The sequence below is a fragment of the Streptomyces pseudoechinosporeus genome, from assembly GCF_054783935.1.
Window position 1 is genome coordinate 435,054 of the sequence record NZ_BAAGPS010000005.1, and the last position, 90,815, is coordinate 525,868.

Below are 90,815 nucleotides of genomic sequence, written 5' to 3' on the forward strand. Positions count from 1 at the left end.
GGGCACTGCCGGTCGACCTGGGAGTGGGCCGACGTGTCAGACCGCTCGGGCCGCAGACCCTGGACATCGCGGCGCCCCGGGAGGTGGTCTTCGACGTGATCGCCCAGCCGTACGTGGGGCGCGCCACCCGGGCCATGCGGGAGAAGGTGCGAGTTCTGGAGCGCGGCAGCGACATGGTGCTGGCGGCCCACGTCACGCCGGCAGGCGGGCGGTGGAAGGCGGTCACGGTGGAGACCGTACGGTTCAGCCGCCCCGAGCGCATCGACTTCCGCCTCGTGCGCGGTCCGGTCCCGTACGTCGTCGAGTCGTTCACCCTGACCGAACTGCCCACGGGCACCCGCCTGTTGTACGAAGGGGAGCTGGGCACCGACCTGTGGCGGGCCGGAGCCTGGTGGGGTGAGAAGGTGGCCGCCCGCTGGGAGGCGACCGTCGCCGGATCGCTCGCCGCGGTCCAGGAGGAGGCGGAGCGCAGGGCCCGGCGTTGACCGGCGGGAGCCGTCAGGGTGCCGCCGGGCCGCCGAGCGAGGCGAGGGCCGCGGTCACCGTTGTGCCCAGGTCACGTGCGTCCGCTCCGGCGCGGGAACGGAGGTTGACGCCGTACGCGAGCAGCGCCAGCAGGTCGGCGGCGGCGCTGGGGTCGCAGCTGGCGGAGAGCTGCCCCTGGGCATGGGCGGTGACGAGCGCCGCGTGCATCGCGTCCCGCAGCTCCCGGTGATGCCGGTCCAGGAGGGCGCGCACCTCGGGATCACTGTTCTCGGCCCCGGCATGCGCGTTGGAGACCATGCAGCCCCAGCGGGCGTACTCGCCCGAGCAGCGTGCCTCGATCAGGCCGGTGAAGAAGTCGGCGATGGCGGGCAGTCCCCGCTCGTCCTCGGCCAGCCGCCGGAACGCCGGCTGAGACCGCTGTTCCACGTAGCGGCGCAGCGCGGCGCGGTAGAGCTCCTGCTTACCGCCGAACGTGGCGTACAGGCTGGAGCGGTTGAGCCCAGTCGCGGTGACGACGTCCTGGATGCCGGTCGAGGCCACACCCTGCTGCCAGAACAGCCGCACCACGGCCTCCAGGGCCGTGTCCGGGTCGAAGTGCTTGATGTCCGGCATGCCTCTTACCCCGCCATCTCGAAACGAGGGTTCCAGGATACTTCCGCCCTCGCTATCTTGGAATGGTCGTTCCGAGTTGAGTCGTGACCCAGGAGGACCATCCCCATGACCCTCAACGCCGAGCTCCGCGCCTTCTACCAAGCCCGCCAGCAGCAGATCCCCGCCGAGATCCGGGAGATCATGCGCCGGGCCGGACAGGAACTCGCCGACTCCGGCCGGGCCGACCGCGCCCTGACCGTCGGCGCGCAGGCCCCCCGCTTCACCCTCCCCACCGCGACCGGGCAGACCCTGTCCCTGGACGACCTGCTGGCCCAGGGCCCCGCCGTGCTGACCTTCTACCGCGGCGCCTGGTGCCCGTACTGCAACATCGCCCTGCGCGCCCTCCAGCAGCACCACGAGGCCATCACCGCCCGCGGCGCCCGCCTGGTCGCCGTCTCCCCGCAGATCCCCGACGAGTCCCTCTCCCTCACCGAGAAACACCAGCTCGCCTTCGACGTGCTCAGCGACCTCGGCTCCGACACCGCCAAGCAGTACGGCCTCGCCTTCGACCTCCCCGACGACCTCGCCGCCGTCTACGACAAGCTCGGCTTCGACCTCCAGCGCGTCAACGCCGGCCACCCGCGCACGCTGCCGCTGCCCGCCACCTACGTCATCGACCGCGCCGGCACCATCCGCTGGGCCTTCGTCGACACCGACTACACCCGCCGCGCCGAACCGGCCGACATCCTTGCCGCCCTCGACTCCCTGCACTGACCCACCAGGGCGGCGGTCCGACGGTCCCGCCTCGACCGTCCCGGACCGCTCACCGTGTATCACCCGCTTCGACGACACGGTCGTCATGCAGCCGATGGTCCCGCGCGGCGGGTGCCTGTTCGGTGAGCGCGCTTACAGTTCCCGGCCGCGTTCCGGCCGTAGCGTGCTGGGCATGGTGCTGCGGATCGTGCTGGGTGTGCTGTGCGTCGCGATGGCGGCCGGGCAGCTTGCGTCCTTCCGACGGATGCCCGGCATTCTGGCCGCGTACGGGCTGGTCACTGGGCCGGGTGCGACCGCGCTCGCCGTGGCGCTGATCGCGGGCGAGTTGGTGTGCGGGGTGTGGTTCCTGGCCCGCCCGCGGTCGCGGGCGAGGGTGCCGGTGTGGGTGTTCACCGGCGTTGCGGTGGTGTGGGCGCTGCTGGCGGCACAGGCGTACGTACGCGGGCTCACCGTGACCAACTGCGGCTGCTTCGGCCGCTACCTGCCCCAACGGCTGAGCTGGTTCATGCTCGTCCAGGACGCGCTCCTGCTGCTCTACGCCGGTCTGCTGCTGCGCGGCAGCGCGGCTACGCCTGTCGGCACGGCTGGTGCTCGCAACCGGGACGGGCTACGGAATGAGGAGGCGGACGTGTGATGACCGGACGGCGTGAACGCTCCAGTGTCCAAGCCGAACAGCCGACCCCGTCTCGACGGAGTGAGGAGTACCGATGACCCAGGCATCCGCGCCCCGGCGCAAGGTGGACCGCGACGAGGTGTTCGTGGAGTTCACCAAGTCGATCTGCCCGCTGTGCAAGACGCCCGTCGACGCCCAGGTCAACATCCGTGACAACAAGGTGTATCTGCGTAAACGCTGCCGCGAGCACGGCGAGTTCGAGGCCCTGGTGTACGGCGACGCCGAGGAGTACCTGTCCTCGGCCCGCTTCAACAAGCCCGGCACCATCCCGCTCACCTTCCAGACCGAGGTGAAGGACGGCTGCCCGAGCGACTGCGGACTGTGCCCCGAGCACAAGCAACACGCCTGCCTGGGCATCATCGAGGTCAACACCGGCTGCAACCTGGACTGCCCGATCTGCTTCGCCGACTCCGGCCACCAGAGCTGGGGGTCCCCCCGGTCGAGCGAAGCCGAGACTGGGGGAGGCTACTCGATCACCCACGAACAGTGCGAACGGATGCTCGACGTGTTCGTGGAATCCGAGGGCGAGGCAGAGGTGGTGATGTTCTCCGGCGGAGAGCCCACCATCCACAAGCACATCCTCGACTTCATCGACCTCGCCCAGGCCCGCCCGATCAAGAACGTCAACCTCAACACCAACGGCATCCGCCTTGCCACCGACAAGAACTTCGTCGCCGAGCTCGGCAAACGCAACCAGGTCCCCGGCAGGTCCGTGAACATCTACCTCCAGTTCGACGGCTTCGACGAGCGCACCCACCTGGAGATCCGGGGCCGGGACCTGCGCACGTTCAAGCAGCGCGCACTGGACAACTGCGCCGAGGCCGGGCTGACCGTCACCCTCGTCGCCGCCGTCGAACGCGGCCTCAACGAGCATGAGTTGGGCGCCATCGTCGAGTTCGGCATCGACCACCCCGCCGTACGTTCGGTGGCCTTCCAGCCGGTCACCCACTCCGGACGGCACGTGGAGTTCGACCCGCTCCAGCGGCTCACCAACCCCGACGTCATCAAGCTCATCAATGCCCAGCGCCCGCAGTGGTTCCAGAAGGGCGACTTCTTCCCCGTGCCCTGCTGCTTTCCCACCTGCCGCTCCATCACCTACCTTCTCGTGGACGGGGAACCGGGCAACCGCACCGTCGTGCCCATCCCGCGTCTGCTCCAGGTCGAGGACTACCTCGACTACGTCACCAACCGTGTCATGCCCGACGTAGGCATCCGCGAGGCCCTGGAGAAGCTGTGGTCGGCCTCCGCGTTCATGGGCACCACCACCACCGAAGAGCAACTGCGGGCCACCGCCGAGGCGCTGGACTGTGCGGACTCGTGCGGCATCGACTTGCCCCAGGCGGTGAAGGACCTCAACGACAAGGCGTTCATGATCGTGGTGCAGGACTTCCAGGACCCCTACACCCTGAACGTCAAGCAACTGATGAAGTGCTGCGTGGAGGAGAGCACCCCCGACGGGCGGCTGATCCCATTCTGCGCCTACAACTCAGTCGGCTACCGCGAGCAGGTCCGGGCCCAGATGTCGGGCGTGGCGGTCGCGGACGTGGCGCCGAACGCCCTGCCGCTCGCGGACCGGCTCACCCCGACACCGTACGGCTCGAAGACCGCCCGTACCGCGGCCGAGGGGCAGTGATCATGAACAGCGACGAGGTCAAAGCCTGCTGCGCCGACGCCTACGCCAAGGACGTCGTCGCCCTGCTGCTCGGCGACTCCTACCACCCCGGCGGCACCGCCCTGACCCGCCGCCTCGCCGACCGCCTCCAACTGACCGCAGCCAGCCGGGTCCTGGACGTGGCCTCGGGCCGGGGCACCACCGCACTCCTGCTCGCCGACACCTACGGGGTGCGGGTGGACGGTGTGGACTACTCGGCCGCCAATACCGCCCTCGCCCAAGGAGCGGCGCAGGCAACAGGGTTGGCGGAGCGGGCCCTGTTCACCACAGGCGACGCTGAGTACCTGCCCTGCCCGGACGGCGTGTTCGACGCGGTGGTGTGCGAGTGCGCGCTGTGCACCTTCCCCGACAAGGTCCAGGCCGCGGCCGAGTTCGCCCGTGTCCTGCGCCCGGGCGGCCGGGTCGGCATCACCGACGTGACCGCCGTCCCCGACCGGCTGCCGCCCGAGCTGACCGGTCTCGGTGCCCGCATCGCCTGCATCGCCGACGCCCGCCCGCTGGCCGAGTACGCCGACATCCTGGCCGCCGCGGGACTGCGCACCCTGACCACCGAGCGCCACGACCAGGCCCTGCTCCGCATGATCGACCAGATCGAGGCGCGGCTGAACCTGCTGCGCATCACCGCCCCGGCCCGCCTCGCCGACGCCGGCGTGGACCTGACCGCCGCCCCGGCCGTGCTCGTCGCGGCCCGCGCCGCCGTCGCGGACGGCGCGCTCGGCTACGCCCTGCTGACCGCCGTGAAGTCCCCCTGACGGCCGTGGCGCTACCGCCGGGTACGTAAGCGCCCTCACATACCTGCACATGCCCCGCGTCCTAGCGTCAGCAGCGAGAGCAGAAAGTCGGCGCAAGAGGAGGACGATCATCATGGCCACGACCCTGCACGTTTCCCCGAGCACGGCCGTCATTCCGGTGCACGCGATGTGGGGCGCCGCAGCCGGCCTGGTCGGCGGTGTCGGGATGGGCATCTGGATGTCGGTATCGAGGCCGATGACGGACACCGCGATGATCACCATGGTCGCCGGACTCCTCGGCTCCACCAACGCCGTCGTCGGGTGGCTGATCCACCTGTCCATCGCGCTCTTCGCCGGCATCACCTTCGGCGCTCTGCTGGGCGAGTTCGCCCAGCGCCTCGCGCCCGCCGTGGTCCTCGGCCTGGCCTACGGCGCGGTGTGGTGGACTGTCGGCGCCCTGTGGATCATGCCCGCCAACATGGGCATGCCCGTCTTCGAATGGAACGACGTCACCTCCTCCAGCCTCGGCGCCCACCTCGTCTTCGGTCTGCTGGCCGGGCTCACCTTCTCGCTCGTCGCCCAGATGGCGGGCAACCGCACCGGCCGGACCACCGGATGACACCGACACCACCAGCGTCAACACCTGGTCCCGGCGCACCGCTGCGGGCTACCGAGCCTGACCTCGGCACCCCGGACGACTACTGTCTGACCCACCGCGCGGACGCGCTGGCCGGCCCGGCGTGGGGCGCCGCACCCCCGCCCTGGGCACCGGGACGACGCGAGGAACCACACCACATGAACCACACCGGCGACGAGGCCGAGAAGACCTGGTGCATCTCCGAGGTCGACATCTTCCGCGACCTGAGCGACGTGGAGATGGACGCCATCGCCGCCGCGGCCCCGATGAAGACCTACAGCGCCGGAGAACTGCTGTACTCACCCTCCCAGCCCTCCGAGGTGCTGTTCATCCTCAAGCGGGGCCGGGTGCGGATCTTCCGGGTCTCCGCCGACGGCCGCGCCCTGACCTGCGCGATCATCAGCCCGGGCACCATCTTCGGCGAGATGGTGCTGCTCGGGCAGCGGATGTACGACAACTTCGCCGAAGCTCTGGACGACGTCACCGTCTGCGTGATGAGCCGCGCCGACGTCCACCGCTTTCTGCTGGCCGATGCCCGGATCTCCGCCCGCATCACCGAGATCCTCGGGCGCCGCCTGACCGACCTCGAACAGCGCCTGTCCGACAGCGTGTTCAAGTCCGTGCCGCAGCGCATCGCCACCACCCTGCTGACCCTCGCGGCCGAGACCCGCCCCCGGGTGCTCGGGGCCCGCAGCCCGCAGATCGCGCTCACCCACCAGCAGATCGCCGCCCTGGCCGGCACCTCCCGCGAAACGTGCACCAAGGTGCTGCGCGACTTCGCCGACCAGCACCTGATCCGCCTCGCCCGGGGCCGCATCACCGTCCTCGCCCCCGAGCGGCTCGCCGACCACGCGGGCTGACGTCACCGAACCGTAAGCACCCGCCCCAGCCCATACCGCCCACCGCCCGGCCTACAGTTCAGCCGACCCCGACCACCAGGAGCCGTCCCGTCATGCGTGCCCGCCTGATCCTCCCCGGCCTGCTGGCCGCCACCGCGCTCACCCTCGTCGGCTGCGGTACGGAGAAGTCCGCCTCCTCCAGCAATACCACGGAGAAGACCAGCTCCCCGGCTTCCGGGTCCTCGGCGGAGGCAGGGGCCGGTACCGCGGCGGTCCCGGAGGCGCTGCGGTTCACCGGCACGACCGTGGACGGCAAGCCGTTCGACGCGGCCACACTGGCGGGCAAGCCCACCGTGCTGTGGTTCTGGGCCCCGTGGTGCCCCACCTGCAAGGCCCAGGGCCCCGAAACCGCCAAGGTCGCCGACCGGTTCCAGGGCCAGGCGCACGTGATCGGGGTGGCCGGACTCGACAAGACCAAGGCCATGAAGGACTTCGTCACCGACACAGGGGTCGGCGCCTTCCCGAACCTGGCCGATGAGGCCGGGGACATCTGGAAGAGGTTCGAGATCACCCAGCAGAGCGTCTACGTGATCCTCGACAAGGACGGCAAGACCGTCTTCACCGGCAGCCTCCCTGCCGGCGAGGGCCTCGCCGACAAGCTCAGCCCGCTCATCGGCTGAACCGCCATGTCCGATCTGCCGCTGGCCCTCGCCCTGACCGCGGGCATGCTCGCCGCCGTCAACCCCTGCGGCTTCGCCCTCCTGCCCGCCTACCTCTCCCTGCTCGTCCTGGGCGACGACTCCCCCACCCGCACGGCCGCCATCCGCCGCGCGCTCGCCGCCACCGCGGCCATGACCGCCGGATTCGCCGCCGTGTTCGCCCTGTTCGGACTCGCCATCGCCCCCGCCGCAGGCCAGGTCCAAGAACACCTGCCCTGGTTCACCATCGCCTTCGGCCTCCTGCTCGCCCTGGCCGGCGCCTGGCTGCTGACCGGACGCGACCTGCCCGCCCTGCTGCCCAAACTCCGCCGCGCCCCCACCGTCACCCGCTCCGCCGCGTCGATGGCCCTGTTCGGCGCCGCCTACGCCATCGCCTCCCTCGGCTGCACCATCGCCCCCTTCCTCGCCATCGTCGTCTCCGCCTTCCGCAGCGGATCCACCCTCGACGGCATCACCCTGTTCACCACGTACGCGGCCGGCATGGGCGTGATCGTCGGCGCCGCCGCCCTGTCCGTCGCCCTCACCCGCACCGCCCGCGTCACCGGCCTGCGCCGCCTCGGTTCGCTCGCCTCCCGCACCGGCGGCGCCCTGATCCTGATCGTCGGCGCCTACGTCGCCCACTACGGCTGGTACGAGATCCGTGTCCAGAACAACCCGGCCACCCAGGACCCGGTCATCGATGCGGCCGGAGCCGTCCAGCGCGGCATCGCCGAGACGCTGGAGGCCGTCGGCCCCACGGTGATCGCTCTCGTCTTCGCGGCCCTGTTCGTCACGGCAGTGGTGCTCATCGGCTTCCGACGGGCCCGCCGGTCACCCGGTACGGACACCGGCGCCAGGTCGACGCCCAGCCACACCCCCTGAACGCGGGGCGGCCGACGGGCCGGCCGAGAGGTCAGACGGTCATGGTGGTGCCGTCGAAGCGGCTGAGGGTGAAGACGGCGTCCTCTTCAGTACGGGCGCGCCCTGCGGATCCTCCTCGCAGTCGGGGGCGTGCAGGACGCCGTGGTCGGGCCCGCGCCGGGCGTCCGTGTATCTAGGGGAGGGTGAGGGCGAACTGGATTCCGTGACGGTTGAGGTGGCACCATCAGGGTCGCCGGACACCCGCGAGTCCAAGTCCGTGTCCTCGGGCCCGTCTGTCCTCAAGCCGGTGCAGAGGCTGATGCAAAGGCCACGGCGGGACGAAGAGGCGGAGCCGACGACCCACAGCAGCAACTCCTCGAAGGATGTGTCCATGCGGCTGGCCCTGAAGACGTCGGACCCTGTGCGAGCCCGGTCCCTGCGCAGGGTGCTCATCACACTTCTGGTTGCCGCTGTCGCCGCCGCCCTGGCGATCGGAGGCATTGCGGTGGCCAACGCGGTGAACCAGCCGGAGCTCCGGATACGCGGCATCCCCAGCAGCGGCGTGCTGAACGCCGCCGCGCTCTCCGAGGCCACACTCACGGTGGACACAGTGGACACGGACGGTCGCAGCGACGACGAGTCGCTGCGTGAGGCGCTACGCAATATCGAGGTCAGGCTGAACGGCGAGATTGTCCCCACCCTGTGGGTCGGAAGCCACAGAGTGCTCGATGTGAGGGCGTTGCGGGACGGGGAGTACGAGCTGACGGTGACCACCGACCTGGGCCTGTTCTCGAGCGAGATCAGTCTCAGTCGCCGCTTCATCGTGGACACCACCCAGCCCTGACCTCAAGGTCCCAGATGCGGAGTCCGAACGACCGGTTTGGCCGGGCCCATCCGGCCCCTCAGACCGCGGCGCGCACCGGGGAATCGGCGCTGTTCGGCAGGCCGCTGGGCAACTTCGTCACCGAGGCGGCCGACCACGCACGCATGCGGTCGTTGCTGCAGCCGCACTTCTCACCCAAGCACATGCGGGCCCTGCGCCCGCGGGTCGAGACCCTGACTGCGCGACTGCTGTACGCAAACACAGCCTCGTCATGGCCGCCCACCACCAAGAGCAGATCGTCGACCAGTTCGAAGCCAAGCTCGGCCGGAACGGCCGCGAGGACGTACGCCTGCGCCTGCTCGGCGTCACGGCGATCCCCCGGCGACAACCGAGGGCGGGCTCAATCGCCGGACGTCTGCCCCCGGCGCGGCACCTGGGGCGACATCGCAGCCTCGGCCTCCGCCTTGGCGTCGCTCACCGCGGCGGCGGCCTGCTTCTCGGCCTCGTCAGCAGCCGCCGCAGCGTCGAACGAAACCGCCGAGCCTGCATCGAGTTCCGGAGTCCGGCCTCCGTGCGACGTGTCGTCGGCGGTGGCTGCTTCCTCAGGTTTGGGAGGACCCGCCGTCGACTGATCACCGAACGCACTGGTGACAGTCCGAACAGCCTCGGTCAGCTCCCCAGGGATCACCCAGAACGTGTTGTTGTCGCTGCTCGCCAAGTGGGGGAGCGTCTCGAGGTACTTGTAGGCAAGCACCTTCGGGTCGGCGTTGTTGCGATGGACGGCCTGGAAGACGAGTTCCACCGCTTTTGCCTCGCCGTCCGCCCGCAGGATCATGGCTTGTTGCGTGCCCTGCGCCTCCAGGATGTCCTTCTGCTTCGTGCCTTCCGCTGTAAGGATCTTGGCTTGCCGCTCCCCTTCGGCGTGCAGGATGGCCGCGCGTTTGTCGCGCTCGGCCCGCATCTGCTTCTCCATCGCTTCCTTGATGGTGTGCGGTGGATCGATGGCCTTGATCTCGACGCGGTTGACCCGGATGCCCCACTTGCCGGTGGCATCGTCGAGGACGGCGCGGAGCCGGGAGTTGATCTCCTCACGCGAGGTGAGCGTCTCCTCGAGGTCCATGCTGCCGATGACGTTGCGCAGCGTGGTCACGGTGAGCTGATCGATCGCCTGCAGGTAATCAGCGACCTCGTAGGCCGCCGACCGCGGGTCGGTGATCTGGTAGTAGAGCACGGTGTCGATGTTCACCACGAGGTTGTCCTCGGTGATCACCGGCCTGGGGTCGGACGAATAGACCTGCTCGCGCACGTCGAGTTTGGTGTTGATGCGGTCCGCCACCGGCAGAACCAGGTTCAGGCCGGGTTGCAGCGTCCGGCGATATCGGCCGAACCGCTCGATGTTGTAGCGGCGCGCCTGCGGAACGATCCGCACAGTGGAGGCCACGAGGAAGACGACAACAATGGCCGCCACGAGAGTGAGGACGACAACTGGATCCACAGTGCCTCCGTTGCTGTGTGTTCAGCCGTTCATGGAAGGAGCTCGCGGGGATAGACGATGGCCGTGGCGCCTTCGATCTCCATGACATCCACCAGTGCTCCCGCCGGGATCACCAGGCTCTCGTCGAGGGCGCGGGCGGACCACTCTTCGCCGGAGAGTTTGATCAGGCCGCGGGTTGCGGTGACCTCCTGCATGACCTCGGCCCGTTTGCCGATCAGCGCATCACTGCCCTCGCGTGTGAGGGGTTGCTGTGCCATATGCCGCAGCGCGACAGGACGGACGATGAGGAGACCCGCTGCCGCTGCTACTCCGAGGGCCACGAGCTGGCCGAGAACGCCGATGCCCACGCCGGCGACTACGGCGGCGACCAACGCAGCGCCCGCCAGCAACCCGAAGACCAGTGTCAGGGTGAAGAATTCCGCGGCACCCAGCGCCGCGGCGGCGAGCAGCCATACGAACCACGGCATCGAATCGCCCTCCTTCAGGGGCCTTCTCCACCAAGCTACCTCCAGTAACGACGGACAGAACAGACACGGGAGCCATGGTTCGTGATCGTTGAGGGGTTTGCCCTGATCAGCTGGGGTACGTACGGACAGCTGAACGGCCACCGTGATCATGAACGTCTGTGAAGACGATCAAGGATCAGGTGGCCGTAGAGGCCACGACAGCCGAGCAGACATGGACGGTGACGCATGGAGCGGCGATGGGCGAGGTTGCGGGCCGCTTCCCGCGCCGTGAGCCCCGGCTGCCGGCTCGCGAGATGGCCGAGGGGGATCCTCGACCAGGATGGGCATCCTACCCATGGGCGACCGGCCGACTACCGGCCTCGGATGCGGCGTAGTTGCACATACAGACTCCTGCACGCAGCGGCTGCCCGCGTGCACGTCGGCCGACTGCGGGCGCCGTACGGCCCGGCCGCTGCGCCAGTTCATCTCGGGATCCCGCAGTCCACCGCCATTCCTTGACCGTCACGTCGAGAGGCAGCAATTACGGCTCGAGCTCGTCTGCAGCCAGCCGCAGACGCCGGGCAAGCGGCGCCGCCGTTTCCTGGAATCCCGCCTGGATTGCCTGTGCGACGAGCCGCATCCCGGTGCCGGAAGATCTCCGACGAGCAGGTGGAACCCGTTCATCGCCGCGGCCCACGGGCCGAGATCCTTCATCTGGATGAAGAGCGCCGACGACACCGTGCGCTCCGGCTCAGATCACTAACATCGGACAATGCGCACATCCTCATCGCTGCTGCGGGCTTTGCGACCCCAAGTCCAGGAGCGCCTCTACGACTTCTACGACGAGCTGCGGAGCGCCGACGACCTCTTCTGGGACCGCCACCTGGGCGCCTGGATCGCGACCGGGCACGCAGTGGTCAACAGCGCCGCAGGTGACCCGAGGCTGTCCTCGGTGCGCTATCCCGACATCGAGGCCGTCTCCGAGGAACTGCGGCCGCTGGCCCGAGTTCTGAGCCGGCAGATGCTCTACAGCGACGCCCCCGACCACCCCCGGCTGCGGGCCCTGATCAGCAGAGCCTTCACCCCCCGGGCAGTAGCGGCACTCCGCGTCCGGATCGTCGAAGCCGTCGACCGGATCATCACCCACGCGGCACCGACCGGGCGGATGGACATCGTCGCGGACCTCGCCCGCCCCCTGCCTCTCACCATCATCTGCGACCTCCTCGACGTACCGCAGCAGGACCGCCCCGCCCTCGCCTCCTGGTCCGAGCCGATCGCCGAAGCCATCGGCAACTCCCGGCTCGACGCCGACGGCAACCGCGCGGCCTCGCAGAGCATGGCGCACATGCTCGCCTACCTCCGCGAACTCCTCACCCGCCAGGACACCCCGTCGGCTCCCCACACCCTGCGCGCCCTGGTGACCGCACAGGCGCAGAACACCGACCAGGACTTCGACGAACTCCTCGCCAACTGCGCCCTGCTCCTGATCGCCGGCCACGAGACCACCACCCATTTCATCGGCAACGCCACACTCGCCCTGCTCCGCCACCCGCACGCGGCCGACCAACTGCGCCACCGGCCCGATCTGATGCCCGCCGCGGTGGAGGAACTCCTGCGCTACGACGCCCCGGTCCAGCTGATGCTGCGCCGGGCGCGGCAGGACCTGGACCTGGCGGGCCGCACCGTCGCCGATGGGCAGACGGTGCTCCTCGTGTGCGGCGCCGCCAACCGGGATCCGGCCGTGTTTCCCGATCCCCATGTACTGGACTTCGAACGGCCCGGCGCACGGCACATGGCGTTCGGGCACGGACCGCACTTCTGCCTCGGCGCGGCGCTGGCCCGGCTGGAAGGCGCAATCGCCCTGGAAGCACTCCTCACCCGGCTCCCCGGCCTGCGCCTCGACGGCACCGCGCCGCAGTGGCAGCGCAGCCTCAACTTCCGCGGGCTCACCCGTCTGGACGTCGCCTTCACCCCGCTCTCGGACGATCAGGACAGAGGCCGACAGGACCTGCCGACCGACGGGTGCCCCGCCCGGTCGGCACCCGATGGCGTCGCGGGCGCTTGACCGCGGCCCGGAGGGGAGTCCACAGCGGTGCGAAGGATTCGATTTCCAGAGTGTCCTCGGTAACTCTGTAGCCGTCCGGATCTGTCGTTCCTAGCATCGGAGCGTGAACTCGCAGAACTCAGCGGCGATCTTCCTGTCCTGCGCAGATGGCTGGATGGCGTGAGCTCCCACCCACTGCGCTGGTACTTCGAGTACCGTCGGCCAGGCTTGCACCTCTCCGTCATCGTCGCTTGGTGGAAAAACCCCATCCAGGTGGCCGTGGAGCAGACGCTGACCATTCTGGTGGCCGCGGTACCCGTGGGGCTGGACGGCAAGCGCCGGGACTTCCACGCACTCACGGACATGAGCGGGACAGGCAGGTTGTCGACCGACAGGCTCTTCTCCAGCAGCCAAGCGGTGGTGTACTCGAGCCTTGGTATCCCGCCCAGAACCAGGAAGACGACTCCGCCGAAGACGACGGCGAGCCCGACCCACACTCCGCTCCAGGCGGCGGCTTCCTTGAACCCGAACGCCGCCCATAGCCAGAACGGCACATCGAGCACTGAAGGCCCCTCACAGGCGGGGGTTGGAAGCCTGCTGCCGTGAATGGTCTGAGGCACCGGTTTGGGCTTGTCCCCAGCATCCGCGCGAAGGGATACCCGGCCTGGGTGTCGTCCAGAAGTGTTGCAACGACAGCACGATCTACGACCTTCCGTCGGCTGGTCAGAGCGGTCGGCTTGGCCATCGGCTCCGTCGAGGGCGCACGGTATTGCCAGTGACGCCGGTGTGCCGCTTGCCCACCGCACATGGCAGAGGGCGGTCCAGTCGCGCGGCTCGCTCTGGTCACTCCTCAAGGGTGGCGACCATGTCGAGGCCGGCTTCGTGCAGGGTCCGCCGCACAGCGCGGCACGCCCCGCGGATGTGGACCTCGACCGGCTCCGGCAGCGTAGTGGCTGCCCGGAGCAGTGCGTAGGCGCACGCCAGGTCCATCCGGGCCAGTTCGCTCATCTCCAGCTCCCATCTGCGGGCGTGGCGCAGGCGGGGATCCGCGAGCTGTTCCTCCAGCGGGCGGACCATCCGTGCCTCCAGAGCGCCGCTGAAGACCAGGGTGGCAACCTCTCCGTCGGTCGTCAGCGCTACGGGAGGGCGGCGGGGTGCGGGTGTGGGGCTGGATTCGGCGGCCACGGTGGCCCTCCTCATCGGACTGTCACGGGGCCCGTGCTTCCCGTTCCCCATCGAACGCGGCGGTGTTGCGGCAGTGTCCGAGAGGCTTGTGGAAGACGCGGGTGGAGTCGTCGGCTTGCCCAAGGTCGCTCGTCTTCGAACAGGGCGGTCCTCTCGTGCCTGGCAGGGCCACCGGGCACCCAAGGCTGTTGTGGCAGCGATCAGTTCGCGCGTCTCGTTCCGGGCGAAACTGGGACGTGTGTTCTGTACGGGCGGTAAGCCGGGCGGTGTTCATTCGGACCCGTTCCTGCGCAACTGGCGGCGCTGGGCGAGGCGGATTATGTCGCGTGCGGTGATGATGCCGGTGAGTTGCCGGCCGTCCATGACGAGGATCGGCAGGCCGCCCCGCGGACGGAGCTTTTTGATGACGTCGTACAGGAGGTCGTCCGGTGCGCAAGTCGTGCACCTGGACCAGGGGGTTCCTGCGTCGCGCAGGCGCAGTGTTTCCCGTTGAGCTGCGGGGACCGTTGCGAGGTGTGGCAGGTGGAGCAAGCCGCTGGGGTGCCCCTCGAAGTCAAGCAGCGGCAGTGTCGAGTGGCGGGCGTTCATCGCCTGTCCGTCGAGGAAGCGCTGCACGGTGGTCCAGTCGGGGGCGGTCTGCACGGGGCTGGCCATGGCGTCAGCGGCTCGCACCCCACTCAGGGCTGTGTCCAGGGACGCCTGCTGCCGCTCGGCCTTGGCGACGATGATGACGAAGAAGCCGATGAGGGCCAGCCACAGCCCGCTCCACGAGCCGCCCAGGACCGCGATCCATCCGAGGACGACCAGCAGGATGCCGAGGATCTGTCCGCTACGGCCGACTGCGCGTTCGGCCCGCTCCCGGTCTCCGGTGCGCCGCCACATCACGGCCTGCACCACCCGTCCGCCGTCGAGCGGTGCGGCGGGCAGGAGGTTGAACACTCCCACCAGAAGGTTGGCCCATCCGAGCCACACCATGACGGCCGCGGGCACATCCCAGCCCAGCCCCGCGCTCAGCCCTACGCCGGCACCGAGCGCCGCTCCACCGACCACCAGGCTGGTGAGCGGCCCGCTGACCGCCACGAGGAAGGCCGCGCCGGGTGCGGGTGGTTTGTCCATCTGGGTCATACCGCCGAGGGCCCAGAGGGTGACGCTGTGGACGGGGATGTCCTTGCGTCGGGCCGTGAGGGCGTGCGCGGTCTCGTGCGCCAGCAGGCTGAGCAGGAGCAGCAGGGCGCCGGTGAGTCCGGCGACGGTGTAGGCGGTCGTCGACTGTCCCGGGAGCCAGGCAGGGAGCGTCTGGCTGCCCAGGCTGTAGCCGAAGAGGAAGACCAGCAGGGGTACCGTCCAGTGGATGCTGAGGGGCACCCCGAGAATCTGTCCGATCCGTAGCGAGTTGTTCATCACGGTCTCCTGCTGGCCCGAGTCGGATGCGGTCCAGGCGAGTCGGCGTGCCACGGCGACTGCTGCGCGACCGACTTGGCCTGGCGCCTCGCCGTGGACGGTCCTGGCTGGTGAGGGCCTGTGACCGAGGGTGTGGCGTTCGCGGGCATGGGGAGTCATTCCTCGTCGGGTGGGTCGTCGGGGCCGCCGCTTCGGTGGGGGCGGTCTGGGTTCGGGGGCTTTGGGGCTGGGTTGCGCTGCTGTTCCCATGCGTTGTCGAACTGGTAGATGTCGGGGATGCCGTTGGCGTCCACGTCGGCCGTCTCCGCCTCGTACAGCCGTCGGTACCGGTTGTTTCGCGCTCTCAGCAGGAGGCACGCCAGTAGCGCTGCGGTCAGTGATCCGAGGAGGACGGCGGCCTTGATGTGCTCCTGGTCCGCCGGGTTGGGGTAGGCCAGTTCGCCAATGAGCAGCGAGACGGTGAAGCCGATTCCGGCGAGCATGGCCAGGGCGAGCACGTCGGCCAGCGCAAGGCCAGGGCCGAGTCGTGCGCGGGTGAAGCGGATGGCCAGGTACGTGCCGCCGAAGATACCCAGCACCTTTCCCGCCGCGAGCCCCAGTGCCACGCCGAGTGGCTCCGGGCTGGTGACCACGGTTCCCAGCGAGTCGCCGGACACGCTCACTCCGGCCGCGAACAGGGCGAAGAGCGGGACGGCCACTCCTGCGGAGACCGGCCGGACCAGGTAGGCAATGTGCTCGGCCGGCCGGCGGCCCGCTTCTCCGTCCTTCGCCACGCGCAGCAGCAGCCCCATGGCGACTCCGGCCACGGTGGCGTGGACGCCACTGGCATAGGTCAGGCCCCAGATCACCAAGGCCAGCGGGATGTACCAGTACCAGCCGTGCACGCGCCTCTGGTCGTGCAGGTGGAAGAACAGACCGAGCCCGAGCACCGCGCCGACAAGGGTCGGCACGTTGATCGTCGACGTGTAGAAGAGAGCGATGACGAGAATGGCGCCCAGGTCGTCGACGATCGCAAGGGTCAGCAGAAAGGCACGCAGCGCGGAGGGCAGATGGGTGTCGATCACCGCGAGGACGCCCAGGGCGAAGGCGATGTCGGTGGCCATGGGGACGGCCCACCCGTTCCAGGTCCCGCCCGTGGACGTGGCGACGATGCCGTAGACGAGCGCGGGGACGACCATGCCGCTGGCTGCCGCGACCACCGGCACGGTCGCCGCCTTGGGATCGCGTAGCTCTCCGACCACCAGCTCGCGTTTCAGCTCGGCGCCGGCGACGAAGAAGAAGATCGCCAGCAGCCCGTCTGCCGTCCAGTGGGCAACGGAGAGATCCAGGCCCAGTGCCGGAATACCGAAGTGGACGTCCCGTACCTCCTCATAGGAGCGTTTCAGCGGTGTGTTCGCCCACAGCAGCGCCACCGCAGCCGCGGTGAGCAGCAGAATGCCGCCGACGGTCTCCGTGCGCAGAGCCTTCGCCACGAAGGTGTATTCCGGCAGGGGGAGACGGCCGAGGAAGGTGCGGGGCCTGCTGTTGCGGTGGGGCATGCAGTCGGCTGCCTTTCGCACGGGTCTTGAGAGGGCGTCTTGGGTGGTGGTCGGGTCGGCAGGTGTGGTCAGACGGTTTGGAGGAGACGTTCGAGGAGGCGCGCGGCCGTGACCACGCCGAGTAGGCGGCCCGGGTCTTCGTCGGATTGTTCGACCACGGCGATGAGAGGGCTTCGGCTGCGGGCCATCAGCTCCGCAAGCTCGACGGCTGTCCAGTCGGGAGCGGCGGTGGGCAGGAGCGGGCGTTCCACAGGGAGGCAGTCGGCGACCGTACGCCCTCGCAGGGCGCGGCAGAGGTGATCGGCATGCCGCTCGTCGATCACCCGGGCCAGTGCACCGTCTTCCTGGACGTAGCCCGGAAGCAGTGTCCTGACCACGTCACAGACAGGCAGGGCCGCGTACGGCTGCCCCGCGGAATCCATCACCAGCAGACCTGGCAGGCTCTGCTCCACGATCAGGCACACGGCCTCGATCACATCGGCGTCCTTGCTGACCGAGACGTATGGTTCTGCGAGATCACGTGCGCGCACGGATTCCTCCCGGATAGACCCTCGGTGGGTCGGTGGGCAGAAGTCCGGTGCCGCGTTCCGGGGGCCGTTGCCGTGGCGGTGTGCTCGACGGAGTTCGTCGCTCGCTCTGAGTGCCCGTACCAGGGCCGCGCGGGGGTCCCGGGTCCTGGTCGGACCGGTGCGCATTGCTGTTCAACACCGCGGTGACGCAGATGCCCAGGAAAGCGATGATGGCGAACACCGTGGCGGCGGTCACCCACCAGTTGCGCTGCTTCTCTTCTTCCTCAAGGCCGTCGACCGACTGTGCCTGTGCCTCGTCGGGGAACTGCTGGTTGAGCGCGTCCATGGTCGCGGCCAGTTCGGGATCGTCCTGGGCAAGGCGTCGTTCGAGCTGCGCGAGGATGCGTCCGTCGTCCATCTCGGGGTTCATGTCCACCACCTCGAGCCGTGAGCGAGTGTTCGCGCCGAAGCGTGCAGGCCGGATGCGAGTGCGCTACGTCTTCTCCCCACCGACGGCGTTTTGGGGCTGTCGAAGCATGTCGACGAGACGGAAGATCTCCATCGGCAGCGGGAAGATGAGTGTGGAGTTCCTCTCGGCGGAGATCTCGGCCATCGTGGACAGGATCCGCAGGTGAAGGGCCGCGGGATGGCCTTCGAGACGGTCCGCGGCGTCCGCCAGGGTCTCGGCCGCCTCGTACTCGCCCTTGGCGTGGATGACCTTGGCACGCCGGTCGCGTTCGGACTCGGCCTGGCGCGCCATGGCGCGCCGCATGGCCTCGGGCAGTTCGACGTCCTTGACCTCGACGAGGGTCACCTTGACGCCCCACGGGTTGGTGACGTCGTCGATGATGCGCTGCAGCCGCTGGTTGATCTCGTCCCGGTTGATCAGCAGTTCGTCGAGATCGATCTGCCCGAGGATGCTGCGCAGCGTCGTCTGGGCGATCTGCGAGGTGCCCTTGATGTGGTCCTCGATCGCCACGACCGAGCGGTTGGGGTCGACGACGTTGAAGTACGTCACGGCGTTGACCCGTACCGTCACGTTGTCCTTGGTGATGACGTCCTGCGGCGGGATGTCCATGGTCACGGTCCGCAAGGAGACGCGGACCATGCGGTCGACGACGGGGATGATGACGAACAGCCCCGGCCCTTTCGCGCCGATGATCCGTCCGAGACGGAAGATCACCCCGCGCTCGTACTCGGGCACGATCTTCACGGCGGCCATCAGCAGCAGAAGCAGCACGACCGCGCCGATGATGATGCCGACCAGTCCTGAGTTCATGGTCCGTCCTCCTGTTCGATGTGCGGGCCGTCGCGGGCCTCGGCGCTGTCGACGATCAGGTCCAGACCGTCGATGGCCACGACGCGGACGTGTTGTCCGGCGGTGACGGGCGCGGCACGGCCTCGGACGGTCCACCACGCGCCTTCGAGCAGTACCTGGCCGGTGTCGCCGTCGATTCGGCGTACGACGGCCTCGCGGCCCAGCAGACCTTCGTGTCCGGTGGTCGCCGGGGCTCGCCGGGCCCGCCAGGCCAGCCGTCCGGCGAGCAGGGAGCCGCCGCCGACGACCACGGAGGTCGGCCACAGCACGGCCGGGTCCACGCCCAGCTCCCCGCGGAAGAGCAGGATCCCGGAGAACACCAGGGCCACCGTCCCGCCCGCGGCGAAGACACCGACTCCGGGCGTGAGCACTTCCGCGGCGAACAGGGCAGCGGCCAGGATCAGCAGGAGCAGGCCGCCGACGTGGAAGGGCAGCACGCTGAGTGCGACGAATCCGAGCACGAGCAGGACGATCCCGATGGCCCCGGCGAATCCCATCCCCGGGCTCGCCAGCTCGTAGATCACTGCCAGAGTCCCGATCGAGAGGAAGAGGAACGCCAGCTCCGGGCTGGCCAGCAGTTGCCGGACCTCACCGAAGAAGCCGAGATCGTGCTCCACCGTCCGGGCACCCGCGGTGTGCAGAACGACCTCGTGCCCGCCACCCTCCGGACCCACGACGACCCGGCGGCCGTCCAACTCGGTCAGCAGGACCTCGCGTGACGGCGTCACGAGATCGACCACGTCGGTGCGCACGGCCTCCCGGTCGGAGACGGCCGCGCCGTCGCGCACCATGTCCCGCGCGAAGTCCGTGTTCCGGCCCCGTTGCTCGGCGATCGACACGGCGAACGCGACGGCGTCGTTGACGACCTTGTCGCTCGCCTCCTCGCCCTCACCGGTCACGGGTGTGCCCGCCCCGATGTGGGTGCCGGGCGCCATGGCCGCGATGTGCGCGGACATCGCGATGTACGCGCCCGCCGACGCCGCGCGAGCACCGGACGGGGCCACGTACGCGACGACCGGAACGTCCGACGCGAGAAAGTCCTGCACAATCTCCCGGGTGGACTGCAGCAGCCCGCCAGGGGTGTCCATCTCGATCAGATAGGCCGCGTGCCGCTCACGCTCAGCGAGGCGAAGCCCCTCCTTCAGGTGATCGGCGACAACGGGTGTGATGGTGCCGTCGACCCGAGTGACCAGCACACTCGGCGTCTGCGCCACGCTCGTGGCAGGCGCGGCAAGGAGACAAGCGAAGGCGACCACGAGGACCTGGACGAGCCTCCGGACCGGCGTCAGCGGCTGGCTTCGGGGCACGGCACGGTACCCCCTTGTTCCTCACGCGGTTCTCAGCTGGGAGTTTTACTCACGGATTACCCTCGTCCCCCGGCCGGATGCTTGCTTACTGTGCCCAAGTAAGGCCGTCTCGCACAGCCACTTTTTGCCGACCTGCGGCAAAATGGCCCCATGCCGAGGCGAAAGAACGGCCAGAACGCAGCTGCCAGCACAGCCGATGCCACGGTGTCGGCCGTCGCAGCTCCCGTGGGAAGCGAGCCCCCGGCTGCCAGTGCTCTGGACCCCTACCTGAAGCGGCTCGCCGGCATCTCCGCCAGTAGGGAGCGGCTGGGTGAGCACGAACTTGAGGGATTGCGGGGGGTGGCTGCTGCTGCGGCGGACCGCGGCACCGCCCTCACGGCTCTGGTCTCCGAGTACCTCGACTCTGCCTGCCGAGTGTGGGGGGACCTGCCCGAGACCCGCCGGGCGGAGGACCACGAGGGCGTGACAGTCGTGGTGTCCGCCCTCCTTCGGGCGGTCGCCGATGCGACGGTTGCGCTGACCGAGGGATACGAGACGGCCCACCGGGCAGCCATTCGCGGGGAGGAGGCGACGCGGCGGGAGTTCGTCGACGACCTCCTGGAGGGGCGCACCAGCCTCGGCCGGCTGGCCGAGCGCGCCGAACGATTCGAGTTCCGGCTGCTCGGCCCGCACACCGTCGCCGTCGCGCGGGCCGCGAGCGCCTTCGGCGCGGGCGATCCCGCCACTCGCTACGTCGAGGAGGCGCTGACCACCCGGTTCGCCGCGCGCGAGGTCCTGACCACCACCAAGGACGGCCTTGTGGTGTGTGTGTCCCGCGGCACGGGACCCGACGTTCCCGAAGCCTTCGCCACCGCCGTGGGCAACGCGGTCGGCGACCAGCACCAGATCGCCATCAGCCGGCCCCGGCGGGGCCCCGGTGGCATCGTCCGCTCCTACCAGGAAGCGCGCAGCACCCTCGATCTCGCCACCCAGCTCGGTCTGTCTGCCCCGCTCGTCCACGCCGCGGACGTCCTGGTCTTCCAAGTCCTCGGCCGGGACCGCGCAGCCATCACCGACCTGGTGGCCACCGTCCTCGGCGGGCTGGAACAAGCACGCGGCGGTCCGCAGCCGCTCCTGGACACCCTCACCGCCTACTTCGCCAGCGGCTGCCTGAACACCGCCACCGCCCGCCGCCTGGGGATGAGCGTGCGGACGGTCGCCTACCGGCTCAGCCGTATCCGGCAGCTCACCGGCCATGACCCCACCGACCCCGACCAGCGTTACATCCTGCAGACCGCCGCACTCGGCGCACGCCTGCTGGACTGGCCGTCGCAACCCCTCCAGCCCGCCGACTGACCTTGAACGGCCCGACGGGCGGCGTGGTGCAGGAGCAGGCAGACGGTCCCGCGCCCTGGTACCGCAACTTCTACCGCTACGGCATGGAAACGCCGTTCGGCTTCCGCAGTCCCCAGGGGATGACCTGCCTGCCGAACCGGGAGGCACCATGCGCGCCGCCGACTCTCTCGGCAACAGCGCCTCCGTCGCGCAGCTGCTCATCGCCTGGCAGCACACCGCCGAGGTCTACTCCGACCCCGAGCTGCTGGCCGCGCTGACCAGGGACCATGGCGAGGACTACGGCCCCGCTGCGGACCCGCGGGACATCGGATGACCGCCGGCCGCGGCGACCGCGCCGCATCACCGGCACCGGAAGACCACTGGGAGGTCCGCTTCGCGGACGCGGCCTCGGCCAAGGGCGGGGAGAGCCTCGTCCAGCAGGCCCGGGAGAGCACCTACCGCGCCGGGAAAGCCCGTTGCGTCGTGCCGAAGGCGCTACGAGAACCTTGCGACGGCCGACCCCATCGCTACCCTGCGGCACGCCCAGACGCAGGTGATGGACATCGTCACGGGTGCTCCTGGGCGGCCTTCGTGCTGCAGGGCCGGTCGACTGGATGAGTGGCCGGTCCCGGCGTCGCCTCAGGTGGTTGCGAGGATGTCGAAGACCGAGATCACCGTTGCGCCGGGTGCCAGGCCCTTGGGGGGATGCGGGCCGTACGCGAGCTTCGCGGGGATGACGGCGAGGATACGGCTACTGACCCGCTGGCCGACAAGGGCGCGGTCCCAGCCCGGGATGACGTTGCCCCGGCCGATCACAACCGGCAGCGGGCCGCCGTCCGCGTGGGAGCTGAGGAACAGGTGTGCCTCGTCCTCGCCGCGGGCGGGCTCCCAGGCAGCCGAGGAGTGCTGCAGGACCAGGTTCTGCCCGGTCTTCACCACCGGGCCGGTGCCGTCCACCAGGCGCTTGACGACGAGCCCCTTGGGGGCCGCCGGGTCGGGGACGGTCAGGGTGGCGGTGCCGTCGCCCTTGTTGATGCGCACCTCGGGCAGCGCGTCGGAGACCGAGTGCTGCTTGCCAGGGACGAGGGCGTGAGCACCGATCACCTTCAGGATGTCGACGGCGAACACGACGGTGTCCTTGCCGGTGACATGGAGCTGGGCGCTGCCGGTCGTCCCGTACGCGGCTGCTGGGGGTGCGACGACCAGAACCCGGCTCCCGGCACGCTGGCCCTGCACGGCCCGGTCCAGGGCGGGCAGCGTCGAGCCCTGCCCGACGGCGAACATCTGCGGCCGGGCCCCCTTGTCGTACGAGCCGGGCAGCGCCTTGCCGGTGCGCCACACCTTGGCGGTGTAGCGGACGACGACCACATCGCCGGTGCTCGCCGAACGTCCCCGCCCCTGTGTCTGCGGCGCGACGACGAACTTGCCGCTCGGCGCGGACTTCGGGACCGAGATCGTGGCCGGACGCCCGAACTGGCCCGAAACAGCGGGCAGTACGGCATCCGTGAGCACCACGGCGGGCACGGATGCCTTCGGGTGAACCGGCGCCGAGGGGACCGCAAGAGGCCGGTGCCAGCCGTCCGGCCGGGACTGGCGGGACGAGTCGTTGCTGCTGCACCCCACGAGCACGAGGGTAGGTGCTATCAACAGTGCTGCGAATCGACGCATTTCTTTCCCGAGGATCGGGTGGGTTCGACCACCGAGGATTTGGACCGGTCGCCCACTGTGGACTGTCTTCCGTTCAGTGCCAGACCCCTCAGGACCAGCCGTTCATCCGTTGTCTCTGTTCGCCGTGAGACTCAGGCATCGTTCGAGGGCGGTTCGCCCGGGGCGATTACTCCTTCGGCGCGGGATTTTCGCGCGAACTTCAGCTGGCCGGCCTTTCGAAGCTGAATCATTGCCGAAATCCATGCGACCGCAAGCAGAAAGGCCGCGGTTTCGATGAACTGATGTGCATAATCGCCGAATTCGACACGCAGCTCCACGTAGAAGCCGATGAAGAGGAAAGCCACAAAGGCTTGCAGAGCGGAAAACAAGATGAGCTTTGGCACGCTACCTCCTACAAGTCCCATGGTTCAGCGGGCCGTAACCTGTGGGGGCCCGGTTGCATCGGATGAGCTCCGGCCAGGCGACCAACCCGGTCGCTTGGCCGGAGCCATCTATTTCCTTTTCCTTACGTGCGTCAGGCTGCTAGCTGCGGGCAGCGCTCAACAACGCCGGTACCAGTGGTAGACCTTGGGATACCACCAGAGGCCACGGTATTTCCATGCCGAATACACGCCGAGGCACTTATGCCTCTTTACGGCCCTCTTCGCCATCCAGATGACCCACGTTGCGTAGCTGGCCAACAGGGCTGCCACTGCGGCCCCGTACGGGCCTCCAGCCCAGCTCAATGCGAAGCCGTAGACGACGCTCCAGAAGCCAGCCGCGTAGGGCCCTTCGTCCGCCAGCCAGTTGGTGGCCCACTTGTTGAAGTAGATCCGGACGGAGGCGCCCATGTGCCAGCCAGCCTGTCGGCACCAGCAGCTCTTCCAGAACCCCCACATGTGCCATTTGACCTTGCCGAAGTAGCGATACAGCGTTTTCCACTTGTGCCACTTGCCGTTGAGGTCCACCTTGTTCACCGGATCGGCGGCCGAATAGTCGTAGGCGTTGGCACTGCCCCCGGGGACCGGGTCGACCGAGAGGAAGCGGCCCAGGGTCGGGTCGTACAGCCGTACGCCCATGAGAATGGCTCCGGTGAGAGTGTCGCTGGAGCGCTGCTTTCCGCCGAGCCAGCCATAGCGGGTTGTCGGGCTGCCCGGTGCTGTGTTGCCGTACTCGTCCGCACGGAGCACGACCGGGTTCTGAGTGATGTCCACCGGCAGTTGGACGCTGACGTCTCCGTGGATGTTGGTCAGCTGGAGCACCGTGTCGCCGGTGGCGAATGTGGTGGCTTCCATGTTGCCCGTCAGACCTTGGACGTTACGGGCGATGACGCCGCCCAAGTCCTGAGCCATCCACGACGGGCTGTCACCGTCATCGCCGTAGTGGCTGGTCTGGCTCCAGGTGCCGCCGGTGTCCTGCGTCTCCGTCGTGGAGGTAGCGAGGCGCTGGGCGGCGTCCAGGTCCCAGGTCTGGCGCGTGGTGCCGATGGTCTGCCGGCGCACCAGGTCGTTGGCGTAGTAGTCGATAACGCCCGCCCTTGTCCTGAGAGGTGAGCAATCGTCTGCCCATTCCGGACTCCATGTCTCCCGATGAGAGTGGGGGGTGATCCGGAAGGTATCCAGCGAGAAAAGATCAAAAATGGCCGCAGATAGCCTCGTACGAGGCAAGCTGCACCAGCGATACCAATGCGATCTTCATCACAGTTTCGCGGTTCGGGAACCAAACCTATGCGCCTTGTCCTAGCCGCGTGCGGTCAACTCCTTTGGCTGATCAGCATTTTGGACCGTGCACGTGTGATCAGCACCGTGTGCCTTCCGGCCAGCCGTCAAGGAACACTCCCCGAGAGGCGTCATGGTGACCATCTCCGGGCGGGTCCACCGGTCTGGCACACACGCACCGTGCCCGGCCGCCGGACCGTCGCCGTCGGTGAACTGCGCACGCCGCGACCGGCTCCGCCCCCGCACACCCCGCACCCCGGGACCGCCCTCTGCGGTGGTCGACTTCAGCGACCGCCGCCAACGCGCCGCACACCCCGCCGCCCGACCCCCGGTCCAACTCCCCCAGACGGCCGGGATCTTGTTCTGTGAGGCGCTGGACGCGGCTCATTGCGGGTGAGTCGGCCCGGCAGCGCTCGAAGAAGAGCAGTTGTCCGCCGGAGTGCAGCACGCAGTGGAGTTCGGCCAGGGCAACGGGAACGATGCCCTCGACGTCCTCACGCAGCCGCCACCCGCCGGAGGGCTCCAGCGAGGCTGGGGGAGGGTCCGTACCATCTCGCGCCTTGATGTGTACGGACCCGCTCGTTGTGCGTTGCGGCAGGTGAAACGGCGTCTGGTCGGATGAAGGGCAGGCGGTTAGGGTGTCCGGAACGCGTCGACGTCCTGCCCAGGGGCGCCGTACGCGGGGTGTGCCGGGAAGTCTGGTCGGCGTCGAAGGGGCGTATGCCCTCATGCCGGTGCCCCGGAGGTCTTCCTGATGGCTGCTGCCCCGCGCGAGCGTTCCACCTTCCTCGGCCTGCTGCCGTGCCCGGAGCGGACAGCGGTGGCCCAGGCCCTACGGACGGAAACAGTCGGCGGGCTGGTCCTTCTCGCAGCGGCCGTGGTGGCGCTGGTGTGGGCGAACACCCCGTGGAGCGGCACCTACGAGGAGATCCGCGACTTCCACTTCGGCATCCCCGCGCTCGGCCTCGACCTGTCGGTGGAGCACTGGACCGCCGACGGACTGTTGGCCATCTTCTTCCTGGTCGCAGGCATCGAGCTGAAACGCGAGCTCGTCGTGGGTTCGCTGCGTACTCCGGCCACGGCCGCACTGCCGGTCGTCGCCGCGCTGTGCGGCATGGCCGTGCCGGCCGCCGTCTACGCTGCCACCGCCACCGTCGGCGGGGGCAGTCTGGAGGGCTGGGCCGTGCCCATGGCCACCGACATCGCCTTCGCCCTCGCCGTCCTCGCCGTTATCAGCACCCACCTGCCCTCCGCGCTCCGCGCCTTCCTGCTCACCCTCGCCATCGTCGACGACCTCGGCGCGATCCTCGTCATCGCGATCTTCTTCACCAGTGATCTGAACTTCGCCGCCCTCGGCGGAGCCGTCGGCGGGCTGGTCGTCTTCTACGTACTCCAGCGGTACCGCGTGCGCGGCTGGTGGTGGTACGTACCGCTCGGCATCACCATCTGGGCCCTGATGTACAACGGAGGCGTCCACGCCACCGTCGCCGGGGTGGCCATGGGCCTGCTCCTGCGCACGACCCGTGACGAGGACGAGGACGCCTCACCCGCCGAGCGGACCTCACATCTGCTGCACCCGGTCTCGGCAGGAGTGGCAGTACCGCTCTTCGCTCTCTTTGCCGCAGGCGTCGGAATCTCCGTCTCATCGCTGGCCGAGGTGTTCACCCAGCCGGAACCGCTCGGCGTGGTGCTGGGCCTGGTCGTCGGCAAGACCGTGGGAATCTTCGCGGGCACCTACCTCGCCGCGCGCTTCACCCGGGCACGCCTCAACCCCGACCTGGCCTGGGCAGATGTGTTCGCCCTGGCGGTGCTGGCAGGGATCGGCTTCACCGTGGCCCTACTGATCGGGGAACTCGCCTTCCCCGACCCGACCGATGCCCAGTACATCAAGGCCGCTGTGCTGCTGGGCTCGCTGATCGCCGCGGCCGTGGCGACGCTGCTGATCAAGCGCCGCAATGGGATCTACCGCCGTCTGTGGGAGGAGGAGACGCGGGATGAGGACGCCGACGGCATCCCCGACATCTATCAGCAGACCAGCCCCGGACGCGGCAGCGTCACGGGCGACAGCTGAGGAGGACGGTCATGCGCGCACGGGATCTCGCTGAGTGGGCACCGCGCCGTCTGTATCCGCCGCCTGTGGTGAGGCCGGAGGCGCGCCCGATGGAGGTCGCGGCACTGATGGCCGGCACCCACAGCCCCCTGGTCGCCGTCGTGGAACGTGACGGCACGCAGGTGACACTGCTCGGTACGGTCACCGCCGCCCGCCTCGTGCACCACTTCATCGAGGCCCCGTGAACGGCGACGGGGCTTTGCTGCCGGTGGTCATCGTGGTCGCCGCGCTGGTGATCAGGACCGCGATCGGTGAGATACGCCGGCCAGGCACCGTACGGGAGCAGTGGACGTTGGCGACGAGCGGCCGCGCCGTGGCTGCCGGGGTGGTGACGGCCGTGGCCATCGCCGTGACGGGCTGGCAAGAGGCCGGACCGGCGGCATTGGCGTGGGCGGTGCTGGCCGGTGCGCTCGTTGCCCTGCTCATGGGCCGGCCACCGAACAGGCCCTGACGCACCTCACCCTCCGCTGTGACCGCCACCGCGGAGGCATCCGCGAGGAGCTCGGCGTACCCGTCCAGGAATGCCGGAATCCGGCAGTGTCCGGGAGGCCAGAGTGCGTGCGAAGGGTCTGTCAGTGCCGCGTAAGGAACGTGTAGGGTTCCCCGCGGTGTGCCGGGAAGCCTGGTCGGCGATCTGGCGAGAACTCTCTTCAGTCTCTTTGCCGATCGGGGGTCGTGGTCATGGTGCTCGTCGTTGTTTTCGGGGTGGCGCTGCTCGTCGCGGTGCTGCTGTCGGGCCTCGCGGCACGGACCGTGTTGTCGACGTCGTTGCTCTTCCTGGTCGGTGGCGCGCTCGTCAGTGACGGGTTCCTCGGGCTGATCCACATCACGCCGGACAGCGAGATCGTGTCGGTGACGGCCGACTTGGCGCTGTTCGCGGTGCTGTTCACCGACGGCATGCACGTCTCCTTCCCGAAGTTGCGGGAGAACTGGCGGAACCCGGCCCGCGCCCTCGGGCTCGGCATGCCGCTGGCGTTCGTCGGCATGGCGCTGATCACGCACTTCCTGGTGGGCCTGGACTGGACGACGTCCTTCCTGGTCGGTGCCGTTCTGGCCCCGACCGACCCGGTGTTCGCCTCGGCGATCGTGGGCCGCAAGGAAGTCCCGGCGAAACTGCGGCAGTTGCTGAACGTGGAGAGCGGGATCAACGACGGGCTCGCCCTGCCGGTCGTCCTCATCTTCATCGCCGCGGCCGGGCCCACAGCCGGGCACGCCGAGGCGTCACTCGGGAAGATCGCGCTGGAGCTGGTCCTCGGCCTGGCCTTCGGCGTCGTACTGCCGCTGGCCGTGATCGGCCTCGTACGCTTCCGGCTGCTGGGCGCCGAGCCCAAGCTGCAACCGCTGCTGCCGCTGGCGATCGGCGTGATCCTGTACGCCACGTGCCACCTCACCCATGCCAACCCCTACCTCGCGGCGTTCTCCGCGGGCGCTGTCCTCACCGCCCGCTCCCCCGAGGCGAAGACCGCGTTCGAGCCGCTCGGCGAGGCACTGGCCGAGCTGGCGAAGTTCGCGGCGCTGCTGGTGTTCGGCGCGCTGCTCACCCCGCAGCTCTTCGGGGACCTGTCGGTGGGCGGTTACGTCGCGGTCGTCCTGGCCATCGTGTTGATCCGGCCGGCCTCACTGCTGCTGTCGCTGGTCGGGACCCGGTTCACCCGGCAGGAGAAGCTGGTGGCCGCCTGGTTCGGGCCGAAGGGCTTCGCTTCCGTGGTGTACGGGCTGCTGGTGCTGCAGGCAGGAATCCCGCAGGGCGAGGAGGCGTTCACGCTCATCGCCGTGTGCATCGCCTTCTCGATCATCGCGCACAGCTCCACCGACGTACCGATCGCCCGCCTGTTCCACGTCGAGGAGCTGGCCGGTGTGCCCGGTGCCCGCCAGGACGCGGACACCGCCCTCACCAAGAAGGAGTCCGGCCATGTCGGCGCGTGAACTTGCCGAGCCCTACCCGTTCGTGTCCACCGTTCTTCGCGCTCACTCGTGGCGGCGTCAGGATGACCAGGAGCAGCACGGCGAGTGCGGCCCACAGCACGGCGCGCGTCGCGGTGAGCCCCACGAGCCCCCAGTCGAGCAGCACCAGCATCCCGAAGAGCAGCACTCCGGAGAACACCGCGCTGCGCAACTCCCGCGCCCAGTAACGGTCATGAACCACTCCGACGGCAGCCACACGGTGAGTACCGCCTACTGGGCCACTCTTCTTGCTGCGCCCTTCCATGCGAGCCACAGTAGGCACGCCAACGGATCATGTCTCTGTCCGTGACAAAGCCGGCCCAGGGGCCGGGCGTATCGCATGGCGGGCCCCGGGGTTGGCCATGAGGTGGCGAGGGTCGGCGGCGCGTGTGATGGCGGACTCGACGGCGGCGACTCGGTCGGCGAGGAGACCGAGGGCGGCAACTGCCCTGGTGAGGGGATCGCTCTCCGGGCCGCCGAGGGCCTGCGTACGGACGTACGTGGCCTTCAACTCGGCCCAGCGCACCGTCTGTTCGGCGGTCAGCGTGCCGCGGAGCTCGGCCAGCTTCAGCAGATTCGCCTCGGCTCCGGTGGTGAGGGTCTGGGCCTCGGCCGTGTAGTGGTCGTCCAGGACGGCGGCCAGCTCCGCGTCGTTCATGACGGGCTGGATGCGCTGGGCGATCTTGTTCATGTTGCGGTAGGAGCCCTGGAGTTGGAAGGGCGGCTCGGTGCGCGTGCTGTCGGTCTGCGCGGCGGAGGCGATGTAGGCCGCGTTCACCGCGAGGACCGTCTCGCGCGCGGTGAGCAGGTGGCGCAGGACGGCGAGGATCTGCTCCAGTTCGGCGGGGGCGTACGGGTGGGTGAGCTGGTCGGCGCGGGCTGTGGAGTCGCCCTCGGCCAGCCGGATCAGCAGGTCGAGGTCGGTGCGGTCGCGGCCCGCGAGGGGCGCCAGGACCGGGTTCGCGGTCAGGGCGTTCTCGATGAAGCTGACCGCGAAGGCGTCCTCCTTGCCGGTCAGGACGTCACCGAGGTTCCATACGTCGGCACGGTTGGCCAGCATGTCCGGGACGCGGAAGCGGCTGCCCGACTCGGTGTAGGGGTTGCCCGCCATGCAGACCGCGAAGCGCTTGCCGCGCAGGTCGTAGGTGCGGGGCTCGCCGTTCCACACGCCCTCGATACGGCGCGTGGCGTCGCACAGCGGGATGAACTTCTGCAGCAGCTCGGGCGAGGTGTGCTGGATGTCGTCGAGGTACAGGAGCGTGTTGTTGCCCGCCTCCAGCGCGAAGTTGATCTTCTCGATCTCCTGGCGGGCGGTGACGTTCGGGGCCTCGGCCGGGTCGAGCGAGGTGACCGCGTGCCCGAGGGCCGGGCCGTTGACCTTGACCAGGACGAGACCGAGGCGGTCGGCGACGTACTCCATGAGCGTCGTCTTGCCGTAGCCGGGCGGCGAGATGAGCAGCAGCAGGCCGCCGCTGTCGGTCCGCTTGCCGTCGCCGGTCGTGCCGAGCTGCTTGGCGAGGTTGTCGCCGATGAGCGGGAGGTAGACCTCGTCGATGAGGCGGTTGCGTACGAACGCGGTCATTACTCGTGGGCGGTATTCGTCCAGTCGGATACGGGACCGCTCGGCGGCGACCAAGGCGGTGCGCTGCCGCTGGTAGGCGCGGTGGCCGGGTACGTCACGGGTGCGGAAGTCGCCGGTGCGCGCGAGGAGTTCGTCGATGCGGACCGTGAGCGTACGGCCGGTGATGCGCGGGTGGGCGCCCAGCAGTCCCCCGACCGACTCGGTCAGCGACGCGGCCGATTCGTAGCGCGCCAGGTCCGGGCAGAGTTCGGCGGCCACGGCCTCGGCGAGGTCGCCGGAGTCGAGGTCCGTGCCGGTGGCGGAGGTGTACGCGGACAGCCATGCCTCCACCAGCTGGCGGCGTACGGTGAGGTCGTCGAGTGCGGCGAGGTCCTCGTCGTACGCCGAAGTGCCCACCGTGCGGCGGAACTTGTCGAGCAGTGTGCGCGCGGCCGAGCTGATGACGAACCCGTCGGGGCCGCTGGTCAGCTCTTCGAAGAGGTACGCGGCGGCGAGCGCCCGGTCGGCGTGCCCGACCGGCGTCCCACCGGCCGTGGCGGGTCCGGTCTGCGCGCTCCCCACCGTGGGAGGACCGGCTGCCGCGCCGATTTCGGCGCTCGGCCCGCTCCGCGTCGCCGCCGCGGCGGCCACGGAGCCCGCCATCGCGGCGCCCGTCCCGGCCCACGCGTCGATCGCCTCCGCCAGCTCCCTCTCGAAGTCGGCGATCGCGGGTGCGAGTCCGAACGTGTCGCGGGCGCGGGCCAGTGACACCGCCCGCCGCGCCCAGCTCTCGCGGGCCTCGGCTGTGGTGCCGTGGGCCCAGAAGAGCTGGGCGGCGGCGCGGGCGGCGGGCCGGTGCCGCAGCGGGCCCGCTGCCTCGTGCAGTCGCAGCAGCGCGGCGAGGATCGCGGTCGCGTCGTGGTCGTGGACGCCGCGCTCGTAGCCCTCGTCGTACGACGCCTCCGCGGCCTGCCGTACGAGGGCGGCGAGGTCGTCGGCCTCGGCCAGCGCGGCCGGGCCGTGCTCGTCCAGCAGCCGGGCGGCGAGGTGTTCGGCCCGGTAGACCTCGGGGGACTCCGAGGGCAGCGGCCGGTCCCAGTACGGGCGGGTGGCCGCGAACTCCGGGTCCGTCACCGGCGAGCGGTAGTCCGTGCCGGTTAGCGCGAAGGCGAGACCGTCTCCGTGCGGGACCAGCGTGAGGTCGAGCGGCTGGGTGTTGACGGCGAAGCGGTGACGGCCCAGGCGGAGGGTGCGGCCGCCGTCCGCGTACAGGTCGGTGCGGTCGCGCAGGGCGCGGGACGCCTCCTGACGGGCGGCCTTCAGCCGGCCGTCCAGCTCCTCCGCGCGCACCTGGTCGCCCAGTTCGCGCAGCTCGTCGGCCGTACGCCGGACCTTGGCGACCATCGGGTCGGAGGCGAAGTACGTGCTGACCGCATCGGTGTCGGCGAGCGTGGCGGCGCGGCGTGCCACGGTCTCCAGGACCCGGGACGCCGAGGCGACGAGCTGTTCGGCCCGGCGGGCGCGGGCGTCGGCGAGGGTCTGCTTGCGTGCGGAGAACGCCTCGTAGGCCTCGGTGCGCTTGTCCGCCAGCTCGCCGAGGAAGTCGTCGAAGTCGGCGAAACGGGCTTCCAGGTTCTCCAACTGGACCAGCAGACGCGCGAGTTGCTCGTCGCAGGACTCCACGCTGTCGGCGGCCGTGAGCGCGCCGGCGGCGGACTGGCCGAGGAGCGCGAACTCGGCGGCGAACTCTGCACGCCCCTCGTGGTCGAGGAGTTCGCGGCGGCGGGCGTCGAGCGTGGCGCGGGCACGGTTGACGCCGCCCAGGACCTCGGCGATGCGCTCCAGGATGGACGTACGGACCGTGGCGTCGCCGATGTCGAGTCCGGCGACGACCTCGGTGACGGTCTGCAGCCCGTCGGTCAGTTCGTCGAGGCGGGCCGTGACGGGCGCGGCCTCGGCGACGGTGGCGAGCGACTCGGCGTCCGCGACGAACTGCTCGATGTCCTGGTGGTGGCCGGTGAAGGCGTCCTCGCGGGCCAGGAAGGCGACGGCACGCTGCCCGAAGGTGGCCAGGTCCGCCTCGGCGTCGGCGGCGAGTTCGTCGATACGGGCGGTGTCCGCGTACCGCATCTCCTTCAGGGTCAGCAGATGCCCCTGGGCGTGGCGCAGTTCGGTCAGGCCGCTCACCCAGGCGGCGGCGTCCCGTGGTGCCTCGCCCCGCAGGCGCCGTACGAGCGAGGCGAGGCGTGTGGCTGCCTCCCCCAGCGCGTCGGCGGCCTGCCGGGTCAGCTCCTGGACGGTCTCGAACTCGGCCAGCACCTGCTCGGCGGTGACCCGTACTTGCTCCAACGGAGCGCGCAGATCGCCCAGTTCGGGGTCGCCCAGCCAGTGGTACGAGTCCGCCGCCCGGACGCACGCGGCGGCCAGCGCCGCGTACACCTCGGTCGTCGGGGTCGTCTCGGTGACGGCGCGCGTGACGGACAGGCAGTCGGAAATGCCGCGTACGAGGTCGGCGTTGCCGATGCGGGCCAGCGGTCCGGTGCCGGTGGGGGCGGTGGCGGCGTGCGTGTCGGAGACGTACGGGGAGCGCCACAGCTGGATGGGGTGCACGCGGGCCGGCTCGTCGCTGTCGGCGCGCAGGACCATGAGCGTGCCGTCGTCGAACAGTGCCCAGCCGTGGCAGGACAGCGAGGTGGCGACCTCCTTGCGGATCATGTTGTACGGCAGGAGCAGGCTGCGGCCCTCCACGCGCGCGTGGAACGCGAACAGCACGTCCTCGCCGTTGGGAGAGCGGACCACGCGCTCGAACTCCAGGTCTGCGGTGTCCGTGCCGTCGAAGGTCTTGTACGCCCCGGTGGCCAGGCAGTATCCGCCCGGGAAGACGATGCCCTGGTCCTCGGGCAGCCGGCGGCAGGCCTGCCCGATGCCGTCGAGGCGTACGACGGCCTTGGTGAGGGTGTTGAACACCAGGTACCGGTGGGACTGCTCCTTGTAGGGGCAGATTCGCAGCAGGATCAGGGCGCCCACGCGCGCGTGGGCGATGTCCGCGTCGGCCAGCGACTGCAGCGGCTCGTCGACCGGTTCGACGTAAATCCCCTCCCCGGTCTCGGTGTTGTCCTCGACCTTGACGGTGAGGGTGCCGCCGACCGTCTCGACGAAGACCTCGCCCTGGACGGACACGTGTGGATGGCGGCCCAGGACGTGGTCCTCGCGGGTCGCCCCGGTCCACTCGAAGTCGTGGGAGGGCGGGAAGACGTGGTCGCGCTCGCCGCGTGCGTCGAGGAAGGTCGCCCGGCCGTCGTCGGACAGCGCCCAGCGCAGGACGCGGATGTCCTCGGCCTTCTCCCCGGTCTGGAACACCGCCAGCAACTTGCCGTCGGTTCGGCGCAGTTGGAGGAGGTGGGCCTGACGGTAGTAGCGGTAGAGGGCCGCGAACTCCCGTACGAACGCGGGGTCGTCGAGGAGACCTGGGACGGCGTCCTCGGGCAGCCGGTTCAGGTCGTGGTCGTGCAGCGCGAAGACGTCAGCCACCGTCGTCTCCGGCTTGAGGCCGAGGAACACGTTGTAGCCGAACAGCAGGTGGTCGCCGACGGCGACGATGTCGCGCGGAACGCAGTTGTGCTCGGTGCGGATGCGCTCGGTGCCGGTGAGTTCGAGCCGCGTCGAGCCGAACTCCTCGGTGCGGCGGGCGTTGAGCGCCTCGGCGCGCCGGGCGAGCTCGGTGGCCTGCGCGGCGAGGCGGTCGCGCAGCACTTCGTACGTGCCGGTGTCGAGCGTGTCGTACGTACCGGTGTCCGGGCCGGTTGCCATGGTCCAGCTTCCCTTCGAGGAGCGGGGTCCGGAGCTGCCGTCCCCTGTGCGGCAGCTCCGGACCCGTGGGGCGGGTGATCAGGCCTTGACGCCGCCGTTCAGCTCGGCGAGCGGCAGGTCGGCCAGGCCCAGTTCGCCCGCCCGGTCCATGAGTTGCTCCAGTCGGCCGGCGTTGGCTCCGCCCGTGTTCATCAGCTTCATCAGGAGCGCGGAGACGGTCAGGTTCTGCACGTCGGCCGTGGAGACCGAGCCGAGGACGCGGCTCAGGTCGTCGGTGAAGCTCGACGTTCCGTCCAGCCAGGGCCCCGCGAGGGCCTGCGCGGTCTCGGAGTGCTGTACGAATCCGTCGACGCTCTTGCCGAGCGCGATCGAGGAGACGAGGCGGTCGAAGAAGACGGACTCCCCGCCGACGATGTTGATGTCGGCGTTCTCCAGGCCGGTCGCCAGCACCGTGGCCTGTGCCTCGGCGACCTGCCGCTGCACGTCCAGGCCGGCCAGCCGGATGTCCTTCTCGGCCTCCAGACGCAGCCGGTACTCCTCGTGGCCACGGGAGGCGTCGTCGAGGGCGGCCATCGCGGCGGCCTTCTCGGTCAGACCGGCCGCCTCGGCCTTCAGCCTGCCGCCGATCGCCTCGGCCTCGGCGAGAGCCTTCGCCCGTGCACCCTCGGCCTCCGCCTTGAGGCGTGCCTCGGTGGCCTCCGCCTCCGCGAGGCCGGCCTTCTCGATGACCTCGGCCTCCTTGTCGCGGACCTGGACGGCCGCGAGTCCTTCGGCCGCCGCCTCGGCCTGGATGCCCTCGGCGAGCCTCAGCTTGGCCCGCGCGTCCAGGTCGGCGGCCTTCAACCCCGCTTCCGCCAGCGTGAGTTGCTCAGCCGCCCGGTGCGTGGCCGCCTGCTCGGCCGCCTCCGCCGCCTTGATGTCCTTGACCAGCTTCTCCTGCGCCTGAGCCTCGGCGGCGATGATCACGGCCTGCCGTCCGCGCTCGGCCTCCTCCACGGCGCGCAGCTTCTTGATGGACTCCTCCTGCTCGGCGACCGTACGGTCCACCGCGACCCGCTCCCGGATGACCTCGGCGATCTCCCGCTTCTCCGCCTCGACCTCCTTCTCGGCGGAGATCCGCGTCAGCTCGGTCTCCCGCTCCCGCGCGATGACCTCGAGGAGACGGTCCTTCTCGATGCGCTCGTTCTCGATGGCGATGACCCGCTCGCGGTTCTTCTGCGCGACGGCCACCTCGCGGGCCTGGTTCTCCCGCTGGATGCCGAGCTGCTCCTCGGTCTTGAGGAACGCGCCCTGCGACCGCAGCCGCTCCTCCTCCATCACCCGCGCCGTCTCGGCCTCCTCGCGGGCCCGTACGGTGTCGATCTCCCGCTTCTGCTTGATCTCGGCGTCGGCCTGGCGGCGCTCCAGTTCGAGGATGGCCTCCCGGGCGTCGACGTTCTGCCGGGTGATCTCCTTCTCCTCGGTGCGCTGGAACTCGTTGGTGCGTACGTGCTCGATGGCCGTCAGCTCGGTGATCTTTCGGATGCCCTGCGCGTCCAGGACGTTGGCCGGGTCGAGCTGGGAGAGCGGCGTCTGCTCCAGGTAGTCGATCGCCGCGTCCTCCAGGCTGTAGCCGTTGAGGTCGATACCGATGATCTCGATGATGCGGAAGCGCAGCTCCTCGCGCTTGGTGTAGAGGTCGGTGAAGTCCATCTGCTTGCCGACCGTCTTCAGCGCCTCGGAGAACTTCGCGTTGAACAGTTCCTGCAGCGTGTCCTTGTCACTGGCACGGGCCGTGCCGATCGCCTGGGCGACCCTGATGACGTCCTCGGCGGTCTTGTTGACCCGTACGAAGAACGAGATCCGGATGTCGGCGCGGATGTTGTCCCGGCAGATCAGCCCGTCCCGGCCGGCACGGGTGATGTCGATGGTCTTCACCGAGATGTCCATGACCTCGGCCTTGTGCAGCACGGGCAGGACGACCTGCCCGGTGAAGGTCACATCGACCTTCCGCATCTTCGAGACGATCAGCGCCTTGCCCTGCTCCACCTTGCGGAACAGCCGGGAGAAGACGAACAGCAGGGCAAGCGTGGCGAGCAGGACAGCGGCGACGAGCACGCCGATGCCCACGGTGGTGGCATCCATGGCATACGTCCTTGAGGCGTAAGGGAGTTGATTGATGAGGGAGGAAGGCGCCGGGGCGTATCCGGGTGGCGGCGCGGCTCAGGCAGCGCGATCCCGCGGACCGAGCGCGTCGGCGCGATCTCGAGAGTGGAGTACGGCCGCATGCGGCATGGGGCCGACGGGATCCTCGACGTCGTGGGCGGCAGACGGCGAAGTCGTGCCGTCGCCGATGCGGGCCTCGGTGTGCCGGGGCGGCTCGGGTTCGTCGGGGAAGAGGCGGTGCAGCGGCCGTACGAACAGGCAGGTCAGCCGCCAGGCGGCGAGCAGCACCCCGATCGGCACCACCAGGTGCAGCAACCCGCCGAGGATTCCCGAGGGCACGAACGCGTCCAGCAGGATCGCCGCCCCCAGGGCGAGGATCCAGGCGGCCACCGTCAGCAGCGAGAACGCGACCGCAACCGGCACCCCGCCCATGCCCCAGGCGTCGAGGTCGGTATCCGCGTCGAAGCTGTCGGAGCCGGCCGCGCCGAAGGCGACGAGAACCCAGAATCCGACGACCACGACGAGGGCCGCGGTGAACAGGAGGGTGGGAAAGCCGGTAGCCGCTTCAAGAAAGGCCCGCATGTCCACCCCCGCTCATCACGTCATCGCATCTGGCCCATGGAGAGGACCGGGCCCCGGTGCCGGGGGCCGACGTCCCTGCCGGTATCCAGCACCGGGGCTACCTGCGGCTTCCCCCGAGGACATCTTGCCTGCGGGAGACCCGCCCCCGCATTGCCGGATCCCGGCAGCATTCACCCGGGCCTCCATGCCGGTCTCCGCTAAGAAAGCGTCACCGGCGCATCAAGATGCGGGGCACTCCAGGAAACGAACGTCGTCCTCCTGATGCACCAGGGGGGATGGCCCGGAAACCGGCAACCAAACCGTGCTCGTCGCTGCCCGGTCACCCCCCTGACCCGGCACCGTCGGACGGCCATCCTTGGTGCATGGCCCGCTTTCAGCACACGGTGATACTCACCCCCGTACCCCGCCGCTGGTTCGAGTCATGCGTCGTCATGCTCCACGACCTCGCGGAAAGCCTCGAAGATGACGGGGCGCGGCTGCGGCTGCCCGACGGACGTCCGCTGCCGGAACTGCTCCTGACCGAGGGACGCCATCTGCAACCAGGCGCCCGTTACCGCCACGAGAGCGACGACGCGGACGGGGAGCCGGATCCCGACGCGGCGCTCACGGTCCTGGCCTGGGACCGGCGGCGGGAGACGGCCCTGGAGATCGTCACCCTCGACGACGACCCCCACAACCCCACACACGCGGCCTGCGCGCTCAGGCTCACCAGCGCCGAACGGCCACGGGAGGCGAAGCTCTCGGGGAAGGTGCGGGCAAGCGGCGGCAGATGGACGAAGTACACCAGCGGCAGCGGACGCCTCCACCTCGACCTCGGCAAGTGGTGGCCCTCTGCGGCAGGCTCTGGCCGCCCTACGGCCACACCACTGACCGGCACCCTCAGCCACGCACTCATTCACGCGACGGTGAAGGTCGTACCGCTCCCGACCGACGACGGGCGCTGGCTCCTCACGGTCAAGGTACGAGTCAGGGGCCGATCCTTCGCCCGTCCGCTGCTCCCGCTCACCATGGCCGTCATCGGACGGCGAGTACGCGGGACCTTCGCCGAGGCGCTGGACGAGGCGGCGGAGGAGTGGAACCGACAGGTACCCGTGCTGGTCCGCAAGGACATGGAGCGAGTGCGCCTGGAACTCGTCGAGTCGCTGTTCAAGGCCGCTGAGGAACACAAGGCGGAGGCAGCGGCCTCCTCGGTCAGGACGGAGGAATCTCGATGACCCGGGTACTCGTGGTCGAGGACGATCCGCGGATCGTCCGGGCCCTGGCGCTCAATTTGAAGGCACGGATGTACGAGGTCGGCACCGCCTCCGACGGTGCCACGGCCCTGAGGTCGGCCGCCGCCCACCCGCCGGATGTGGTGCTGCTCGACCTCGGGCTGCCGGACATGGACGGCATCGACCTCATCAGAGCCCTGCGCGGCCGGGCCCGGGTGCCGATCCTGGTGGTCTCCGCCCGCCATACCTCAATAGAGAAGGTCGCGGCCCTCGATGCCGGCGCCGACGACTACGTGACCAAGCCGTTCAGCATGGACGAGCTGATGGCCCGGCTGCGTGCCGCCGTCCGCCGCACCGCGGAAGCAGGGGCCGGTGACTCGGTGACCATCGCCACGGACGATTTCACCATCGACCTGCTCGCGAAGAAGATCCGCCGCGGCGAGGAGGACGTACGCCTGACCCCGACACAGTGGCAGTTGCTGGAGGTGCTGATCCGCCACCCGGGGCGGCTGGTCAGCCACAAGCAACTGCTCCAGGAGGTATGGGGCCCGCCGTACGAGACGCAGACGAACTACCTGCGGGTCTATATGGCGCAGCTACGGCGCAAACTGGAGACAGACCCCTCACATCCACGGCATCTCGTCACTGAGCCGGGCATGGGATACCGCTTCGAGAAGTAATCCCCTTCCCGTCCCGTCCGGTGCCGGCCCGGCGACCGGCAGAAAGATCGGAACCCCTGCACCATGGCACGCGGCAAACTTCGGATTTACCTGGGCGCGGCGCCGGGCGTCGGCAAAACCTACGCGATGCTGTCGGAGGCGCACCGGCGCGTGGAGCGCGGCACCGACTGCGTGGTGGCCTTCGTGGAGCACCACGACCGGCCGCGCACCGAGGTGATGCTGCACGGCCTGGAGCAGATCCCGCGCCGGGAGCTGGACTACCGGGACACCGTGTTCACCGAGATGGACGTGGACGCCGTACTGAAGCGTCGGCCGGCCGTCGCCCTGGTGGACGAGCTGGCGCACACCAATGTGCCCGGCTCACGAAACCCCAAGCGGTGTCAGGACGTAGGGGAACTGCTGGACGCCGGGATCGACGTCATAACGACCGTCAACATGAGGACCAAGCGGAACTGTTGGCGGGCATCGAGGAAGGCACCGACCGGCTCGACCACCTGGTGGGCAACCTGCTGGACATGTCCCGGCTGCAGACCGGCACCGTCACGCCGCTGATCCGCGATGTGGACCTGGACGAAGTGGTGCCGATGGCGCTCGGCGGCGTTCCCGAAGGCTCCGTCGAACTGGACGTTCCCGAAACCCTGCCGATGGTCACGGCCGACCCCGGACTGCTGGAGCGGGCCGTCGCCAATGTCGTGGAGAACGCCGTGAAGTACGGCCCGGAGAACGAAGTGGTGCTGGTCTCCGCCAGCACGCTCGGCGACCGGGTCGAACTGCGGGTCGTCGACCGCAGCCCCGGCGTGCCGGACGAAGCCAAGGAGAGGATCTTCGAGCCGTTCCAGCGGTACGGGGATGCCCCGCGCGGTGCCGGAGTCGGCCTCGGCCTCGCCGTCGCCCGCGGCTTCGCCGAGGCCATGGGCGGCACCCTTACCGCCGAGGACACCCCAGGCGGCGGCATGACCATGGTCCTCACCCTCAAGACCGCCCCCGGCCGCCCGCCCGTACCCCCGGACCTGCCCGCCCACATCACCTCGTGACAGCTGATCGGACTGGTCATGTGCGCGCTGGCTCCCGGCCTGTCCGCCCACGGCCGTTGGAGGCGGGATCGCCGGTCCGGCGATGTCATCGCCACGGCCCCTGCCCAGAAGGAGGAATCAGCTGAGTTCGGCGAAGGACTCCACATCGCGGATCTTGCCGGTGACGACGATGACATCACCCTTCTCTATGACCGTCTCGGCGGTGGCATAGGTGAAGCCCTCGCCCGGCCGCTTGATGCCGACGACCGTCACCCCGTACTTGCTGCGCACCTGGCTCTCGCCGAGCGGCATGCCGGTGGAGACGGCCGGGGCGATGGTCTTCACCAGGGCGTAGTCGTCGTCGAACTCGATGAAGTCGAGCATCCGGCCGGTCACCAGGTGGGCGACGCGCTCGCCCATGTCGTGCTCGGGCAGGACGACGTGGTGCACGCCGAGGCGCTCGAGGATCTGGCCGTGCTGGCGGCTGATGGCCTTGGCCCAGATGTTGGGCACCTGCGCCTCCAGCAGGTTGGAGGCGATCAGGATGCTGGCCTCGATGTCGGTGCCGATGCCGACCACGGCGCTGCTGAACTCGTGCACGCCGAGCTGGCGCAGCGTCTCGGGGTCGGTGCAGTCGGCGACCGCCGCATGGGTGAGATCGTCGCTGATCCGCTGGACGAGGTGCGGGTCGGTGTCGACGCCGAGAACGTCCCAATGTGGCTGGACATGAAGACGGACTGGCCGTTCCCGGCGGCCTCGGCGACCAGGTCGAGGAAGGTCTGCTGGGCCAGCGGGTCGAGTCCGGAGGTGGGCTCGTCCAGGATCAGCAGTTCCGGGGTGTGCATGAACGCCTGGACCAGGCCGACCTTCTGCCGGTTGCCCTTGGACAGCTTCTTGATCCTGGCGGTCTGGTCCAGGCCGAGCCGGTCGGCGAGCGCGTCGATGCGCTCCTGGGGCACGCCGCCGCGCAGGGCGGCGAGGAAGCGCAGGTAGCCGCGGACGTTCTGCCGTCCGTCGCAGACGAAGTCCCCGGCCAGGTAGCCGACCCGGGAGCGCAGGGCGACGCCGTCGCGGCGCGGATCGAGGCCGAGGACGGCGGCCCGGCCGGAGGTGGGCCGGATCAGGTCGAGGAGCAGCCGGATGGTGGTGGACTTCCCGGCGCCGTTGGGGCCGAGGAAGCCGAAGACCTCGCCGGCGCGGACGTCCAGGGTCAGGCCGGTGAGGCCCCGGCGGGTGCCGTACGTCTTGGTGAGCTCGCGGAGCTCGATCGCGTTCTCCATGACTCGGAAAGTATCGAACTTTCAGAGATCTATAAATACATTGAGAGTTCCGAAGGTTGGGAGCTCTCGGTATGCTGCGAGGCATGGGAAGCGACAAGGACACCGACGCGAACGCGGACACGCGCGCCCGCCTGCGTGAGGCGGCGGAGAAGCTGGCGCTCACGCTGGCCGAGGGCGGCATGCAGAGGACCACCGCCCGGGTGATGACGGCCCTGCTCTTCAGCCAGAGCGAGACGATGACCGCCACCGACCTGTGCGAGGAACTACGGATCAGCTCCGGCGCCGTCTCCGGCGCCGTCAAGCAGCTCATCCCCGTCGGCATCATCGAGCGCGTCCCGGCCCCGGGCAGCCGCCGCGACCACTACCGCTTCCGCAAGCACGCCTGGGCCACCCTCATGAGCAACCAGAACGCCATGCTCGCCGTCATGGGCGACGCCGCCGCCGAGGGCATCAAGGCCGCCGGCCAGGACAGCGTGACCGGACGGCGCCTGCACGAGATGCAGGACTTCTACGCCTTCATGCAGCGCGAGATGACGGCCCTGATCGACCAGTGGCGCGAGCAGTACGACGCCACCGAGCGCTGAGGCGAGAGCCGGGCCTCGTTGCCGCGTTCCGGCAACGCTGAGCTACTCTCCCCGTGCCCGGACGCCGCTAAGAACGCGTCAGGGGCACATGTGCAGAGGGGACGGAGTGACCGAGCCGGAGCCGGCGCAGCGCTGTCTGCGCGGGTACCCAGGTGGAGCCCGAGCGATCAGTGGTTGCGTTCCCCACGGCAGGACCCCCGCTCAACGATCAAGAGCTCGATGCCTCTCCGCCAACCATGCACGAGCTCATGAGGCGGAACGGGTGCGTGATTCGGCACGGTCGGAGTCGACCTCGGTCAGCGAACCGTTGCGCACGTCGTAGACGAACCCGCGGACTTGATCGCTGTGCAGGAGGAATGGGGTGTGCCGCACCCTGGCCACCGAGGTTCGCACGCTGGCCTCGACGTCCCGGAAGGTCTCCACCGACCAGGTTGGCCGGAGCCCGGTGTCGTTTTCCAGTTCGTCCTTGAACTCATCTTCGGTGAAGGTCGCCAGGCCGCACTGGGTGTGCTGCATGACGATGACCTCGCGGGTGCGCAGCTTGCGCTGGCTGATGGAGAGCGAGCGAATGATGTCGTCGGTCACAACACCGCCGGCATTACGCAGGATGTGCGCTTCGCCGTGCTTCAGCCCGAAGACGTCGAACACCTTGATGCGGGCGTCCATGCAGGTGACGATCGTCAGGTGCAGGCTCGGCACCGGCGTTTTGATGGTCGGCGTGCCCCGCAGCGGCGAGTCGGCGTTACGCCGCAGCAGTTCGTCAATCGCGGTCATGGCCCTCTTCCGGCGGTCGATGGTCACGGCCGCTTCCTCGCGGCACTCCGTACTCCCTGGGGTTGCGTCCCTGACCCTGATGAAAACCCGCTGGAGGTCCCGTCGGCAAGGGTGTAGGTGGTCGTCACGACGCCGAGGCTGCTGCCCGGGGCCGGGAGCGCGCCTGCCTGTTCCCGACGTACTCCCAGGTCACGGCGGTGGCGGAGATGGCCGTGAGCGACCTCCCACCCGAGAATCGAAGTTCACGCGGCAGTCCGGAAGCGCATGAGCCTGCCCGCGCCCCCGACTCACCACGCGAGCTCGACCGCGTCGCAGTTGCGCCCCGCGGCATGTCCTCAGTGGCAGCCGATCGCGCGGCGAAGGTCCTCAGAGGACCGCAGCAACAAGGAACTGATCGGCCAGGGACTCGGCAACGCCGCCAGTGGACTGTTCGGCGGCCTGGCCAGCGCCGGCGCGACTGTCAGGTCCGTGGTCAACATCAGGAGCGGCGGCCGCACCGCGCTGTCGGCGGCCACGCACAGCGTCATCCTCCTCGCTCTCGTGGTCGGCCTCGGGGCCGTCGTCCAGTACATTCCCCTCGCCGTACTGTCGGGGATCCTGATCCTGACCGCGGTCGGCATGTTCGACTGGGAGGGCCTGCGCAAGGCGCATGTCTCTCCGAGGGGTGACATCGTCGTGATGTTCGCGACCATGATCGTCACCGTTCTCGTGGACCTGACCGTGGCGGTCGCCGTCGGCGTCGCCCTGGCCCTCGTCGTGCACGTCATGAAGTCGCGCCGGCGGAAAGCGTCGGTCGTGCACGACGGCGCCGACGCCTACCGCATCGAGGGGCCGCTGTCATTGTCTGTGAAAGCGGTGTTGGCCGACGCCACGCCTCAACAACGACCAGCGCACGGGGGCGCCGAAGATTGCCCACACCCACGGCGGTGATCGCCTGCGCGCCGACCCGGGTCAGCAGCGTGGCGAAGTCCGTGACCGGCGCGGGAGCGGTGGGTGTTGACGTGTGCCTCGGTGAGGCGACTCGTCACCGGTAGCGAAGCAAGAGCATGGCGGCGTCGTCCTGCAAGGGGCCGCTGACGTGCTGGAGAAGATCCTGCCGCAGGGTTTCCAACGCGGCTTCCGGATCGCGTTCCTTGAGCAGGTGGGCGCGTTCAGCGAGGGGGTAGAACCGGCCGCCGGTATCCCGTGCCTCGGTGATCCCGTCGGTGTACAGCAGCAGTTGGTCGCCCTGAAGGAAGTCGGTGCGGAACGGCTCCGGTTCGGCCACACCGTGGGCGGCGAGGCCGAGCGGCAGCGCGTACGCAAGTGGCTCGGGAAGCAGCACGGCACCGGCGGCCCGGACGAGCAGGGGTGGGGGATGGCCGAAGTTGAGGAAGGTGACCTCGTCGGCCCTCACCTCGGCGAGGATCGCGGTCACGAACTTCTCGCCCTCCAGTTGCCGGTTGACGGCCCGCTCCAGCCTGCGTCCCACCTCGGACAGGTCTGCCTCGTCCGGGGCGGCTTCCCGGAAGGCCCCCAGGACTACGGCCGCAGTCTCCACCGCTTCCAGCCCCTTGCCCTGCACGTCGCCCACGATCACCCGCACGCCGTGGGGCGAGGCGACCACCTCGTACAGATCTCCGCCGATGCGTGCCTCAGCCACAGCGGACATGTACGACACCGCTGCCCGCAGATGCCCCGCCAGGCGCGGCACCGGCTTGAGCAGCACCCGCTGCGCCGCCTCAGCGATCGACCGCACATTGGCCAACTCCGCCTCCCGGCGCTCACGCATGGACACGGCCACGAGTCCCGCCGCAGTGACGCCGACGACCGAGGCGATACTCACATAGCCGCGCACGCGGTCGAACAGATCGTCGTACAAGCCCAGTCCGGCAGTGAGCACCAGCGCGATCACACCGATGCACACGGTGCGCCGCCAGCCGCCGACGAGTGGAGCGAAGGCCGGTCCCAACGACACCAGCGGCAGCAGCCCCACCGCCGGTCCGATGGCGACGTCGACCACAGCCACCGCCGCCATCATGACGAACGGCAAGGCGGACAGCACAACGAGCCGACCGTTCTCTTCTTTCACGTCCCCTCCAACACGGGCGGCTGCTCCCTGTAGCTGAGGGGCGGGACAGGTCGCTCCCCGTCTCACGCTCCGTCAAGCAAGATCCATCGTCGCAGACGACCAGGAGCGTGCTCCCGGTTACGTCGCGACTGACGCAACACCGTTGTAGTGCACGCCCGGCGTGCGGCATCGGACGTCAACCGGTCAAGCGGTGCACCAACTGCCCGAACCGCCCCCTTAGACGGGAGCACAACGGGCCACCGGCCGGGAAGTCCGTGCACGTCTCCCGAGCCATCGCCGTGAAGAAGGCCCGGCCCTGCCGGGACTGCAGTGTGGTGCTCCACCGGTGGCCGGGGTGGATCGGCGCAGGTTCTGTAAGCCGGGGCACGCTACAGCAGCGCCAGCAACAGCACGGTTCCCAGCAGGAAGACGGCCCACCAGACCATCAGGTGGGTCGGCCACGGCGTCGCCAGCTTTGCCTCCGGACGCAACGGGCGGGTGGTCGCGCTCCACAGGTTCCCGCCACGGTGGCGCAGAGGTGGGCCCAGGGTGCGGCGCAGCCGGAGGATGGCGCGGGAGAGCGCGTGCCAGCTGCGCGGCAGCACCCGACGGTAGACCACGTCGGCGTCGAGGTTGACCGAGCGGAGCTCCGGTGGGTACAGGCCGGTGCGGACCAGCAGCGTGAAGGCCATCGAGGCGAGCAGGAGCAGTTGCAGCTGGTTGATCACGTGTGGGGCCGTGTAGGGCACGTAGTCCACTGGGGTGGGAGCAGCTCGTACAGCAGGTTCGGCGCCACCCCGATGCCTACGCAGATCAGCGCGGCCAGCGTCATGGCCACGCGCATGTTGAGCGGGACCTCGGCCACTCGGTGGCCCCGGTCGTGGGCGAAGAAGGCGACGCGACCCCCAGGGGAAGCAGGCCGACAGCCGCCACGGCAAGCGCGACGAAGGGCGACGTGACGAGCGCTCCGGCGAAGACGGTCCAGCGGTGCGCCCGTCGCCGGACCCGCGCGGGAGAGGTGAACAGGTGCACGTACTCCGCTCTCACCCGGCTCTTCAGCACCCTGGGTCCTCGCCTTTCTGATATGGGTCAGCCGAATTGCCGCGGCTGCGCCCCGGACGGGCCCGTCCACGGCTGGGTCCGCCGTCCGAACCAGTCGGTCAGGGCCGCGCCGCCCTGCAGTCCCAAGCTCAGGAACACCAGGTGGGGTGCGGTCAGGGAGAGCAGGATGTCGGCTGCCTCACCGGGCATGCCCGCCAGTTCGGCCACCGCCGGCACCAAGCCGCCCACGTACAGCACGAGCGCGGAGACCCCCTGCACTCGGATCCGCGCCGGGGACCACTGCGTGCGGGCCCTCTTAGGTGCCCAGCCACGGAGCATGGCGACGCCGAGAGGCAGCAGTACCACCGTGAACAGGCCGATCCAGCACCACAGGAAAACCGCCATGTCCCGCTCCTTCGCGTTTCCTCGGTGCGAAGTCTGCCCCCGGGTACGGCCCGCCGTCACTGCCGGGTTCCGGAAGCCTTCGCGCGGCCGGACCGCACGGGTGCCACAGCCCGCCACCGGGCCCACTCACCTGGTCCGTCGCGGACCGGGCCCGGTGTGACGGGCCCCGTCCCTGTTCGGTGGCGAGAACGGCGAGAACAGGGACAGAGCGGCGAAGAGAAGACACGACGAGCGTGCCGAGCCAGGCCGGAAGGCCGGACGGGGCCGCGGCCGTTCACGATTTCGGCCCCATGACTGAGCAGTTCCCCCAGGCCGCGGCCAGGGCCTCGGGAATCTGTGGAACACCTCCGCAGCCGTGCGGCCCACGGGGGAAGGCGTCACTGGCCATGTAGCTCCAGCTGTCCGCGGACGTGCCGCGGAAGTACTTGGTGACGCTGCCCTCGTCCTGCATGCCCACGAGTTCCTCGTACGTGGCACCGGAGGTGGACTCGAACCGGGTGGCGGCGTAGCGGACGCCGCCGCACTGGCCGTAGAAGAACTGCCGCGGCACCGGCCGAATGTGGGCGAAGCGGGGAAAACTGCGCCGGTATGCCGCCGTCACCGCGGACTTCACGGCGTCGGTGGCCGTCAGGTTGTGGCAGCCGGAGCGGTCCGCGGAGGTAGTGGTTCCGGTGGGAGTGGGGGATGTCGTGGCCCCGGCCGGGGCGGCAGAGGTGCGCGACGGCGTGGGCGTGGTGGTGCGGGCGGGGACGTGCGAAGGAGTGCCTGCCGACACAGAGGCATTCACGGAAGGCGACGAGGAGGGGGCGCCCGAGCCGGCGTGCGAACCTGACGCATCCTCACACCCTGTCAGCAGCAGGATCCCGCCCATCACCGCCATCACCGGCATACGTCTGAGATCGAGCATGGTGAGTCCTCTCCTCGGCGACTGAAGCCCCTGCCACGACCTGCGTGACAGAGAGCGCGACCGCTTGGCGTCCGGCCGCTGCCCCGTCCTGGACACACGGGGCGGCTCTGGGGTTGCGGGAGGGAGGGGCGTACGACGGTCTCAGTTCCGTATACGCGTACCGATACGCGCGCCGGTTCACCGACCCCGCTCGTGGATCCGCGCCCCGGCGGTCATGTATGCCCCGTTCCGAGGCCATGTGCCCGGGTGAGCGCCGCCGCTTCCCAAGCTGCGAGCGCGAGTTCGATTCTCGTCACCCGCTCTTTTCGAAGCCCCAGGTCAGCAGCCTGGGGCTTCTGTCTTGCCGCTGCCTCTGCGGCGCTCTCGCCACCGCTTTGCACGCTCCGCCACACAGCTCCGCCCAACGCCTTGGGGGCGACTACGCAGCCGCGCTGCCCTGATCCCCGCTAAGCGCTCCGCTGGAAGAACGGTGATGCTGTATCGACGTGCGGCTCCGCCGCGGGCGCGGGCCGGTGGGGGCTGGTCGCTCCCCCACTCTCGGCTTCGCTCGAGCGGGGGGACCCCCATCGCGGCGGAGCCGCACATTGATACAGCCCCGCGCCCCTTACGGGGCGCGGTACCGCACCGGACTTAACCAAGGCCGCTCAGCGGGCATACGCACCGTGTGGTCACCGAAGTCTGCGACCAGGTCCAGCCGACCACCGAGCGCCTCGACATAGCGCGCGACGACATCGAGAGTGGCGACCTCGCCGTGCTCAATCTCGATCACACCGGGCCAACGCGCAGGAAACTCAACCGTTCCGGCTCAGTAATTCCCACACCTCGAATCATAGTGATATACATCACGCCAGAATTTTACCCAATGAGATGGATTGACCAATTACCGCTGGTAACAGCTCCGTTCTTTTGAATCCCAATCGGACATTTTCTACTGCAGGTAATAATTCAGCTGATTTTCTCGATCGGTGAATTTGACGACCGCGGCTGCGGGAGAGCCTCTTCGGCCTGGTCACCGGTGTGTGCGGGTGGCGGAGATTGTGTGCCGACGGCTGGATCCGTACGTCCTCATGGCCCGGGCGAACTCATCGGCACCGCCCAGCAGCAGTACGGGTGTTCGTTGCCCGGTGGGCTCGCCGATCCCCATAATGACCGGGCTCGCCAGGGCAAGGCTGGCTGGATGCCGCAGACGTCGGGGCATCGGGCGAAGTCTGCGCGTGGGTTGTGGTGTGCGGTGCGACGGATCGGGATGCGTGAAGTCGCTGTGTGCACCCACTCTCACGAAAAGGGAAAGGCGCTACTTTCCTGCCCAATGTCGGACCACTGAGTGAGGTCACGTATGAACAAGCATCGCCAGAAAAGGAAGCGCCGGAAGATATCCCGTACCGCAGTCATTGTGGTGGCTGTGGGCGCCGTGGGTATTCCTTCGGTCGCGCTGGCGAGCGGCAGCGGGCTGGGAGGCTGGCGCAGTGTGGCGTTCTCCTGGTGGGGATCGGGCACATCGGATCCAGTAGCCGACCCGACGCCCTCGCGGACGCCCACCGCGTCCCCTACCACCTCCGCCCCGACCACCTCCGCCGCGGACACCTCTGACACTGACACTCCGTCCAAAACCCCGAGCGCGTCTCCCTCGGCGTCCAGAAAACCGACCGCTCCGCGTACCGTCAGCACGCCCGACAGGTCCGCTTCGCCTTCGAGCACTCCGAAGGCCACGCGTTCCAGCAGGACTCCCAGCGCCTCCGCCGGCAGTGCGGATTCCGGTCCCACAGATCGTGTGCTGGTTCTGGTCAACGCCGAACGCGAAAAGGCAGGCTGCGCGCCGCTGGCCGAGAACGCCAAGCTCACCAAGGCCGCTCAGGACCACAGCCAGGACATGGCCGATCACAAGAACATGTCTCACACGGGTTCCGACGGTTCGTCCATGAGCGACCGGCTCGCCCGTGTCGGGTACAGCTTCAGGTCGGCGGGCGAGAACGTCGCCGCCGGATACGGCACTCCCGAAAGCGTCATGGCCGGCTGGATGTCCAGCCCCGGCCACAAGGCCAACATCCTCAACTGTGGCTTCAAGGAGATCGGTGTGGGCCTGGCGCAGCCGGGCAACTACTGGACCCAGAACTTCGGGTCGTAGCCGGACAGCGCCCCCGGCATGGGCCGAACTGTCCTTTGCCATCGGCGGACATGGTCGGCCCTCAGATGTTGCGTATCTTCGTGCAGATGAGGTGTACGCAAGAGCCGTGAGTGAGTCACATCTCATGCGGGACGAAGGCGCCAGGAGATCGGGGTACGACGTCTCCGTGTGCAGTTGCGACAGCACCACTCAGCCGACCTGCAAGTCGAGGCACCCCGAACTCGGCAGGGGCCGTACGAACACCCCGGTCCCCCACTTCACGGCGTCGTGCCCACAGCGTGCCCGTAAGAGCGGACAGCCACGGTCAACAGCGGTGCGATACGACCCGCACCCCCACCCTAGAGGGCAGGCATCTGCGCAGGTCAGAGCCACAAAGCCCACCCAAGCGCCGTAGCTTCCCAAGCTGAGAGCGCGAGTTCGATTCTCGTCACCCGCTCCAGAGTGAAACCCCAGGTCAGCGACCTGGGGTTTGTTTGTTGTGTAGACCAATTTGGGGTGGCGTGCCCTCTGTATGCCACCTCGGCCGGCATCCCGGCATGGAGAGCGGCTGCCGTGATCGGCAGCGCCCAGATCGCGCGGCCCCGCCTGGTGCGGCGAAAGCTGGAGCAGTGGGACGAGGAGTGGGCGCGCGTCGACACCCTCTGGGGCCACACAACCGACCGACTGACTCGGCGAGAGCATCAGGTCCCGGCGGCACCACGTGCCGGCCATCCGTTGCCGGGGCCAGCGGCCCGCTTGGCCTCCTGGCCGACCTTGCCGACGGCCGCCTCACGAGCCTGACCAGTCGGCAGCTGGGTCAGCGCGTCATCGACGCGCTCATGGGCACGGACAATGCCCATGCCGGCCGGGATCCCGACCGGCGCAGCCGCCCCTGCCGTTGGTGTCCCTACCGGTGCTCGGGGTTTTCGTAGTCGCGGCGGCAGCCGGCGTCCCAGGCAGTGCGCTGGTTGCCGTAGGCGGGGATGCCACCGAGATCCTTCAACGCCCGGGCCAGGTGCAGGAGGTTCCAGGTCATGAAGGTGGTGTTGCGGTTGGTGAAGTCGTTCTCCGGGCCGCCCGAGCCGGGATCGAGGTACGAGGGGCCGGGGCCCGCCTCGCCGATCCAGCCGGCGTCCGCCTGGGGAGGGATGGTGTACCCAAGGTGCTGGAGGCTGTAGAGGACGTTCATGGCGCAGTGCTTGACGCCGTCCTCGTTGCCGGTGATCAGGCAGCCGCCGACGCGGCCGTAATAGGCGTACTGGCCCGCTTCGTTGAGCAGACTGGAGCAGGCGTAGAGGCGTTCGATCACCTGCTTCGTCACGGAGCCGTTGTCGCCCAGCCAGATGGGGCCCGCCAGTACGAGGATGTCGGCTGCCATCACCTGCTGGTAGAGGTCCGGCCAGGCGTCCGTCTCCCAGCCGTGCTCCGTCATGTCGGGCCACACACCGGTGGCGATGTCGTGGTCCACGGCCCGTACGACATCGACGTGCACTCCCTGTGCGTCCATGATGGCGGTGCTGCGGTCGATCAGTCCCTGGGTGTTGCTCGTCGCCGGCGAGCGTTTGAGGGTGCAGTTGATCACGAGGGCCCGCAGGTCGTCGTACCGGGCCGGCGGTGCATCGGTGTCGGGCGACGAAGCGGTCACACGGTCCTCCCAGAGCCCTGCCGCTGCACGGTGCGCGGCGCGGCGCGTCCACATCCGGATCCAGCGTGCGGGCCGACCGCGGCAGGCGCCACCACACGCCTCCGAATGGCCCCAGCGGTGCTTGCGGTGCGTGAGCTCAGGCATGGGCCGGTACCGCCACCGGCCAGCGGCTGATGAGTGGCCGGGGACAGGCAGGCGTGCCTACGTTCGTCTCATGGGCACCGAAGGCGCGACGAAGTCGCGGAACACGGCAGCGGTGGAAGACGTCGCTCACCTGTTGGTGCGCTGTCTGCGAGCGGAGGGCGTGGAGTACGTCTTCGGGATTCCCGGTGAGGAGAACATCCGCTTCGTCGACGCGCTGAACGGCTCAGGGATCCGGTACGTCCTGGTGCGCCACGAACAGGCTGCCTCGTTCATGGCGGAGATCTATGGGCGACTGACCGGCCGGGCCGGAGTGTGCTCGGCCACGCTGGGGCCCGGCGCCATCAATCTGCTGCTCGGTACTGCGGACGCCACGACCAACAGCGCGCCGATGGTGGCCCTGGCCGCCCAGGGCTCCCTGCGCCGCATCCACAAGGAGTCACACCAGGTCATCGACCTGGTGTCGATGTTCGCCCCCGTCACCCAGTGGGCGGCCCGCATCGAGTGTCCGGACGCGGTGCCGGAGATGACGCGCAAGGCGTTCAAGACCGCGCAGAGCGAGCGCCCCGGCGCCGTGTTCCTGGCGGTGCCGGAGGACATCGAAGCCGAGGGTCCCGCCGAGCCGCCGGCACCCCTGCAGATCGACGCGGTGCACGCCGACGCGCCGTCGCCCTCCCAGATCGCACGGGCGGTCGAGGTGCTCACCGCGGCACGGCACCCGGTCGTGCTGGCAGGCCACGGCGCCGCCAGAGCCGGGATCTCGGCCGCTCTCGTGCGGTTCGCCGAGCGGCTGAACATCCCGGTCGCGACCACGTTCCACGGCAAGGGCGTCTTCCCCGACGACCACCCGGGCGCCCTCGGCGCCGTCGGCTTCATGCGCCACGACTACGGCAACTTCGGCTTCGACACGGCCGACGTACTGGTCTGCGTGGGCTACGAGCTCCAGGAGTTCGACCCGGTCAAGATCAACCCGAACGGCGACAAGCGGATCGTGCACGTGCACCGCTTCCCCGCCGAGGTGGACGCCCGCTACCCGGTCGCAGTGGGCGTCGAAGGTGACCTGTCGCAGGCGCTGGACGCACTCGCGGCAGCACTGCCCGACGGACTCGCCTACGACTCGGGAAGCAGCGAGAAGATCCGTACGCTGCTCGACGAGGAACTCCGGTACGGACGCGACAACGACGCATTCCCCCTGGTGCCGCAGCGCGTGGTGAGCGATGTCCGCACCGCGCTGGACCGCCGCGACATCGTGCTCGCCGACACCGGCGCCGGAAAAATGTGGATGGCCCGCCTCTACCCCACCTACGAACCTGACACCTGCCTGGTCTCCAACGGCCTGTCCACCATGGGGTTCGCGCTACCGGGCGCGATCGCCGCCAAACTGGCCCGGCCGGACCGGCGCGTCCTGGCGATGATGGGCGACGGCTCGTTCCTGATGAACTCCCAGGAACTGGAGACCGCCGTCCGCGAACGCGTCCCGCTGGTCGTCCTCGTCCTGGTGGACGGGGAATACGGCCTGATCACCTGGAAGATGGAACTCGAACTCGGCCGCCACAGCCATACCCGGTTCACCAACCCGGACCTGGTCGCCTACGCCGAGAGCTTCGGCGCACGCGGCTACGCGATCGAGACCGCCGACCAACTGCTGCCCGTGCTGCACCGCACCCTCGACGACGACACGGTCTCCGTGATCGCCTGCCCCGTCGACTACTCCGAGAATCTGCGTCTGACCGACAGACTGGGCAGTCTCCACGGTCCGTTCTGACCTCGCGCCCCGACCGAGTGCGACGCGTCGCGTTGGACAGGCTCCCCTGCTGAGGGCCTTACTCCCGGCAGCAACTGCGCCGACCGATTGCGCATGCAACATCGCCCCGCGTACGCCTCACTGGGCCACCATCCGGTACACCTGGGCACCGGCGAGATGGCACCGCCGAACGGCGCGAGCGGAGGCCGCGCCCAATCCGTGCGCGTAAGACCGGACGACCACGGTCAACAGCGGTGCGACGGAGCCCCGCGACCACGCCAACGCCGACATTCGAGCAGGTCACAGACCATATACGCCTTGAAGCGCCGTCGCTTCCCAAGCTGAGAGCGCGAGTTCGATTCTCGTCACCCGCTCCAGTACGAAGGTCCAGGTCAAGACCTTGGCCTTGTTCTTGTGCGCGTTGATCAGTCGCCGCGTGCCAGCTTCGTGCCAGAACGCTTCTTCATCAGTGCGGCCTTCTCCGATGATTGCCCGCACGGACCGTCGTGCGTACCGACCCAGCGGTCAACCGGAGCGCCGATACCCCAAGGCACCGCGAGCCGTACCGCACCGCCCGACCTACCCTGGCAGTGAATGGCCGGCGTGGACGGTCAGGGGGATTTCACGGATGAGCCAGGGAGGTCCCCGAGTGAGTGCCTGTCGGGGTCGTACGGCCATCGCCGCAGCCGCACTGTCATTGGTCGTGTCTCTGGCCGCCTGCGGCAAGGGCGGGGAGTCCGCCGACTCGGGCGGGAATGCCTCCGGCAAGGGCGGCTTCACGATCGGCCTGCTGCTCCCACAGATCCAGATCGCTCGCTATGAGACGTTCGACAAGCCCCTGATCGAAAAGAAGCTCAAGGAGCTGTGCGAGGACTGCACGGTGGAGTACGCCAACGCCCGGGGGGACGTGGCCACCCAGCAACAACAGATGAACACCTTGATCACCAAGGGGATCAAGGTGTTCATCCTCAGCGCCGTGGACTTCAGATCTCTCCGCTCCTCGGTCGAGACGGCACACGACGCGGGCATCCCGGTCGTCGCCTACGACGGCCTCGTCGAGGGCCCGATCTCGGCCCACGCCTCCTTCGACAACGAACGGGTCGGCGAGCTCCAGGGCGAGGCGCTCCTCAAGGCCCTGGGCGACAAGGCGGACGGCGGCCAGATCGTCATGATGAACGGCCCTCAGACCACCCCGACCACGATTGCGTTCAAGAGGGGCGCGCTGTCCGTCCTCGAGGGCAAGGTGAAGATCGGCAAGACGTACGACACCCAGGGCTGGAGGCCGGAGGACGCCCACACCAACATGGTCCGCGCCATCGCCGCCCTGGGCGCCGACAGCATCGACGGCGTCTACGCCGCCAACGACGCCCTCGCCTCCGGCGTCATCTCCGCCCTCAGGGCCGCCGGCATCGAGCCACTGCCCCCCGTCACCGGCCAGGACGCCGACCTCGCGGCTGTGCAGCGCATCGTCAGGGGCGAGCAGTACATGAGCGTCTACAAGCCCTTCAAGCTCGAGGCCGACGCGGCCGCGGAGATGGCCGTCTCCCTGGGCCGCGGCGAAAAGCTCGACGCCATCGCCGAGACCACGGTCGACACGCCCACCACCAAGGACATCCCCGCCGTCCTGCTCAACCCCATCCCTGTGACCGTCGACAACATCAAGGACACCGTGGTCAAGGACGGCGTGTACACGACCGACCAGATCTGCACCCCGAAGTTCGAGTCCGCTTGCGAAAAGGCCGGGCTCACTCCTTAACGGCGTGGTCTTGGACTCAGTGTCCGAGGGCACGGCCGGGTCTGCAGTACAGCAGCGAGGTACTACAGCAACCACCCTGACCGCAGCCGCCGCCCACGCCGAGCCGTCGCGCACCGCGGGTCACATGCACGATCGACGCCTCGACCGGATGCGCCACCGATAGGCTTCCACACGCATACCGGAGTGTGCATCCGCAATCATGCGTGCCACCAGCCTCAGGAGCGAAGGAGTGCAGCACCTGCATGCGCCCTGCGGCTCCCCAGAAGCCCGCACCTACGTAGCCCGTGCCCAATCCGTGCCCGTAAGAGCGGACAACCACGGTCAACAGCGGTGCGATCAGACCTGCACGGCCATCCCAAGGAGAAGGCATCTGGGCAGGTCACGGACCTAGAGCATGCGCAAGCGTCATAGCTTCAAGCTGAGAGCGCGAGTTCGATTCTCGTCACCCGCTCCAGCACGAAGGCCCAGGTCAGAGACCTGGGCCTTGTTTGTTGTCCAGACCGACAGGCGGGGCGCGCACCACATCCGCACCATAAGGGCGCAGCTGGCTGCCCTTGGGCTTCTCCTTGTGGTGCGTGGGGTTGCCCTTGGTGAGGACGAGCGTGCCGTCGCCGTTCTGCGGGACAGGCGGAGCCGTCTGGGCCCGCCGCCAGTTGCGCATCCGCCCGCTTGAGCCATACCGGCCACTGGTTCGGGTCACAACCCGCCCCGCCACCTGACTCCCGGCGAGGTCCTCATGAACCCGTATCGAGGCAATCGGCACGCTCGAACGGCCCTTCACCGACCAAGCACCGTAGGGGCTTTGAGGCGATGGCGGATGCCTGATCGGCCCAGGGCGGGAGCCGAGCGGACACTGGCAGTCACGGGAACTCGACCAATCTGTAATTCTACCCGCGTCGATCCCTTGCCAGGCAGGCAAGTTGAGGCAACTATGGGGCAGCTCGTTTGAGCCGAAACAACATTCTTCTCTTCCGCCCGACAGGTGAGGCATGCCTACAAGTGCGTCCAGAATGCGACACGCGGCCGGCGACGGCTACGCGGCCGGCGGCTCCCTCAAGCAGAACGCGCTCGGCGTTCTGGGGATCCTTTTCTTCGTTCTCTCCGCGCAGGCACCGCTCACCGGTATCGCCGGGGCGGCGCCGGTCGCCATAGCCATCGGCAACGGTCCTGGTGTACCGGCCATGTACGTGGTGGCCGGAGTGGTCATCCTGCTGTTCTCGGTCGGCTACGTCGCGATGGGCCGCCACGTGGTCGACGCGGGTGCCTTCTACGCGTATGTCGGCAAGGGTCTCGGCAGCACGGCCGGCGCCGGCAGTGCGGGCGTCGCGCTGCTTGCCTACCACGCCATCCAGGCCGCGGTGTACGGGCTGTTCGGAGCCGTGATGAACGGCCTGGCGATCCAGTACCTGGAGTTGGACGTGCCCTGGTGGCTGATCGCCCTCGGCACGATGGTGATCGTGCAGGCGTTCGGTGCGGCCGGGGTCGACCTGGGCGCCAAGGTGCTCGCGGTGTTCGTCCTGGCCGAGATCAGTCTGCTGCTGGTCTTCGCCGTGGTGACGTTCCTGACGGGCGGCGGCCCCGAAGGGCTGGCCCCCGGCTCCTCCTTCTCCCTCTCGGCGGCGTTCGATGGCGCGCCCGGGGTGGCGCTGATGTTCGCGGTGGCGTCGATGTTCGGTTTCGAGGCGACGGCGATCTACGGCGAGGAGGCGCGCGACGCGCACAAGACGGTCCCCCGGGCCACGTATCTCGCGGTCGTTCTCGTCACCGCGTTCTTCGCCTTCACCTCCTGGATGCTGGTCTCGGCGCACGGACCGTCGGCCAGTGCCGCCGCTGCCGGCGAGGCTCTGGAAGGCGGGGACGGGGCGGCCTTCGTCGCCGGCCCCATGTCCGACGAACTCGGCGCGTGGGCAGGTGACGCACTGCCGATCCTGCTGGCCACCTCGCTCTTCGCCAGCATCCTGGCCTTCCACAACTCCGCCAACCGCTACCTGTTCTCCCTTGGACGGGAAGGGCTGCTGTCCCACCGGCTGACCAGGCTCAACGGCAGGCAGTCGCCGTGGCTCGCGGGCCTCGCGCAGACCGCGATCGCCGCGCTGCTGGTCTTCCCCTTCGCGCTGGCCGGCAAAGACCCCGTCCTCACCCTCTTCTCCTGGCTCAGCGGTCTCGCGGTGCTGGCGATCATGCTGCTGTACTTCCTGACCTCGGTCTCGGTCATCGTGTACTTCCGCCAGGTCGGCGACACCCGGAAGTGGAACACTGTGATCGCCCCCGCTCTGGGCGCCGCCGGTATCGCCGGAGCCATCTGGCTGATCATCGCCAACTTCACCACCCTCATCGGCGGCGACACGACCACCGCCATGTGGCTGGCCCTGGCCGTGCCCGGGGCCTTGCTGGCAGGCACCGCGATGCCCCGGCTGTCCGGTGCGTCCCGGAGGCAGTAAGGGCTCCCCTCGGAGGTGAACTCCGAGGAAGCCATGGCCGGGAGCACTCGAGTACGGGTGCTCCCGGCCACTCTTCGTCGCCGTCCGGTGTCTCCGCCCCTCAGGTGTAGCGGCCTGGCGTGGGTTCGCCGATCGTCAGGTTCCCGCGCGCTGCTGCCAGTTGCCGAAGAATTCCAGAGGATCACCGCTCTCTCCGAGAGCCCAGGGGTACATCGTGACCCGACCGCCGATCACCCGGAACACCTCGCCGGCCTGCGCGACCCGCTGCGCGCGGACGAGCGCGTACGCCAGCAGGTTGAGATCGGCCACAGCCGCTGCGTGGGCCAGGTAACCCGGGCGGGGCCAGTCGGCCAGAGCGCGGTCCAGCGCCGCCTCGGCGTCCGGGCGGCTCCACAGATGGATCGCGGTGATGGCCTCGATCCCTCCCCGGTCGAGCGTGCCGTGATAGCGGTCGGTCAGGGCCACGATCTCGAGCCCCGCCGTCGGCGCGGTGGGGGCGGCCGCCGCACGCACCCGGTCGAGGAACTCGATCGTCTGTGAGTGCGAACCGCACTCCCAGGGGGACAAGTAACCGAGCATCTGGAGATGAGCCTCGCGGTGCCACCGGTCGCGTCTGACGATCTCGGCCCAGAGCGGGAAGACCTCCGTGCTCGGCCGTCGCCACAGCCTCAGCAGACCGAGGCGCACCACCCAGGGGTTGGGGTCTTCGGGCCGCAGCTCTGCGGCCCGTGCGCAGGCGTCGAGCGCCTCGTGCGTCTCCTGCGCGTCCGGCTGTTCCTCGTACCGCGCGCGCAGCATGACACCCCAGGCGTACAGCAGTTGAGCATCCGCGTCCTGGGCCCGCTCCTCGGCCCAGGAGTGCTGAAACACCGGGGACGTCGACTCCGCGAGGACGCTCATCCTGTGAGCCCTGCGGTCCCAGTCCCGGCCGCTGTCGCGCAACAACTGCTCGATCATGGCCACCACGAGACTGTGGCCCGCGGCAGCCCTGCTTTCCACCAGACGCTTGCGCACCTTGCCGAGGGCGGTGTCATCGAGTTCTGGGACGAGTCTGGGAGCGGTTCGCCGGCGACCGAGGAGAGCCATGCCCGGAGAGTAGCGAACTTTCCCCTGACAGTGATGGGTTGAGCTGCACGCATGTTGATCTGATATTTCCTGCGGCGGCATACCGGGAATATTGTGGCAATCCGGGTGCCGCCGAGCGGCTCAAGTCGAGGCCATGCCGACGATCTCTCGCGCCTTCCGCCACTTCCGCCCGAAGGTGCTGCGCCGGAGTGGGGCGCCCTACTCGCCGGCGAAGAGCAGACCGTCGGGCTCCTGACTCCGCAGCTCGGGTCCGACGCCGTCGTGTGACGCGTTCTCAGCCGGTCGTGCCGGGCGGCGTGGGCCGTGCCCGGGGCTCGGTCTCCGTGGGTACGTTCCCGGTGTTGCCGGGGGCGAGTCCACAGGTGCCGGACCTCGATGCCCCGTCCTGGCCCGTCAGCTCCACGACGACCTGGCCGTCGGCGTCCTGGCTGTAGGCGATCGTGCAGGTCAGCTGACGTAGAGCAGTGCTGTTCAGTCCTTCCAGGGCAAGGGGCAGGCGGGTCGTGACCTTGCCGCCTGAGGACAGCTTGACCTCGACGGTCCCGCCGGGGCGGGCGGCGGGAAGGGAGGTGCCCAGGCCGGCGGCTCGGTCTTCCTTGCGTGGGCCGGCGAGCAACGCCGAGACGACCTTCTCCGTCGGTACCGGTCCCGCCGTGTCACCGGGGTTCTCGTCTCCGGGGCCCGCCTCGACGTATCCGTCGCCGAACCTGGTCGAGGGCCCGGTCGTCCGGATCACGGGGCTCAGTCCTCCGTCGGGAGAATGGAAGAAGAGCAGCATTTCGCCGTCGCGGTCGAAGAAGGCCTGGATGCTGGCGGGACCGCCCGCCTCGATGACGTCGGTCTCCTGGATACCGCAGCCACCGAGCAGCGGTACGGTCGCCGCGACGGCGACGGCCGCCGCATGTCGGCGCGTCCGCGCACGTCTCATCCGCCGGCCTCCTCCGTGTGAAGTGGTATCTCGACGGTGAAGAGGGCACCGCCCCCGGGCAGGTTCCCCGCGCGGATCGTTCCGCCGTGCAGCTTCACGTTCTCCAGGGTGATCGCCAGTCCCAGGCCGCTGCCCGCCGAGCGGGTGCGGGCCGCGTCGGCCTTGTAGAAGCGGTCGAAGATGTGCGGGAGCGATGCGGGGCGGATGCCGGGTCCGCTGTCCACGACCTCGGTGATCAGCACGGGCGTGCCCGGGGAACGTGCCTCGGTGCGCAGGCGTACCGTGACGGGCGCGCCGCCGTGCCGCAGGGCGTTGCCGACGAGGTTGGCGATCACGACGTCGAAGCGGCGCGGGTCGAGCCGGGCCCGGATGCCGCTGGGGAGTTCGGTGCGGAACCGGTCGTCGGTCCAGTGCCGGTTGTGGAGGGTGTTGCGGATGGCCTCGGCTACGTCGACCTCGTCGGCGTTGAGCTCGGCCGCGCGGGCGTCGAAGCGGGAGATCTCCATCAGGTCCTCGACGAGCACGGCGAGCTTTCCGGTCTCCGCGCTGACCAGCCGGACCGCCCGGGCGGTGTCGGCGTCCAGGCCGTCCGCGTCCTCGTCGAGGACCTCGGTGACGGCGAGCATTCCGGCGAGGGGGGTGCGCAGTTCGTGCGAGACGTCGGAGGCGAAGCGGCGGGCACGTTCCTCGGCCTCGCGCAGTTCACGTACGGACCGCTCCAGTTGGCCCGCCGACTCGTTGAAGGTGCGCGCCAGGTCCGCCAGTTCGTCGCTGCCGCGCACCGGAATCCGGGTGTCGAGTCTGCCACTGCCCATGCTCCGGGCCGCCCGGCGCAGTTCCCGCACCGGGCGCAGCACGCTGCGCGCGGCGATCAGGCCGGGTATCAGCGCGACGGCGAGGCCGGGCAGGGCACCGTCCCGGGCGGCCGTGAGGAGGGCGTCGACGTTGACCTGCTCGTCGGTCATCCGCATGACGGCGTAGAAGACGAGTCCGCTGGGCAGCACGCTGTCCGGGCCTGTCTTGAAGACGGTGGGCATGGCGATGGTCAGGTAGGGAACGCCGTCCTTGACGACCCGCTCGAAGCTGCCGTGGGGGTTGGCCCGCGCGGCGCGGCGCAGTTCGGGTGTGATGACGGTGGAGACGGGGTTCTCGCCCGAGGAGGCGCGGAGCGAACCGTACTCGGCGAACACCACCCAGGGGTGCGGCTTGCCCTTGCGGGCGATGTCACGCAGGACTTCCTCGATGCCCTCCCCCTGCACGGGCAGGGAGAAGCCAGTCTGCTGGACGTGGTCACGGAACGACGTGACCGCCGTGTCCTGGGCGGTCTCCAGCAGCGCGTTGCGGGCCTCACGGTAGGTCAGCGCGGCCGTCGTGCCGGCGCTGACGGCGGCGACCAGCAGGAAGGCGAGCAACAGCCGCGTACGCAGCCCGAACGCCCTGACCCGCGACCGCTCGTGGGTGGCCGTACCGCCCTGTCCTTCGTCCTTGCGTCCTTGTCCTTCGTCCTTGCCGCGGCGCAGCCGACCGAGACGAGGGCCGGTGATCACAGCGGCCCGAAGCGGTAGCCGAAGCCCCGCAGTGTCTGGACGTAGCGGGGGCTGCCGGCCTCGTCCTCGATCTTGCCGCGCAGACGTGCGACGCATGCGTCGACCAGTCGGGCGTCGGCGTGGAAGCTGTGCTCCCAGACGTGCTCCAGCAGTTGCTGCCTGCTGAACACCTGCTCAGGGGCGGCGGAGAGGTGCAGCAGGAGCTTGAGCTCCGAGGGAGCGAGCGCGAGCGGCCGGCCGGCTTTGGTGACGGTCAGTCCGGCCCGGTCGATGGTGAGTTCGCCGTAGACCTCGATGGCCGGGCGGCCCGGGCCGCTGTCGTCCAGGCGGCGCAGTACGGCACGGATCCGGGCCTCGATCACCTCGGTGCGGGCAGGCTTGACGATGTAGTCGTCGGCACCGGCTTCCAGGCCGATGACCACGTCGAAGTCGTCGCCGCGCGCGGTGAGCATGATGATCGGCAGCTGGCTGTGCTCGCGGACCCGCCGACAGACCTGTACGCCGTTCATCCCGGGCAGCATCAGGTCCAACAGCAGCAGATCGGGGCGGAATTCGGCCAGCGCGGCGAGGCCGGCCTCGCCGGTCGCGGCCGCCCGTACCTCGTGGCCGCGGCGGCGCAGACCGAGTTCGACCCCCTCGCGTACGGAAGGGTCGTCCTCGATGAGGAGCACGCGGGGCATGGGCAGTTCTCCCTCGGTGATGGTCAGGTCCGGGTCCGTCTGCGGCGTATGCCGGAGAGCAGCGCGTCGAGTTCGGCGAGTCGCAGCGGACGGGCGAGCAGGGCGAAGGTGAGGACGACGACGGCTGCGCCGGCAGTTGCGGCGACCAGGGCTCCCGCCCGTACCGCGCCCTGGGCTGCGAGGTGGCCCAGCGCGGTGGCGGGGACGGCGGCGAGCACCAGCCGCGCGTGGGCGCCGACGGCGGACGAGCGCAGAGGGCGTGCGACGGCGAGCCGGCGGCTCAGCACCAGACCGGTCACCGCCCAACCGACGCACAGCGCCAGTGAGTACGCCGCCGCCATGCCCGTCACGGCCCAGCGAGCCGGCAGCAGGTGTGCGGCGGCCAGGGACAGTCCCGCGTTGAGGGCGACGATCACGAGGTTGAGCAGGAACGGCGTACGGGTGTCGGAGAGCGCGTAGAAGGCGCGGGACAGGACGTACTGGCCCGACAGGGCGACGAGTCCCGGCGCGAAGGCCATCAGGATCCCGGCCATGGCGGCCGTGTCGTCGGCGCTGGTCCTGCCGTACCCGAAGACGAGGGCCATCACGGGCTGGGCGAGGGCGAACAGCGCGCAGGCGGCGGGTACGACGGCCGAGGCGCAGACGCGCAGGGCGTGGGAGACGTCGCGCCGTACGGCGGCGGTGTCCCCGTCGGCGGCGGCCGCGCTCATCCGGGGCATCAGCGCGGTCACCACGGAGACCGTGATGATGCCGTGCGGTACGACCCACAGGGCATAGGCGTTGTTGTACGCGCCGTATCCGGGGCCGCCGCCGAGGCCCGCGGTCGTGGCCAGCCGGGTGGTGACCCAGTAGGCGGCCTGGTTGGCCAGGACCAGCAGCACCAGCCAGCCGGCCGATCGCAGGGGGCGGGTCAGTCCGCTGCCGCGCCAGTCGAAGCGGGGCCGCCAGCGGAAGCGGGCCGCGCGCAGCGCGGGGACGAGGGCGAATGCCTGGACGGCGATACCGGCGGTCGTGCCCCAGCCGAGGACGGCGGTCTCGGTCGCGGTGAGCGTGTTCCCCGCGGTGCGTGTGTCCCCGCCGCCCATGGCCAGGGCCAGGTACAGGCCGAACACGGTCATGACGACGACGTTGTTCAGGACCGGCGCCCACATCATCGCGCCGAACCGGCCCCGTGCGTTGAGTACCTGTCCGAGCAGCGTGAACAGTCCGAGGAAGAAGATCTGAGGCAGGCAGTAGCGGGCGAACGCGGTGGTCATGGCCGCCTGCGGGCCGGTGTAGTCGGTGTACGCGTCGACGATCGCGGGAGCCGCCCATACCGCGGTCGCGGTGATCGCCAGCAGGGCGACGACGCAGACGGTGACGAGCCGGTCGGTGTACGCGGCACCCCCGTCGTCGTGCTCCTTGGCGGCCTTGACCAGCTCGGGCACGAAGACGGCGTTCAGCGCGCCGCCGAGGAGCAGCATGTAGACGATGGTGGGCAGGGCGTTGCCGACCGCGTAGCCGTCGGCGACCGGCCCGATGGTGCCCAGCGCTGCCGCGACCACGGCGGACCGGGCGAAACCGGTGGCCCGGGCGACGACGGATCCGGCGGCCATGACGGCACTGCCGCGCGCTGCGGAGGCCGCCTTCGTCGCTTCCGCCCTGTCCGTGCCGATCGTTGTTGTCGACGTGGTCGGCGTCGTCTGCTTCATCGGCGGTTCAGGTACGCCTGGAAGGCGCGGTGAAGCGCGTGGTTGGCGCTGCCGCCCAATGGTCTCTCCCACTCCCCCAACGTCTCGACGACCTGTCCTCCGGTGCCGAGCTTCCACCGCAGCAGTCCGTACGCACGTTCCTCAGGATCGAGAGTGGAGGGTACCCCGCGCATGTCGTAGACGTCGGCGCCGAGGGCGTGGGCGTCCAGCAGCATCCGCCACTGCAGGGCGTTGGAGGGCCGGACCTCGCGACGGTGGTCGGCCGAGGCGCCGGTCTGGTACCAGGCCCGGCGGCCCACCGTGATCATCGTGTGGGCGGCCAGGATCTCTCCTTGGTGACGGGCGAGGTACAGCTTCATCCGGCCCGGTTCCTCGGCGTTGAGCGCCGCGTACTGACGCTCGTAGTAGGCGAGCGAGCGGCCGAGCCGGAAACCGTCGCGCCGCTCGGTGATGCCCAACAGGCGGTAGAAGTCGGGGAGTTCCGCCGCACTGCCCACCACCACCTCCACGCCCTCCTTCTGGGCTCGGCGCACGTTGCGTCGCCACTCCTGGTTGAGCCCGGACCACAGGTCCTCGGTGGTGCGTCCGGCAAGCGGCACATGGAAGACGTGCCGAGGCTGGGCGTCCCCGTCCTCTCCGGTCCCGTCACCACCGCAGCGGCGCCAGCCCCGGGCCCGCAGCCGCTCGGCGACGGCGGTGCCGAGCGGGTCGACCTCACTGGCGAGGACGTCGCCCAGGCGCCGGCCCGGGCCGGTGAGCGGCTTGAGCAGGGCGGCGTCCCAGCGCCGGTAGGCGGGTGACGGGCCGATGCGCACGGCGAACGCGCCCGCGCGGCGCAGGTGTTCCAGCAACGGACCGAGCCAGCCGTCGACGTCGGGGTCGGTCCAGTCGGCGACGGGCCCTTCGGGAAGGTAGGCGAAGTACTTGCGGGTGCCGGGGAACTGACGCAGCAGCACCAGGGCCACACCCGTCAGCGCGCCCGCCTCCGGATCCGGCCCCCAGCCGAGCAGTTGGGCACGCCAGCCCTCCTTGACGTCGGCCCAGGAGGGGCACTGCAGGAAACCGGCGCCGAGGGCAGCGCCGTCGGGGGTCGCGAGGAAGGCGCGGTAGGTCTCCGCGCTGATGGTGCGCAGGGCAAAGCCCTGGTTCCGTACTTGGCACACGCGGCTGGGCGGCACGAGCAGCGCTGACACAGTCTGAGCCTCTCCTTCTCCCCGGTCCGTTGCGGGGACACACAGGAGGCTCACAGCGGTCCATGACCGCTCCGCGCGGCGAATGTGACCGGACCATGACCGTTCCTCACCAGTCGCCGTCACATTGCTCCATAGCGGCTGACCTCGGGTTTTCCGGCTCTACAGTCACGACATCGCCGACTCACCCACCCCGTTTTTCGTCCTTCCCGGAGGTCCTGTTGTCGCGCACCTGTGTACTCGCCCATGCCCGCGTCCGGGCCACCATCGCAGCGGCCCTGCTGGCATCGCTCGCCGCCTGCTCGTCGAGCGCCTCCCCCAGCGCCGCCCCGGACACCAAGGAGAAGCCGAGCGCCGACGACCGCCCTGTCGCGGTCACCGTCACGCCCACGGGAGAACAGGTCCCGGCGGGCGAGCCCGTGCGGGTCACAGCCGCGGGCGGCAGGCTCACCTCGGTGACCGTCACCGACACCGAGGACCACAAGCTCGCCGGCAAGGTCGCCGCTGACGGCCGGTCATGGGTCTCCGTCCGCAAGGCCGTACCCGGCGCGGCGTACGCGGTGACGGCGACGACCCGGACCGAGGGCGGAACCGCCAAAAGCACCAAGGCCGCCTTCACCACGGCTCCGGCGGACAAGGTCAACAAGGTCGACTGGCGACCGGGCACCGGCACCACCGTCGGCGTCGCCCAGCCGATCTCCCTGGTCTTCGACCATCCCGTCAGGAACCGGGCCGAGGTCGAGAAGCAGCTCAGGATCACCACCTCGAACGGCACCGAGGGCTCCTGGGGCTGGATACGCGACTGGTCGGGCAGGGACCGGGTGGACTGGCGGCCCAGGACGTACTTCAAGCCCGGAACCAAGGTCACCCTGAACGCCGAGTTGAACGGCACCGACTCGGGCGCGGACGGCGGCTGGTTCGTACGCGACTACTCGACCACCTTCACCATCGGCGCCCAGCAGATCGTCAAGGTCGACCTCGACAGCCATCAACTCACCCTCGTACGCGACGGCGAGACAGTCCGGCGCATACCGGTCTCCGGCGGCACGCCCGGCGGTGACAAGCGCTCCTGGCGCGGAACCGCCGTACTCATGGCCAAGGAGGGCACGATCAACATGAACTCCGAGACGGTGGGCCTGCGCGACGCCTACAACAAGATGGTCGACCACTCGATGCGGCTGACCTGGTCGGGCATGTACGCGCACGCCGCCCCGTGGAACGCTCGCTACTTCGGCAACACCAACCACAGTTCCGGATGCATAGGAATGAGCGACGCGGACGCGGCCTGGTTCTACGTGCAGGTGCGGCCGGGCGACCCGTTCGAGATCACCGGCAAGGACACCAAGGGCGTGGTCGCGCCCGGGAACGGCTTCGGCGCGTGGAACCTCTCGTGGACCCAGTGGCAGCAGAAGAGCGCGCTGCGCTGAGAAGTGGTCCGGGCATCTCCATCTGGTCAGCGCGCCGGCAGCGAGGTAGCCAGGCCGGTCCGCATTCCGCAGCGCCGGCATGACGAGTCTCGGTGACACGCTCATCCACAGCTCTCGACCATCGCTCTGCTGCCACCCCTCTGGCGGCCGCCAGAACGGTTCGGGCGGATCACGGCCCAAACCGAAGGCGAGGGCATTCACTCATCAGAGGCATCGTCTGCCAAGGCCCCGAATCGCCACACCGGCCGTCGTTAGCTTCCTGACATCGCGATGTGCTGATGGCGAGCGACCAGGGGGATGCCGTGCCCAGAGGCGATCAGAACCGCCCGTCGAGCTGCGAGGGTCAGCACGACGGTATGTCGACCCTCGCCGGAATCGACGTCCAGCAGCAGCTGGAAACGCTGATTCAGAGTTTCCGGACCGGGGATCCGCCGATGCCGGTTGTCGTTCTCCACGCCGAGGACGGTGCCGAGGACGGCCGCGTGGCGGATCTCGTCGACGAACTGCGCGAGGGACAGCGGCACCATGGCACGCGCTACGCCGTGGCCCTCGACGAAGCGGTGGTCGACAGTGACTCCGCGGGCTCGGGCGGCGGTGACAGCCCGACGGAGCGTGCCGTCCACATGGTTCGTCACTTGGGCGATCCCCGGAGATGGGGTGACCGGTCCGCGAGCTATCGCCGGTACCCCTTCCCCCGACTGAGCCTGGTGCGCGCCATCCACGATGCGGTGGAGGCTGAGGAGATGCGGGCGCACTGGTCGCCCGAGCCCGCCGATGAGCCGCCGGACACGGCAGACCGACGTCCCGGCCCGCTGGCCAGGGCTGGGGCACAGGAGCAGTTGCTGCGGCTACTGGCCAAACAGCACTGGCGCCCGAAGAGGTCCTCCGGCGGACGGTCCCGGCTGTTGGCCCCTGCCATGCAGCAGATCGTTCTCACCGGCCTGCTGGGTGGGCTGACCGCGCTCCTCGGCCATGCCGAGCCGTACGTCTTCGTCCCGGCCGGCATCGCCCTCGTCGTCGTATTGCTGGCCCTGCTCAACCAGGTGCCCGGCCGCGCCCCGCTCCTGCTGTGGCTGCGCAGGGAGAGCCGCTGGTTCTTGACGACGACCTTCCTCAGGACGGGCATGCGCCGGCAGCCGACCGATGTGCGCCTTCTGCATCCGGTCCGTTCCTGGCGGGCGATCGCGGCCCGCGCCTTCGACGTGGCCGAGGAGTTGCGGGGCAACGGGGAGTTCCCGCTCCAGTTGTACGTACTGGCTCTCTTGGAAGACCTGCGCGACAACCACCGCCGCTGGAGCTGGGATCTGCGCGGCTTCAAGAGGTCCCGCCCGCCGATGCTGTTCCTGCGGCGGATCGGCGACGAGAACGGCGGCATCGAACTCATCAAGGCGGTCAGCGACGTTCGCAGCAGGCGCAGTGAGATCGACCCGCTGCTGGTCGTGGCCAGTGTCGCCGCCGCGGACGTCCCTCGGCTCGAACACAGCATCGTCCGTGACCCCGGCTCGGACCGTGAACGCTCGGAGCGGCTGCACAGGCGGCTCAGCCGCTGGTACGTCGAATGGGCGGGGAACCTACGATCCGGCCAGTCACCGAGCCATGAGCAGACCCTGCCCTGGGTACTGAAAATCCCCCTGCCGGCAGGTGACCTGACGGAGCTGCGGGAACACGAGTGGCGGTGTGTGAAAGCCCGCTCCCGATTCCCGGTCGCCCGGGTGCTGTGGTCCACGTACTCGCTGACGGCGGTAGTGGCACTGCTGGGAACCACCGGCATTGCCCAGTACGACGAGCGCTACGGAACCCACTGCCCGAAGGGCCTGCTCAGCGTCAACAAGCACACCACCCTGATGAAGAACTCCAAGGGTGAGAGCGAGTGCATCGGCATCGCGACGGACGGTTTCCAGTTCAGCGAGGGCGTGCCGAAGAAGAAGGACAAACTGGGCCTGAAGAAGCTGGAGGCCGACATCGCGGCGGCGAACAGCCAGGTGGAGGACGACCACCCGGACCGCCACGTCACCATCGTGTACGCGGGACCGCTGAGCCTGGGGAGCAAGGGGACGTCTCCGGTCAAGGGCGTTGATGAACTGCGGGGCGTCCATATCGCCCAGAGAATCATCAACGAGGGATCTTCCCCGGTGAAACTCCGCGTACTGGCCGCCAACGGCGGTGTGGACATGCAACAACAGCCGACCATGGCCAAGCACATCGCCGCGTATGCCGACGCAGACCCGACTGTCGTGGGGGTCGTCGGTCTCGGACGCGACCTCGACACCAGCGATGAGGTGGCCGCGACACTGCGGGACGCGGGGCTTCCCGTGGTCTCGGGCACCAACTCGGCGACGTATCTGCCGCAGCGGTACATGAACTGGTTCAGCCTCGCTGCCCCTGACGAATGGCAGGCCGAACAGCTCGGCCTGATCGCCGACCAGCTGCGTGACACCGAGGAACGCGCTGTGGTGCTCGCCCGCGACACCGACGACCGGTACACCGAAGAACAGGCGAAGTTCGGGGGGAGGATGCTGCTGGACAAGGGATTCAAGTTGACGGGAAACAAGGGATTGCTGAAGTACGGCCTGACGGAGCATGACGAGCCGGAAATGCAGGTGGCCGTCGACAAGATCTGCGCCCCAGACGGCCCGTCGGTGATCTACTTCGCCGGCAGGGTCGAGGACTTGACACGCTTGATGGCGTTGCTCCCCGGCGAGCCGAACTGCGCGGATCGCGACATGGCCATCCTCACCGGTGATGACCTGGCCAAGGCCAAAGGCATGAGCAACGGGCACGGAAAGGCATCGAGAGTCACGCTGTACACCGCCGGACTGACCGCTCTCGACAAGTCCGCGAGCCGGGCGCAGCATTTCTACGAGGCCGCCAGCACCTACCTGGACATCCACGCCACGCCTGACACCTTCGCCAGCGGCCAGACCCCGCTCTCGCACGACGCCACGCGGGCGCTCTATTGGGCGGCGAGCGACACGAAGTTCTCCCATTCCTCCAAAGAGAAGCCCCACACCAGGGCCGCCACCGCGGCAAACCTCTGGAGGGTAGAACTCAGCGGGATGGCCACCGGCGACATCGACTTCACCACCGCTCGCCCCTTCAAGAACCGCACCGGCCACAGCATCCGGCTGATGGAGATCCCGCACGCGGAAAAGGCGAGGCTGCTGTGCCAACGCCCGGCGGGGGGCAACGGCGACCTCGAATGCGACAAGGTCAATTTTGCGCCAGGGAAGTGATGGCGAGCTGATCCAGCCCCACCCGATGCCCGAGGGGCCACCTGCGACAGCTGTACGCAAAGCTACTGACCGACGAGAAGGGCAGAGCGCAGCCTGCGGCTGTCCCGCCGGAAATGTCGGGGCACGGTGCTGCCGACAGCGGTCCTGTCGACTCACCTCTCACGCCAGCAGTCCTCGCACACGTGTATATAATCGATGGCACCAATGATATCTCTGGAGGTGTAGTCGATGAGCCGGACCGTGATCGACCTCGACGATCAGCTGGTCGCCGACGTGGCCAAGGCCCTCGGCACCAGCACCAAGAAAGAGACCGTCAACACCGCCCTGCGCGAAGTGCTGGAGAACCGCCGCCGAGCGCTGGCGCTCACCCGCCTGCGCGCCGCGGCGGAGGAGGGCGCCTTCGACCTGGACCTCTTCGAGGACAAGGGGAACTACCGCCGGTGAACGCCGCGCAATACCTGATCGACACCAGCGCACTCGCCCGCCTCATGCGCGGCGACGCCGAGCAGTACGGATGGGACCAGGCAGCAGCAGCCGGGCTGATCGCCACCTGCCCCGTCACCGAGCTGGAGTTCTTCTACAGCGCGCGCTCCGCCGCCGACCGCACCCAAGGCATCGAGGACCTGCGCCTGCTCTTCGGCTGGGTGCCGGTCGACGACCGCGCCTACGACCGGGCCTGGCAGGTCCAGGAGGTCCTCACCCAGCGCGGACAGCACCGCAGCGCCGGGGCCGTCGACCTCGTGGTGGCCGCCACAGCCGAACTGCAGGGGCTCACCCTCCTGCACCGCGACCGGGACTTCGAGTGCATCGCCGCCGTCACCGGCCAGGCACTCCAGTGGTACGGGCCCGAAGCCGGCAAGTGAGCCGGGGCCGAGCGCCGGCCGCTCCGGGAAAGCGCAACAGCCGATCCCGCAGCCGCCGTGCACTGGGCCGGAGCGTCTGTGCACTCGCGAAGGCCCCGGAGCTGGGCATCCGTACCAGCCGAGCCAAGCACAGAGTCCGTTCGTGCACACACTCCGCTCGCCATAGCCGCGCACCTGAGGCGAGGCCGCCACAGGGAGCCACCCAGATGTCTCCGCCTCAGCCAAGCCAGTAGGTGTCTTCGACGTCAGAACAGAATCGGACCGAAGCCCTCGTTCGTGGGCCAGGCGTCGGCCACCACGAAGGAGACCACCGTCCCGCCGAAGCGGCTGGGCCCGGAGTGCCACGACTCGGCGATGGTGTCGACGAGGAGCAGCCCACGCCCGTGCGCCTCGTTGGCCTCCGGGCACCGCATCCGCACATTGGCCGGGAACCCCGGATTGTGCACCTCGATCCGGAGCGAGGTCTCCTCGCGGTACCACTCGACTCGCACAAGCCAGATCTCATCCGACCGTCCGTAGAGAATGGCGTTGGTGACCAGCTCCGAGATCATCAACGCGCAGTCGTCGATGGAGCAGGCCGGGTTGTACGGGGCGATGAACTTCCGGAACCAGCGCCGGGCCCGAGGCACAGACTCCGCGACGGGGTGCAAGGTCATGGCACCGAGTCGTGGTGAGCCCTCGGAGGGAAAGCGGTCGATCGTATAGGCCATCCGCACTCACTCCTTGCCGCTGCCGTCGCAGTCGAGGCAGCGCCGTTTCGATGTGGCACGGACGCGGTCGTTGGCCGTGGAGAGCGCCGGCGCCGTACAGGAGCCGACCCGCTTCCAACCGCGCCCCCGGCATCCCCGGCATGTTGCACGCGCGCCCTGGTTCGGCCGCTGACTCGTCACTCCGTGCCCCCTTCCGAATCCAAGTGGACTTAGCCACTTCGTGGATAGTGGCGTTAGCCACTCGGGCCACGCAAGCGGTTCGGCGCAACTGCCGGACCATCAGGTGAGCGGGTAACCCTGTTCGAACGCCCAGCGATGCGGGGGATAGGTGGCTTCGGCGAACTCCAACGGTCGGTCCTGGAGGTCGAAGACGACGTGATGAACGATCAGGACCGAGGATCTTGGCTCCAGTTGGAGATCCGCCGCCTCCTCGTCCGTCGCGCTGCGAGCGCACATGCGGTCTTCCGCGTAACTGCCCTGACGTCCCGTCATCTTCTCGACGTACATGAGGGTCCCCTCCTGGATCCGCTCGGGATCCACGAGCTTGGGCGCACGCCGGCCGACGTCCGGAGCGAACCACGAGGTAGACAGATTGATCGGACCGTCCTGGTTGTTGGTCACCCGCCGCCGATGCACAGCCCGGCGGTCCTTGACCAGGCCCAAGGCCTCAGCGACGTGGTCCGGAGCCTCCATCCAACCGGCCGAGGTGATCACCGCGTACTCACCGGGCGTGTAGATCTTCCCGGTCTGCCGGGCCCGCCCGTACAGCTCACGAGCCCGCCGGTTGACCTCCAGGCTGCGCACGTACGTGCCCGATCCCTGACGCTTCTCGACGAGCCCCTGATGGCTCAGCGCCTCCAACGACCGTGCGGCAGTGGGCCGGGAGACATTCCAGTCCGCCGCCAACTGCCGCTCTGAGGGCACCTCGTCCCCCGGCCGCAGGTCTCCCCGAAGGATCTGATCGCGGATGTAGTTCGCGATCTGGAGATACTTCGGCTGAGCCTCCTCGATCTGCGGCATCTGCCCTCCTCGCCCAAAGTGGCTATGGCCTCTAGCCACTATAGGGTGAGTGGTCAACCCTCGACCCCGTAGGCTGAACCGCATGAAGCGGTTGATCGTCGCAGCAGGAGGAGGGGGCGACGCAGTCGCCGCCGCAATGCTTCACGCTGCCCTCTACGGCGACGAGGACCAGGCGGTGATCCTCACGTACGCGTGGGACCGCCTCTTGATCGACCCGGTACCGGGCCCCCGCGGAACTGACAACTTCACCGGCCTCGAACCGATGACTCCGGCCGTGTGGGCAGTGCCGGCAGAAGCCCGCCCGATCGCTCCGGCAGGCTCCACCCTGCCCCGCCTTGCGGCAGAGCTCCCGTACACGTTCGCGCTGATCGATCCGCACCACGGCGCCGAGGGCATCACCCGCCAACTCGAAGAACTCGTCAGCCACTTGTCACCGGCGTCGATCGACCTCCTGGACGTGGGAGGCGACATCCTCGCGCAGGGCAATGAGCCGACGCTGAAGAGCCCGCTTGCCGATGCCGTCACGCTCGCTGCCTGCTGCCAGGTGAACGCACCTATCCGGCTCCTGGTGGCGGGCCCTGGTCTGGACGGCGAACTCTCGCTCGATGACCTACGCGGCACGCTCGGCTCCCTCGTCCACACCTTCACGGCGAAGGACGTGGAGCCGATCAGCTCGGTCCTGGAGTGGCACCCATCCGAGGCCACCGGGATGCTCGCGGCAACAGCCCGAGGTGTACGCGGCACCTGCGAAATGCGAGACGCCGGACTCCCCGTTCCCCTCACCGACGATGGCCCGACGGTCCATGAGGTCGACCTGGACGACGCGTCGAGCCGCAACCAACTGGCCCGCGCCATCATGGCAACCACCACCCTGGACGAGGTGGAGGCGCACAGCCGCGAAGTCTGCGGCTACTCGGAGATCGACTACGAACGCAACAAGGCCGCATGGCTCAAGGAACAGCCACCGGTGAAGCTCGACCCCGAGGCCCTGCTGTCCCAACTCGACCAGTTCGAGGCCGAGGCCCGAAGCCGCGGAGTCACCCACACGACGTTCCGCCGCATCACCGAGGCGTTGAACCTCAACGGCTCCCTGCGCGAGGACCTGCGCCAACTGCTCATCAGCAGCCGCCCGCAGCAGTACACGCCGCCGCTCTGGCACATCCCAGCCGAAGTGTCCAGTCCCAGGTGATGTTTGACGTTCTGGTCCCAGTTCATGCTTGACGGTGGGCCTAGACAACATCGGAAACCTTGTGGGCTTGTTCGCCTTTACGTGACGGACGGGGATGTCGGTGGTGCGCTGGATGACGCGGACCTGCCCGTCCAGGTGGACGGTGAGGGTCGATTCCGCCACGTGCACGGTCACGGTCCGGCCTGCGTACGGGCGGCCCATGGCCGCCAGTAGCAGTCGGTGGTGGCGGTGGCAGTAGTCCTCATGTTGCCGTCACCGTCGGTGCAGATCGTCCTGACCGTGCTGTGAGTGCCGGTGCCGACCCGGCGGAACCGCAGCTGGCGGGCTGGTGGGCTCCTCTGCCCTTGTGCTCATCTCAGGGCTCGGGCGTCCCTTCTCCCGGCCAGGATGAACAAGAGGCCCGCGAGCACGGAGCATCCGATACCGACAGCGATGCCAACCATGACCGTGTCGTACGAGGCATTCGAGAGCCGGGGTACGCCGTTGGCCAGCGTGCCCGCGTACAGGCACAGCAGTCCGAAGGCGCGCAGTCGCAATCCGCCGGTGCGCTCGCGCATCCACGGCGGAACCCAACCGCGCAGCATCGCTGTCGACAGCGGCAGCAGGAGCACACTGACGACCCCCAGTGCGATCCAGTGATACAGCGGGTTGCCGTGCACGAGCCCGCTCCCTCTCTTTCGTCCGGTCGCACAGCGCGGCCACCGCGCGACGCCGTGAACGATAGAGCCACACAGCGGCGGCCACCATGCCGGATCCCGGCAGCCCTGAACGCCTCTCACCTGCGTGGTGACAGCGGGAAGTCCCGCCGTGGCGTGCCGGTCAGCGGCAGGTCACCGCCACCGTCGGCCTACGGGCGGCAAGCGGCTGGGCCTGGAGAGGCCGGATCGGTGACCGATCCCACGGCGCTCAGGGATTCGGGGGTTCAGGTGGCGAGAACGGCGAGAACAGGGACAGAGCGGCGAAGAGAAGACACGACGAGCGTGCCGAGCCAGGCCGGAAGGCCGGACGGGGCCGCGGCCGTTCACGATTTCGGCCCCATGACTGAGCAGTTCCCCCAGGCCGCGGCCAGGGCCTCGGGAATCTGTGGGACACCTCCGCAGCCGTGCGGCCCACGGGGGAAGGCGTCACTGGCGATGTAGCTCCAGCTGTCCGCGGACGTGCTGCGGAAGTACTTGGTGACGCTGCCCTCGTCCTGCATGCCCACGAGTTCCTCGTACGTGGCACCGGAGTACGTCTGAGATCGAGCATGGTGAGTCCTCTCCTCGGCGACTGAAGCCCCTGCCACGACCTGCGTGACAGAGAGCGCGACCGCTTGGCGTCCGGCCGCTGCCCCGTCCTGGACACACGGGGCGGCTCTGGGGTTGCGGGAGGGAGGGGCGTACGACGGTCTCAGTTCCGTATACGCGTACCGATACGCGCGCCGGTTCACCGACCCCGCTCGTGGATCCGCGCCCCGGCGGTCATGTATGCCCCGTTCCGAGGCCATGTGCCCGGGTGAGCGCCGCCGCTTCCCAAGCTGCGAGCGCGAGTTCGATTCTCGTCACCCGCTCCAGGACCGAGGCCCAGATCAGAGACCTGGGCCTTGATCGTTGTCCAGTCGTGTTCGGGTCGGGCTGCCTTGCTCCAGCCGCGTAAGCGGCACTCGCACGGGAGGGCGCGAAAGGATCCCGGTCAGCGGGCGGCGACGGCGGCGATGAGGCGCTGTTCGGCGTCCTCGCCCGCCGCCACCTTGGGCAGCCGCCACATGAAGAACGCGCCGGCCAGCCACCACGCGCCGACGATCACCCACTCCGAGGGCCAGATGAGGGCCGCGGGCATGCCGGGCAGGTAGAGCACGCCGAGCCCCAGGCTGAGCACCAGCGCGGCGACACCGACGGCCGGTCCGGCCGGGGTGCGGAACGGGCGCTCCATGGCCGGCTCCCGGCGGCGCAGCACCAGGAAGGACAGCACAACGACGACGTAGGCGACGACGATGTTGATGCCGCCCGCGTTGACCAACCAGACCAGCATCGGCCGCCCGAAGAACGGGGCCAGCACCGAGAGGGCGCCGATGAAGAGAACGGCGTTGGCCGGGGTGCGGTACTTCGGGTGCATCTTGCCGAACCAGGCGGGGATCATGCGGGACTCGGCCATGGCGTACAGGAGTCGGCTGCCGCCGATGAGGAAGGCGTTCCAGCTCGTCAGGATGCCCGCGATACCGCCGATGACCAGGACGTTGCCCATGGCCTGGCTGTTCCACAGGGCGGTCATGGCGTCGGCGGCGCCGAGGTTGGACTCGGCGAGGGCGGAGGCGCTGAGACCGGAGCCCACAGTGAGCATGATCATGACGTACCACGCGGTCGCACAGAGCACGGAGATCACCAGGAGCCTGCCCACCTGGCGGTACGGGAGCTTGATCTCACCGGCCGACTGCGGAATCACGTCGAAGCCCACGAAGAGGAACGGCACGGCGACCAGCACCGTGAAGATCCCGTCCATGCCCCCGCTGACCATCGGCTCCATGTTGTCGGCGGAACCGCCCTTGAGGGCTCCGACGAGCAGCGCGGCGCCCGCGCAGAGCAGGAACAGCACCGCGATGCTCTGGAACACCGCCGCGGGACGTATGCCGATGTAGTTCACGGCCGTGATCGCGATCGCGGCGATCACGCCGACGGCGACCCAGCTCGCGTAGACGTCGTAGTCGGCGATCGTCCACATGTGGCCCACGAGCATGTCGGGGAAGAGGTTGACCATGCTGTGGGGCAGCGCGACGGCCTCGAACGCGGCGACCGACACATAGCCGAGGACCATGGCCCAGGAGGCCAGGAAGGCGCCCCGGCCACCGAGCGCCCGCAGCGCGTAGTGGTGCTCGCCGCCCGCGTGCGGCATGGCGGAGACCAGCTCCGCGTACGTGAGCCCGACAAGCGTGACGACCACGCCGCCGGCGGTGATGGCGATCGCCGCGCCCACCGGTCCCGCGTCACTGATGAAACCGGAGGTGAGAACTATCCACCCGAAACCGATCATGGCCCCGAAGGCCAGTGCCAGAACGTCTCCTCTGCCGAGCACTCTGAGGAATCCGCCGTTGTTGTCCGTCATTCGCCGATCCTGCCTGTCTGTGGTTTCGCGCGTCAGGAGAGACAGCACAGTGGACCGGACGTCAGGACATGAGCACCAGGGTCAGGACGTATAACTTTCACCGTATACCTATCCAGATCGATGAAATCCCTGGTAAGCCGCTTGGCGCCACCAGGTGAGCCACGCACCGACAACTCCAGGGACCCATTTCCGTAACACGCGCGGCACTCGGCGAACCGGGCTTCACGACGTACCCGATCCGGCAGTGTTGCGGGCCGGAAAGCTGCCGCACACCGCATAAGCGGGTGCAGCCCTGCTGATGGCACGCTTCCGCGCATGACCAATGGCCGGGAAGCGACCTGCCGCCCGACGACGAGGTGCTGCCGTCGGCGCTTCCGTTCACGGGCACGCTCGTCGTCACGGCCCTGTGGCTGTTGCCGCTCTGCTACCTCAACCCCACGACACTGCCCACCTCTCCCGTGGCCCTCACGTGGGCGGCCGCGGGCTCCCTGGCCACGCTGGGCCTCTTCATCTGGGCCTGGCGCGCGACCCGCATCCGTACGTCCCAAGAGGCCGCGGCGACCCAGGAGTTCCCCGACGAGGAAGAGGTGTTCCTGGCCGCCCGCTTCCTGGAGCCCACCGACTACAACCCGCACGGCTTCGGCACCCACATCGTCCTCGGAAGCGGCCCGCCCGCCGTCACACCCCGTCCCGGACCGGGCCGGTTCGCGGCGAAACCGATCCCGGTGGAGCGGCTCACCGTCAAGGACGTGCGGCGGCTCCGCGGCGGCGACGGCGACACCGTCCTCAGAAGCTGGCACATCGCCGAACTCGACGACACGGGCAAGCCGGTCCGCCTCGCGGCCGCCCCGGTCGATCTGACCCGCATCATCCGGGCGCTGGGCCCTGCGAGAACCCCCGCGAACACCACGACCCCCGAGCCATGGCTGCCTCCGACAGCCTCCGGTGGACGTGCTCCCAGGTGAGGGTCTGCCACCAGCGGCCGGTCCAGTCGTCGCTGCGGGTGCGGTAGAGGGTGACCGCGTCGCCGGGGAAGCTCTCCGGGAACGGCACCGGCAGACCCCTCACGTACTCCTCGGCCTCTTCGGACAGGTCGGGGCGTACGTACATGTCGTGCGACACCAGCGACAGATGGGCCCGGAAGGTTCGCGGCAAAAGGGTGCTCCGCGGCGTTCGGTGCCGGAGTCTCCAGCGGCACCACGGCCTGGTCGACCCGGGCGGCCAGGTCCGGGAACCGAATGGCGTTTTCGTGGCTCCGGAGGGGACGGCAAGCCGGGACTTGCCGTCGTAAGACGTAATGTCTTACGACGGCTGCATGGCTGACACCATTACCATCCGCAGCGACCCGGAGACCGAGCACGCCCTGGATGTTCTGACCCGTGACGGCAGCTCACGCTCGGCAGCCATCCGCCAAGCCGTACTCGAAGCCGCACTGCGCAAGGAGCGGGCCGCCGCGATGCGTCGAGCTGTTCTGCGGATGCCGCTCGGCGAACCGGACGGCATCGACATCGCCGCGGAGATCGCCCGCAGCCGCGAGGACGAGCACTGATGATCTATCTCAACTCGGCCGCCATCGTAAAACTCGTCCACGCCGAGGCGGAGACACAGGCGTTGCGCGACTGGCTCGACGAACGGGCGGAGACCGGATGGACGAGTTCGGTTCTGGTGGAGATCGAGTCATCACGGGCCCTGGCACGCTACGCCCCAGAAGCCGTCGCCCGACTCCACCCAGTCCTCGACCTGATCGAGTTGGTGGAGCTGGACGCCAGCATTCGTATTCTGGCCCAGACCGTGAAACCGGCGACCGTACGGAGCCTGGACGCCATTCACCTGGCAACGGCTCTCCGCATCCGCTCCCAGCTCACCTCATTCGTCACGTACGACAAACGACTGGCCGATGCCGCCCAGGCAGCCGGACTGACCGTCGACGTGCCCGCCTGAGATATCTCTCCGCCCCGGGATCTCCCGGCTCGCTTCTGCCGGACGTGCGCTGGCGGATCGCGTGACACCACCGCGTTCTGCGACGGCGACCACCACGGCTGCACCGGCTACGCCCCTCGACGACTGAATCGACTCGCAGACGTGCCACGGGGCGCGGCCCGGCCGAAACCGGCCGGGCCGCGCCCCGTCACTCAGGACCGGATCGGATCAGGCCGCGTCACGCGGTTCACCGGTACGTCCCTGTGCCCAGCAGGTCGGGCAGCGGGTTGACGAGACCGCCGGTCGGCGACTGCCGCTGGGCGGAGGGCCCGGTCGGCCAGACCGCGGGGGCAGTGGGTGCCCTTGCGGGGGGTCTTGAGAGTGAGGAGGTACGTGTCGATGGCGTCACGCGCGCACGGGCTCAGCCAGTAGTCGCCGTGGCCGACACCGTCGTACGTGAGGAACACGGCCTCGCGGCCGATCTGCCGGGCCGCGTTGGAGCCCCAGGAGTGCGGGGTGGCCGGGTCGAAACGGCTGTTGGTCATCAGGATCGGCGGGGTGCCGTCGACGTGGAGCCTGCGCTGCGGGTTGGTCACCTCGGTCGGCCAGTTCTGGCAGCCGGTCTGGACCGTCCAGGCGAGGGGACTGAGGCGGGTGATGGGGGCCCGGTGGGCGAGTTCGCGTTCGAAGCGGGCGAGGGTGGCATACGAGGGAACGCTGAAGTCGTAGTCCTGGCACATCACGGAGTAGAACGGGTATTCCGTCGGCTCGCCGTACTTCCGGAGGGACCGTGCCGCCGCGGGCGCGGTGGCGTCCAGGTCGGCGAGGGTCTGAGCGAACTCGAACCAGTCGGCCGGGTCGTACATGTTGCCCAGGGCGAGGCTCTGGAGGTCCTGGGGGGTGACCGTCTGGGGCGGGTCGCCCGGCAGGACCAGCTCACCGGCGTCGGCGCGCTTGTAGAGCGAGCCGAACAGGGCGCGGACGTCCTGGTCGTGGAGTGCGCAGGACGGAGTACGGGCGCACCAGTCGGCGAACTGGCCGTACGACTCCTCCACCGCGGTGGACTCGGTCTTCTGGAAGTCCCAATTGCCCAGGCTGTGGTCCATGTTGGAGTCGAGCGTCATCGCTCGGACACGGTGCGGGTAGCGCTCGGCGTACTGCTGGCCGATCGCGGTGCCGTAGGAGACGCCGTAGTAGCTGATCCGCTTCTCGCCGAGGTCGGCGCGGATCGCGTCCATGTCGCGGACGACGCTCGCGGTGTCCATGTGGTCGACGAGCGGTCCGGTGAGGTCGCGGCAGCTCTCGCCGAGCGCGCGGTTGGCCGTGCGGAGGGCGGCGAAGGAGGAGTCGCTGTCCGGGTAGAGCAGCGCGTCCTGGGCGTTCACTTGGTCCGCGTCGCACTTCACCGGGTTGCTGCGGCCGACACCGCGCGGGTCGAAGCCCACGATGTCGAACCGCTCCAGCAGTTCGGGGGAGAAGCTGTCGGGGGCGCTGAACGCGAAGTCCACACCGGAGCCGCCTGGGCCGCCGGGGTTGACCAGCAGGGAGCCGATGCGGTGGGCGGGGTCGGTGGCCAGGTGGCGATTGACGGCCAGGTCGATGGTGGCGCCGTTCGGCCGCTTCCAGTTCACGGGCACCTTGATGGTGGCGCACTCGAAGGTGCCCTGGCCGGAGGGTGATTCACAGGGTTCCCAGGCTATTCGCCCGGACGACGGGGTCTTGGCTGTCTTGGCCTCGGGGGCGGCGACGGCGGTCCCGGCGAGTAACTGGCCGAACAGCGCGGTGACCAGGGCTCCGACAGCAAGTCTCCCGCGCGCTTTCGCGCGCGGGACCAGTGGGGGGTTGGATGGCACGGATGTTCCTCCATGAATCAGGAGTTCACAGACGGATCAAAGCCTGGGTCCAACACCCTTGTGAATCAAGCAGAATGACGATCAATCAGATACTGGCCGGGCTCAACGCTTCGGCGACGGACCCGGGATGTGGCGTCCAGGGGTCCGGGCGGCCGGGCGACACAGCGCGGCGGCGCGGCGGCGCGGACAGCACCGAAGCGTCGGGGTCGTCGACCTCGTGGTGGCCGCTACGGCCGAGTCGCAGAGGTTGGCTTCCAGGCGCCAGCGGTACAGCCCAGAAGCGGGCAAGTGAGCCGGCAGAGGGAAAGGGTCTCCAACGCTTCGCCGGAAGTTCTGCGCACTCACGAAAGCCGCGCCGACGGCGTGCCCGTAGGAACGGACAACCACGGTCAACAGCGGCTCGTTCCGCGGGAACGAGGCTGCCACTTGAATCGCGCATGCCCAGGCCAGAAGCCAAATTCCCTGGAAAGCTCCGTCACTTCCCAAGCGGGGAGCGCGAGTTCGATTCTCGTCACCCGCCCAAGGCACACAAGTCGGTGAACACAGTCCTCGCCTGATTCGCGGGTGGCCATCACCATCAGGATCGGGTGAGCCGTTCGACTTGGTGGTGGATGTGCTCCACGTGGTGCTCGGATTCCGGTTTCATCAACACGCTGCGGAGGATGCGTGCGCTGTCGGCGTCCGCGGTGATTTTGGGGTGGCGTGCGGTGAACGCCTCGCGGTCGGCTCTCAGGGTGCTCAGGAACACCGGGTCGGGGCTCGTCATGCCGTCCGCCAGGATGCGGGCGGAGGCCGTGTCGATGCCGCTCAGGGTGGCGGGGTCGACAACGGGGAAGTAACTGACGATGTCCAGTTCCGGCTGTTGGTAGAGCTCCAGGTGGTCGGATGCGGTGATCAGTTGTGCCCACTTCGATGCGGCCCGGCGGCCCGCCGCCAGCGCCCGGCCCAGGCCGTCGGCGGTGGGCGGGAGAAGCTGGAAGGTGAGCCACAGGGCGGCGGCCGAAGCGCCGGCGCGTGAGCATTCCAGGCTGATCTCGCCGAGGTGGAGCTCGCTGGAAGTGAAGTAGGTGTACGGCGAGTCGTGGAGGTAGAAGCGCCCCACCTCGGGGTCGCGGAAGAGCACGGCACCGCAGCCGTAGGGCTGGAGCCCGTGCTTGTGCGGGTCGACGACGACCGAGTCGCACCCGGCGATCGCCTGCCAGGGCTCAGGCGCGAGTCCCTCGGGTCCTTCGGCGCCGGCCAGCAGGGTGAAGAAGCCACCGTAGGCGGCGTCGATGTGGATACGGACGCCGTAACGCTCTTTGAGGAACAGGGCCTCGTGGATCGGGTCGACGGCCCCCAGCCCGGTGGTTCCGGCGGTCAGCACGACCGTGCCCACTCGGCCGCCGCGCAGCAGGTCCTCCAGCGCGGCGAGGTCCATGCGTCCCCGGTTGTCCGTGGGGACCGCGTGTCCCTCCATCCCCAGCACCCGGCACATGCGGCCGTGGGTGTAGTGGGCGTCCGCGCTGTACGCGACACCTCGACCGGGGTGGAGTTCGCGGGCGACGAAGAGGGCTTCGAGGTTGGCGATCGTGCCGCTGGTGGTGAGGTGGCCGAGGTGGATGTCGTAGCCGAACATGGCGGCCAGCTGAGCGACGGCCTCGCGTTCCATCCGGGCCGTGGCGGGGCCGCCGTCCAGAGCGTGGTTGTTGGGGTTGATCAGCATGGCGGTGAGGTAGCCGACCACCGCGGCGGGGTGCGGGGGCTTGAGCATCTGGCCCGCGTAGTTCGGGTGGAAGAAGGGGTAGTTGTCCTTAAGTCTCCCGGTGAACTCCTCGAAGGCTGCGGCGAAGCGGTCGTCGTCGACCTGGAGTGACGGGTGCGGCTGGTAGGGGCCGAAGGTGTCGGCCCAGTCCTGTATCGCGTGGGTGGCTCGGCCGAGCCAGTGCTGCAGGTCCATGGATGTCCCTCTCTCCGATGTGGCCGACGGGTGGCGTTCACCATAGAACTTCGTTGAGCAGTCAGCAATTGACTGATCAGCAATTGAGACGTCAGTAGGTGATGTGGCAGTAAAATCGCGGGCCAGGACCGTCAAGGATGGGAGGACCTGGGCAGGTGAATGCCGCGAACCGGCGGGGCGGCCAGGCCGCCCGTGCCGCCAACAGCCGGCTCGTTCACGACTTCGGGCTGCTGATCAAAGCCGCGACCCGCCTGGAGCAGCGGATCGACACCGCCCTGCGACGCGAGTGCGGGATCAGCCACACAATGCTGGAGGTCCTCATCAGGCTGTGCCGCAAGCCGGGCGAGGAGGTCTCGCAGCGTCGGCTCGCCGAGGACCTCACCCTCACCAGCAGTGGCATCACCCGGCTGATCGACCGCATGGAAGAAGCCGGTCTGGTCCGCCGCGTACCGTCACCGGACGACCGCAGAAGCATCCTGGTCGAACCGACTGATCACGGCCGTACCGTGTTCCTTCAGGCCGCGACCGTTCACTCTCATGTCGTCGAGCGGTACTTCGTCACGCCCGTGGCCCGTGACGACTACACACGGCTGACCGGCGCACTGAGCGACATCAACGAGGCGCTGCGCGACGCCGCCGACTGACATCGCGCGCGGCAGGGAAGCGTCCCGGCGGGAGCGAGAGCCGACTTCAACAGCGGAGGGTGTCCGATACCGGGCACCCTCCGCACGTATGTGGGCATGACGACCACCGCCGACGGTCGGACCGCTCTGGGTGCTACTGCCAGACGTACCAACGGCAGTGGTACGTACCCGAGTCGTCCCAAAAGCCTGTGCTCGTTGGATCGCGCCGTATGCCGCACAGTGGATGTCGTGCCGCACCGGAGGCCCTGGTGAGGCGGCTGCCGATCGTGTTCAGTTGCGGCCACCGCACTCGTCCTGGGCTGAGGGCTCGCCTCGTCCGCCGCGGCGTGAACCGTGTCCCGAGAAACCGGCCCGGCCGGCGCTGCGGGGACAGGGCAGACCACGACGCCGCCCGGCGGGACTGCTCACACGCAGCATTCGTGCACATGACGGTGGTCGGTACCTCCACCCGTCGTCCGTCGTCCGTCGACCAAGAGAGTGGGCATGTCCACCGAACTCCCCGAGTCAACAGTCTCTCCCCCCGAGGGATCTCCGTCCGACCCGTCCCGGCGCACGTTCATCGCGACCACCACCGTCGTCGGCGGTGCGGTCGTGGCGGGCGGCCTGATAGCGGGGCCGTCCGTGTTCGGCGCCGAGACCGCGGACGACGCCTACGCGTCGCCCAGCAGCCGCGTCTCCCTGACCGTCAACGGCAAGCGGCACACCGTCACGGTCGACAACCGGACCTCGCTCCTTGACCTGCTGCGCGAGCATCTCGACCTGCCCGGCTCGAAGAAGGGCTGCAACGCGGGGGCCTGCGGCGCCTGCACCGTCCTGGTCGACGGCCAGCGGGTCAATTCCTGCCTGACCCTGGCGGTACGGCTGGAAGGCGCCGAGGTCACCACGATCGAGGGCCTGGCGAAGGGCGACCGGCTGCACCCGCTGCAGCAGGCGTTCATCGACGAGGACGCCTTCCAGTGCGGCTACTGCACCTCCGGCCAGATCATGTCCGGCGTCGGCTGCATCAAGGAAGGCCACACCGGTTCCCCGGAGGAGATCCGGGAGTTCATGAGCGGCAACATCTGCCGCTGCGGCTGCTACGTGAAGATCGTGCGCGCCGTCGAGCAGACCGCACACGGGAAATGAGGATCGGCCGCCATGTATCCCTTCTCCTTCACCAAAGTCTCCGACACCCGTGAGGCTGTTAACGCCGGCCGTGACGGCGGGCGTTACATCGCCGGGGGCACCACTCTGGTCGACCTGATGCGCGAGACCGTCGAACGCCCCGAGACACTCGTCGACATCTCCGGTCTGCCGCTGCGCGAGGTCACCGTGACCCGGCGCGGTGGCCTGCGCATCGGCGCGCTGGTGAGCATGGCCGAGACGGCCGCCCACCCCAAGGTGCGCTCCCTGTATCCGGTGATCTCGCAAGCGCTGGAGCTGAGCGCATCCGCGCAGCTGCGCAACATGGCCACCATCGGCGGCAACATCATGCAGCGCACCCGGTGTACGTACTTCCGTGACGTGAGCGCCGACTGCAACAAGCGCGAGCCCGGCTCGGGTTGTGCCGCGCTGGAGGGCGTCAACCGTACCCATGCGATCCTGGGCACCTCCGACGCTTGCGTGGCCACCCACCCGTCCGATGCGGCGGTGGCGTTCGCGGCGCTGGAGGCGCAGGTGCATCTGCTGGGCCCGGACGGCGAGCGCACCGTGCCCTTCGCCGACTTCCACCTCAGGCCCGGCAACACCCCCAACCGTGAACAGGCCCTGCGCCGCGGCGAGGTGATCACCGCTGTCGAGATTCCTGCGCTGCCGCGCCCGCTGAAGTCCGGCTACCTGAAGGTGCGCGACCGGCAGTCCTACGAGTTCGCGCTGACCTCCGCGGCCGTCGCACTGCATGTACGGGGCGGAGTGATCCGGGACGCGTACGTCGCCGCCGGAGGCGTGGGCACCGTTCCGTGGAAACTCCCTGCCGTTGAGGAAGCCCTCGTCGGTGAGCGTCCCTCTGACCGGCTGTGGGCCGAGGCAGCCGGCCGCGCCGCCAACGGGGCCCGGCCGCTCCGGCACAACCGGTTCAAGGTCGAGCTGCTCAAACGCACCGTCGAACGCCAGCTGCGCACCGTAGGAGACAGCAAATGAGCCCCCAGCCGCAGGCAGCCGTCGGCGCACCCCTGTCCCGGGTCGACGGGCGCCTGAAGGTGACCGGCCAGGCCACCTACGCCGCCGAGCACGACATCGACGGGGTGGTGCACGCCGTCGTCGTCGACAGCAGTATCAGCCGCGGCCGTATCACCGGTATGGACACCCGCGAGGCCGAAGCCCAGCGCGGCGTGCTGAAGGTCATCAGCCACCGCAACGCGCCCGAGCTGGCCTACCGCGAGTTCCCCATGATCCCCTTCCCGGGCGAGCGGCTGCACATCTTCCAGGACGACCGTGTCCGGTTCTTCGGCCAGCCGGTCGCGGTCGTGGTGGCCACCACGCTGGAGGCCGCAGAGCACGCCGCGAGCCTGGTGAAAGTCACCTACGACGCCGAGAAGGCCTCGACCGACCTGACCGACGCCCCGGCCGAAGACGGACCTCCGCCCTTCGCGCAGCCCTACTCGCGGGGTGACGCCGAGGAAGCGCTGGGCTCCGCGGACGTCCGGATGGAGATGACCTACCGTCTCTCCCGCAACCACCACAATCCGATGGAGCCGCACGCCACCATCGCCCGCTGGGAGGGCAACAAGCTCACCCTGTGGGACAAGACCCAGCACGTGATCGGTGTACAGAACGAGCTCGCGTCCGTGTTCGGCATTCCACCGGAGGACGTGCGTGTCCTAACGCCGTTCATCGGCGGCGCCTTCGGCAACGGACTGCGGCGGTGGCCGAACACCACCATCGCCGCGCTCGCCGCACGTGAGGTGAAACGCCCGGTCAAACTCGTCCTGACCCGCAGGCAGATGTACTTCAGCGTGGGGTTCCGGCCCGCGTACGAGTACAAGCTGCGGCTGGGCAGCAGCCGGCGCGGGCGGCTGACCGCGATGACCCACGACTACAAGTACGAGACCTCCAGCTACGAGCAGTTCTGGGAGGCCAACCTGGCGCTGGGGCAGATGCTCTACGCCGTGCCGAACGTCAGCCAGACGCCCCAGATCGTGCCGCTGGATGTCGTCACCCCGATTTGGATGCGCGGCCCCGGCTACTCCACTGCCAGCTTCGTCATCGAGTCGGCGATGGACGAACTCGCCTACAAACTGCGCATGGACCCGATCGAGCTGCGGCTCCGCAACGAACCCGACGAAGACCTGTCGAGCGGACTGCCCTTCTCCACCCGGCGGCTGCGCGAGTGCTTCCGCGTCGGCGCCCGCGAGTTCGGCTGGCACCGGCGCAATCCCAAGCCCCGCTCCACCCGCGACGGCGACTGGCTCATCGGCACCGGCGTGGCCACCGGCTGCTACGACGTCTTCCAGAGCGAGGCCAATGCCCACGCCAGGCTCGATGCCGACGGCACCGTGGTGGTCCAGTCCGCGACCCATGACGTGGGCACGGGCACGTACACCTCCATGAGCCAGGTCGCCGCCGACGCCCTCGGCCTGGCGATGCGCCACGTCACCTTCCGGCTCGGCGACTCCAGGATGCCGTCGGCCCCGCCGCAGGGCGCCTCGCAGACCATGGCCAGCGTGGGATCCGCCGTCCAGAACACCTGCGACAAGCTACGGCAGCAGGCCATCAAGCTCGCCGTCGAGGACGAGCGCTCACCGCTGCACGGTGTCGACGCCGACGACATCGTGGTCCGCGGCGGCCGGATGCATGTGAAGGGCAACCCCGCGCGGGGGGAGACCTACCGGCAGCTCCTCGCCCGCAACAACCGCACCCACCTGGAGGCGCGCGGGTCCTACTCCCCGGTGCCGGAGGAGGACAGGCGGTTCTCGATGTACGGCTACGGCGCGGTGTTCGCCGAGGTCGCTGTCGACGCCCGCCTGGGTCTTGTCCGGATGCGGCGGATGCTCAGCGTCTACGACGCGGGCCGGATCATCAGCCCCAAGCTCGCGGACAGCCAGGCCATGGGCGGAATGATCGGCGGCATCGGCCAGGCCCTGCTTGAGCACACGGTCACCGACCACCGCGACGGCCGGATCACCAACGCCAACTTCGCCGACTACCTCGTCCCCGTCCATGCCGACATCCCCGACCTCAAGGCCATCTACCTCGACGGGGAGGACTACAGGGCCGACCCCATCGGCGTCAAGAGCCTGGGCGAGCTCGTAATCGTCGGCGTGGCGCCCGCCATCGCCAACGCGGTCTTCCACGCCACCGGACGCCGCGTCCGCGAACTGCCCATCACCGCCGAAGCCCTGCTCTGAACCCCGGGCGGCAGGGGCCCCTCCCGCCACCGGCAGGGGTCCTGAGAGCCGTCCCACTGATCGGCCCGCCGCCGTGCCTCTATCCCCCCTCATGCCGGCACGGCGGCGGGCTTCCCAACCGTCCGAGGAGATCCACTCATGCTGAACATCGCGGACACGCTGTACCGCTGGTGCCGCGAAGCCCGCCCCTTCGCGCTCGCCACCGTCATCCAGGTCAGCGGCAGCGCACCCCTGCCGGTCGGCACCGCACTGGCCGTGGACACCGATGGCAACGTCGTGGGCAGCATCTCCGGCGGATGCGTGGAAGGCGCCGTCTACGAGCTGTGCAGGCAGGTGCTGGAGCCGGGCGAACCCCCGCAACAGGCCTGGTTCGGCTACTCCGACGACGACGCCTTCGCCGTGGGACTGACCTGCGGCGGTGAGCTGGAGGTTCTGGTCCAGCGCGTCGTCCCCACCGACCAGCCCCACCTCACCACCGCCCTGGAACAGGTGCTGGCCGGTCTGCCCGTCGCCGTGGCACAGGTGGTGGACGGGCCGCAGCACCGTCTCGGCCGCACCCTGTCCGTCTTCGGGGGCGGCAGCGCGTACGACGGGACACTCGGCAGCCAGCAGGAGGACCGTACGGTGGCCACCCAGGTCCGCGCGCTGCTGCGGGCAGGCCGGACCGGCCGCGTCGAGATCGGCGGGGACGCCGACACCTGCCCGGAGAAGCTGACGCTCCTGGTCCACACCCACGCACCGCCGCCCCGCATGCTGATCTTCGGCGCCGTCGACTTCGCCGCCGCCCTCAGCCAGGCCGGACGCTTCCTCGGCTACCACGTCACCGTCTGCGACGCCCGCCCCGTGTTCGCCACCCACGCCCGCTTCCCGCACGCCGACGAGGTCGTCGTCGACTGGCCCCACCGCTACCTGGAGGCCACGGAAGTCGACGCCCGTACCGCGATCTGCGTCCTCACCCACGACGCCAAGTTCGACGTCCCGCTGCTGCGCCTGGCCCTCGACCTCCCGGTCGGCTACATCGGCGCGATGGGCTCCCGCCGCACCCACGAACACCGCCTGGAACTCCTGCGCGAAGCCGACGTAACCGAGGCACAACTGGCCCGCCTGCACTCCCCGATCGGACTCGACCTCGGCGCCCATACCCCCGAAGAGACAGCGATCTCCATCACCGCCGAGATCATCGCCCACACCAACAACGGCACCGGCCTGCCCTTGTCCCGCGTCCCCGGTCCCATCCACGGTTCCGTCCCGGTGGCCCAGATGTCGTCACCAGCCGCGCTCCTGGCCGCATGACGGCGAGCACCGAGTCGTCGCGCGCTCGCTGACGAGCCACAACAATCCGATACGCGTTGAGGAGAGGCCCCACGTGCTCATCGACACCCACGGCCGGGTGGCCACCGACCTCAGGGTCTCACTGACCGACCGCTGCAATCTGCGCTGCACGTACTGCATGCCCGAGGAGGGCCTGCAGTGGCTGGCCAAGCCCGACCTGCTCACCGACGACGAGATCGTCCGTCTCATCGACATCGCGGTCCGTGTCCTCGGCGTCACAGAGGTCCGTTTCACCGGCGGCGAGCCGCTGCTGCGCCCCGGCCTGGTCGGCATCGTCGAGCGGGTCGCCGCCCTGGACCCTCGCCCGCAGATGTCCCTCACCACCAACGGCATCGGCCTCAAGCGCACCGCCGAGGCCCTGAAGGCCGCGGGCCTGGACCGGGTCAACGTCTCCCTGGACACCCTCCGCCCGGAAGTCTTCAGGACCCTGACTCGCCGGGACCGCCATCAGGACGTCCTCGACGGCATCGCGGCCGCCCGCGCCGCCGGACTGAACCCCGTCAAGGTCAACTCCGTCCTGATGCCCGGGCTCAACGAGGACGAGGCTCCCGATCTCCTCGCCTGGGCCGTGCGGCACCACTACGAGCTGCGCTTCATCGAGCAGATGCCCCTGGACGCCCAGCACGGCTGGAAGCGCGACAGCATGATCACCGCCGGCGACATACTGACCTCCCTGCGCACCCGCTTCGACCTCACCCCCGAGGGCAACGAGGAGCGCGGCTCCGCCCCGGCCGAGCGGTGGCTCGTGAACGGCGGCCCACACCGCGTCGGCGTGATCGCCTCGGTCACCCGCCCCTTCTGCGCGGCCTGCGACCGCACCCGCCTCACGGCCGACGGCCAGATACGCACCTGCCTGTTCGCCCGCGAGGAGACCGATCTGCGTGCCGCGCTCCGCTCGGGCGCCCCCGACGAGGAGATCGCCCGCATCTGGCGGCTCGCGACGTGGGGCAAGAAGGCGGGTGCGGGCCTGGACGATCCCTCGTTCGTACGGCCGGAGAGGCCGATGTCGGCCATCGGGGGCTGACCGAGTGGCAGGGAGGTACGGAGGTATGGCAGCCGACCGAGCCCACGAGCACCCCGGTGAGCAGGCGCACCCGCAGCCGATCAGGCTGATCGCGATACGGCGGACACCGCTCTCCCTGGAGGAGGTCTTCCAGGCCGTCGGCGACGAGGCGGCGGGCGGGATCGCGCTGTTCGTCGGCACGGTGCGGAATCATGACGCGGGCGCGGACGTGGACGGACTGGGGTATTCGTGCCACCCGACGGCGGAGGCCGAGATGCGGCGGATCGCGGAGAAGGTCGTGGCGAACTATCCGGTGCGTGCCCTCGCCGCGGTGCACCGGGTCGGTGAACTCGCGGTGGGGGACACGGCGGTCGTGGTCGCTGTGGCGTGTCCGCACCGGGGAGATGCCTTCGTAGCCTGCAGGAAACTGATCGACGGCCTCAAGCACGAGGTGCCCATCTGGAAGCACCAGAAGTTCTCGGACGGAACCGATGAATGGGTCGGTGCGTAGAGCCGACATCAGCTCGGCCGGCCACCCGCCCACCTGTCGACTGCACCGGGCACAAGGCGTGGACTTCCCCACGTCTCAGCGCAGCGGCTCCATCTCCCAACTGGCCAGCATCCGCAGGGCTTCCTCCGACCGGGAGCCCGGCTCGGCGTGGTAGGTGACCAGCCGCATGGGGGCGCCCCCGGGCAGCGCCATGGGCTCGTGGACGAGGTCGAACTCTCCCACCAGCGGGTGCCGCATCCGCACGGAGTCGCCGACGGTCCCGCAGCTCACCTCGTGCCGTGCCCACAACCGCTGGAACTCCTCGCTCTTCTGCGACAACTCCTGGATCAGCGAAGAGAGGTACGAATCCTCGGGGCTCTTGCCGGCGTTGATGCGCAGAACGCCGGCGACTTTCAGAGCCGTGCGGTCCGGGTCGGCGAACCGGTCGCGCGCCTCGGGCGAGAGGAAGATCAGCCGGGCCGTGTTGCGCTCCTCGGGCGGCAGCCGGCCCCAGTCCCCGAAGACGGCGGCGGCGAGCCGGTTCCACCCCAGGATGTCCAGGCGCCGGCTGACGACGTAGGCGGGCACGCCGAGCGTGTCGAGCAGGTGCTGGACGGTGGGCCGCAGTCGCTGCGGCGGGGGCACGGCCTGCGTCGTGCTCTGCCGCTCGGGCTGGGCCAGCCGGCCCAAATGCTCACGCTCCTCCTCGCTCAGCCGCAGGACACGGGCCACAGCGTCCAGCACCTCGGCCGACATGCTGTCGCCGTATCCCTGCTCCAGGCGCGCGTAGTAGGCGTACGACACCCCCGCCAGCTGCGCCAGCTCCTCGCGCCGCAACCCGGGAACCCGCCGCCGCCCGTGCGAGGGCAGGCCCACGTCCTCGGGCCTGATCCGGGCCCTGCGGGAACGCAGGAACTCCCTCAGCTCGGTACGCCGATCGAGTCCGGACGTCACTTGGTCACCAGGCGCCACATGTGAAGACATCTCTGTCCTCCAGTTGTCAAACGTGCCTCGCAGGTGCGGGGCAGCGTACATCATCAACCTTTTGACTCAGCTTGATACTGAGTCTCAGCTCGATGTAGAGCCTCCCCATAAGACTTCACTTCGAACGGGAGTATTTCCCATGAGCAAGATCTGGTTCATCACCGGCTCCTCGCGCGGCTTCGGCCGCCAGTTCGCCCAGGCGGCCCTGGAGCGCGGCGACAAGGTCGCGGCCACCGCCCGTAACACCGACTCCCTCGCGGACCTGGTGGCCGCCCACGGCGCGGCGATCCTGCCGCTGAAACTGGACGTCACCGACAAGGCCGCCGCCACCGAGGCCGTCAAGCGGGCGCACGACCACTTCGGCCGCCTGGACGTCGTCGTCAACAACGCCGGATACGGCCTGTTCGGCGCGGTCGAGGAGCTGACGGAGCAGCAGGTCCGCGAGCAGATGGAGACCAACTTCTACGGCGCCCTGTGGGTCACCCAGGCCGCCCTGCCCCTCCTGCGGGCCCAGGGCAGCGGCCACATCGTGCAGATCTCCACTGTTGGCGGCGTCGTCTCCTTCCCCAACCTGGGCGGCTACAACGCCTCCAAGTGGGCCCTGGAGGGCCTGACCGAGGCCCTCGCCCAGGAGGTCGCCGGCTTCGGCGTCAAGGTCACCCTCGTCGAGCCCGGCGGCTTCGAAACCGACTGGGCCGGCTCCTCCGCCACCTTCGCCGCTCAGCTGCCCGCCTACGACGAGCTGCGCGCGGCCGTGGCCGCCGCCTGGGGTGACATCAAGTCCGGCGACCCGGCCGCAACCGGCGCGGCCCTGCTGAAGATCGTGGACGCCGACAACCCGCCCCTGCGGGTCTTCTTCGGCACCGCCCCGCTCCACCTCGTCCCGCAGGTCTACGCCGAGCGACTGAAGACCTGGGAGGAATGGGCCGACGTCGCCACGCAGGCCCAGGGCGACGCGGCCTGAACCCACGTCCCGGTGGTGACCCCGACCGGCACCGCCGGGGCGAGAAGCCGAGCCCCGACGACACCAGCCGGCTGAGGGCGGCGC

84 protein-coding genes and 5 pseudogenes (1 of these 89 only partly in view) are annotated in these 90,815 nt (G+C 69.2%); 43 read left to right on the forward strand and 46 right to left on the reverse strand.

The features are described 5' to 3' along the window. Nucleotides 1-485: the 3' portion of an SRPBCC family protein gene (locus tag ACYVO6_RS08740; protein ID WP_461058969.1), read on the forward strand. It extends 88 nt beyond the left edge of the window; the window shows 485 of its 573 coding nt (coding positions 89-573); its start codon lies off the left edge, out of view; it ends in the stop codon at nt 483-485. Between the two features lie 13 nt (nt 486-498). Here the strand turns inward: ACYVO6_RS08740 and ACYVO6_RS08745 are convergent, their stop codons facing one another. Beyond that, the gene (locus ACYVO6_RS08745; protein WP_461058971.1) at nt 499-1,098 is read right to left on the reverse strand and encodes a TetR/AcrR family transcriptional regulator; all 600 of its coding nucleotides are present in this window, start codon (nt 1,096-1,098) and stop codon (nt 499-501) included. Between the two features lie 105 nt (nt 1,099-1,203). Between ACYVO6_RS08745 and ACYVO6_RS08750 the strand changes: the two genes are divergently transcribed. The 9 genes from ACYVO6_RS08750 (at nt 1,204) to ACYVO6_RS08790 (ending at nt 8,806) form a co-directional block, all read left to right on the forward strand. Continuing rightward, nucleotides 1,204-1,851: a peroxiredoxin-like family protein gene (locus ACYVO6_RS08750; protein ID WP_461058973.1), complete on the forward strand. Its 648-nt coding sequence runs from the start codon at nt 1,204-1,206 to the stop codon at nt 1,849-1,851. 172 nt (nt 1,852-2,023) lie between these two features. Then, on the forward strand, nt 2,024-2,485 hold the full coding sequence (locus tag ACYVO6_RS08755; RefSeq protein WP_461058975.1) for a MauE/DoxX family redox-associated membrane protein: 462 nt from the start codon (nt 2,024-2,026) through the stop codon (nt 2,483-2,485). 73 nt (nt 2,486-2,558) lie between these two features. After that, on the forward strand, nt 2,559-4,157 hold the full coding sequence (locus tag ACYVO6_RS08760) for a radical SAM protein (protein WP_461058977.1): 1,599 nt from the start codon (nt 2,559-2,561) through the stop codon (nt 4,155-4,157). 2 nt (nt 4,158-4,159) lie between these two features. Then, a complete protein-coding gene (locus tag ACYVO6_RS08765) occupies nt 4,160-4,948 on the forward strand; it encodes a class I SAM-dependent methyltransferase (protein ID WP_461058980.1) in 789 nt (262 codons plus the stop codon). A 112-nt stretch (nt 4,949-5,060) separates the two neighbouring features. Beyond that, the gene (locus ACYVO6_RS08770) at nt 5,061-5,546 is read left to right on the forward strand and encodes a hypothetical protein (protein WP_461058982.1); all 486 of its coding nucleotides are present in this window, start codon (nt 5,061-5,063) and stop codon (nt 5,544-5,546) included. A gap of 176 nt (nt 5,547-5,722) precedes the next feature. Continuing rightward, the gene (locus ACYVO6_RS08775; RefSeq protein ID WP_461058984.1) at nt 5,723-6,424 is read left to right on the forward strand and encodes a Crp/Fnr family transcriptional regulator; all 702 of its coding nucleotides are present in this window, start codon (nt 5,723-5,725) and stop codon (nt 6,422-6,424) included. A gap of 92 nt (nt 6,425-6,516) precedes the next feature. Continuing rightward, nucleotides 6,517-7,083: a redoxin domain-containing protein gene (locus tag ACYVO6_RS08780; RefSeq protein ID WP_461058986.1), complete on the forward strand. Its 567-nt coding sequence runs from the start codon at nt 6,517-6,519 to the stop codon at nt 7,081-7,083. A 6-nt stretch (nt 7,084-7,089) separates the two neighbouring features. Further along, entirely contained in the window at nt 7,090-7,983 is an 894-nt protein-coding gene (locus ACYVO6_RS08785) for a cytochrome c biogenesis CcdA family protein (protein ID WP_461058988.1), read from the forward strand. Nucleotides 7,984-8,353: 370 nt separating this feature from the next. Next, entirely contained in the window at nt 8,354-8,806 is a 453-nt protein-coding gene (locus ACYVO6_RS08790; protein ID WP_461058990.1) for a hypothetical protein, read from the forward strand. A 58-nt stretch (nt 8,807-8,864) separates the two neighbouring features. Here the strand turns inward: ACYVO6_RS08790 and ACYVO6_RS08795 are convergent, their stop codons facing one another. From ACYVO6_RS08795 to ACYVO6_RS08805, 3 genes are read right to left on the reverse strand one after another with little or no spacing between them, the layout of a single operon-like run. After that, nucleotides 8,865-9,173, reverse strand: coding sequence for a hypothetical protein (locus ACYVO6_RS08795; protein WP_461058992.1), 309 nt, complete (start codon nt 9,171-9,173; stop codon nt 8,865-8,867). 12 nt (nt 9,174-9,185) lie between these two features. Then, nucleotides 9,186-10,280, reverse strand: a complete 1,095-nt coding sequence (locus tag ACYVO6_RS08800; protein WP_461058994.1) for an SPFH domain-containing protein — start codon at nt 10,278-10,280, stop codon at nt 9,186-9,188. Nucleotides 10,281-10,309: 29 nt separating this feature from the next. Then, nucleotides 10,310-10,747 carry an NfeD family protein gene (locus ACYVO6_RS08805; protein ID WP_461058996.1) on the reverse strand — a complete coding sequence of 146 codons (438 nt, stop codon included), beginning with the start codon at nt 10,745-10,747 and terminating at the stop codon, nt 10,310-10,312. 751 nt (nt 10,748-11,498) lie between these two features. On the opposite strand from ACYVO6_RS08805, the gene ACYVO6_RS08810 reads away from it, so the two are divergent. Continuing rightward, nucleotides 11,499-12,791 carry a cytochrome P450 gene (locus tag ACYVO6_RS08810; protein ID WP_461058998.1) on the forward strand — a complete coding sequence of 431 codons (1,293 nt, stop codon included), beginning with the start codon at nt 11,499-11,501 and terminating at the stop codon, nt 12,789-12,791. Between the two features lie 356 nt (nt 12,792-13,147). Here ACYVO6_RS08810 and ACYVO6_RS08815 read toward each other — a convergent pair. The 8 genes and pseudogenes from ACYVO6_RS08815 to ACYVO6_RS08850 all read right to left on the reverse strand — a co-directional run. Continuing rightward, nucleotides 13,148-13,333: pseudogene (locus ACYVO6_RS08815) on the reverse strand (TerC family protein); the annotation flags it as partial. A gap of 280 nt (nt 13,334-13,613) precedes the next feature. Beyond that, entirely contained in the window at nt 13,614-13,955 is a 342-nt protein-coding gene (locus ACYVO6_RS08820; protein WP_461059000.1) for an STAS domain-containing protein, read from the reverse strand. A gap of 270 nt (nt 13,956-14,225) precedes the next feature. Then, nucleotides 14,226-15,356 (reverse strand): site-2 protease family protein, encoded by a 1,131-nt coding sequence (locus ACYVO6_RS08825; RefSeq protein ID WP_461059347.1) that lies wholly within the window; start codon nt 15,354-15,356, stop codon nt 14,226-14,228. A 155-nt stretch (nt 15,357-15,511) separates the two neighbouring features. Next, on the reverse strand, nt 15,512-16,894 hold the full coding sequence (nhaA, locus tag ACYVO6_RS08830; RefSeq protein WP_461059002.1) for a Na+/H+ antiporter NhaA: 1,383 nt from the start codon (nt 16,892-16,894) through the stop codon (nt 15,512-15,514). 68 nt (nt 16,895-16,962) lie between these two features. Beyond that, complete coding sequence (locus ACYVO6_RS08835) at nt 16,963-17,424, reverse strand: CBS domain-containing protein (RefSeq protein WP_461059004.1); 462 nt, start codon at nt 17,422-17,424, stop codon at nt 16,963-16,965. Next, complete coding sequence (locus ACYVO6_RS08840; RefSeq protein WP_461059006.1) at nt 17,411-17,833, reverse strand: DUF3040 domain-containing protein; 423 nt, start codon at nt 17,831-17,833, stop codon at nt 17,411-17,413. The genes ACYVO6_RS08835 and ACYVO6_RS08840 overlap by 14 nt, the downstream gene beginning before the upstream one ends. A 63-nt stretch (nt 17,834-17,896) precedes the next feature. After that, nucleotides 17,897-18,682, reverse strand: a complete 786-nt coding sequence (locus ACYVO6_RS08845) for a slipin family protein (protein ID WP_461059008.1) — start codon at nt 18,680-18,682, stop codon at nt 17,897-17,899. Beyond that, the gene (locus tag ACYVO6_RS08850) at nt 18,679-20,028 is read right to left on the reverse strand and encodes an NfeD family protein (protein ID WP_461059010.1); all 1,350 of its coding nucleotides are present in this window, start codon (nt 20,026-20,028) and stop codon (nt 18,679-18,681) included. The genes ACYVO6_RS08845 and ACYVO6_RS08850 overlap by 4 nt, the downstream gene beginning before the upstream one ends. Nucleotides 20,029-20,178: 150 nt before the next feature. Between ACYVO6_RS08850 and ACYVO6_RS08855 the strand changes: the two genes are divergently transcribed. Both ACYVO6_RS08855 and ACYVO6_RS08860 read left to right on the forward strand, forming a co-directional pair. Then, a complete protein-coding gene (locus ACYVO6_RS08855) occupies nt 20,179-21,363 on the forward strand; it encodes a PucR family transcriptional regulator (protein WP_461059012.1) in 1,185 nt (394 codons plus the stop codon). 148 nt (nt 21,364-21,511) lie between these two features. Then, entirely contained in the window at nt 21,512-21,676 is a 165-nt protein-coding gene (locus tag ACYVO6_RS08860) for a hypothetical protein (RefSeq protein WP_461059375.1), read from the forward strand. A gap of 305 nt (nt 21,677-21,981) precedes the next feature. On the opposite strand, the gene ACYVO6_RS08865 is transcribed toward ACYVO6_RS08860, so the two are convergent. From ACYVO6_RS08865 to ACYVO6_RS08875, 3 genes are all read right to left on the reverse strand, one after another. Further along, nucleotides 21,982-22,965 (reverse strand): FKBP-type peptidyl-prolyl cis-trans isomerase, encoded by a 984-nt coding sequence (locus ACYVO6_RS08865; RefSeq protein ID WP_461059014.1) that lies wholly within the window; start codon nt 22,963-22,965, stop codon nt 21,982-21,984. Between the two features lie 176 nt (nt 22,966-23,141). Beyond that, entirely contained in the window at nt 23,142-23,393 is a 252-nt protein-coding gene (locus ACYVO6_RS08870) for a hypothetical protein (protein WP_461059016.1), read from the reverse strand. 156 nt (nt 23,394-23,549) lie between these two features. Beyond that, a complete protein-coding gene (locus tag ACYVO6_RS08875) occupies nt 23,550-24,491 on the reverse strand; it encodes an RHS repeat-associated core domain-containing protein (protein ID WP_461059018.1) in 942 nt (313 codons plus the stop codon). A gap of 970 nt (nt 24,492-25,461) precedes the next feature. Between ACYVO6_RS08875 and nhaA (ACYVO6_RS08880) the strand changes: the two genes are divergently transcribed. From nhaA (ACYVO6_RS08880) to ACYVO6_RS08895, 4 genes are all read left to right on the forward strand, one after another. Further along, nucleotides 25,462-26,778 carry a Na+/H+ antiporter NhaA gene (gene nhaA / locus ACYVO6_RS08880; protein WP_461059020.1) on the forward strand — a complete coding sequence of 439 codons (1,317 nt, stop codon included), beginning with the start codon at nt 25,462-25,464 and terminating at the stop codon, nt 26,776-26,778. Nucleotides 26,779-26,789: 11 nt separating this feature from the next. Continuing rightward, a complete protein-coding gene (locus ACYVO6_RS08885; protein ID WP_461059022.1) occupies nt 26,790-27,002 on the forward strand; it encodes a CBS domain-containing protein in 213 nt (70 codons plus the stop codon). Further along, a complete protein-coding gene (locus ACYVO6_RS08890; RefSeq protein ID WP_461059024.1) occupies nt 26,999-27,268 on the forward strand; it encodes a hypothetical protein in 270 nt (89 codons plus the stop codon). Before ACYVO6_RS08885 ends, ACYVO6_RS08890 begins: the two co-directional genes overlap by 4 nt. 230 nt (nt 27,269-27,498) lie before the next feature. Next, nucleotides 27,499-28,743, forward strand: coding sequence for a cation:proton antiporter (locus ACYVO6_RS08895; protein WP_461059026.1), 1,245 nt, complete (start codon nt 27,499-27,501; stop codon nt 28,741-28,743). Here ACYVO6_RS08895 and ACYVO6_RS08900 read toward each other — a convergent pair. The 4 genes from ACYVO6_RS08900 to ACYVO6_RS08915 form a co-directional block, all read right to left on the reverse strand. Next, on the reverse strand, nt 28,709-28,978 hold the full coding sequence (locus ACYVO6_RS08900) for a hypothetical protein (RefSeq protein WP_461059028.1): 270 nt from the start codon (nt 28,976-28,978) through the stop codon (nt 28,709-28,711). The two genes, ACYVO6_RS08895 and ACYVO6_RS08900, sit on opposite strands and share 35 nt — an antisense overlap. Before the next feature lie 75 nt (nt 28,979-29,053). Continuing rightward, nucleotides 29,054-34,132 carry a DNA repair ATPase gene (locus ACYVO6_RS08905; protein ID WP_461059030.1) on the reverse strand — a complete coding sequence of 1,693 codons (5,079 nt, stop codon included), beginning with the start codon at nt 34,130-34,132 and terminating at the stop codon, nt 29,054-29,056. Between the two features lie 78 nt (nt 34,133-34,210). Beyond that, complete coding sequence (locus ACYVO6_RS08910; protein WP_461059032.1) at nt 34,211-36,256, reverse strand: flotillin family protein; 2,046 nt, start codon at nt 36,254-36,256, stop codon at nt 34,211-34,213. Nucleotides 36,257-36,334: 78 nt separating this feature from the next. Further along, the gene (locus ACYVO6_RS08915; RefSeq protein WP_461059034.1) at nt 36,335-36,859 is read right to left on the reverse strand and encodes a hypothetical protein; all 525 of its coding nucleotides are present in this window, start codon (nt 36,857-36,859) and stop codon (nt 36,335-36,337) included. 362 nt (nt 36,860-37,221) lie between these two features. Between ACYVO6_RS08915 and ACYVO6_RS08920 the strand changes: the two genes are divergently transcribed. The 4 genes and pseudogenes from ACYVO6_RS08920 to ACYVO6_RS08935 form a co-directional block, all read left to right on the forward strand. Next, nucleotides 37,222-38,073: a hypothetical protein gene (locus tag ACYVO6_RS08920; RefSeq protein WP_461059036.1), complete on the forward strand. Its 852-nt coding sequence runs from the start codon at nt 37,222-37,224 to the stop codon at nt 38,071-38,073. Then, nucleotides 38,070-38,750 carry a response regulator gene (locus ACYVO6_RS08925; RefSeq protein WP_461059038.1) on the forward strand — a complete coding sequence of 227 codons (681 nt, stop codon included), beginning with the start codon at nt 38,070-38,072 and terminating at the stop codon, nt 38,748-38,750. Before ACYVO6_RS08920 ends, ACYVO6_RS08925 begins: the two co-directional genes overlap by 4 nt. A gap of 126 nt (nt 38,751-38,876) precedes the next feature. Beyond that, the gene (locus ACYVO6_RS08930) at nt 38,877-39,302 is read left to right on the forward strand and encodes a hypothetical protein (RefSeq protein ID WP_461059349.1); all 426 of its coding nucleotides are present in this window, start codon (nt 38,877-38,879) and stop codon (nt 39,300-39,302) included. After that, nucleotides 39,188-39,784, forward strand: a pseudogene (locus ACYVO6_RS08935) (sensor histidine kinase); the annotation flags it as partial. The gene ACYVO6_RS08930 and the pseudogene ACYVO6_RS08935, both read left to right, overlap by 115 nt. Before the next feature lie 117 nt (nt 39,785-39,901). On the opposite strand, the gene ACYVO6_RS08940 reads toward ACYVO6_RS08935, so the two are convergent. Together ACYVO6_RS08940 and ACYVO6_RS08945 are read right to left on the reverse strand one after the other, a co-directional pair. Next, nucleotides 39,902-40,432: a potassium channel family protein gene (locus ACYVO6_RS08940; RefSeq protein ID WP_461059351.1), complete on the reverse strand. Its 531-nt coding sequence runs from the start codon at nt 40,430-40,432 to the stop codon at nt 39,902-39,904. A gap of 107 nt (nt 40,433-40,539) precedes the next feature. Next, nucleotides 40,540-41,043, reverse strand: a pseudogene (locus ACYVO6_RS08945) (ABC transporter ATP-binding protein); the annotation flags it as partial. Between the two features lie 83 nt (nt 41,044-41,126). On the opposite strand from ACYVO6_RS08945, the gene ACYVO6_RS08950 reads away from it, so the two are divergent. Next, on the forward strand, nt 41,127-41,627 hold the full coding sequence (locus ACYVO6_RS08950) for a GbsR/MarR family transcriptional regulator (protein WP_461059040.1): 501 nt from the start codon (nt 41,127-41,129) through the stop codon (nt 41,625-41,627). Nucleotides 41,628-41,873: 246 nt separating this feature from the next. Here the strand turns inward: ACYVO6_RS08950 and ACYVO6_RS08955 are convergent, their stop codons facing one another. After that, a complete protein-coding gene (locus ACYVO6_RS08955) occupies nt 41,874-42,401 on the reverse strand; it encodes a beta-class carbonic anhydrase (RefSeq protein WP_461059353.1) in 528 nt (175 codons plus the stop codon). Between the two features lie 264 nt (nt 42,402-42,665). On the opposite strand from ACYVO6_RS08955, the gene ACYVO6_RS08960 reads away from it, so the two are divergent. Further along, nucleotides 42,666-43,331, forward strand: a complete 666-nt coding sequence (locus ACYVO6_RS08960; protein WP_461059042.1) for a SulP family inorganic anion transporter — start codon at nt 42,666-42,668, stop codon at nt 43,329-43,331. A 94-nt stretch (nt 43,332-43,425) separates the two neighbouring features. On the opposite strand, the gene ACYVO6_RS08965 is transcribed toward ACYVO6_RS08960, so the two are convergent. From ACYVO6_RS08965 to ACYVO6_RS08985, 5 genes and pseudogenes are all read right to left on the reverse strand, one after another. Then, the gene (locus ACYVO6_RS08965) at nt 43,426-44,421 is read right to left on the reverse strand and encodes a PP2C family protein-serine/threonine phosphatase (protein ID WP_461059355.1); all 996 of its coding nucleotides are present in this window, start codon (nt 44,419-44,421) and stop codon (nt 43,426-43,428) included. Nucleotides 44,422-44,840: 419 nt separating this feature from the next. Next, nucleotides 44,841-45,179 carry a hypothetical protein gene (locus ACYVO6_RS08970; protein ID WP_461059044.1) on the reverse strand — a complete coding sequence of 113 codons (339 nt, stop codon included), beginning with the start codon at nt 45,177-45,179 and terminating at the stop codon, nt 44,841-44,843. A gap of 361 nt (nt 45,180-45,540) precedes the next feature. Continuing rightward, nucleotides 45,541-45,897, reverse strand: a complete 357-nt coding sequence (locus tag ACYVO6_RS08975) for a hypothetical protein (protein WP_461059046.1) — start codon at nt 45,895-45,897, stop codon at nt 45,541-45,543. A gap of 274 nt (nt 45,898-46,171) precedes the next feature. Next, entirely contained in the window at nt 46,172-46,804 is a 633-nt protein-coding gene (locus ACYVO6_RS08980; protein WP_461059048.1) for a hypothetical protein, read from the reverse strand. A 604-nt stretch (nt 46,805-47,408) separates the two neighbouring features. After that, nucleotides 47,409-47,573, reverse strand: a pseudogene (locus tag ACYVO6_RS08985) (hypothetical protein); the annotation flags it as partial. Between the two features lie 1,002 nt (nt 47,574-48,575). Between ACYVO6_RS08985 and ACYVO6_RS08990 the strand changes: the two are divergent. Continuing rightward, complete coding sequence (locus ACYVO6_RS08990) at nt 48,576-48,929, forward strand: CAP domain-containing protein (protein ID WP_461059050.1); 354 nt, start codon at nt 48,576-48,578, stop codon at nt 48,927-48,929. Nucleotides 48,930-49,609: 680 nt separating this feature from the next. On the opposite strand, the gene ACYVO6_RS08995 is transcribed toward ACYVO6_RS08990, so the two are convergent. Then, complete coding sequence (locus ACYVO6_RS08995; protein WP_461059052.1) at nt 49,610-49,768, reverse strand: hypothetical protein; 159 nt, start codon at nt 49,766-49,768, stop codon at nt 49,610-49,612. Nucleotides 49,769-49,815: 47 nt separating this feature from the next. Further along, nucleotides 49,816-50,553: a flavodoxin family protein gene (locus ACYVO6_RS09000; RefSeq protein WP_461059054.1), complete on the reverse strand. Its 738-nt coding sequence runs from the start codon at nt 50,551-50,553 to the stop codon at nt 49,816-49,818. Between the two features lie 214 nt (nt 50,554-50,767). On the opposite strand from ACYVO6_RS09000, the gene ACYVO6_RS09005 reads away from it, so the two are divergent. Beyond that, nucleotides 50,768-52,459: an acetolactate synthase large subunit gene (locus ACYVO6_RS09005; RefSeq protein WP_461059056.1), complete on the forward strand. Its 1,692-nt coding sequence runs from the start codon at nt 50,768-50,770 to the stop codon at nt 52,457-52,459. Nucleotides 52,460-52,738: 279 nt separating this feature from the next. Here ACYVO6_RS09005 and ACYVO6_RS09010 read toward each other — a convergent pair whose 3' ends face one another. Continuing rightward, nucleotides 52,739-52,936 carry a hypothetical protein gene (locus ACYVO6_RS09010; RefSeq protein ID WP_461059058.1) on the reverse strand — a complete coding sequence of 66 codons (198 nt, stop codon included), beginning with the start codon at nt 52,934-52,936 and terminating at the stop codon, nt 52,739-52,741. A gap of 130 nt (nt 52,937-53,066) precedes the next feature. Between ACYVO6_RS09010 and ACYVO6_RS09015 the strand changes: the two genes are divergently transcribed. Then, a complete protein-coding gene (locus ACYVO6_RS09015) occupies nt 53,067-54,194 on the forward strand; it encodes a sugar ABC transporter substrate-binding protein (RefSeq protein WP_461059060.1) in 1,128 nt (375 codons plus the stop codon). A gap of 469 nt (nt 54,195-54,663) precedes the next feature. On the opposite strand, the gene ACYVO6_RS09020 is transcribed toward ACYVO6_RS09015, so the two are convergent. Continuing rightward, entirely contained in the window at nt 54,664-54,894 is a 231-nt protein-coding gene (locus ACYVO6_RS09020) for a hypothetical protein (protein ID WP_461059062.1), read from the reverse strand. A 310-nt stretch (nt 54,895-55,204) separates the two neighbouring features. On the opposite strand from ACYVO6_RS09020, the gene ACYVO6_RS09025 reads away from it, so the two are divergent. Beyond that, nucleotides 55,205-56,635, forward strand: a complete 1,431-nt coding sequence (locus ACYVO6_RS09025) for an APC family permease (RefSeq protein WP_461059064.1) — start codon at nt 55,205-55,207, stop codon at nt 56,633-56,635. A 135-nt stretch (nt 56,636-56,770) separates the two neighbouring features. On the opposite strand, the gene ACYVO6_RS09030 is transcribed toward ACYVO6_RS09025, so the two are convergent. The 6 genes from ACYVO6_RS09030 to ACYVO6_RS09055 form a co-directional block, all read right to left on the reverse strand. Continuing rightward, entirely contained in the window at nt 56,771-57,721 is a 951-nt protein-coding gene (locus ACYVO6_RS09030) for a hypothetical protein (RefSeq protein WP_461059066.1), read from the reverse strand. Between the two features lie 274 nt (nt 57,722-57,995). After that, nucleotides 57,996-58,649: a hypothetical protein gene (locus ACYVO6_RS09035; RefSeq protein WP_461059068.1), complete on the reverse strand. Its 654-nt coding sequence runs from the start codon at nt 58,647-58,649 to the stop codon at nt 57,996-57,998. Next, nucleotides 58,646-60,196 (reverse strand): ATP-binding protein, encoded by a 1,551-nt coding sequence (locus ACYVO6_RS09040; RefSeq protein ID WP_461059070.1) that lies wholly within the window; start codon nt 60,194-60,196, stop codon nt 58,646-58,648. The genes ACYVO6_RS09035 and ACYVO6_RS09040 overlap by 4 nt, the downstream gene beginning before the upstream one ends. Next, nucleotides 60,193-60,876 carry a response regulator gene (locus ACYVO6_RS09045; RefSeq protein WP_461059072.1) on the reverse strand — a complete coding sequence of 228 codons (684 nt, stop codon included), beginning with the start codon at nt 60,874-60,876 and terminating at the stop codon, nt 60,193-60,195. The genes ACYVO6_RS09040 and ACYVO6_RS09045 overlap by 4 nt, the downstream gene beginning before the upstream one ends. A gap of 23 nt (nt 60,877-60,899) precedes the next feature. Beyond that, a complete protein-coding gene (gene murJ / locus ACYVO6_RS09050; RefSeq protein ID WP_461059074.1) occupies nt 60,900-62,567 on the reverse strand; it encodes a murein biosynthesis integral membrane protein MurJ in 1,668 nt (555 codons plus the stop codon). Beyond that, the gene (locus tag ACYVO6_RS09055) at nt 62,564-63,760 is read right to left on the reverse strand and encodes a lipid II:glycine glycyltransferase FemX (protein ID WP_461059076.1); all 1,197 of its coding nucleotides are present in this window, start codon (nt 63,758-63,760) and stop codon (nt 62,564-62,566) included. Before ACYVO6_RS09055 ends, murJ begins: the two co-directional genes overlap by 4 nt. Nucleotides 63,761-63,978: 218 nt before the next feature. Between ACYVO6_RS09055 and ACYVO6_RS09060 the strand changes: the two genes are divergently transcribed. After that, nucleotides 63,979-65,184 (forward strand): L,D-transpeptidase, encoded by a 1,206-nt coding sequence (locus tag ACYVO6_RS09060; RefSeq protein WP_461059078.1) that lies wholly within the window; start codon nt 63,979-63,981, stop codon nt 65,182-65,184. Nucleotides 65,185-65,435: 251 nt separating this feature from the next. Here the strand turns inward: ACYVO6_RS09060 and ACYVO6_RS09065 are convergent, their stop codons facing one another. Then, nucleotides 65,436-65,639 (reverse strand): hypothetical protein, encoded by a 204-nt coding sequence (locus ACYVO6_RS09065; RefSeq protein WP_461059080.1) that lies wholly within the window; start codon nt 65,637-65,639, stop codon nt 65,436-65,438. Between ACYVO6_RS09065 and ACYVO6_RS09070 the strand changes: the two genes are divergently transcribed. The 3 genes from ACYVO6_RS09070 (at nt 65,619) to ACYVO6_RS09080 (ending at nt 69,280) form a co-directional block, all read left to right on the forward strand. Beyond that, entirely contained in the window at nt 65,619-68,417 is a 2,799-nt protein-coding gene (locus ACYVO6_RS09070; protein WP_461059082.1) for a type 1 periplasmic-binding domain-containing protein, read from the forward strand. The genes ACYVO6_RS09065 and ACYVO6_RS09070 overlap by 21 nt on opposite strands. 228 nt (nt 68,418-68,645) lie before the next feature. Beyond that, nucleotides 68,646-68,861, forward strand: coding sequence for a type II toxin-antitoxin system VapB family antitoxin (locus ACYVO6_RS09075; RefSeq protein WP_033320602.1), 216 nt, complete (start codon nt 68,646-68,648; stop codon nt 68,859-68,861). Beyond that, entirely contained in the window at nt 68,858-69,280 is a 423-nt protein-coding gene (locus ACYVO6_RS09080; protein WP_461059084.1) for a PIN domain-containing protein, read from the forward strand. Before ACYVO6_RS09075 ends, ACYVO6_RS09080 begins: the two co-directional genes overlap by 4 nt. Before the next feature lie 245 nt (nt 69,281-69,525). On the opposite strand, the gene ACYVO6_RS09085 is transcribed toward ACYVO6_RS09080, so the two are convergent. Then, on the reverse strand, nt 69,526-69,990 hold the full coding sequence (locus ACYVO6_RS09085; protein ID WP_461059087.1) for an ATP-binding protein: 465 nt from the start codon (nt 69,988-69,990) through the stop codon (nt 69,526-69,528). 279 nt (nt 69,991-70,269) lie between these two features. After that, nucleotides 70,270-71,010 carry a GntR family transcriptional regulator gene (locus ACYVO6_RS09090; protein WP_461059089.1) on the reverse strand — a complete coding sequence of 247 codons (741 nt, stop codon included), beginning with the start codon at nt 71,008-71,010 and terminating at the stop codon, nt 70,270-70,272. A gap of 82 nt (nt 71,011-71,092) precedes the next feature. On the opposite strand from ACYVO6_RS09090, the gene ACYVO6_RS09095 reads away from it, so the two are divergent. Beyond that, complete coding sequence (locus tag ACYVO6_RS09095; RefSeq protein ID WP_461059091.1) at nt 71,093-72,199, forward strand: DUF1152 domain-containing protein; 1,107 nt, start codon at nt 71,093-71,095, stop codon at nt 72,197-72,199. Between the two features lie 350 nt (nt 72,200-72,549). Here the strand turns inward: ACYVO6_RS09095 and ACYVO6_RS09100 are convergent, their stop codons facing one another. The 3 genes from ACYVO6_RS09100 to ACYVO6_RS09110 form a co-directional block, all read right to left on the reverse strand. Further along, nucleotides 72,550-72,858: a hypothetical protein gene (locus tag ACYVO6_RS09100; RefSeq protein WP_461059093.1), complete on the reverse strand. Its 309-nt coding sequence runs from the start codon at nt 72,856-72,858 to the stop codon at nt 72,550-72,552. 362 nt (nt 72,859-73,220) lie between these two features. Beyond that, a complete protein-coding gene (locus ACYVO6_RS09105) occupies nt 73,221-73,484 on the reverse strand; it encodes a hypothetical protein (protein WP_461059095.1) in 264 nt (87 codons plus the stop codon). Between the two features lie 386 nt (nt 73,485-73,870). Further along, nucleotides 73,871-75,277 carry an APC family permease gene (locus ACYVO6_RS09110; protein WP_461059097.1) on the reverse strand — a complete coding sequence of 469 codons (1,407 nt, stop codon included), beginning with the start codon at nt 75,275-75,277 and terminating at the stop codon, nt 73,871-73,873. A 344-nt stretch (nt 75,278-75,621) separates the two neighbouring features. Between ACYVO6_RS09110 and ACYVO6_RS09115 the strand changes: the two are divergent. From ACYVO6_RS09115 to ACYVO6_RS09125, 3 genes and pseudogenes are all read left to right on the forward strand, one after another. After that, nucleotides 75,622-76,242: pseudogene (locus ACYVO6_RS09115) on the forward strand (PH domain-containing protein); the annotation flags it as partial. A gap of 350 nt (nt 76,243-76,592) precedes the next feature. After that, nucleotides 76,593-76,826, forward strand: coding sequence for a hypothetical protein (locus ACYVO6_RS09120; RefSeq protein WP_461059099.1), 234 nt, complete (start codon nt 76,593-76,595; stop codon nt 76,824-76,826). Continuing rightward, the gene (locus ACYVO6_RS09125; RefSeq protein WP_461059101.1) at nt 76,826-77,218 is read left to right on the forward strand and encodes a type II toxin-antitoxin system VapC family toxin; all 393 of its coding nucleotides are present in this window, start codon (nt 76,826-76,828) and stop codon (nt 77,216-77,218) included. The genes ACYVO6_RS09120 and ACYVO6_RS09125 overlap by 1 nt, the downstream gene beginning before the upstream one ends. Nucleotides 77,219-77,409: 191 nt before the next feature. Here ACYVO6_RS09125 and ACYVO6_RS09130 read toward each other — a convergent pair whose 3' ends face one another. Both ACYVO6_RS09130 and ACYVO6_RS09135 read right to left on the reverse strand, forming a co-directional pair. Then, entirely contained in the window at nt 77,410-79,050 is a 1,641-nt protein-coding gene (locus tag ACYVO6_RS09130) for an alpha/beta hydrolase (protein WP_461059103.1), read from the reverse strand. A 577-nt stretch (nt 79,051-79,627) separates the two neighbouring features. Next, nucleotides 79,628-80,989, reverse strand: coding sequence for a pyridoxal phosphate-dependent decarboxylase family protein (locus tag ACYVO6_RS09135; protein WP_461059105.1), 1,362 nt, complete (start codon nt 80,987-80,989; stop codon nt 79,628-79,630). Between the two features lie 155 nt (nt 80,990-81,144). On the opposite strand from ACYVO6_RS09135, the gene ACYVO6_RS09140 reads away from it, so the two are divergent. The 7 genes from ACYVO6_RS09140 to ACYVO6_RS09170 all read left to right on the forward strand — a co-directional run bounded on the left by ACYVO6_RS09140 (nt 81,145) and on the right by ACYVO6_RS09170 (nt 88,804). Beyond that, on the forward strand, nt 81,145-81,633 hold the full coding sequence (locus ACYVO6_RS09140) for a MarR family winged helix-turn-helix transcriptional regulator (RefSeq protein ID WP_461059107.1): 489 nt from the start codon (nt 81,145-81,147) through the stop codon (nt 81,631-81,633). Nucleotides 81,634-82,116: 483 nt separating this feature from the next. After that, nucleotides 82,117-82,758 (forward strand): (2Fe-2S)-binding protein, encoded by a 642-nt coding sequence (locus ACYVO6_RS09145; RefSeq protein WP_461059109.1) that lies wholly within the window; start codon nt 82,117-82,119, stop codon nt 82,756-82,758. Between the two features lie 12 nt (nt 82,759-82,770). Further along, nucleotides 82,771-83,751, forward strand: coding sequence for an FAD binding domain-containing protein (locus ACYVO6_RS09150; protein ID WP_461059111.1), 981 nt, complete (start codon nt 82,771-82,773; stop codon nt 83,749-83,751). After that, a complete protein-coding gene (locus ACYVO6_RS09155) occupies nt 83,748-85,958 on the forward strand; it encodes a xanthine dehydrogenase family protein molybdopterin-binding subunit (RefSeq protein ID WP_461059113.1) in 2,211 nt (736 codons plus the stop codon). The genes ACYVO6_RS09150 and ACYVO6_RS09155 overlap by 4 nt, the downstream gene beginning before the upstream one ends. A gap of 138 nt (nt 85,959-86,096) precedes the next feature. Further along, nucleotides 86,097-87,251: an XdhC family protein gene (locus ACYVO6_RS09160; protein ID WP_461059115.1), complete on the forward strand. Its 1,155-nt coding sequence runs from the start codon at nt 86,097-86,099 to the stop codon at nt 87,249-87,251. 73 nt (nt 87,252-87,324) lie between these two features. Beyond that, nucleotides 87,325-88,314 carry a GTP 3',8-cyclase MoaA gene (gene moaA / locus ACYVO6_RS09165; RefSeq protein WP_461059117.1) on the forward strand — a complete coding sequence of 330 codons (990 nt, stop codon included), beginning with the start codon at nt 87,325-87,327 and terminating at the stop codon, nt 88,312-88,314. Between the two features lie 25 nt (nt 88,315-88,339). Then, a complete protein-coding gene (locus ACYVO6_RS09170; protein WP_461059119.1) occupies nt 88,340-88,804 on the forward strand; it encodes a molybdenum cofactor biosynthesis protein MoaE in 465 nt (154 codons plus the stop codon). A 75-nt stretch (nt 88,805-88,879) separates the two neighbouring features. Here ACYVO6_RS09170 and ACYVO6_RS09175 read toward each other — a convergent pair whose 3' ends face one another. Beyond that, a complete protein-coding gene (locus tag ACYVO6_RS09175; protein ID WP_461059121.1) occupies nt 88,880-89,767 on the reverse strand; it encodes a helix-turn-helix domain-containing protein in 888 nt (295 codons plus the stop codon). A gap of 139 nt (nt 89,768-89,906) precedes the next feature. On the opposite strand from ACYVO6_RS09175, the gene ACYVO6_RS09180 reads away from it, so the two are divergent. Next, nucleotides 89,907-90,731: an SDR family oxidoreductase gene (locus ACYVO6_RS09180; RefSeq protein WP_461059123.1), complete on the forward strand. Its 825-nt coding sequence runs from the start codon at nt 89,907-89,909 to the stop codon at nt 90,729-90,731. Nucleotides 90,732-90,815 lie beyond the last annotated feature (84 nt).

Excerpts from the sequence above, each read along its gene's own strand:
- ACYVO6_RS08745 (WP_461058971.1), bottom strand. The coding sequence starts at position 1,098 with ATGCCGGACATCAAGCACTTCGACCCGGACACGGCCCTGGAGGCCGTG.
- ACYVO6_RS08750 (WP_461058973.1), top strand. The coding sequence starts at position 1,204 with ATGACCCTCAACGCCGAGCTCCGCGCCTTCTACCAAGCCCGCCAGCAG.
- ACYVO6_RS08755 (WP_461058975.1), top strand. The coding sequence starts at position 2,024 with ATGGTGCTGCGGATCGTGCTGGGTGTGCTGTGCGTCGCGATGGCGGCC.
- ACYVO6_RS08760 (WP_461058977.1), top strand. The coding sequence starts at position 2,559 with ATGACCCAGGCATCCGCGCCCCGGCGCAAGGTGGACCGCGACGAGGTG.
- ACYVO6_RS08765 (WP_461058980.1), top strand. The coding sequence starts at position 4,160 with ATGAACAGCGACGAGGTCAAAGCCTGCTGCGCCGACGCCTACGCCAAG.
- ACYVO6_RS08770 (WP_461058982.1), top strand. The coding sequence starts at position 5,061 with ATGGCCACGACCCTGCACGTTTCCCCGAGCACGGCCGTCATTCCGGTG.
- ACYVO6_RS08775 (WP_461058984.1), top strand. The coding sequence starts at position 5,723 with ATGAACCACACCGGCGACGAGGCCGAGAAGACCTGGTGCATCTCCGAG.
- ACYVO6_RS08780 (WP_461058986.1), top strand. The coding sequence starts at position 6,517 with ATGCGTGCCCGCCTGATCCTCCCCGGCCTGCTGGCCGCCACCGCGCTC.
- ACYVO6_RS08785 (WP_461058988.1), top strand. The coding sequence starts at position 7,090 with ATGTCCGATCTGCCGCTGGCCCTCGCCCTGACCGCGGGCATGCTCGCC.
- ACYVO6_RS08790 (WP_461058990.1), top strand. The coding sequence starts at position 8,354 with ATGCGGCTGGCCCTGAAGACGTCGGACCCTGTGCGAGCCCGGTCCCTG.
- ACYVO6_RS08805 (WP_461058996.1), bottom strand. The coding sequence starts at position 10,747 with ATGCCGTGGTTCGTATGGCTGCTCGCCGCCGCGGCGCTGGGTGCCGCG.
- ACYVO6_RS08810 (WP_461058998.1), top strand. The coding sequence starts at position 11,499 with ATGCGCACATCCTCATCGCTGCTGCGGGCTTTGCGACCCCAAGTCCAG.
- ACYVO6_RS08825 (WP_461059347.1), bottom strand. The coding sequence starts at position 15,356 with ATGAACAACTCGCTACGGATCGGACAGATTCTCGGGGTGCCCCTCAGC.
- nhaA (WP_461059002.1), bottom strand. The coding sequence starts at position 16,894 with ATGCCCCACCGCAACAGCAGGCCCCGCACCTTCCTCGGCCGTCTCCCC.
- ACYVO6_RS08840 (WP_461059006.1), bottom strand. The coding sequence starts at position 17,833 with ATGAACCCCGAGATGGACGACGGACGCATCCTCGCGCAGCTCGAACGA.
- ACYVO6_RS08845 (WP_461059008.1), bottom strand. The coding sequence starts at position 18,682 with ATGAACTCAGGACTGGTCGGCATCATCATCGGCGCGGTCGTGCTGCTT.
- ACYVO6_RS08855 (WP_461059012.1), top strand. The coding sequence starts at position 20,179 with ATGCCGAGGCGAAAGAACGGCCAGAACGCAGCTGCCAGCACAGCCGAT.
- ACYVO6_RS08860 (WP_461059375.1), top strand. The coding sequence starts at position 21,512 with ATGCGCGCCGCCGACTCTCTCGGCAACAGCGCCTCCGTCGCGCAGCTG.
- nhaA (WP_461059020.1), top strand. The coding sequence starts at position 25,462 with ATGGCTGCTGCCCCGCGCGAGCGTTCCACCTTCCTCGGCCTGCTGCCG.
- ACYVO6_RS08885 (WP_461059022.1), top strand. The coding sequence starts at position 26,790 with ATGCGCGCACGGGATCTCGCTGAGTGGGCACCGCGCCGTCTGTATCCG.
- ACYVO6_RS08895 (WP_461059026.1), top strand. The coding sequence starts at position 27,499 with ATGGTGCTCGTCGTTGTTTTCGGGGTGGCGCTGCTCGTCGCGGTGCTG.
- ACYVO6_RS08905 (WP_461059030.1), bottom strand. The coding sequence starts at position 34,132 with ATGGCAACCGGCCCGGACACCGGTACGTACGACACGCTCGACACCGGC.
- ACYVO6_RS08910 (WP_461059032.1), bottom strand. The coding sequence starts at position 36,256 with ATGGATGCCACCACCGTGGGCATCGGCGTGCTCGTCGCCGCTGTCCTG.
- ACYVO6_RS08915 (WP_461059034.1), bottom strand. The coding sequence starts at position 36,859 with ATGCGGGCCTTTCTTGAAGCGGCTACCGGCTTTCCCACCCTCCTGTTC.
- ACYVO6_RS08920 (WP_461059036.1), top strand. The coding sequence starts at position 37,222 with ATGGCCCGCTTTCAGCACACGGTGATACTCACCCCCGTACCCCGCCGC.
- ACYVO6_RS08925 (WP_461059038.1), top strand. The coding sequence starts at position 38,070 with ATGACCCGGGTACTCGTGGTCGAGGACGATCCGCGGATCGTCCGGGCC.
- ACYVO6_RS08930 (WP_461059349.1), top strand. The coding sequence starts at position 38,877 with ATGCTGTCGGAGGCGCACCGGCGCGTGGAGCGCGGCACCGACTGCGTG.
- ACYVO6_RS08950 (WP_461059040.1), top strand. The coding sequence starts at position 41,127 with ATGGGAAGCGACAAGGACACCGACGCGAACGCGGACACGCGCGCCCGC.
- ACYVO6_RS08955 (WP_461059353.1), bottom strand. The coding sequence starts at position 42,401 with ATGACCGCGATTGACGAACTGCTGCGGCGTAACGCCGACTCGCCGCTG.
- ACYVO6_RS08960 (WP_461059042.1), top strand. The coding sequence starts at position 42,666 with ATGAGCCTGCCCGCGCCCCCGACTCACCACGCGAGCTCGACCGCGTCG.
- ACYVO6_RS08965 (WP_461059355.1), bottom strand. The coding sequence starts at position 44,421 with ATGATGGCGGCGGTGGCTGTGGTCGACGTCGCCATCGGACCGGCGGTG.
- ACYVO6_RS08975 (WP_461059046.1), bottom strand. The coding sequence starts at position 45,897 with ATGGCGGTTTTCCTGTGGTGCTGGATCGGCCTGTTCACGGTGGTACTG.
- ACYVO6_RS08980 (WP_461059048.1), bottom strand. The coding sequence starts at position 46,804 with ATGCTCGATCTCAGACGTATGCCGGTGATGGCGGTGATGGGCGGGATC.
- ACYVO6_RS08995 (WP_461059052.1), bottom strand. The coding sequence starts at position 49,768 with ATGGGCATTGTCCGTGCCCATGAGCGCGTCGATGACGCGCTGACCCAG.
- ACYVO6_RS09005 (WP_461059056.1), top strand. The coding sequence starts at position 50,768 with ATGGGCACCGAAGGCGCGACGAAGTCGCGGAACACGGCAGCGGTGGAA.
- ACYVO6_RS09015 (WP_461059060.1), top strand. The coding sequence starts at position 53,067 with ATGAGCCAGGGAGGTCCCCGAGTGAGTGCCTGTCGGGGTCGTACGGCC.
- ACYVO6_RS09025 (WP_461059064.1), top strand. The coding sequence starts at position 55,205 with ATGCGACACGCGGCCGGCGACGGCTACGCGGCCGGCGGCTCCCTCAAG.
- ACYVO6_RS09030 (WP_461059066.1), bottom strand. The coding sequence starts at position 57,721 with ATGGCTCTCCTCGGTCGCCGGCGAACCGCTCCCAGACTCGTCCCAGAA.
- ACYVO6_RS09035 (WP_461059068.1), bottom strand. The coding sequence starts at position 58,649 with ATGAGACGTGCGCGGACGCGCCGACATGCGGCGGCCGTCGCCGTCGCG.
- ACYVO6_RS09045 (WP_461059072.1), bottom strand. The coding sequence starts at position 60,876 with ATGCCCCGCGTGCTCCTCATCGAGGACGACCCTTCCGTACGCGAGGGG.
- murJ (WP_461059074.1), bottom strand. The coding sequence starts at position 62,567 with ATGAAGCAGACGACGCCGACCACGTCGACAACAACGATCGGCACGGAC.
- ACYVO6_RS09070 (WP_461059082.1), top strand. The coding sequence starts at position 65,619 with ATGCCGGTTGTCGTTCTCCACGCCGAGGACGGTGCCGAGGACGGCCGC.
- ACYVO6_RS09075 (WP_033320602.1), top strand. The coding sequence starts at position 68,646 with ATGAGCCGGACCGTGATCGACCTCGACGATCAGCTGGTCGCCGACGTG.
- ACYVO6_RS09085 (WP_461059087.1), bottom strand. The coding sequence starts at position 69,990 with ATGGCCTATACGATCGACCGCTTTCCCTCCGAGGGCTCACCACGACTC.
- ACYVO6_RS09090 (WP_461059089.1), bottom strand. The coding sequence starts at position 71,010 with ATGCCGCAGATCGAGGAGGCTCAGCCGAAGTATCTCCAGATCGCGAAC.
- ACYVO6_RS09095 (WP_461059091.1), top strand. The coding sequence starts at position 71,093 with ATGAAGCGGTTGATCGTCGCAGCAGGAGGAGGGGGCGACGCAGTCGCC.
- ACYVO6_RS09110 (WP_461059097.1), bottom strand. The coding sequence starts at position 75,277 with ATGACGGACAACAACGGCGGATTCCTCAGAGTGCTCGGCAGAGGAGAC.
- ACYVO6_RS09120 (WP_461059099.1), top strand. The coding sequence starts at position 76,593 with ATGGCTGACACCATTACCATCCGCAGCGACCCGGAGACCGAGCACGCC.
- ACYVO6_RS09125 (WP_461059101.1), top strand. The coding sequence starts at position 76,826 with ATGATCTATCTCAACTCGGCCGCCATCGTAAAACTCGTCCACGCCGAG.
- ACYVO6_RS09135 (WP_461059105.1), bottom strand. The coding sequence starts at position 80,989 with ATGGACCTGCAGCACTGGCTCGGCCGAGCCACCCACGCGATACAGGAC.
- ACYVO6_RS09145 (WP_461059109.1), top strand. The coding sequence starts at position 82,117 with ATGTCCACCGAACTCCCCGAGTCAACAGTCTCTCCCCCCGAGGGATCT.
- ACYVO6_RS09150 (WP_461059111.1), top strand. The coding sequence starts at position 82,771 with ATGTATCCCTTCTCCTTCACCAAAGTCTCCGACACCCGTGAGGCTGTT.
- ACYVO6_RS09155 (WP_461059113.1), top strand. The coding sequence starts at position 83,748 with ATGAGCCCCCAGCCGCAGGCAGCCGTCGGCGCACCCCTGTCCCGGGTC.
- ACYVO6_RS09160 (WP_461059115.1), top strand. The coding sequence starts at position 86,097 with ATGCTGAACATCGCGGACACGCTGTACCGCTGGTGCCGCGAAGCCCGC.
- ACYVO6_RS09170 (WP_461059119.1), top strand. The coding sequence starts at position 88,340 with ATGGCAGCCGACCGAGCCCACGAGCACCCCGGTGAGCAGGCGCACCCG.
- ACYVO6_RS09175 (WP_461059121.1), bottom strand. The coding sequence starts at position 89,767 with ATGTCTTCACATGTGGCGCCTGGTGACCAAGTGACGTCCGGACTCGAT.
- ACYVO6_RS09180 (WP_461059123.1), top strand. The coding sequence starts at position 89,907 with ATGAGCAAGATCTGGTTCATCACCGGCTCCTCGCGCGGCTTCGGCCGC.